We start from the raw sequence: 110916 nt of genomic DNA, 5'->3' as shown, positions 1-110916 counted from the left end.
AAGGGCATCGATGGGGACGTCCACAGTCCAGTTCACGGCAACCAGCATACGAACCCGCCGGGCCCGGCCAGGAGGGCCACCTTCGGGAGCCCGCTCCCCGCGTCCGCGCGCCGTGTACACGCGTCCGCGTCGCAGGGCGCGGACGCGTGCGCACGGAGGGCCGACACGCGTGCCGGGCGCGCGGACACGCGCTAGACGACGGCGAGCGGCAGCGCCGTGGGGTGCACCGGCGAAGGGAGGTCGGAGGCGCCGGTGAGGTAGGCATCGACCGCGTGCGCCACCGAACGGCCCTCCGCGATCGCCCACACCACCAGCGAGGCGCCGCGGTGTGCGTCACCGCACACGAAGACCCCGGGGGCCTCCGTCTGCCAGTCCGAGCCACACGAGATGGTGCCGCGCCCGGTCAGCTTCAGGCCGAGGTCGTCGAGCAGCCGCATGCGCTCGACGCCCTCGAAGCCGATCGCCAGGAGCACCAGGTCCGCGGGCAGCTCCTCGATCTCCTCGCTCGTCGGCACCACCTCCCGGCGGCCCGTCTCCGGGTCCTTCTCCACCCGCACCTTGTGCAGCTCGATGGCGCGCAACCGGCCGTGCTCGTCCCCGATGAAGCGCTTCACCGCGACCGCGAACCGCCGCTCGCCCGTCTCCTCGTGCACCGGGTAGCTGCGCAGGATGTACGGCCAGGTCGGCCACGGCGACCGGTCGTCGTCGCGTGTGGACGGCGGCTGCGGGTACTGGTCGAGCTGCGTCACCGACAGCGCGCCCTGCCGGGTCGCGGTGCCGTAGCAGTCCGCGCCGGTGTCGCCACCACCGATGATGACGACGTGCTTGCCCTCGCCGTCGATCGCCGGTGGGCCGTCACCCTCGCAGTACCTGTTCGCCGGCACCAGGTAGTCCATCGCCAGGTGCACGCCTTCCAGCCGCCTGCCGGGAGTCGTGGTGTCATCGCGGCCGCGCAGCGCGCCGACGGCCAGCACCACGGCATCGAAGCGCTCCCGCAGCTCCTCCACCGTGACGTCCACGCCGACCTCGCAGCCGGTCACGAACGCGGTGCCCTCCTTCCGCAACTGCGCGAGCCTGCGGTCGAGCACCTTCTTCTCCATCTTGAACTCGGGGATGCCGTAGCGCAGCAGCCCGCCGAGCCGGTCGTCGCGCTCGAACACGGTCACCTCGTGGCCGGCCCTGGTGAGCTGCTGCGCCGCCCCGAGCCCCGCGGGACCGGAGCCGACGACCGCCACCCGCTGCCCCGTGGCCACCGTCGCGGCCTCAGGCCGCACGTAGCCGGACTCCCACGCCTGCGCGGCGATGGTCTCCTCGACGCGCTTGATCGCCACCGGGCCGCCGGACTCCGGCGAGATCGACAGCACGCAGCCCGCCTCGCACGGCGCGGGACACAGCTTCCCGGTGAACTCGGGGAAGTTGTTGGTCGCGTGGAGCCGCTCGCTGGCCTCCTCCCAGTCACCCCACCGGACGAGGTCGTTCCACTCCGGGATGAGGTTGCCGAGCGGGCAGCCTGCCGTACCGGAGTGGCAGAACGGGATGCCGCAGTCCATGCACCGGCTCGCCTGCGTGCGGACCTCGTCGTTGCGCTCGGCCTGGCCGACATCGGCGTAGACCTCGCGCCAGTCGTGCACGCGCTCGTCACGGGGCCGCTTCGGCGGCTCCGCCCGGTCGTATTTCAGGAAACCGGTCGGGTCAGCCACGAGCCGCCCCAGCGCCGTGCGGGACACCCGCAACCCGGTCGGCGGCCGTGGCCACCGCTCCGCAAGCTCCGCCATTGTCAGCCACGAGCCGCCTCCATGATCGCCTCGTCGATGTCCCGCCCGGCCGCCCGCGCGGCACGCGCGGCCTCCAGCGCCCGCTGGTAGTCGCGCGGCATCACCTTCGTGAAACCCGCCGAACGGCGCGGCCAGTCCGCGAGCAGCGACGCCGCCACCGCCGACCGGGTCAGGTCGTGATGCTGCCGCACGATCTCCTTCAGCCAGGCGAGATCCTCGGCGTCCGGCTCCTGCAGGTCGACCATGCCGTGGTTCACCTGGCGCCGGTCCAGGTCGAGCACGTAGGCGATGCCGCCGGACATGCCGGCCGCCGCGTTACGCCCGGTCGGCCCGAGCACCACCACCCGGCCGCCGGTCATGTACTCGAAGGCGTGGTCGCCCACACCCTCCGCCACGGCGATCACCCCGGAGTTGCGGACACAGAACCGCTCGCCCACCTGGCCACGGACGAACAACTCACCGCTCGTCGCGCCGTAGGCGATCGTGTTCCCCGCGATCACCTGACCCTCGGCGGCGAAGGGCGCGTCGGGGTGCGGGCGCACGATGACCCGCCCACCGGAGAGTCCCTTGCCGACGTAGTCGTTGGCGTCGCCCACCAGGTCCAGCGTCACGCCGGGCGGCAGGAACGCACCGAGCGACTGGCCGGCCGAGCCGGTCAGCAGGACCCGGATCGTGTCGTCCGGCAGACCCGCGCTGCCGTAGCGGCGGGTGATCTCCGAACCGAGCAGTGTCCCGACCGTGCGGTTCACGTTGCGTACCGGAAGCTCGATGTTCACCCGGTGCGCATCCTCCAGCGCCGCCTCGGCGAGCTGGATCAGGGTGCGGTCGAGTGCATGTTCCAGGCCGTGGTCCTGCTCCCGCACCTTGCGCCGCGCCCCGCCGTACGGCGTCTCGGCCGGCATCGCGAAGACCGGCGCCAGGTCGAGGCCGCGCGCCTTCCAGTGTTCGACCGCCTCGTCGACGTCGAGCACGTCGGCGCGGCCGATCGCCTCGTCCAGCGAGCGGAAACCCAGCTGGGCCAGATACTCCCGGATCTCCTGTGCAACGAAACGGAAGTAGTTGACGACGTGCTCGGCCTGCCCGGTGTAGCGCTTGCGCAGGTCCGGATTCTGCGTCGCCNAGCGAGCGGAAACCCAGCTGGGCCAGATACTCCCGGATCTCCTGTGCAACGAAACGGAAGTAGTTGACGACGTGCTCGGCCTGCCCGGTGTAGCGCTTGCGCAGGTCCGGATTCTGCGTCGCCACCCCCACCGGGCAGGTGTCCAGGTGGCACACCCGCATCATGATGCAGCCCGCCACCACCAGCGGCGCCGTGGCGAAGCCGTACTCCTCCGCGCCGAGCAGCGCGGCGACCACCACGTCCCTGCCGGTCTTGAACCCGCCGTCGGCCTGCACGGTGATCCGGTCCCGCAGACCGTTGAGCAGCAACGTCTGCTGCGTCTCGGCCAGCCCGATCTCCCACGGCGTGCCCGCGTGCTTGAGCGAGTTCATCGGCGCGGCACCGGTGCCGCCGTCGTGCCCGGAGATCAGGACCACGTCGGCGTGCGCCTTGGAAACGCCCGCCGCGACGGTGCCGACGCCGAGCGAGCTGACCAGCTTGACGTGCACCCTGGCCCGCTCGTTGGCGTTCTTCAGGTCGTGGATCAGCTGTGCCAGGTCCTCGATCGAGTAGATGTCGTGGTGCGGCGGCGGGGAGATCAGCCCCACGCCCGGCGTGGAATGCCGGGTCCGCGCGATCCACGGATAGACCTTGTTCGGCGGAAGCTGGCCGCCCTCACCGGGCTTGGCGCCCTGCGCCATCTTGATCTGGATGTCCTCGCCGTTGACGAGGTACTCGCTCGTCACACCGAACCGTCCACTCGCGACCTGCTTCACCGCGGACCGGCGCTCCGGGTCGTAGAGCCGCTCCGGATCCTCGCCACCCTCGCCGCAGTTGGACCGGCCCCCGATCCGGTTCATCGCGATCGCCAGCGTCTGGTGCGCCTCCATCGAGATCGCGCCGTAGGACATGCCACCGGTGTTGAACCGCTTGCAGATCGAGTCCACGGACTCGACCTCGTCGACCGGAACCGGTGTCCGGCCCTCCGTGCGGAAGGAGAACATCCCGCGCAGCGCGCCGCCCTCGCGGTTGAGCCGGTTCACCTCGTCGGTGTAGGCCCGGTAGGCCTCCTCGCGGCGCGTCCTGCTGGCATGCTGCAACAGGAAGACGGTCTCCGGCGTGAACAGGTGCAGCTCGCCCTCGCGGCGGTAGGCGTACTCGCCGCCGGTCTCCAGCCCGCGGTGCACCCGCTCCGTCGGGTTCTCCGGGTACGCGCGCCGGTGCCGGACCGCGACCTCCTCGGCGAGCACGTCGAGACCGACACCGCCGAGCTTCGACGTGGTCCCGGTGAAGTACTCGTCGAGCACCTCCTGCGACAGTCCGAACGACTCGAAGACCTGCGCGGCGGTGTAGGCGCCGACCGTGGAGATGCCCATCTTCGACATGATCTTCAGCACGCCCTTGACGAGTGCGTTGACGTAGTTGCGGACCGCCTTGTCGGCCTCCACACCGGTGATGGCACCGTGGGCCACCATGTCTTCGATCGTGTCGAAGGCCAGGTACGGGTTCACCGCGGCGGCGCCGTAGCCGAGCAGCAGCGCGACATGGTGCACCTCGCGCGCGTCACCGGTCTCCACGACCAGCGCCACCCGCAGCCGTTCCTTGGTGCGCACGAGATGGTGGTGCACCGCGGAAACCAGCAACAGCGAGGGGATCGGCGCCATCCGGTGGTCGGAGTCGCGGTCGGAGAGCACCAGGGTGCGCGCACCGGCGGCGATCGCCTCGGACGCCTCCCGCCGCACGCGCTCGACGGCGCTCGCCAGCGCCTTCCCACCACCGTCCACTTCATACAGTCCGGAAAGGACGGTACACGCGAAGCCGGGCAGGTCGCCGTCGTCGTTGATGTGGATGAGCTTGGCCAGCTCGTCGTTGTCGAGCACCGGGGAGGGCAGCTGGATGTGCCTGCACGAGGCGGGCCCCGGGTCCAGCAGGTTCCGCTCAGGGCCCATGATCCGGCTCATCGAGGTGACGAGTTCCTCGCGGATGGCGTCCAGCGGCGGGTTGGTCACCTGCGCGAAGCCCTGCTTGAAGTAGTCGTACAACGACCGGGACCGCTGCGACAGCACCGCGGGCGGGGTGTCGGTGCCCATGGAACCGATCGGCTCGGCGCCGGCCGAGGCCATCGGGCCGAGCAGGATCTTCAGCTCCTCCTCGGTGTAGCCGAAGGCGAGCTGGCGGCGCAGCACCGAAGCGTGGCTCTGGGTGACGTGGTCGCGGTCCGGCAACTCGGAGAACGTGAGCAGCCCGGCGTGCAGCCATTCCTCGTACGGCGCCTCGCCTGCGAGGCCGGCCTTGATCTCGTCGTCGTTGACGATCCGGCCCGCCTCGGTGTCCACCAGGAACATCCGGCCCGGCTTCAGCCTGCCCTTGGCGACGACCTCGCCCGGCGGCACGTCGAGCACGCCCGCCTCGCTGGCGAGCATCACCCGGTCGTCGGCGGTCTGCCACCAGCGCGCGGGCCGCAGCCCGTTGCGGTCCAGGACGGCACCGACCAGCGTGCCGTCGGTGAAGGTGACGCACGCGGGGCCGTCCCACGGTTCCATCAGGCTCGCGTGGAACTGGTAGAACGCGCGGCGCGCCTCGTCCATGGTCGCGTGGTTCTCCCACGCCTCCGGGATCATCATCAGCACCGCGTGCGGCAGGCTGCGCCCACCGAGATGCAGCAGTTCGAGCACCTCGTCGAACGACGCCGAGTCGGAGGCATCCGGCGAGCACACCGGGTAGAGCCGGCTGAGGTCGCCGGGGATCAGGTCGGACTCGAGCAGCGCCTCCCTGGCGCGCATCCGGTTACGGTTTCCGCGCACCGTGTTGATCTCGCCGTTGTGCGCGACGAACCGGAACGGGTGCGCCAGCGGCCAGGAAGGGAAGGTGTTCGTGGAGAACCTGCTGTGCACCAGCGCGATCCCGCTGACCAGCCGTTCGTCGGCCAGGTCGGGGAAGAACAGCGGAAGCTGCACCGGCGTGAGCATGCCCTTGTAGACCATCGTCCGCGAGGACAGCGAAGGAAAGTACGTGCCGCAGCCCGCGACCTCGGTCTCCCGCTCGGCGCGCTTGCGCAGGCAGAACGCCAGCCGGTCGAGTTCGAGACCACTCGGTCGCTCGCCGTCGGCATCCGGCCGCGCGGCGACGAACAGCATCTCGAAGTGCGGCATCACCGAGCGGGCGGTCGGTCCGATTCCGGCGCCGTCGGGGTCGGTCGGCACGGCCCGCCAGCCGAGCACGTCGAGCCCTTCCTCGTCCGCGATGCGCTCCACCAGCCCGATCGCCTTGGTGCGCTGCTCGGAGTCGCCGGGCAGGAACGCGACGCCGGCGGCGTAGTGGTGCCGCCCGAAGGAGTCGGGCCCCGGCAGGGGGCAGCCCGCCTCCGCCCGCAGCAGTTCGTCGGGCAGTTGCAGCATGATGCCGGCGCCGTCGCCGCTGGTGGGTTCGGCGCCCGCGGCGCCACGGTGGTCCAGGTTCGTCAGCGCGGTGAGCCCGTCGGTGACGATGCTGTGGGAGCGGGACCCGTGAATGTTGGCGACCATCGCCACGCCACAGGAATCCTGCTCATGACCGGGGTCGTACAGACCCTGGGAACCTGGAATCGCCGAGAAGATCAAGGGGACCTCCTGCGTCGTCGTGCTCAGGTTTGTGCTGGGCACGGGACGACGATGGCCCGCTGATTAGCGCGACCTTAACATCCGGGAAACGTGAGAGCACCCGTTCGGAGTGCCGATTCAGCCCTCGTGACTGTAACGATCTGGCAGCGCTGAACGACTGTGTTCTTAATGGGCGTTCTTGATGGGCTCAAGCCTTGATGGGCGCGAGCTGTGGCTCACCTGTCGAGTTTACCCGAACTCCGGGTTTGTCAAGCTCGAAGTCGGTCACCTGGTAGCGTTTTCCGGGCCGGGCCTGTGCCCGGCGACGCGAGCGGGAGCGAAGTCCGGTGCGACTCCGGCGCTGTCCCGCAACTGTGATGGCCACCGTGAACACCGTGAACACATTGTCACCGAGTGTAACGCGGGCCGAGCCAGGTCGCCTGCCGCTCGCGCCGACGCCACCCGCCTCCGGCGCAGGGGTGCGGCGTCCGCGGCCGCCAGGTGCGGCCCCGGCCCGGGCCCGCGCCGGCCGAAAGTCGAGGTCCGATGTTCCGCTTGCCCAGTACCCGCCGGAAGGCGCGCGGACGCGCTGCCGGGGTGCTCCCCCTCCTCATCCTGCTCGGCGTCACCGCGCTCACCGGCTGTGCCGAACGTGACCAGACCCCCGGACCGTCCGGCGACTCCCCCGGGTCCGGCACGTTCCCGGTGGAGCTGCGGCCGGAGGGCGCGCCGGCGGTCACGCTCGAACAGCGTCCGGAACGGATCGTCTCGCTCTCGCCGTCGACGACGGAGGTGCTGTACGCCGTCGGCGCGGGCCCCCAGGTCGTCGCTGTCGACTCGGCCTCGACGTTTCCCGAGCACGCGCCGCGTACCGAGCTTTCCGGCCTCAACCTCGACGCCGAGGGCATCCTGGCCCACGACCCCGACCTCGTCATCGTCGAGTCGGACCTGGAGAGCAAGCTCTCCGAGGCTCTGGCCCGCACGGGCACGGTGACGCTCGTGCTGCCCGCGGCCACGACCCTGGAGTCGGCCTACGACCAGTTCGAACTCGTCGGCAAGGCAACCGGCCGCGAGGCCGAGGGCGCCGACCTGGCGCGCGACACCAAGGCGCAGATCGACAAGATCGTCGCCGACACCCCGGAACCGGCCACGCCGCTGAGCTACTACCACGAGCTGGACCCGACCTACTACACGGTGACGTCGGATACGTTCATCGGGCAGATCTACAGCCTGTTCGAGCTGCGGAACATCGCCGACGACAGCGGGGGTGCCGCCGGCGGCTACCCGCAGCTCTCCGCCGAACGGATCCTGCAGGCGGACCCGGACCTCATCTTCCTGGCCGACACCAACTGCTGCGGGCAGGACGCGCAGACGGTCGCCGCCCGCCCCGGCTGGGACACGCTGAGCGCCGTCGAGCAGGACCGGGTCTACGCGCTGGACGACGACATCGCCTCCCGCTGGTCCCCGCGGATGGTCGACCTCGTGCACGCGGTGTCCACCGCCGTCGCCGAGGCGAACGGCTGACGTGCTCAGAGCGCGCTCGGCTCCCCGTCCCACCACCACCCTGCGGCTCCGCGCCGTCCTGCTGGCCGGGCTGGTGCTGCTGGCCGTCATCGTCCTCGCGATCGTCGTCGGCGCGGGCGAGCTCGGCTGGCGGAGCGTGCTCGCCGAGATCACGGCCCAGCTGACCGGCGGGACGTCACCGCTTTCCGAACGCGAGGCCGCGATCGTCTGGCAGCTGCGCGTGCCGAGGGTGGTGCTGGCCGGCCTGGTCGGCGCGGCCCTGGCCAGTGCGGGGGCCGCCTTCCAGGGCGTCTTCCGGAACCCGCTGGCCGATCCGTACCTGCTCGGCGCCGCCGCCGGTGCGGGTATGGCGGCCACCATCGTCGTGGTGCTGCTGCCCGCGGTCACCGACTGGGTGGTCGGCCCGCTGCCACTGGCCGCATTCGCCGGTGCGCTGGGCGGGGTGGGCCTGAGCTGGGTGCTGGGCCGCTCGGCAGCCGGCTCCGGAACGGCGACGCTGCTACTCGCCGGGGTGGCGGTCGCGTCGTTCCTCACCGCGATCCAGACGTTCGTCCAGCAGCTCAACACGGACACGATCAAGCAGGTCTACACCTGGATGCTGGGCGGGCTGAACATCAGTGGCTGGCCGGACGTGTGGCTCGCCCTGCCCTACATCGCCGCCGCCGCGGTGGTGCTGTGCGCGTGCGCGCGGTTGCTCGACGTGCTCGCCCTCGGTGACGCCGAGGCCGCCTCGCTCGGTATCCATCCCGGCCGGGTGCGGCTGCTCGTGCTCACGGCGGCGTCCCTCGCCACGGCGGCGGCGGTGGCGGTGAGCGGGCTGATCGGGTTCGTCGGCATCGTCGTACCGCACATCGTGCGGCTGCTCGCGGGCGCGAGCTACCGCGTCATCATGCCGCTGTCGCTCTTCGGCGGGGCCGCCTTCCTCATCGTGGCCGACCACATCGCGCGCACCGTCATGCCGGGTGAGCTGCCGCTCGGGGTCGTGACCGCGTTCGCCGGCGCCCCGTTCTTCGTGCTGGTGCTGCGCTCGACCAGGGGGCGGCTGCCGTGACGGCGCTGCGGCTGGCGGGGGTCACGGCGGGCTACCGGGGCCGCGAGGTCGTCCGCGACGTCTCGGCCGACCTCGGCGAGGGTGGCTGGCTGGCGATCGTGGGGCCGAACGGCGCGGGCAAGTCGACGCTGCTGAAGGCGATCGCCGGGCAGGCAGGCTTCACCGGCGAGATCACCCTGCACGGAGCGGCGGTGCCGTCGCTGTCCCGGAGGCAGCGGGCCCGCGAGATCGGCTACGCGCCGCAGAACCCGCTGCTGCCCGACGGGCTCACCGTGACCGACTACGTGCTGCTCGGCCGGACCCCGCACCTCGGCCCGCTCGCCAGGGAGAGCGGTCGTGACCGGTCCATCGTCGAGGAGTCGCTGACGCGGCTCGACCTGCGCGGAATGTCCGCGCGCAGGCTGCACACGCTCTCCGGCGGGGAACGCCAGCGCGCGGTGCTCGCCAGGGTGCTCGCCCAGCACCCGCGCCTGCTGCTGCTCGACGAACCGACCACGGGCCTGGACATCGGGCACGCGCAGTCGCTGCTCGAACGCCTCGACCTGCTGCGCCGCGAGGACGGCACCACCGTCGTGACCACCCTGCACGACCTCACCTTCGCCGCCCAGTACGCGGACACGCTGCTGCTGCTCGACGGTGGCGAGGTGGTGGCCGCCGGGCCGCCCGGCCGGGTGCTGACGGCCGAGCGGCTGCGCACGCACTACTCGGCCGAGGCCGAGGTGCTTTTCTCCGCCGACGGCCGCCCGGTGGTGACCCCCGTCCGGCGGGCTCCGGGCTGACCGCGACGGAACCGCGACGCGGACCTCCGCGTCCCACGGTCGGAGCACCGTGATCAGACGTCCCGATGAGGTTCGCGTGAGTACCAACCCGATGAACCAGTTCCCTCCGGTCGTCTACGTGCCGTGCGAGCGCGTACCGGACGGGGATTCCGACCTGCACGACGGGTCCGAGCAGGGCCTTGTCGTCGACACCCGCCAGACGAAGGAAGGCAAGACGGCGCTGCTCGTCTACTCGGCGCTCGACCGCCTCGTCGACTGCTGCGGCGAGCACCAGCCGTGGATCGTCATGCCGACCAGGAATCTCGACAAGGTGGACAAGGCCGTCGGCCTCGACATGATCCTGCTGGACATCAACATCCCGGAGGACAAGCGCAGGAAGGGGGCACCGTCGTGAACGGGTACCGGGTCGATCCGGGACTGCTCGAAGGGCTTGCCGGCACGCTGCGCAACGCAGGCAACTCCCTGCTGGACGCGGGCGGACCGCCACCTCCCCCTGACGCGGGTGAGCTGTCCGGCCAGATGGGCGAGCTGATGGCCGCCTTCGTCGACGGTGCGGCCGAGCTGGTCACCGGAGCGGTCGCGGCGGGCGACGCCGTCGCCGCGGGCGGCACCAGCTATGCCGACAACGAGGTCGCGGCCGCCAACCAGCTGCCTCGCTGAGCACCGAGCGACGAAAGAGAACCTGACATGCCGATCGACACGGAGATCAAGGGGAGTCCGGCGAGCATCCGGCAGGCCGCCGACTGGTTCAGGTCCACACTGGGAAGCGGGATACACGACTGCGTCAGTCAAATCTACGCCGCGCGGGGCAACTCCGAGGCGGAGTGGTCCGGTCCGGCCGGCGCGGCCTTCCGCGCCAAGATGACCTCCGGCGGCCACAAGGGCAACACCCTGGGTGAGTCCGCGGAGGAGGCGGGCCGCTCGTTCGACACCTACGCCGATGACCTGCACACCGCGCAGGAGCACATGCGGCGTGCCCGCGAGATCGCGGCGGAGGGCGGCCTGGAGGTCACGGCGACCCAGATCATGGATCCGCCGCCCGCGCCACCGGCTCCGTCGAACCTGCCGGGCGACGGCTCCGCCACCCCGGAGCAGGTCGCGGCACACAACGACGCGGTTACCGCACAGGAGACCCACGCCGCACAGGTGAACGCCTACAACGAAGCCCGCACCGAGGCGGATCTGGGCCGGAGGCTCTGGGAGTCGGCCAAGACCACGGCGACGAGCGTGTGGGGCGGCCTGACGACGAAGGCGGCGTTCTCGGCGACGGATCTGGTGAACAGCACGATCGGAGCCGCGGCTGGCGTCCACGCGAAGATCATACGCGGCCAGGCGCAGTGGTTGCGGGAGCTCGCCGAGCAACAGATGAACCACTTCCGTGCCCACGTTTCGGACCCGGTCGCGGCCCGTACCGCCGCATCGGCGGCGGACGACGCACTCAATGCCGCCGACGACGCGGCGCGGGCGGGCAGCGGCGTGGCCCGCTCGATCGGCCGTGCGCTACCCGTGGTCGGACTCGGCATCACCGCCGCCAGCATCGGCTACGACGTCGAGAACGGGAAGCCGCCGGGTAAGGCCGTGATGTCCGGACTCGCGGGTTTCGGCGCCTCGGTGGCCGTGGGTGCCGCCGTCGGAGGCCCGGTGGGGGCCGTGGTGGGCGTCGGCGTGGGCATCGTCGCCAGCGGGGCGGCGGATGCCGTGTACGACGCGCTTCCGGACGGAGTGCAGGACGGCATCGAAGCGGGCGTGGGAGCCGTCGGCGACGCACTCGGCGACGCGGCCGGTGCGGTCGGGGACGCGTTCGGCTCCATCTTCTGACACCCTGTCCCGGGACTGGGGGCTACCGCGCGAACCCGTCACGCAACCTGCCCGGCAATGGAAATGGGAGTTCGATGACCTCGCCGACCTCGCCCGGCGACGCGAGCCGCCTCTCCTGGCCGGATGCCTGGCGCTCCGGAAGCAGGCCGGCCTGGCTCGCCGTCGTGGCCCTGTTCGCCCTGCTCGCCGTCGCCGTACTCGGCATCGGCGTGTTCGACCTCGGCACGGACACCGCCCGTGCGACGTTCCTCATGGCCGGCAGCCCGATCGTCGCACTGGCCGCCGTGCTCATCCACGTCCGGCGCTCACGGGGCAGGCCACGGGGCGAGTCGCTGATCCGTTCGGCCTACCTGCCCGAACTGGGAGAGCACGCCGTGCTCGTGCCGTACGCGCGGTGGATCTTCGTGCTCTACCTGGCCGCCATGGCCTACAGCGCGCTGCTGTTCGGTTTCCTCCTCCTCGGCGGGATCGCGCGCGCGGTCGCCGACGGCTTCGGCGGCGAGTCGGCGGTGCTGCTCGTGCTGCTCGGCGGCCTCACCGGCTACACGATCTGGTTCCTTGCCGAGGCGGCGCGGGGCCGGATCAGGCCGGGCTACGTGGCGCTGAGTCCGTCGGGCGTGTACCACCGCTCGTGGGCCCTCACGGGCTTCTTCCCCTGGAGCGGCAACATCGGCGCGCGGGCCGTGCACGTCCAGCAGCCGATGATCGAGTTCGCGATGGCGGCCAACGCGTCCGGGGAGATCGTCTCGACCTCGCCCGCCTGGCGGCAGTCGGAACGCAAGCTCGCACCGCACCTGGTGATCCGCGCGAACTGGCTCGCCGTCGACCCCGCGCTGTTGCTGGCCGCCCTGCGGTTCTACCGGGAGAACCCCGCCGCGCTGCCCGAACTCGGTGGCGAGGCGGGCGCCGTACGCCTGCGCGAGCACCGCCTTCCCCCCTCGTGAGTGGCTACGCGAGTTAGAACTCGTGTGCGCACTCACGAGGCCCTGGGCAGCACACTAGAACGTGTTACAGTTTGCTCGTGATTCTGGATCGCTTTCGACTCACCGACTCGGTGGCGGTGGTCACCGGTGCCGGCCGGGGCATCGGCGCCGCGACCGCGGTGGCGCTGGCCGAGGCAGGCGCCGATGTGGTGATCTCCGCCCGCACCGGGGAACAACTCGACCAGGTCGCCGCGCGGATCGCCGACGCTGGACGCAAGGCACACGCCGTGCCCGCGGACCTGAGCGACCCGGCGAACGCCGCCGCGCTGGCCGACGCCGCCACGGAGACCTTCGGCCGGCTCGACGTCGTCGTCAACAACGTCGGCGGCACCTACCCGTGCCCGCTGACCGACACCAGCACGGAGCTCCTGGAGGAGGCGTTCCGGTTCAACGTGTCCACGGCGCACGCGCTCACCAGGGCCGCCGTACCGGCGATGCTGCGGACGGGCGGCGGCGCGGTCGTCAACATCTCGTCGGTCATGGGCCGGGTGTCCGGCCGCGGGTTCCTCGCCTACGGCACGGTGAAGGGCGCGCTCGCCCACTACACGCGGCTGGCTGCGGCCGACCTCGCGCCGAAGATCAGGGTGAACGGCATCGCCGTCGGCTCCGTGGCCACCTCGGCGCTGGAGGTGGTGGTGAACAATCCCGAGCTGCGCGAGCGTATGGAGGCGGCCACCCCGCTGCGCCGCATCGGGGAGCCCGAGGACGTCGCGGCCACGATCGTCTACCTGGCCTCGCGGGCCGGTGGCTACGTCACCGGGAAAGTGCTCGAGGTGGACGGCGGCCAGCAGGCGCCGAACTTCGAGCTCGGCCTGCCGGACCTGACATGAGCCGCCGCTGTCGCGTGGTGCAGTGGAGCACCGGCAACGTGGGCCGCAACGCCATCGCGGGCATCGACGCCAGGCCCGACCTGGAGCTGGCCGGCGTCTGGGTCTCCGACCCGGCCAAGGTCGGCAAGGACGCCGGGGAGCTGGCCGGGCTCGGGTGCACGCTGGGCGTCGCCGCCACCGGCGACGCGGACGAACTGCTCGCCCTGCGCCCCGACTGCGTCGTCTACACCGCGATGGCCGACGACCGCATCCCCGAGGCGCTGGAGGATCTGCAGCGCATCCTCAGGGCCGGCGTCAACGTCGTGTCCAGCAGCCCGGTCTTCCTCCAGTTCCCCGAAGGCGTGGTGCCGAAGGAGGTGTCGGACCCGGTCCGCGCGGCCGCGGCCGAGGGCGGCGCGTCCCTGTGGGTCAACGGGATCGACCCCGGCTTCGCCAACGACTGGCTGCCGCTGACGCTCACCGGCATCTCCGAGCGCATCGACGAGGTGCGCTGCCTGGAGATCCTCGACTACTCGACCTACGACAACCACAAGGTCGTCTTCGACATCATGGGCTTCGGCGCGCCGCTGGACGAGGTGCCGATGCTGCTGCAACCCGGCGTGCTGACCCTCGCCTGGGGCAGCGTCGTGCGCCAGCTCGCGGCCGGCCTGGAAACCGAGCTCGACGGCGTGGAGGAGCACTACGAGCGGCTGCCCGCACCGGAGAAGTTCGAGATCTCCTCGGGCACGATCGAGCGGGGCACCGCGGCGGCGCTGCGATTCGAGGTGCGCGGCATGCGTGCCGGGCGCCCGGTGTGCGTGCTGGAACACGTCACGCGGCTGCGGCCCGACCTCGGCCCGGACTGGCCGCAGCCCGCCGGGCAGGGCTGCTACCGGGTGCACGTGACCGGCGAGCCGAACTACACGCTCGACCTGCGGCTGCTCGGCGGCGACGGCGACCACAACACCGCAGGTCTCAAGGCGACGGCCATGCGGCTGGTCAACGCCGTCCCGGCCGTGGTCGAGGCCCCCGCCGGGCTACTGACCGGGCTCGACCTTCCGCTGATCACCGGGCGCGGCCTCGTCCGCTGACTCCCGGGAGTCAGCGGTATCGGCGGTATCAGCGGTATCGGTGTCCTCGGTGTCCTCGGTCGCTTCGGTGTCCTCGGTGGCTTTTGCGTCCCCGGTATCGGCGGGTCCGTCGTCCTTGCCCCGCAACGTCTCCGGCTCCTCGCGCGGGCCGCGACCGCGGGCGAGCACGAAGTAGGTCACCGCTCCGGCGAACAGCACCATCGACGTCCAGACGTTCACCCGCAGGCCGAGGATCTCGTTGGCCGGGTCCGTGCGCATGAGCTCGATCCAGAACCGCCCTGCCGTGTATCCGGCGACGTAGAGCGCGAACACGCGGCCGTGGCCGAGCCGGAACCGCCGGTCGGCCCACACGATGAGCAGTGCGACGCCGAGGCTCCACAGCAGCTCGTACAGGAAGGTCGGGTGCACGACGGCGAGCGGCACGTCGGTGGCCGCGACACCGTCGAGGGGGCCAGGGTTGTCCACGCTGCACGCGCTGGCCGGGAAGTCCGCCGTGGTGCGGCAGTAGATCTCCAGCCCCCACGGCAGGTCGGTCGGACCACCGTAGAGCTCCTGGTTGAAGTAGTTGCCGAGCCTGCCGATGGCCTGCGCCACGATGATGCCCGGCGCGACCGCGTCCGCCACCGCGGGCAGCGGGATTCCCCTTCGGCGGCAGGCGATCCACGCGCCGACACCGCCGAGCGCGATCGCGCCCCAGATGCCGAGCCCGCCATCCCAGATGTAGAGCGCCCGGACCGGGTCCTGACCCTCGCCGAAGTAGAGCTGGTAGTCGGTGATGACGTGGTAGAGCCGGCCGCCGACGAGGCCGAACGGCACCGCGAACACCGCGATGTCGACGATGGTTCCCTTGCTGCCGCCACGCTGCGTCCAGCGCCGTTCGCCCCACCAGATGGCGACGATGATCCCGGCGATGATGCACAGCGCGTAGGCACGCAGCGGAATCGGGCCGAGCTGCCACACCCCGCGATCCGGGCTGGGGATGTTCGCGAGGAAGACTGCCGAAGCGGAAATCACGACGTCACCGTAACGTGCGGTACCACGTACCGGCCGCCGAGGTGCTCGTCAGTGGCTACCGAGCCCGGGTGCGGGTGTCCCGCAGGACCCCGGGTGCGGGTGTCCCGCAGGACACCTGTCAACTCGGCTGCGCACTCACGACCCGCACGCCTTCGGCGAGCTCCCCGGCGAGTGCCCGCACGGCGGCGGTGCCCCCGGCGGCCTTCGTCACCAGCGCCGAGCCGACGATCACCGCGTCGGCGAAACCGGCGACCTCGGCGGCCTGCTCCCGCGAGCGGACCCCGAGACCGACGCCGATCGGCAGGTCGGTGTGCGTGCGGGTGCGCCGCACCAGCTCCGCGGCCCCGGCACCCACCGACTCGCGGGCGCCGGTGACGCCCATCACGGCCGTCGCGTAGATGAACCCCGTGGCCGCACGGGCGGTCAGGTGGAGGCGCTCCTCCGACGAGGACGGCGCGACCAGGAAGATCCGGTCGAGCCCGTACCGCTCGGCGATCGAGGGCCAGTCGCCCGCCGCGTCCGGGGTCAGGTCGGGCGTGATCAGGCCGAGCCCGCCTGCCGCGTCGAGGTCTCGCGCGAACGCGTCGACACCGTAGCGGTGCACCGGGTTCCAGTAGGTCATCACGACCGCGCGACCACCCCTCGCGGACACCGACTCGACGACCTCGAACAGGTGCTTCAGCCGGAACCCCGCCTTCAGTGCCGCGTCGGCGGCCGTCTGGATGGTCGGGCCGTCCAGCACCGGGTCGGAGTAGGGCACGCCGACCTCGACCAGGTCCGCGCCGCCGTCGATCGTCGCGGCGAGCAGGTCCTTCGAAGCCTCGACGTCCGGGTAGCCCGCGGGCAGGTATCCCACGAGCGCGGCCCGGTTCTCGGCACGCGTGTGCTCGAACATCGCGCGAAGCTCGCTCACAACTTCTCCTCGTCCACGAGCCCGAAGTAGCGCGCCGCGGTGTCCACGTCCTTGTCACCCCGGCCGGAGAGGTTCACCAGGATGTGCGCCTCCGGGCCGAGTTCCCGCCCCAGCTCCAGCGCACCGGCCAGTGCGTGCGCCGACTCGATCGCGGGAATGATGCCCTCGGTCCGCGACAGCAGCCGGAACGCGTCCATCGCCTCGGCGTCGGTGACCGCCCGGTACTCGGCCCGGCCGGTGTCCTTGAGCCACGAGTGCTCCGGTCCGACACCCGGATAGTCCAGGCCCGCCGAGATCGAGTACGCCTCGGTCGTCTGCCCGTCATCGTCCTGCAGCAGGTAGGACAGCGAACCGTGCAGCATCCCAGGGGTGCCCTCGGTGAGCGTGGCGCCGTGCTGCCCGGTCTCGATGCCCTTGCCACCGGGCTCGAGGCCGACCAGGCGTACGCCCGGGTCGTCGATGAACCCGTGGAAGATGCCGATGGCGTTGGATCCCCCGCCGACGCACGCCGCGACGGCGTCGGGCAGCCGCCCGGTCAGCTCGAGGATCTGCGCACGCGCCTCCTCGCCGATCACCTTGTGGAAGTTGCGTACGAGCACCGGGAACGGATGCGCCCCCGCCGCCGTGCCGAGCAGGTAGTGGGTGGTGTCCACATTGGTCACCCAGTCCCGCAGTGCCTCGTTGATGGCGTCCTTGAGCGTGCGGGAGCCGGTCCCGACCGGGATCACCTCGGCGCCCAGCAGGCGCATCCTGGCGACGTTGAGCGCCTGCCGTTCGGTGTCGACCTCGCCCATGTAGACCACGCAGTCGAGACCCAGCAGCGCGCACGCGGTCGCCGTGGCCACGCCGTGCTGGCCGGCGCCGGTCTCCGCGATGACCCGCTTCTTGCCCATTCGCTTGGTGAGCAGCGCCTGGCCCAGCACGTTGTTGATCTTGTGCGAGCCGGTGTGGTTGAGGTCCTCGCGCTTGAGGAACACCCGTGCGCCGCCCGCGTGCTCGGCGAACCGCACCGCCTCGGTGAGCAGCGACGGCCGGCCGGCGTACTGCGAGAGCAGCCTGGCGAACTCGCCGGTGAACTCGGGGTCGAGCCGGGCCTTGTCGTACTCGGCGGAGAGCTCGTCGAGCGCGCCGATCAGCGCCTCCGGCATGAACCGGCCACCGTACGGGCCGAAGTGGCCACGCTCGTCCGGGTCGTGCTCGCCGCGCTCGTTCTTCTCGGTCACCGGCTCGGCCTCGGGCATGCCGGGTGGGATCCGGCGGTCACGAGCTTGACGAGTGCCCCCTTCGGATCCTCGGTCGCGACCAGGCCCTCGCCGACGAGCACGGCGTCCGCGCCGTGCCCGGCATAGGCCATCAGGTCGCCCGGCCCGCGCACACCGGACTCGGCGATCTTGAACGTCTCCATCGGCAGGCCTGGGGCGAGCCGACTGAACACGTCGCGGTCGACCTCCAGCGTGTGCAGGTCGCGCGCGTTGATGCCCAGCACCGTCGCGCCCGCCTCCAGCGCCCGGTCGGCCTCCTCGGCGTTGTGCACCTCGACGAGCGCGGTCATGCCGAGCGACTCGACCCGGTCCAGCAGCGACACCAGCGCGTTCTGCTCCAGCGCGGCCACGATCAGCAGCACCATGTCGGCACCGTGCAGCCGGGCCTCGTGCACCTGGTAGGGGCTGACGATGAAGTCCTTGCGCAGCAGTGGAACGTCCACCGCGGCCCGCACGGCGTCGAGGTCGGCCAGCGAGCCGCCGAAGCGGCGCTGCTCGGTGAGCACGCTGACGACCCTGGCTCCGGCGTCCGCGTAGTCCTTCGCCAGCGCCGCCGGGTCCGTGATGGCCGCCAGCTCGCCCTTGGAGGGGCTACGGCGCTTGACCTCGGCGATCACGCCGATGCCCGACTCCCGCAGGGCCGCCAGCGCGTCGCGCGGCGGAGCCGCCTCCGTGGCACGCCGCTTCAGCTCGTCGAACGGCAGTGCCGCCTCGCGCTCGGCAAGGTCGGCCCGCACGCCCGCGACGATTTCCTCGAGAACGCTCACCAGGTGACTCCACCGGGTGTCGCGGTCATTGATTCACTCGCAAGGTGGCTCACAAAAACCTTCCCCTTCCCGCCGAAATGATGCTAACCCTCGCGGTGAACCGCATCGGGCCCGGGTCGGGAAGGACCTCGCCGACCAGCGGGTAAGACGTGGTGCTAACTGCGCGTGGTGGGATCCTCGCCATCCGAGAGCGCGTCCCACATCTCCGTGTCGGGATCTCGCCGGACACGCTGAGTGCCCGGTGCCGAGTACTTCGCGCCCAGACGGGGCATCCGGCCGGCCCGCCGCAGGCCGAGCAGCCCGCCACCCGCCACCAGCGCGCCGCCGAGGAGAGCGAGGCCGTGCCCCGCGTAGATCTCCCCCACCGGCGCGGCCTCCGGATAGCCGCCGAAGCGCAGCGCCGACAGCGCCACCCAGCACGCGGCGAGACCGGCCGCCACCAGCACACCGCCGAGCAGTCGCCGGGGCCATCCGCCCGTCGCCACCATGCCAGCCACCCCGGCGAGCGCGAGCACCGCGAGCGGGACGAGCGCGCCGGAGCGCTCAGCGCCGGTCTCCGTGCGCAGCACCGTGCCCCGCACCCCGGCCTCGACCTCCTCGGCAGTCCACGTCAGCCGGGCGGAGCCCCACAGTGCGGCGGCACCGAGCAGCAGCGCCACCGTGACTATCCACAGTGGACGCTTGCTCGGCGCGGGCGCCCGGTCAGACACGGGCGCCTTCTCCCGCGGGATCCAGTGACGTGGCGGGCGCGAGGGTGTCCGCGGCGGCCACCGCGGAGAGCACCGTGCGGGCCTTGTTGAGCGCCTCGTTGTCCTCGTAGTCGGCGTCGGAGTCGGCGACCACGCCGCCGCCGGCCTGCACGTACGCCACACCGTCGCGCATCAGGGCGGTACGGATGGCGATCGCGGTGTCGGCGTCACCGGCGAAGTCGAGGTAGCCGACCACTCCGCCGTACAGCGCGCGCCGGGTGGGTTCGAGCTCCTCGATCAGCTGCATGGCCCGCACCTTCGGCGCGCCGGAAAGCGTGCCGGCCGGGAAGCAGGCGACGACCGCGTCGAAGGCCGTCCTGCCCTCGGCGAGCTCGCCGCTGACCGTGGAGACCAGGTGCATCACGTGGCTGTAGCGCTCGATGGAGAAGAACTCGAGCACCCGCACGGTACCGGGCTTGCAGACCTTGCCGAGATCGTTGCGGCCCAGGTCCACGAGCATGAGGTGCTCGGAGCGCTCCTTGTCGTCCGCGAGCAGGTCCTTGGCCAGCTGCGCGTCCTCCTCCGGATCGACGCCGCGCCACCGGGTACCCGCGATCGGATGGGTGGTCGCACGGCCGTCGCGCACCGTGACCAGCGACTCCGGGCTGGACCCGACGATGTCGAAGCCGTCCAGCCGCAGCAGGTACATGTACGGGCTCGGGTTGGACGTGCGCAGCACCCGGTAGACGTCCAGCGCGTCGGCGCCGGTGCGCATCTCGAAGCGCTGCGACGGGACGACCTGGAACGCCTCGCCCGCGTGGATGGCCTCGACCGCCTTGTGGACGGCGGCGTGGAACTCCTCCTTGGCGCGACGGCGGGTGAACTCCGGCGGGGGCCGGTCGAACACGGCGTTCGTGGCGGGTGCGGAAGCGGCCAGCCGCGCGGTCATCGCTTCGAGCCTGCGGACCGCGTCGTCGTAGGCGGCGTCGACCCGCTCCGGGGAGTCGTCCCAGTTCACGGCGTTCGCGATAAGCGTGACGGTGCCCTCGTGGTGGTCGAAGGCGGCGAGGTCGGTGGCGAGGAGCATCGTCAGCTCCGGGATGTCGATGTCCTTCTCCGCCAGCTCCGGGAGCCGTTCGATCCAGCGGACGGCGTCGTAGCCGATGTAGCCGACCATGCCGCCGGTCAGTGGCGGCATGCCAGGCAGCGGCTCGGTGTGCAGGGTCTGGATCGTCTCGCGCAGCACCGCGAGCGGGTCGCCGCCGGCGGGCAGGCCGGACACCGGCGTGCCGGTCCAGACGGCCTCGCCGTCGCGCACCGTGAGCGCCGCGGGGCTGTGCACTCCGATGAACGACCAGCGCGACCAGGACTGCCCGTTCTCCGCCGACTCGAGCAGGAACGTGCCGGGGCGGTCGCCTGCGAGCTTGCGGTAGAGCGCGACCGGCGTGTCGGCGTCGGCCAGCAGGCGCCGCACGACCGGGATCACGCGCCGCTGGCCCGCCAGCGCGCGGAAGTCGTCGCGCGCCGGGCTGATCGAGCCGAGACCGGCGGCACCGGCGCCGAAGGAATGGGCAGTCACCATGCGCTCATTGTGCCGTCGCGGCGGAACAGGGTGCGCACCGGGCCGAATAATTCAATGGCTGTTGAATTGTGTCCCGGGATTGTTCATGATGGACCGGTGACACCGGCCAAGGACCACGCTACCTCCGCCCGCCGCCGGGGCCGCCGCCCCGCGGGTGAGGACACCAGGGCGACGCTGCTCGCGGCGGCCAGGGAGGTCTTCGCCGAGAGCGGCTTCGACGGCGCGACCGTGCGGTCGATCGCCGCCCGCGCCGGCGTCGACGCCGCGATGGTGAACCACTGGTTCGGCAGTAAGGAAGGCCTGTTCGCCCAGGCCGTGCTGCAGGTCCCTTTCGACCCGAAGGAAGTGCTCGAGACGGTGACCGCCGACGGTCCCGACCGGCTGGGCGAGAACATCGTGCGCACCTTCCTGACCCGCTGGGACGGCGCGGGCGGGGAGGTGTTCGTCGCGCTGGTCCGCAGCATCACCACGCGTGAGGAGGCGCTGCGCGCACTCAAGGAGATGCTGGTCAACCACATGTTCGCGGGCGTGACCAAGGCCGCGGGATGTGACCAGCCGGAGCTGCGGGCCTCCCTGTGCGCCACCCAGATCATCGGTATGGGGATGGCGCGCTACGTCGCCAGGCTGGAACCGATGGCGTCGGCCGACATCGAGACGATGGTCGCCGCGATCGCCCCCACCCTGCAGCGTTACCTGACCGGCGACATCGGCTGACCGGCTCGTGAGCTCAGGCACTCACGAGGGGGCGTCGGCGAGCAGTACCCTTTCGGCGGTGTCGAAGCACGTGCGCGTACCGGTGTGGCACGCCGGGCCCGTCTGGTCCACCCGCACCAGCAGTGTGTCGGCGTCGCAGTCGAGCCGCACCTCGCGTACGTGCTGGGTGTGGCCGGAGGTCTCTCCCTTGACCCACAGCCGCTGCCTGCTGCGCGAGTAGTAGGTCGCCCGCCGCGTGGTGAGCGTCCGGTGCAGCGCCTCGTCGTTCATCCAGGCCACCATGAGCACGTCGGAGGTGGCGTGCTCGACCACCACCGCGCAGACGAGCCCGTCCGGGGTGCGCTTGAGCCGCTCGGCGATCGCCGGATCGAGTGCCCCGGTCACCGGATCTCGACTCCCCCGGACCGCAGCGCGTCCTTGACCTCGCCGATCTTCAGCTGCCTGAAGTGGAAGACGCTCGCGGCCAGCACGGCGTCGGCACCGGCCCGCACGGCGGGCAGGAAGTGCTCGGTCGCGCCGGCACCACCGCTGGCGATCACCGGCACGCGCACGGCCTCGCGCACGAGCCCGACCAGTTCGAGGTCGAACCCGGTCTTGGTGCCATCCGCGTCCATCGAGTTGAGCAGGATCTCGCCGACGCCCAGCTCCTCGCCGCGAGCGGCCCACTCGACGGCGTCGATCCCGGTACCCCGGCGCCCGCCGTGGGTGGTGACCTCGAAGCCGGAGGGCGTCGGCCGTCCGTCCGCAGGCACGCGCCGCGCGTCGACCGAGAGCACGACACACTGGGCGCCGAAGCGGCGGGACGCCTCCCGCAGCAGCTCCGGCCGGGCGATCGCCGCCGTGTTGATGCTGACCTTGTCCGCGCCGGCCCGCAGCAGCCGGTTCACGTCCTCGACCTCGCGCACGCCGCCACCGACGGTCAGCGGGATGAACACCTGCTCAGCGGTGCGGCGCACGACGTCGTAGGTCGTCTCCCGGTTGCCCGAGGACGCCGTCACGTCGAGGAAGGTCAGCTCGTCGGCGCCTTCGGCGTCGTAGAGACGGGCCAGCTCGACGGGGTCACCGGCATCACGCAGGTCGGCGAAGTTCACACCCTTCACCACTCGCCCCGCGTCCACATCAAGACATGGGATCACCCTCACCGCGACGGACATGCCGCACAGCCTAATCCGGGCCCGGGCGTGACTCCGCCCGGGACGACAGGAGCCGACTCGGCGTACACACTGGAGCGGGAAATCAGCAACCGGCGTGACGACATTGTCGACGAATTGTCACGGGCCGAAACCGGAAAACCATGGTCAAACCCGCCTGATAATGTATGTGGCCAATCAGTGGCCACAGTCCACTTTCCCCGGGGGGAGCCGCTTTTTCATGACAGCCAGCGCGATTCAGAGGTCGCACGCTGCCAGGCCGCGGAACGCTCACCCCGGCGTCGAGACACCCCGTCGGCACTCGAAGCCGCCCGCCGTTCTCTCCGTGCTCGCCGGAACGCTGGCGATCGGCTGGCACGCCACGTTGTACGGCCACTGGATCGTCGACGATGCGGCCATCACGTTCGCCTACTCCCGCAGCTTCGCCGAAGGGCTCGGCCCGGTGGTGCAGGCGGGCGCCGAACCGGTGGAGGGCTTCTCCAACCCGACCTGGATGGTGCTGCTGGCGCTGGGTCGCCTCGTCGGCCTGTTCGACCACGGAACGCTGTTCGGCGTCGCCGACTACGTCCTGTTCCCGAAGACGCTTGCGCTGCTGTGCTGCGCCGGGATCCTCGCCGCCTGCTACACGGTCGCCCGTCGGGTCACCCGGCGCCCCTGGCTGGCCACCGCGGTGATCGGGCTCGCGCTGGCCGCGATCCCCTCCTTCGTCATCTGGTCCTTCTCCGGCCTGGAGAACTCCCTCTTCGCGCTGACCATCAGCTGGCTGGCCACGGTCCTCTTCCTCGCGGTCATGGACGGCAGACTGCTGACGCGGAAGGTGGCGCTGCTGGCGGGTGGCCTGGCCGCCGTCGCGGCGCTGACGCGCCCGGAGGGCCTGATCTACGCCGGCGCCTACCCGCTGCTCGCGCTGGCGCTGCTGCGCAGGCCCCTGCTCGGCACGAGCGTGCGGCACGCCGCACTGTCCGTGGCCACGTTCGCCGTCCCGGTCGGCGCCTACTTCACCTGGCGCTACCTGGAGTTCGGCAGGCTGCTGTCCAACCCCTCCGTGGCCAAGTCGCAGGACCTGCCCCGGCTGCACGATCTCACCCGGCCCGGCGAGCTGGTGCAGTACGCGGGCGCGCCCGCCGTGCTCGTGCTCGTGGCGGTCGTCGCGATCGCGCTGGCCCGCCCTGCCTGGTGGCGGCACGGCCTGGTCGCCCTGCTCGTCCCGCTGGGCCTGGCGCTGACCGCCTACGCGGTGCTGGAGGGCGACTGGATGGCGCAGTACCGTTTCGCCACGCCCGTCTGGGTGCTGGGCGCGCTGATCGCCACACTCGCCGCCGCCGACGTGTTCCACCACGCGCGGCCCCGCCGGCGCGCCTGGCTCGCCGGCGGGCTCGCCGTCGCACTGCTGCCCTCGGGCGCGTCTTTCGTGAACGCCGCCGAGGAGTTCCGCACCGATCCGAACATCTCGGCCTGCTACGTCGCCGACCGGCTCGGCCGCAACTTCAACGCCTATGCCGACATCCTCGGCGCCCGGAACGCGTCGCTGCTGCTGCCGGACCTCGGTGGCTCGGCGCTGACCAGCAGGCTCGAACTGGTCGACATGGCCGGGCTGGCCGAGCCGAGGATCGCCGACTTCATCAGCGAGGGTGACGAGCAGGGCCTGCGCGACTACGTCTTCGACGAGGTGAAGCCCACCTTCATCCACTCCCGCTGGCCGTGGAGCTCGGGCAACGGCATCCCCTCTGACCCGAGGATGGAACGGGACTACCACGAGATCTACAGCTATCCCGACAACGACCCGCCGAACGGCGACTGGGTGCGCAAGGACGCCGTGCCGGACCAGGCGACGCTGGACGCCCTGCGCGACTACGCCGACTCGGCGGTCGTACTGGTCGAGGAGCGCTCCTCCTCGCTGGCCTACCCGCTCCGGCAGTGCGGCGCCACGCTCCGGCCGGGGCAGACCACCATCGACCAGACCTGAGCCGCGAGGCTCGTGAGTGCGCACGCGAGTTCTAACTCGTGTGCGCACTCACGAGGCTTGACCACCCTGTCTGCCGCTACGTTGGAGTACATGGCAGACGAGTTGGGCCGGCTGGCCCGCGAGAAGTACCTACTGCTCGGCACGTTCCGGAAGAACGGCGACCGCGTCGACACACCCGTGTGGGCCGCCCGCGACGGCGGCGACCTCGTGATCTGGACCGAGCGCGCGGCCGGCAAGGTCAAGCGCATCCGGCGGGACCCCCGCGTCGAGGTGACGGCGTGCGATCTGCGGGGCAGGAAGACACACGGGCCGTCCCACACCGGTACGGCGCGGGTACTCGACGAGGACGGCACCACGCGCACCCGCCAGGCGATCGCGCGCAAGTACGGGCTCCTCGGCCGCATCACCATGTTCACCAGCCGGCTGCGCGGCGGCAGCGAGCGCACCGTGGGCGTCGCGGTGTCGCTGGACCGGGTGGAGTCAGGAGGCGGGGCGCAGCAGGCCGGGCAGGAGTGACTCGTCGACGTTGGCGCCGGTGAGCACGGTCGCCGCCAGCTCACCCGGGATGTCGTGCTCGGCGATCGCGGCGAGACCGGCCGCACCGGCGGGCTCCAGGAGCACGCCGAGCGTCCGTGCCGCCAGCCGCATGGCCCGCAGCATCGCGGCGTCGTCGACCAGGACCATGTCGTCGACCAGCGCCCGCGTCCGCCGGACCGACTCCGGCAGCGGCCTGCGGATGGCGATACCTCCGGCGAAGGTGTCGAACTTCGGGTCCACCACCACCTCCCCAGCCAGCCAGCTGCGGAGCGCGCTCGGCGCGCCGGCGGCGACGACCCCCACGATCCGGATCTCCGGTGCGTGTGCCTTGATCCAGCGGGCCGTTCCGCTGATCAGCGCCGCGTCCCCGACCGGGACCACCACGGTGCCGATCCCCGGTGTCTCCAGCAGCTCGAGGCCGATGGTTCCGGCGCCCTCGGCGATCGCCGGCTCCCTGCCGTCCACAATGAGCCGGCTGCCGGGGTGGCGGACCACGTACTCCGCCGCCTCCTCCCTGCCGTCACCGTCCACTGTGTGCACTCGCGCGCCCAAGGTCGTCATCCGGCGCAGCTTCACCGGGGTGGTGCCTGCGGCTGCGAAGACATCCGCGCGCAGGCCGTACTTGCGCGCGGCATAGGCCACCGCCTGGCCGAAGTTTCCCGAGGAGGCGCAGACGAGGTGGCTGCCCGGCGCGAGGTCGCGTGCCAGGAAGTCCATTCCCCTGCCCTTGAAGCTGCGTATCGGGTTGAGTGTCTCCACTTTGGTCAGTACCGCGCGGCCGAGCGCCGCGGCGAGCTGCTCGTCGACGAACTGCGGGGTGGCCCGGAAGGCGGGGTCGAGCACCTTGGCGGCCTCGGCGATACGGTCGATACTGAGATCCACATCGGTCATGCGGCAACGCTAGGCCGGATGCCGGTGACGCCGATTGAAAGTTCTCCCGCGAAGACGCAAGATATTTGCGTGCCCCGCCCCATCTCGCTCGACGACATCGACCGTCACCTCCTCGACCTGGTCCAGGACGACGCGGGCCGCAGCCTGTACGAGCTCGGCGACGAGGTGGGACTCTCACCGAGCGCCGTGCAGCGGCGGCTCACCCGCTACCGCACGAGCGGCCTGCTCGCCAGGCAGATCGCGGTGCTCGATCCGCGCGTGCTCGGCGAGACGATGACCTCCGTCGTGCTCGTCGCCCTCGACCGGGAGTCGGAGTCGCTGCACACCGCCTTCCGCGACGAGATGCTCGCCGAGCCGCGGGTGCAGCAGTGCTACGGCATCGTCGGCCAGTGGGACTACGTGATCGTGCACGTCACCGCGGGTCTCCGCGAGAGCCGCGCGCTGTCGCAGCGGCTCTTCCTCGACCACCCGAACGTGCGCCGCTACGAGACGCTGCCCGCGCTCGAGTCGATCAAGGTCGGTCTGACACTGCCGCTGAGAGCGCCGGACTGACCCGCTCAGGTTCCCGCGACCGCCGACAGCGCCTCGGGCAGCGTGAACGCGCCCGCGTAGAGCGCCTTGCCGACGATGGCCCCCTCGACCCCGTCCCTGGCGAGCGTCGCCAGTGCGCGCAGGTCATCGACGCTGGACACACCGCCGGAGGCGATCACGGCCGCGTCGGTGCGGGCGGTGACCTCACGCAGCAGGTCGAGGTTCGGACCCTTCAACGTGCCGTCCTTGCTGACGTCGGTCACCACGTAGCGCTGGGCACCGTCGCTGTCGAGGCGGTCGAGGACCTCCCAGAGGTCACCGCCGTCCTGGGTCCAGCCGCGTGCGGCGAGCCGGTGCCCGGTCTCGGTGATCCGCACGTCCAGGCCGATGGCGACCCGGTCGCCGTGCGTCGCGACGACCTTGGCGCTCCACTCGGGGTCCTCCAGCGCGGCCGTGCCGAGGTTCACCCGGCGCGCGCCGGTGGCCAGCGCCGCGGCCAGCGAGTCGTCGTCCCGGATCCCCCCGGACAGCTCCACCCGCACGTCCAGTCTGCCGACGACCTCGGCGAGCAACTCCCGGTTGGAGCCCTTGCCGAACGCGGCGTCCAGGTCCACCAGGTGGATCCACTCCGCGCCGTCGCGCTGCCAGGACAGCGCCGCGTCCAGCGGCGAGCCGTACCTGGTCTCGGTGCCTGCCTCGCCCTGGACGAGACGGACGGCCTGGCCATCGGCCACATCGACGGCGGGAAGGAGGGTGAAGGTCACCGGGCCACTATAAAAGGGGCACCGGCCGCCGGTTCACAGGGTGCGCAGCCAGTTCCGGAGCAGGTGCGCGCCGGCGTCACCGGACTTCTCCGGGTGGAACTGGGTTGCCCACAGCGGGCCGTTCTCGACCGCCGCGACGAAGTCCTCGCCGTGGTGCGCCGTGGTGACCTTCGGCTGCTGCCCCGCCAGCCCCGAGTCGAGCTCCCATTCGCGCACCGCGTAGGAGTGCACGAAGTAGAACCGGGTACCGGCGTCCAGGCCGGCGAAGAGCTCCGAGTCGGCAGGCGCCCGCACGGTGTTCCAGCCCATGTGCGGCAGCACGTCGGCGTGCAGCCGCTCGACCGTGCCCGGCCATTCACCGGTCCCCGCGGCCTCGACACCGTGCTCGACACCGCGTTCGAAGAGGATCTGCATGCCCACGCAGATACCGAGGACCGGCCTGCCACCGGCGAGCCGGGTACCGATGATCTTCTCGCCGCCCACCGCGAGCAGGCCCTCCATGCAGGCCGCGAACGCCCCGACCCCCGGCACGACGAGGCCGTCCGCCTCCTGGGCCGCATGCGGGTCGGCGGTGACCTCGACGTCGGCGCCCGCGCGCTGCACGGCGCGCTCGGCGGAACGGAGGTTGCCGGAACCGTAGTCCAGGATCACGACGCGAGGCACGTCCCCAAGGTTAACCGCTACGACCGGCCCGCCACGCGACGGGCAGCAGCACGAACGCCGAGGCCGCGAGCAGGGCGAAGGCGACCGGGAAGCTCGTCCCCGACACGATGGCGCCCACCGCGACCGCGCCGAGCCCCTGGCCGGCGTCGAAGGCGACGTTCCACACCACGCTCGCCTGCCCCGCGGGCGAGCGGGCGAACATCGCAACGAGCGCGTCGTTCTGCACGACGCCGAAACCGATGCCGAACAGGGCGACGGCGATCACGGCGGGCACCGCGTGTGCCGTGAGCCCCGCCAGCGCGAGCAACCCGAGACCGGCGAGCGCGAGCGCGCCCGCCAGCATCCGGCCGGGCTCCGCCATCCGGTCGCCGAGCTGGCCCGCGGCCCAGCGGGCGAGCATGGCGGTGCCCGGCACGACGAACAGCGCGACGGCCGCCACGGCCGGACTGTCCAGTGCGATCGGCAGGAAGGTCGCCAGCGCGCCGAAACCGGTGGAGACCGCGAGCATCGCCAGCCACGGCCGCCAGGTGGCGGTCACGAGGGGCCGCAGCCCAGGGCGGCGGCCCGAGTGGTGCCGCGGGACGACCTTGGGCAGCAGCAGGATCGGCAGCAGCGCCACGACCGGGAGCGCGGTGGCGAGCAGGAACACCGGCGCGAATCCCCAGTGCTCCGCGATCGACGTGCCCGCGGGCAGGCCGAGCAGTTGCGGCAGGCCGACGGCGAGACCGTAGAGGCCCGCACCGCGCGCCAGCGAGCCGGTGGGCAGCAGCTCCGCGATCAGCGCACTGCCGCACACGGTGAGCAGGCCGAAGCCGAGGCCGCGCACGAAGGACACGCCCAGGATGGCGGGCGCACCCGTCGCCACGATGAGCAGCGGCGCGGGCACGCCGAGCAGCAGCGCGCCCCACAGCAGGCCGGCCCGGTAGCCGAACCTGCGCACGAAGGCGGGGACGGCGAACTGGGCGAGCACGGTGCTGGCCATGAAGACGCCGGTCGCGGAACCGGCGGCGAACGGGCCCGCGCCCTGGCGGACCGCCCACAGCGGGACGACAGGCAGCAGCAGCGCGTAGCCGAAGAACGCTGCCAGCGACGCCACGAGCATGAGCCGGAAGTGCCGGTCACGCAGCGGGGACACCCGCCGACCGTGGGCGAGGGACGGCGAGTGCGGCACCCCTCATTTCTAGTACGCGCGTACCTGTCCTGTCCACGAACAGGCTTGACGCATGGCCCGACCCAGCCACGCGGGAAGCCAGGCACGTACGCGGGAGCAGCTCGTCGGCACCGCGAAGGAGGTGTTCCTGCGCGAGGGCCACTCGGCCACGTCGCTCGAGAAGGTCGCCGAGGCGGCGGGCTGCTCCAAGGGCGCGGTGTACTCGAACTTCCGCGGCAAGGACGAGCTGTGCCTCGCGGTACTCGACGCCATCCACGAGGAGCAGACCGCGCTGATGGCCGAGACGCTGGCCGGAGCGAGCACCTTCGACGACATGCTGGCGGCGTTCCAGAGGGGGCCGAGCACAACATCGGCGACGAGGCGTGGACCGCCCTGGAGATCGAGTTCGCCACCAACGCGCGGCACGATCCGCATGTCCGGCATGAGCTCGCCGTGCGTGACGAGGCGGTCCGCGAGGGCATCGCCGGAACCCTCGCCGCCCAGGCGGAGGCGTTCCGGATCACGCTGCCGCTGTCGGTGGACGACTGCGCGACCGTGCTGCTCAGCCTGGGGATCGGCCTCGGCGTCCGGCGCGCGATCGACCCGGCGGTCCCGGTGCAGGCCCTCTCCGGAGTGATCCGCCTGCTTGCCGGCGCGGTGCCACCGCGGGAGCAACCGGTGGACGGCCCCGGCAGGATCTGACCGTGGACCTGACCATCGAACCCGTGCGGCCACACGCCGCCGACGCGGTGACCGCTCTCCGCCGCTACTTCACCGAGATCGTGGGCCGTTACCACGGCCGGCAGGCGACCGAGCAGGAGGTCGACGCGGCGATCGCGGACGAGCCCAGCGACGACCTGCGGCCGCCGTCCGGGCTGCTGCTTCTCGCCCGGCGGGACGGCGAGACCGTCGGCTGCGCCGGCCTGCGGCTGCTCCGGCCGGAGACCGCCGAGCTGACCCGCCTGTACGTCGACCGGGAAGCCCGCGGCCTCGGCCTCGGCGAACGGCTCGTCCGCGCGGTGGAGGAGGCGGCCCGCGAACTGGGCGCGCGGTTCGTCCGGCTCGACACGCGCCGGGATCTCGTCGAGGCCCGCACCCTGTACGCCAGGCTCGGCTACCGGGAGATCCCCGCCTACAACGACGGAAAGTACGCCGACCACTGGTTCGAGAAGCGGCTCAGTCCCGCGCCCACGCCACCAGCTCGTCGGCCGTCATCGTGTTGAGCACATCCGTGCTCTCCACCCCGCATTCGGTGGCGCGCACGCAGCCGTAGGGCTGCCAGCCGAGCTGGCCGGGGGTGTGCGCGTCGCTGTCGATGGCGAACCGGCAGCCGGCCTCGCGTGCCTGGCGCAGCAGCCGCCGTGGCGGGTCGAGCCGCTCCGGCCGGGAGTTGATCTCCACGGCGACGTCGTGCTCCCGGCAGGCGGCGAACACGGCGCCTGCATCGAACTCCGACTCCGGCCTGCCCCTGCCCTTGACGAGCCGCCCCGTGCAGTGGCCGAGCACGTTCACCCGGGGGTTCGCGACCGCCGCCAGCATGCGCCTGGTCATCTCCGCGGCGGGCATGCGCAGCTTCGAGTGCACGCTGGCCACCACGAGATCCAGCTCCGCCAGCAGGTCCGGATCCTGGTCGAGCCCGCCGTCGGCGAGGATGTCGACCTCGATGCCCGTGAGCACCCGGAACGGCTTCAGCTCGGCGTTGAGCCTGCCGACCACGTCGAGCTGGCGGCGCAGGCGCTCGGCGCTGAGCCCGTTGGCCACCGTCAGCCGTGGCGAGTGGTCGGTGAGGACGATCCACTCGTGGCCGAGCGCGATCGCGGCCTCGGCCATCTCCTCGATCGGGCTGGCACCGTCCGACCAGTCCGAATGGGTGTGACAGTCACCGCGCAGCGCGGCGCGGAGCGGGCCACCGTCCGGCAGCTCCTGTCCCGGCCGGCCGGCGAGCCTGGTGAGGTACTCCGGCTCACGGCCGGCCACCACGTCGGCGATGATCGCGGCGGTGGTCTTGCCGACACCGCTGAGGGTGGTGAGGGTGCCGGCACGCGCCCGCTCGGCCAGCTCGCCGGGCGCCAGCGCGTCAACGGCGGCGGCCGCCCGGCGGAAGGCCTGCACCCGGTAACCCGGCTCGCCGACCCGCTCCAGCTGCAGCGCGATCTGCCGCAGAACCCGTGCCGCGTCCATGCCCGGTCACTCCCTCCGCAGCGCGTGCAGCCGCACGTCACCGAGCTCGCCGTCCGTCACCGCCGCGGTCAGGTAGGTGTGCTCCGGCTGCCGCCGCCGATCGGTGGGCGAACCCGGGTTGAGCAGCCGCAGCCCGGTCGCGGTGACGCTGTCCCACGGGATGTGGCTGTGCCCGAAAACGAGCACGTCGGTGTCCGGGAAGTCCCGCGCGCAGCGTTGCTCCCGCCCCTTGGCCGGGCCGGTCTCGTGCACGACGGCCAGGCGCAGCCCGTCCAGCTCCGCCCGCGCCACCTCCGGCAGGCGGGCGCGCAGCTCCGGTCCGTCGTTGTTGCCGTACACGCCGATCAGCCGGCGCGAGGCCGCCGCCAGCTCGTCGAGCACCGCGACGTCGACCCAGTCGCCCGCGTGGACCACGACGTCGGCCTCCGCGACCTCCCGCCACACCTGCGCGGGCAACGCCCTCGCCCGCTTCGGCACGTGGGTGTCCGCGACGATCAGCAGGCGCACGTCCGGGCCCCCTCAGCCTCCGAGGTTGGTCACGGCCGCCTCCAGCCCGGCCGCCAGCTCCTGGAGGTCGCGGTCCTCCAGCCGCCGGTCGCCGATCTGCCTGCGCAGGTCGGCGCGGGAGACGACCATCAGCGCCCCAGCGTATCGCTCGGACCGCAGTTCGTCCGGGCCGAGCAGCAGTACCTGGCCCTCGTGCACGACCAGTGTCGCTTCGGGCACCTCGGACTCCAGCAGAGCCCGCACGTCGTCCGCGGTGATCCGCATTTCGTGCTCCACTTCCTCTCGCCTCGGCTGCCGTAGCGGATACCCGCCTGTTCGAGATCGAATCGGTATCTTCGGCCGAGCGGTGCACCGCGGGCACGAGAACGGCAGGTCGACACCGCTCGGTGTGCCGTGACCTGCGCGAATACGGGCGCGCGGCGCAACGGTGGGGCGGCTGCGAGAGGTGCCGCCGAGGCCACGTATCTTGACCTGGGAGTCCTGGCTCCAGAGCCGTCGGACGTGGAGGGTTACGTTGCCACAGGAACACGAGTGGCCCGAGTCGCACAGTGAGCAGACGGACGTGCTGCCGGCCGTTCCGGCACGTCCCGGCCAGGTCCATGCGCAACAGGGGCATTCACACAACGCCGGTGAGGCCACCCAGAACTTCGCCACCGACGACTACGCCACCCAGACGACCCAGCATTTCGGCAGGGTCGGTGAGGACACCACACAGCACATTCCGGCGACCGCCGCGGGGCCCGCGCGCGGCGGGGAGCCGCCGTCCTGGCGGCGCCGCCTGCGCAGGCCGGGGCTCGTCGCGGCCGCCGTGTTCGGCGTGCTGGCGCTCGCCTACGGCATCGACCTGCTCGTGACACAGGGCAACGTGCCCCGCGGCGTCACGGTCGCCGGTGTCGAGGTCGGCGGCATGAGCGAGGCGAAGGCCGAGGACCGCCTGCGCGAGCAGATCGAACCGCGGCTGACGCAGCCGGTGCGCTACGTCGCGGGCGACGTCGAGAACGAGTTCGACCCGAAGGCGGCCGGGCTCAGCCTGAACTGGTCCGAGACGCTGGAGCAGGCGGGCGACCAGCCGCTCAACCCGTTCACCCGTATCTCGTCCTTCTTCACCACGCGCGAGGTGGGGGTCGTCACCGAGGCCGAGCCGAACCAGCTCGACAACGCGGTCGCCGAACTGCGGAACACGGTCGACCAGGACCCGGTCGAGGGCGACGTGAAGTTCGAGGGCGCCACTCCCGTCCCGGTGGAGCCCGAGGAGGGGCAGAAGCTGGACACGGAGTCCGCGAAGGCGGCGATCGTCGCGCGCTGGGCGTCGGGCGACCGGGTCAGGCTTCCCGTGGACGAGACTCCGGTCAAGGTCACCGCCGAGGCGGTGCAGGCGGCCCTCAAGGACATCGCGGAACCCGCGGTCTCCGGTCCGGTGATCGTGCACGGCGAGGGCAAGGACGGCACGCTCGAACCCGAGGAGATCGCCGCAGGGCTGTCGTTCGAGGCCGAGAACGGCTCGCTCAAGCCGAAGATCGACCAGGCGAAGATCGTCGAGGGCGTCGGCCCGGAGCTCGCCTCCACCGAGCAGGAGGGCAAGGACGCCGAGGTCGTGTTCGAGGGTGGGCAACCCACTGTCATCCCGTCCGAAGAGGGCAACGTCATCAAGTGGGACAAGACCCTCAAACCGCTGCTCAGCGTCCTCAAGCGGCCCGAAGGCAGGGAGCTGACCGCCGAGTACGAGAAGAAGCCGGCCGACATCACGACCGAAGACGCCAACCAGCTCGGGATCAAGGAAGTGATCGGCGAGTTCACCACGGGCGGCTTCGCCTCCGACTCCGGCGTGAACATCCGTCAGGTCGCCGAGGAGGTCGACGGCGCTATCGTCAAGCCGGGCGAGACGTTCAGCCTGAACGGTCACACCGGGCCGCGTGGTACAGCACAGGGCTACATCCCCGCCGGCATCATCGAGGACGGCGCGCCGGGCAAGGCGGTCGGCGGCGGCATCTCGCAGTTCGCGACCACGCTCTACAACGCCGCGTACTTCGCCGGGATGAAGGACGCAGGTCACCAGGAGCACAGCTACTACATCAGCCGCTACCCCGCCGGCCGCGAGGCGACGGTGTTCCAGAACCCGGACGGAAGCAGCGTCATCGACCTGAAGTTCACCAACGACTCGGAGACGGGCGTGGCGATCCAGACGATCTGGACGCCGTCCGACATCACGGTGCGGCTCTGGGGCACCAAGCGTTACGAGGTCGAGTCGATCAGCGGTGAGCGCACGAACTTCGTGCCCCCGGAGACGAAGCGCAGCACGGCGGAGGACTGCCACCCGAGCAGCGGCGCCCCGGGTTTCACGATCACCGACACCCGTGTGCTGCGGGACGTCTCCAGCGGTCAGGTGGTGCGCCGGGAGCCGCAGACGGTCCGGTACAACCCGCAGGACAAGGTGGTCTGCCGCGGCGACGACTAGCCCGCGAGTCTCCCGCCCTAGCCCGCGAGTGCTGCACCGGTGCCCGCGAGTGCTGCGTTGCCGGTGCCGCGGCCAGGCCCGCTGGTGTCCGTGGCCCGCCGGTGCGAGCCCGAACGCGCAACTCGCGGGTCTGAGCGCGCAACTCGCGGGTCTGGACGCGGGACTCGCGGGGTCGTAATCGGGTGGCCGCAGGCCGCCGCTCCTGACAAGCTGGTGCGGACACTCACCGTGACCTCGGAGGTTCGCATGACAGATCAGGCACCGGCGGAACCCGAGGGCGGCAACGCACCGAGCACGCCGGAAGACGACGTGAAGCGCAGGTTCCGGGAGGCCCTGGAGCGCAAGCAGGCGAAGGCCAAGGCCGGTGCCGCGCACGAGGACCTCGGTTCCAAGGTCACCCAGGCACACGGGCCCGCCGCGCAGAAGCGGAACTTCCGCCGCAAGAGCGGCTGAGCGCGCGGCACGCTGCCGCGGTCAGTCCGGCGTCGGGGTCCGCTGTCGCTCCTCCTCCAGCACCTTGCGGGCTCGCCGCGGCAGCAGCTCCTCCTCGGACACATCCTGCTTGAGCGCCTTGACCAGGCAGTACATCGTCACGAAGGCGATGAAGAAGAACGGCAGCCCGAGCACTATGATGACCTCTTCCAGTGCCTGCAACGCCTCCTGGCCGGTGGCCGCGATCAGGGTCGCGGCCACCACGCCCTCCAGAATCGCCCAGAACACGCGCTGCCGGGTCGGCGGGTTCAGCGTGTTCCCCGACGTCAGCATGTCCACCACGAGCGAGGCCGAGTCCGACGACGTGGTGAAGAAGATGACCACGATCAGTACCGAGATCGCCATGACGAACTCGGTGGCCGGGAAGTTCTCCAGGAACGAGAACAGCGCGCCCGCCGTGTCGCCCTCCTGCACGACCGGGCCGATCAGGGAGCCGGGCTTGTCCCATTCGATGTTGATCGCGGAGAGGCCGAAGACGCTGAACCACACCACCGAGAAGGCGACCGGCGCGCCGAGGACTCCCAGCACGAACTCCCTGATCGAGCGGCCCTTGGAGATGCGGGCCACGAAGATGCCGACGAACGGCGCCCAGGTGATGGTCCACGCCCAGTAGAAGACCGTCCAGTTCCCCTGCCAGCCCCAGCCGTCGGCGGGCAGCGTGTCGTTCCAGAACGACAGCGGCAACAGCGAGCTGAGGTAGTTGCCGGCGCTCTCGATGATCCCGCGCAGCAGGAACACCGTGGAACCCGCGAGCAGGATGAAGAGCAGCAGACCCACCGCCAGCCCGATGTTGATGTTGGACAGCCACTTGATGCCCTTGTCCAGCCCGAGGACGACGGACACCGTCGCGATGGCGGTGACCACCGCGATGATGGCGATCTGCGTGCTCTTGCCGACCTCGATGCCGAACAGCCCGTTGAGGCCGCTGTTGATCTGCAGGGTGCCGAGCCCGATGGACACCGCGACACCGAACAGGGTGCCGATCACGGCCGCGATGTCGATGGTCTTGCCGATCGGCCCGTTGATCCGGTCACCGAGGATCGGGTGGAAGATCGAGCTGACCCGGAACGGCAGCCCCCGGCGGTAGGCGAAGTAGGCGAACGCCAGCGCCGGCAGGGTGAAGATCGCCCACGTGTGGAAGCCGAAGTGGTAGAGGGTGAACCCGATGGCCTCGTTGGCCGCTTCCTCGCTGAGCGGGACCGCGTTGCCCGCCGGGACGGGCATCGAGCGGATCGCGTCGGCGAACTGCTCGGCGCTGCCCGCGGACTCGGCGAGCTCACCGACCTGTGTGTCGACGCCGCTGAGCGGAGGGTTCGCGAAGTGGTTGATGGGCTCGGCGACACCCCAGAACATCAGGATCGTGCCGATGCCGGCCGCGAACAACATGCCGAACCACGTGATGTTGTTGTACTCGGGCCTGGCGTCCTTGCCACCGAGCCGGACATGGCCGAACCGGCTCATCGCGATCCAGAGCAGGAACACGAGGAACGAGGTGACGCCGAAGATGTAGAACCAGCCGAGGTTCGACTTCACGGCTTCCGACGCCGCGCCGAACACCTGGTCGACGCTGTCGGTGAAAAGCACCGACACGGCGACGAAGAGGAACACCAGCGCCGCGGAGACGAAGAAGATCACCGGGTTGGTGTTGAGCCCGAGGGCGCGTTGCAGCTTCTCCAGCATGATCGTCTCCGTCCGTATAGGCCGGGAAACTAGCTGTGAGCAAAGAAGGTGTCAACAACTCGCGGGCCTGTCGCGTGGTTCGTGATGACCCGCCGGGTGCGCGGTCGCGCACCCGGCGCGATCGTCACGTGAGTATCGAACTGTGGATCGAGCGCAGCCTCGGCAGCTCGGCCATGCGCCGCTCCGCGAGCCGGTCGGCGGCGGTCACCGGCGGCACGCCCTCGTCCGCGGCGAGCCTGAACACCGACCTCGCCGTGTCGTACAACGAGGTGACCTTGCGCCGGGCGCGGTCGAAGTCGAAGCCGTGCAATTCGTCGCTGACCTGCACCACCCCACCGGAGTTGACCAGGTAGTCGGGCGCGAACAGGATGCCGCGCTCGTCGAGCAGCTTCTCGACCCCGGGATGCGCGAGCTGGTTGTTCGCGGCGCCGCAGACGACCTTGGCACGCAGCACGTCGACGGTGTCGTCGTCCAGCGCGCCGCCCAGTGCGCACGGCGCGTAGACATCGAGGTCACCGCGGATGAGGGCGGCGTTGTCGGCGACGACCTCGACTCCGGGGTAGGCCGTGACAGCACGGTCGATCGCCGCCTCGGCGACGTCGGCGATCACGACTTCCGCGCCGGCCTCGACGAGGTGCCCGGTGAGGATGTGGCCGACCTTGCCGACGCCGGAGACACCCACTCGCCTGCCCCGCAGCTCCGGCGTGCCCCACACGTGCTCGGCGGAGGCCCGCATGCCCTGGTACACGCCGTAGGCGGTGAGCACGGACGAGTCGCCCGCGCCGCCACAGTCGCGGGAACGCCCGGTGACGAACCGGGTCTCCTTGGCGATCACGTCCATGTCGGGTACGTAGGTGCCCACGTCGCAGGCGGTGATGTAGCGGCCGCCGAGCGACTGCACGAAGCGACCGTAGGCGCGCAGCAGTGCCTCGGACTTGACGGTCGCGGGGTCGCCGATGATCACGGCCTTGCCCCCACCGAGGTCGAGGCCGGCGAGCGCGTTCTTGTAGGCCATTCCCTTGGACAGGGCCAGCACGTCCTCGAGCGCGTCGCTCTCCGAGCTGTACGGATGGAAGCGGGTGCCGCCGAGGGCGGGCCCGAGCGCGGTCGAGTACACCGCGATGATCGCCTGCAGCCCGGTGTGGGCGTCCTGGCAGAAGACAACCTGTTCATGGCCGCTCTCGCGGCCGAATACACCTTCGGTCACGGTGGTGACTCCCTTGTCAGCGCCGGCTCGCGGCTTGTGGTCGCGGCCGGTGGTGCCGTTCGGTCGGTGCGGCGCCGGCCGGGAGGTCGTTCCCAGCTGATCACCGCTACCGGAGAAACTATGCCCCGTGGACGCTGAACGCCACGGACTATCGGATGGCAGGATCCTCTTGTGACCGACGCGCAACCTCCGCTGTTGCTGCTCCTGCACGGGCTCGGCGCGAACCGCGAGGTGTGGCGCGGGCTGACGGAGCGGCTGCCCGGACACTGGCCGGGCGACTGGCTCGCGCCCGACCTGCCGGGACACGGCAACGCCGAACCGCTGCGGCGGTACTCCTTCGGCGCGATGGCCGCCGCGCTCGCCGAGGACCTTCCGCCGGAGCGGCGGGTGATCGCGCTCGGGCACTCGCTGGGCGGGGTGCTCGCGCTGGCGCTGGCGTCCGGATGGTTCGGCGTACGTGTCGACGCCGTGTGCGGGCTGGGCATCAAGGTCCGCTGGACTCAGGAGGAGCTCGACAAGGCCGCCCAGGTGGCCACCCGGCCGGGCCGCGTGTTCGGCACGAGAGACGAGGCGGCGAGGCGGTGGCTGCGTGGCGCCGGGCTCACCGGGCTGCTGCCCGCGGACTCGCCTGCCGTGGCGGCCGGGGTACGCAGGATCGGCGGGGACGAGGACGGCTGGCGGCTGACGGTCGACCAGGGAGCGTTCGGCGTCGGCGCCCCGAACATGCCCGGACTGCTCGCCGCGTGCAGGGCGGACCCGGTGCTCGCCGCCGGTGAACACGACCCGATGTGCCCGGCCGCCCACCTGTGGGACCTGCGTGCCGACCACGTCGAGCTGCCGGGGCTCGGGCACAACGCGCACGTCGAGGACCCGGCGGCGCTGCTGCCGCTGCTGGACCGCATCAGCGGGTGAACGAGGCCGCCTCGCCCAGCGCGGCCATGGCGTCGTCGAGCTGCGCGTCGGAGAGGTAGGGCGCCGGACCGAATCGCAGGTGCTCGCCACGGCTGTCGGTGTACACGCCGCGTTCGGCCAGTGCCCGGCTGAGCCCGGTGGCGTCGCCGCAGCGCAGGGAAAGGAACCCGGCGAAGCCCTCGCGCGGGGTTTCGCGGTCCCGCGTGGCCACCGAGGCGGGCAGGTCCAGCTCGTCGAACCGCCGGGCGAGCCGTTCGTTCTGCCGGAGCGAGATCTCACGCAACCGCCGCGGCGTGAGGCCCTGCTCGGCGAGGAACCCGAACACCCGCGCGGCGCGATAATGGCTCACCGGGTCGTAGGTCGCGCCGGCGAAGCGGTCCGCGCCGGCCGGGTAGCCGACCCCGGCCGGGCCGGGCTCGTCGGCGAGCACGCCGAACTCGGCGAACCAGCCGGTGACGACCGGGCGGAGCCGCTGCGCGTGCTCGGGCAGGCGCAGCACGCAGTTGCCCTCTCCCAGCTGCAGGTACTTGTAGCCGCCACCGAGTACCCACGCATCCCTCAGCCCCTCGTCCGGCACGGACATCGGCAGCACGCCGAGCGCGTGGTAGGCGTCCACGACGAGCTCGACGGAACCTCGCGCGCAGGCCAGGGCCAGCTCGCCGAGACCGGGCACGATGCGCGCCGTCCCGAACAGCACCTTCGAGACGAGCACTGCCGCGGTGCGCTCGTCGAGCACGGCGGCGAGCCGCTCGGCCAGCGTGTCCACCGGCTCCGCACGCACCCGGACGATCTCGATGCCCTCCTCGCCGAGCCGGGCGAGCTGACGGCGCACGGTGTGGAACTCCCCGTCCGTGGTCACCAGGCGTGGCCGGGCCCGCAGGTCCAGCGCGGAGAGGAACCGGAGCAGCAGGTCGTGCGTGCTCGCCCCGAGCGCGAGCACCGCGCCCGGCTCCCCGAGGAAGGTCCGGAAGCCTGCTCGCACCTCGTCGGCCTTGGCGAAGGCAGCTTCCCACTTGGTGTCCACATCGCGGGCGGCGTCGTCGAAGGCCTCCAGCAACCCCTCCCGCGCGACGTCCGGCCAGGCCTGGTGCGAGTGCCCGGTCAGCAGCAGGCGCTCGGCGACGCGGAACCGGGAGTAGTGCCGCGCCAGCTCGTTCACAGCTCGCTCCGGACGGCCCACAGATCCGGGAACACGGGTGGCGACAGGGTCGTGCGCAGGTATGCCGCGCCGGAGGAGCCGCCCGTACCCGACTTGTCGCCGATCGTGCGCTCGACCATCTTCACGTGCCGGTAGCGCCATTCCTGCACGCCCTCATCGAGGTCCACCAGGTGCTCGCACACCAGGGCCGGGCCCGCGTCGTCCCGGTAGACCCGCAGCAGTTCCCGCTGCACGGCGGGCGAGGCGACCACGGGCTCTCGCACGTCGCGGTCGGCGGGCACGTCGTAGCCCTGCCCGCGGAGGTAGGCCAGGAACGAGTCGAACAGCGAAGGGCGGGACATGGCCTCGAAGATGCGCTCGCGAGCGGCGCTGCCCTCCGGATAGTGTTCGACCACCCGGTGGTCCCGCCTGCCGAGCACCGCCTCCAGCTCGCGGAACTGGCCCGACTGGAACCCGCTCGCCGCGTCGAGGCGGGTCCGGAAGCTGGTGAACTGGCTCGGCGTCATGGTCTCCAGCACGTCGATCTGGGCGACCACGACCTTGAGCACGGTGAGAATCCGGCGCAGCGTCCGCACCGCGTGCGGGGTGTCGCCGTCCTCCAGCCGCCGCTGGAGGTAGCCCAGCTCGTGCAGCAGCTGCTTGAACCACAGCTCGTACACCTGGTGGATCACGATGAACAGCATCTCGTCGTGTTCGTCGGAGCGCGGCCGCTGCGCGCCGAGCACCTCGTCCAGCGCGAGGTACGACGTGTAGGTCAGCGCCGCGTGCTGGGCCGGTTCGGCTTGCCCGCCGCTTTCGCTTGTCTCGTCAGCCATGCCGAGTAGCTTAGGTGCGTGTACTACGCCGAGCTGTCCTCGCCGCAGGTGGCCGCGCTGCGGGACGACCCGCGGGTGCCCGTGCTGTTGCTGCCGGTCGGCGCGGTGGAGCCGCACGGTCCGCACGCGCCGCTTGGCACCGATCCGCTGATCTCGGCGGGCATGTGCGAGCGCGCCGTGGCCCGGCTGGCCGACGATCCACTGGTGCGGGTGCTCATCCTGCCGCCGCTGGCCTACGGCGTCACCCGGTGCGCGGCGGCGTTCGCCGGCGGCGTGCACATCGGTCCCGAGACGCTGCACGCGCTCGTCGTCGACGTCTGCACCGCGCTGGCCGACCAGGGACTGCCGCGCATCGTGCTGGTGAACAACCACTTCGAGCCCGAGCACGTCGCCACCCTGCGCCGGGCCGTGCGGACGCTGGAGTCCTCGCGCGGCCAGCGGATCGGGCACCTCGACCTGGTGCGGCGGCGCAACGCCGAGCGGCTCACCGAGGAGTTCCGTGCCGGCGAGTGCCACGCGGGCCGTTACGAGACCTCGCTGGTACTGGCGCAGCGGCCGGACCTGGTTGACACGGACCGGATGCGCGCGCTGCCAAGGGTGCCGGTGGACATGCCGGCCGCGCTGGCGCGGGGCGACGCCGACTTCCTCGCGATGGGGATGGAAGAGGCCTACTGCGGTGCGCCCGCCGAGGCGAGCGCGGCCGAGGGGGCGGCCACCTTCGACACGCTGACCACGATGCTCGTCGAGGCGATCCGGGAACTGGCATGAACATCACCTCCTACTTCCTCGACCGCAACCTGGACAAGGGCCGCGGCGGACGCACCGCGCTGCTGTGCGGGGACTCCGCCTGGAGTTACGCGGAGCTGGCCGGGCTGGCCAACCGAACCGGCCACGTGCTGCGTGAAATGGGTGTCCTGAGTGGACAGCGCGTGCTACTGGCACTGAGTGACGGCGTCGAGTTCGTCGCGAGCTGGTACGGTGCGCAGAAGATCGGTGCGGTGACCGCCGAGGTGTACACGTTCCTGCAGCCGAAGGACTACGCCTACTTCCTCGACTACACCGGGGCGAGCGTGGTGGTGGTCGACGCGGTCACGCTCGACGCCGTGCGGGAGGCGGCGGGCGACTCGGTGCGGTTACTGGTCACCGGAGTGCCGGGCGAGGAGCTACGGGGGAACGAGAGTCCCTTCTGGACACTCGTCGAGCGGGCACCGGCGGAGCTGACGGCCGCCCCGGTGGATGCCGACGACATGGCGATCTGGAAGTTCACCACTGGCAGCACGGGAGCGCCGAAGGCGTGCGTGCACACGGCCACGAGCCCGGTCGAGAGCTTCCGCCGCTACGCGCTCGACGTGCTGGGGCTGACGGCCGACGACGTCGTGCTCGCCGTGCCGAAGCTCTTCTTCGGCTACGCGCGCGACCTGGTCGCGATGTTTCCGTTCGGTGTCGGTGGCGCCGGGATCGTGTTCGGGGAGCGCAGCACGCCGGAGCGACTGTTCGAGCTGATCGCGCGGCACCGGCCCACGATCCTGGTCAACGTGCCGACGATGATGAGCGCGATGGCCGCCCATCCGGCCGCGGCGGCACAGGACCTGAGCTGCCTGCGCCTGTGCACCTCGGCGGGCGAGGCGCTGCCCGCCGAGCTGCATCGCAAGTGGGACAAGGCTTTCGGCGTCCCGGTCGTGGACGGGATCGGCTCGTCGGAGCTTTACCACATCTACCTCTCGAACCGGCCGGGCCAGGCGCGCCACGGCAGTCTCGGGCGCCCCGTCCCGGGGTACACGGCGCGCGTGGTCGACGAGGTGGGGGCAGAACTGCCGGACGGCGAGGTCGGCGTACTGGAGGTCGGCGGGCCCACGATGGCGCGGGAGTACTGGCGGGCGCCGGAGAAGTCGGCGGAGACGTTCCGCGGTGGCGCCGTGCACACCGGCGACCTGTTCAGCCGCGACGCCGACGGGTTCTTCCGGCACCACGGACGGGCCGACGACCTGCTGAAGGTGGCCGGGATCTTCGTGGCTCCGAGCGAGATCGAGGATTGCCTGCTCGGCCACCCGGACGTGGTCGACTGCGCCGTGCTCGGCTACACCGAGGACGGCCTGACCCGGCCACGCGCCTTCGTGGTGCTGCGCGCGGGTGCCGCGGTGCGGGCCGACGACCTGCGCGAGTACGCGCGCGAGCGCCTCGCCGGGCACAAGTACCCGCGCGACATCCGCTTCCTCGACGAGCTTCCGCGCACGGTCAACGGCAAGCTCGACCGCCGGGCCCTGCGCGGCTAGCCACGCGTGTCCGCGCTTCCCGCCCGTGTGCCCGCGTCCCGGGGCGCGGACGCACGTACCCGCGGCGCGGACACGCGTACCCGGGGCGCGGACACGCGTGCACGGAGCGCGGACACGCCGAGGGCGGCGTGCACCGCCGACTCGGCCAGCGCCGCCAGTTCTCGCCGGTCGGCGGCCCGGCCCGGGGCGATCTCCGGGCAGACGAACACTTCGAGGACGAGGCCGCGCAGCCGCACCACCCGTCGCAGCGACTCGATCAGCGACTCCGGACCGATGAACGCGGGCTGGGTGGTCTCCCGCCCGTCGGCCAGCCGGTAGCGCAGGGCCACCGGCCGGACCGGCACCCCGCCGTCGATGGCCGCCTGGAACGTGGCAGGCCGGAACCGGCCGGACGCCGCGCCGCACCAGGTCGTGCCCTCCGGGGTGACGCTGACCAGCGATCCGCCGCGCAGCACCTCGGCCAGCTGCGTCACCGTCGCGGGCAGCGTGGACAGCCGCTCCCGGTCGAGATAGACGCTGCCCGCACGGGACACCAGGCCGCCGAGCACCGGCCAGCAGGCGATCTCCCGCTTGGCGAGCGCACGCATCGGCCGGACCGCGTTGATGCCGACGATGTCGAGCCAGGAGATGTGGTTGTTCACCACGAGCGCGCCACGGCCCGCCGTATCGAGCCGGCCGTGCACCACCAGCCGCACCCCGAACGCGCGCAGCACGCCCCGGAAGACCACCCGCAGCACGCGGTCCCGCGCACCGGGCGGCAGCGCGAACAGCGCGGGAGCGACCAGGGATGCGATCAGCACCACGCAGGCAGCCCCGCAGACCCGGAGCATCCGGCGGCCGAGGCCGGCAACCGGAGGGTGTGGCGCGAGACAGTCCGCACCACACGGCGAGACCGGCATCCAGGCGTGGGTCACTGCCGGGCCCCGAGGAAGAACTTGAGGTAGCGCTCGTCCACCCGCTGCAGGTCGAGCAGGACGAGGAAATCGGCGACACCGAAGTCCGCGTCGTGCGCGGGCGGGCCGCACACCTGCGCGCCGAGGCGCACATAGCCCCGCAGCAACGGCGGCAGGACGGCCCGGGCGGGCGGGGCCACATCGTCGTGGTGCCAGGGCTTCCACGGCGTCACCCGGTGGTGCTCGGGCGCGTAGTACCGGGAACGGACGACGTCCCACACACCGGCGGCGTGCCGGCCGCCGTCGGCGAGCGGCACCGAGGCGCACCCGGTCAGGTAGCGGTGCCCGGACAGCAGCATGTACCGCGCGATACCGGCCCAGACCAGGCTCACCACGGCGCCGCTGCGGTGCCCGGCGTGCACGCAGGAGCGGCCGGTCTCTACCAGCGAGCCCCGCAGGCCGGCGAAGGCGGAGAGGTCGAACTCGGTGTCGGCGTAGAGACGTCCCGCCTCGCGGGCCCGGTCGGGCGGCAGCATCCGGTACGTGCCGACGATCTCACCGGTGTTGTCGTCGCGGACCACGAGGTGGTCGCAGAACGCGTCGAAGTCGTCGATGTCGAGGCCGGGCTCGGGCGTGTCGAGTGCCGCACCCATCTCCCCGGCGAAAATGTCATGGCGAAGTCGTTGCGCGGCAAGGACTTCATCGTTGTCGTTGGCGACGAGCAGCGAGTACCGGGCGGCCCCGGCAGGTAGCTCGGCACCCACCCGATCAGTGCTGACGAGTAGCTGTGACCGCGTCATGCCGACGATCGTCGCCGCGGGAGGAAACCGCCAGGGGTACCGCCCGTGGCGGCCGTGTGCCCACCGCGTGAACAGCTCGTTGTCCAGCGTTGTGCCTGGTCACCGCTCGTGAGTGTCTATTCGAGTTAGAACTCGTGTGCGCACTCACGAGCGGTGACCTGCGCGGATGGTCAGCCCTTGCGCTTGGCGACCTCTTCGGTGAGCTGCGGGGCGACGTTGAACAGGTCGCCCACCACGCCGAAGTCGGCGATCTCGAAGATCGGTGCCTCGGGGTCCTTGTTCACCGCGACGATCGTCTTCGACGTCTGCATGCCGGCACGGTGCTGGATCGCACCGGAGATGCCGAGCGCGACGTAGAGCTGCGGCGACACGGTCTTACCGGTCTGCCCGACCTGGAACTGCGCCGGGTAGTAACCGGAGTCGACCGCCGCCCGCGAGGCGCCGACCGCCGCGCCGAGCGAGTCGGCGAGCTTCTCCACGACCTCGAACTTCTCCGCGGAACCCACGCCGCGGCCACCGGAGACGACGATCGTCGCCTCGGTCAGCTCCGGCCGGTCACCACCGACCGCGGGCTCGACGCCGGTGATCCGGGCCGACTTCGCAGGATCGATCGCGGGCAGCTCGACGGACTCCTCCGCGGCCGCGCCGTCGGCCTGCTCGGCGTCCACGCTGCCGGGACGCAGCGAGATCACCGGAATACCCTTGGCGGCCTTGGCCTTGACCGAGAAGGCGCCACCGAAGATCGACTGGTCGACCGTGCCGTCCGAGCCGACGCCAACAGCGTCGACCAGCAGGCCGGAGCCGAGCCTGGCGGCGAGCCGACCGCTCACCTCCTTGCCCTCGGCCGTGGCGGCGACCAGCACCGCCGCCGGGGACGCCGTGCCCGCGACCGTGGCGAGCGCGTCGACCTTCGGGGTCACCAGGTAGCCGGTGGCGTCCTCGGACTCGGCCACGTAGACCTTCGCGGCGCCGTAGGACGCCAGCGACTCCTTGACCTTGCCTGCCGTGCCGGGCGCGCCGACGACCACGGCGGACGGCTCGCCGAGCGCACGGGCGGCGGTCAGCAGTTCGAGCGTGACCTTCTTGACCTCACCGTCGACGTGGTCGACGAGAACCAGTACTTCAGCCATTCTTCGTCTCCTTGTCTCTGAGCCTGTCTCGGGCGCGCGACATGTCGCGTCGCCGGGGCTCGGAGTTGATCCTCAGCCGCTCTGTCAGATGAGTTTCTGGCCGACCAGGTACTCGGCAACCTTCGTGCCGCCGTCGCCTTCGTCCTCGACCCGCTGACCGGCCGTGCGCGGCGGCTTCGGAGCCGCCTCGAGCACGGTCGACCACGCGTTGCCGAGCCCGACCTCGCCCGCGTCGACGCCGAGGTCGGCGACGGTGAGGGTCTCCACCGGCTTCTTCTTCGCGGCCATGATGCCCTTGAACGACGGGTACCGCGGCTCGTTGATCTTCTCGGTCACGCTGACCAGCGCGGGCAGGCTCGCCTCGAGGTGCGTGATGCCCTCCTCGGTCTCCCGGTCGACCTTCACCCCGGAGCCGTCGACGGTGACCTCGCGCACGTGTGTCAGCTGCGGCAGGCCGAGTAGCTCGGCGACCACGGCCGGGACGGCGCCACCACGGCCGTCGGAGGCCTCGTTACCCGCGATGACCAGGTCGAAGCCCTCCACCCGGCCGATGGCCGCGGCGATGACCTTGGCCGTGGCCAGCAGGTCGGAACCGTGCAGCGACTCGTCGGAGACGTGGATGGCCTTGTCCGCCCCCATCGACAGCGCCTTGCGGATCGCGTCGGTGGCGCGGTCGGGACCGACGCACAGGACGGTCACCTCGCCCTCGCCGGCCTCCTTGATCTTCAGCGCCTCCTCGACGGCGCGCTCGTTGATCTCGTCGAGCACGGCGTCGGCGGACTCGCGGTCCAGCGTGTAGTCGGACTCGTTGAGCTTTCGCTCCGAGTAGGTGTCTGGCGCCTGCTTGACCAGTACGACGATGTTGGTCATGGGTCTCCTTCGACCTCCTGGATCTGTCAGGGAGAGAGGCGGGCCGTGCCGCGGGAGCACCGCAAATGCGTTACTGGCCGGTAGATTAAGGGGAAACGCTGCGCTTGGCCCGGCGAGGTGACCGCATTCACCTGGAATCGCGAGTTAACGGTACGATAGTCCCAGTAGATCTGCTACGCGGCGTGACTACTGCAGGTATATGTTCTACGGCTGAAGGGTCCAACGGCCTACTACTAATGGGTGGCTAGGAAGTAGCCTCCGGGACTGTGCCCGTAGCAGTCATCACCGATTCGACCGCCTGCATACCCGAACAGCTGGCGGCTCAGTGGGGCATCGCGGTCGTTCAGGTCCAGCTGGTCGTGGACGACCGAATCGATGACGAGTCCCGGTTCGACCGGAACGAGTTGATCGAGATGTTGCGCGCAGGCCGCCACGTCTCCACGAGACCTCCGGACCCCGGCGCCTTCTTCTGGACCTACCAGGACGCCGTCAGCGCCGGCGCCGACGCGATCGTCAGCCTGCACATCTCCGGCAAGATGTCGGCCACCGCCGAGGCCGCGCGCGAGGCCGCACAGCAGATCAAAGTGCCCGTCTACGTCATCGACAGCGGCACCACCGGAATGAGCCTCGGCTTCGCCGCGCTCTCCGCAGCCAGAGCAGCCGCGGCGGGCGGGCAGCCGCAGCGGGTGATCGACGCCGCCGTGCGCCGCTTCCGCGGCGGCAACGAGTTCGTCTACGTCGACACGCTCGAGTACCTCCGCCGGGGCGGCCGGATCGGTGGCGCCTCCGCGATGCTCGGCACGGCGCTGTCGATCAAACCCCTGCTGACGGTGGCCGACGGCGAGGTCGCGCCGCTGGCCAGAACGGCCGGGACGAAGCGCGCCCTCGCCAAGCTGGCCGACCTGGCGGTGCGCCGCGCCGGAACGGAGCCGGTCGACGTCGCCATCGCCTGCGCGATCCCCTCCGACCGGGAGATGTCGATGGTGAGCCAGCTGCGCAGCCGGGTGCCCGGCCTGCGCGAGATCATCCTCGTGCAGGCCAGCACGGTGATCACCGCGCACGTCGGCCCCGGAGCCCTCGGCATCACGATCTCGTCGGCGACGTGAGCCGGAATCCGCGAGGCCGCCGCGACGTTGGATACTCGCCGGACCGGAGGACATCCCGTCACGCTCGGAGGACAACATGGCATCGCTGTTCAGCAAGGTCGCCCGGTTCGCGAACAGCCCGCAGGGCCGTCGCGCGATCCAGCAGGCCAAACGCATGGCCAACGATCCCCGCAAGCGCCAGCAGGCCAAGGACCTCGTCGAGCGCTTCCGTGGCAGGGGCAAGGGCGGAGGGACCCCGCCGCCCGCCGGTCGCTGAGCCCCGCGCCGTTACGCTCGGCCCGTGACGACCACGCCATCAGACCGGGCCGAGACGCTGCACCTCACCGGCGAGCGCACCGTGCCGGGCGTGCCGGAGGAGAACTACTGGTTCCGGCGGCACGAGGCCGCCTACGTCGCGCTGCTGCCCTACTGCGCGGATGCCACCGTGCTGGAGGCCGGGTGCGGTGAGGGCTACGGTGCCGGACTGATCGCCCGGCACGCCGCGCGGGTGCTGGCGCTGGACTACGACCAGCAGGCGAGTGCGCACGTGGCGCGGACCTATCCCGGTACGCACGCCGTCCGGGCGAACCTGGCGTTCCTGCCCGTCCGCTCGGGCGCGGTCGACGTCGTGGCGAACCTTCAGGTCATCGAGCACCTGTGGGACCAGGGTGGTTTCCTGGCCGAATGCCGCCGGGTCCTGCGTCCCGGTGGCAGGCTGCTCGCCACCACACCCAACCGGCTCACCTTCACACCCGGCAGCGACACACCGCTGAATCCGTATCACACCAGGGAACTCGCACCGTCCGAACTGGACTGCCTGCTGCGCGAGGCGGGCTTCGACGTCGAGTTGCTGCACGGCCTGCACCACGGCCCGGGAGTGCGCGCGCTCGACGAGCGCTACGGCGGCTCGATCATCGAGGCCCAGCTCGACGTGGTGCTGGGGCAGCTGCCGGGGCAGGCAGGCTGGCCCGCCGGACTGCTCGCCGACGTCGCCGCGATCCGGGCCTCCGATTTCGCCGTGCACGGCGCGGACCTGGACGCGAGCCTCGATCTGCTGGCCGTGGCGGTGCGGCCGTGACCGCGACCGAGCCCGAGGGCACCTTCTGCCTCGTCCTGCACAGCCACCTGCCCTGGCTCGCGCACCACGGCTCCTGGCCGGTCGGCGAGGAATGGCTGTACCAGGCGTGGGCGCACTCCTACCTTCCGGTGACCGACCTGCTGCGCCGGTTCGCCGACGAGGGCAAGCGGGACGTGCTCACGCTGGGCGTCACACCTGTCCTCGCCGCGCAGCTCGACGATCCCTACTGCCTGCGCGCGTTCCACGCCTGGCTCGGCGACTGGCAGCTGCGCACGCAGCACGCCGCGTCGCTGTGGCGCGGCGACGACCTGCTCAGCTCACTGGCCGCGGACGAGTACCGCGCCGCCACGGGCGCGCTGGAGGAGTTCGAGGGCCGCTGGCGGCACGGTTTCTCCCCGGTGCTGCGGTCCCTCGTGGACTCCGGGGTGGCCGAGCTGCTCGGCGGGCCGCTGACGCATCCGTTCCAGCCACTACTGGACGAGCGCGTGCGGTCGTTCGCGCTGCGCGGCGGGCTCACCGACACGGCACTGCGGCTCGGGCACCGGCCCGCAGGCATCTGGGCGCCGGAGTGCGGCTACGCCCCCGGCATGGAGGACGGCTACGCCGCCGCCGGTGTGCGCCGGTTCCTCGTGGACGGTCCCTCGCTGCGCGGCGACACGTCCGCGGCGCGCACGGTCGGCTCATCCGACGTGGTCTGCTTCGGCCGGGACCTGGAGGTGACCTACCGGGTGTGGTCGCCGAAGTCCGGCTACCCGGGACACAGCGCCTACCGCGACTTCCACACCTGGGCGCACGACGTCGGGCTCAAGCCGTCGCGGGTGACCGGCAAGCACATCGAGCCCGCCGACAAGGCACCGTACGATCCCGCGCTCGCGGCCGACACCCTCCACCAGCACGTCAAGGACTTCGTGGACACCGTGGTCGGCAGGCTGCGTGAGCTCCGCGAACGGCACGGCCGCCGCTCGCTGGTCGTGGCCGCCTACGACACGGAGCTGTTCGGTCACTGGTGGCACGAGGGACCGGCCTGGCTGGAGGGCGTGCTGCGGGCGCTGCCCGAGGCCGGGGTGCGGGTGACGACGCTGCGCGGCGCGCTGGAGGCCGGGCACCTCGGCGGCCCGGTCGACCTGCCCGCGTCGTCCTGGGGCTCGGGCAAGGACTGGCGGGTCTGGGATGGCGAGCAGGTCGCCGACATGGTCCAGGAGAACGCGAACCTGCAACGGCGGCTGCTCGACCTGGAGACCGGAGGGCAGGTCCGGGACCCCGCCGCCGACCAGGCGGTCACCGAGGCGCTGCTGGCCATGTCGAGCGACTGGGCCTTCATGGTGACCAAGGACTCGGCCGCGGACTACGCGTGCCGGAGGGCCAGGGTGCACACCGAGCGCTTCGACGAGGTGGCGGCGCTGCTGCGCGCGGGCAGCCCGGCGGCGCGCGCCCGCGCGGCCGCGTTGCGCGCTGAGGACGGTCCGTTCGGGCACGTGGACGCGCGGGCGCTGTAGGGCTCACCCACGCAGGTGGAGTGGAAGTCCCGTTAGGGCGATCAACCGGGATCGGGCGGCGGTTGCTGTGTTCCACTTCACAGATGGACGCATCGACGGCACACCCCCGGTTCCGGATCCTCGCGGCGCTGCTCGCCGCCTGTCTCGTACTGGTGCTCGGCCCGGCCGCCGCGGCGGGCGCGGATACCGGCGCCGGTCCGAAGAAGGACCTGAAGGTTCACGCGAAGGTCGACAAGGACGTCGTCAAGGTCAAGGAGAAGGTCAAGGTCAAGGGCGGGCTGGACGTCCGCGCGGACGCCCGCGGCGACGGCGCGCGCGGCCTGGAGCCGATCATCGTTCAGTCGCTGCGGGCCGGCGCCTGGGTGAACCTGACCACCTCGTCGTGCCGGCCGAACGGGAAGTTCAACCTGAGCCTGAGCTTCCACCTCTCGGCCCACCTCACGCTGCGCGTGTACCACCCCGAGACACAGGTCTACGCCGCCGCTCACTCCGAGGTGTTCACGCTCGCCGTGGTGTGAGCGCTTCCGGCGGCCAGCACCGCGCGGTTGCGCTCGGCCACCACCGGCACCGACGCCTTCACGATCCGGCGGTCGTAGGTCAGCAGGCCGTTGACCTCGTTCTCCACGTCGGTGGTCTGCGTGTAGACGGCGCCGGACAGCCCGGACTCCCCGGCGAGCCGTTCCAGCTCGCGGCTGAGGTCGGCATAGCGGCGGGTGAGCTCCTCGGAGTCGGCGGTCATCTCGTACGCCTGCGGTGGGCCCGGCCACACGTGCCCCTCCAGGACCAGCCCGAGCCCACCGTACTCGCCGTCGAGTACCGCCCGGCCGTCCCGCACCCGCGGGCGGCCGGGCCCGACGTAGGTGTGGTCGTCGTAGACGTCCCCGGCCCCGGAGTCGGGATGGGAGTGGCAGCAGTTGACGCCACTGCCGGCGATCACGAGTCGCCCGGGGTCGGCCACCTTGACCTCCTCGGCGATCCGGGCGGTGTCGTACTCGCCCCAGCCCTCGTTGAACGGCACCCAGCCGATGATCGCGGTCACGCCCCTGAGCTGGTGCAGCAGCGCGGCCAGCCCGGCCTCGAACCGCTCCCTCGCCCGCGCGACCGGCGGCGCCTGCGGTCCGGGCGGGTTCTCGAGCACCACCGGCAGTGAAGGGACGTCCTGCCACACCAGCAGACCGAGCCGGTCCGCCCAGTGGTACCACCGCGCCGGCTCGACCTTGACGTGCTTGCGCACGCAGTTGAAGCCGAGCTCCTTCGTCCGCTCCAGGTCCGACCGCAGCGCCTCGTCGGTGGGCGCCGTGTAGATCCCGTCCGGCCAGTAACCCTGGTCGAGCAGGCCGTGCAGGAACGTGATGCGGCCGTTGAGCGCGATCCGGGGCCTGCCCCGCTCGTCGTCGGCCAGCCCGATCGTGCGCAGGCCGGCGTAGCCGCCCACCTCGTCCACCACGCGACCGTCCTCGGCGAGCACCCGGACGGTCAGGTCGTAGAGGTACGGGTCGTCCGGGCTCCACAGCCGCGGCCGCGGCACCGGCAGCCGCAGCGGCCGCCCGCAGGCGCCGCTCCCCCGGGCGGCCTCCCCGCCGTCCGGCTCGGTCACGACGACCTCCACCCGCTTGCCCGCCGCGTCCGGGACGCGCGGGGTGACGGTGAAGCCGGTCGTGTCGGACGTGATGTCGAGCTCGCTGACGTGGACCGACGGCACCGGTTCGAGCCAGACCGTCTGCCAGATGCCGGACGCGCCGCTGTAGAGGATTCCGCCGGGCCGGTCGGCCTGCTTGCCCACGGGAAAGGTCGCGCGGTTGCCGGTGTCCACGGCCCGCACCACGATCTCCTGCTCCCCTTCGGCGCGCAGTACCCCGGTGAGCTCCACGCTGAAGGCGGTGTAGCCGCCCTCGTGCTCGGCGACGCGCTGGTTGTTGACCCACACCGTGGCCGCCTGGTCCACGGCGCCGAAGTGCAGCAGCACGCGCTCGTGCGACCAGTCGCCGGGGACCTCGAAGGTGCGCCGGTACCACATCTCGTCGTCGTGACGGCCGATGCCGGACAGCGCCGACTCCGGCGGGTAGGGCACCAGGATCCGCTCGCCCCGGCGGACCGGCCCGGCGCCGGTGCGGCTGGTGTACTCCCACAGCCCGTTGAGGTTCCGCCACCGCGCGCGGACCAGCTGCGGCCGCGGATACTCGGGAAGGCAGTTCTCCGGCCCGACCTGCTCGGTCCACGGTGTGCTCAGCGGAGGTCTCGTGGTCATCGTGATCGATGCTCGCAGACATCGGCCGACGCGTCGCCCCACCGAAAGAGACTCATGAGTAACCTCCACTCATGCGCGTGCTGATGCTGTCGTGGGAGTACCCACCCGTCGTGGTCGGGGGGCTTGCCCGGCACGTCCACGCGCTGGCCCGGCACCTGGTCCGCGACGGCCACGAGGTGGTCGTCCTGTGCCGGCACGTCGCGGGCACCGACGCGGAGACGCATCCGAAGACGGACCGGGTGGTCGAGGGCGTGCGGATCATCCGGGTCGCCGAGGACCCGATGCACGTGACGTTCGAGCGCGATCTCGTGGCGTGGACGCTCGCGATGGGGCACGCGATGATCCGGGCCGGGATCGAGCTGCTGCGCGGCTGGCAGCCGGACGTGGTGCACGCCCACGACTGGCTGGTCACCCATCCGGCGATCGCACTCGCGGAGTCCGCGCGGGTGCCACTGGTCGGCACGATTCACGCGACGGAGGCGGGCAGGCACTCCGGCTGGCTCTCCCACCCGCTCAACCAGCAGGTGCACTCGGTCGAATGGTGGCTGGCGAACCGGGTGGACGCGCTCATCACCTGCTCGCAGGCGATGCGCCGCGAGGTGGCGCATCTGTTCGAGGTCTCCGCCGAGGACATCACCGTGATCCACAACGGTATCGAGGAACGCGGCTGGCAGGTCCCCGAGGACGAGATCCGGCAGGCCCGCGAGGCGCACAGCCCGGGCGGCGCACCGCTGCTGCTCTACTTCGGCAGGCTGGAGTGGGAGAAGGGCGTGCAGGATCTGCTCGCCGCGTTGCCTGCGATCCGCAAGCGGCACCCGGGCACCCGCCTCGTGGTCGCCGGCAAGGGCAGGCACCTGGAGGAGCTGGTCGAGCAGGCCCGGCGACTGCGGCTGATGCGCGCGGTCGACTTCGCGGGGCACCTCTCCGACCGTGACCTGCGTGCGGCGCTGGCGGCGGCCGACGCGGTGGTGCTGCCGAGCCGGTACGAGCCGTTCGGGATCGTGGCACTGGAGGCGGCCGCGGCGAAGGCCCCGCTCGTGGCGTCGACGGCGGGCGGGCTCGGCGAGCTCGTCGTCGACGGCGAGACCGGTCTGGCCTTCTCTCCCGGTGACGTCGGGGCGATCACCTCGGCGGTGGACACGGTGCTCGCCGACGCGGAGGCCGCCGAGCGGCGGGCGTGCGCCGCCCAGTCCCGGCTGGCAGCCGACTTCGACTGGGTGCGCATCGCCGCGGCCACGGCCGAGGTCTACCGCCGCGCCCGCGTCCGCGAGCCGGAGGATCTCGGCCGTCCCAAGATCGCCACCGGCAACGCGTTCGAGCCCTAGCTGTACGAGGGCTGGACGTTGGTGACGCCAACCGGGAGTCGTGAGGCCGGTGGCCGTCCGTCGGCCCCGCTGTGGGGACGGTGGACTCACAGTGGTTGTAGTGGATGTTCCAGACCGCGATAGCTGCTGAGCGGGCGTCCTCGCTGGTGAAGTCTCGGCGTAGAGCAGTTCGTCGGCGAGGATGCGCAGCGTGTACGGCTTGGTCCTCTGATCCGCGGTGGCTCCCTTCTCGTCCGCGAGCGGCCCGGTGCAGGAGGGTCGGGAGAAGCCGTCGATGGGGTTTTGTGCTGGGAACCGCCGATCGAGCACTCCGTGAGGTCAAGCCCGAGGATCCGGTCATGCGCGGCGGCCGCTTCGGCCGCCACCTGGTCATGGACGCCGGCGCTGATCCACTGGTTGTGTCGGGTTCGCAGTGTCGTGTCCGGAACCACGTGGTTCCCCACGAACAACCCACTACGAGCCGGGTCGGGATCCTTCGAAACACACTCGGTCGCTGATGCGAGGGCTGTGGCAGCGAAGCGGGTGACCATCGGTCGGGACGGGCAACAACGTTTCGATCGCGGCGAACATCGCGTCCACCACGTCAGGTAGGAGAGCCGAGCCAACCCACCGATCCGGGGATGGTCACCACCCCCTGCAGTCTCTAACCCAGCTCCAACCTGCTTTGGCCTTTGGAGAGCCAGCGTTGAGGGGTCATGCGAATCAACACGTTGGTTTCGTCCCGGATCGATTCGGCATAACCGACCGCCTGTTCGCGTGGCAGGTACCGCTCGGCCATGGCCAGCACATCGTCGTAGGTGGCGTCGTCGAACGCCGCGGGACCATCGGCGGCGGCATATCGATACGGTGGCTCCGCCACCTGCGCGATGAGCGTGAAGCGGCCGACGCCACGGATCAGCTTCGCCTTGACCGAATCCGGCGACGTCAGCACCGCCACCGAGCCACCAGGTTCGTAGTCGTACCAGACCGGTACCGTCAGCGGCGCTCGTCCCGATCGTTCTACCGCGAGCACCCCGACGTGGGGCTCGGCGAGGAAGGCCTCCCTTTCATCCGCGGTCATGGTCGACGACATCTCTGCTCCCATCTCAAGGTTGAATTGACATCGGCCCGGCCGAACAGGCCCACGGTTTGCCGACATCGACGGTGCGGGTCAAGCGTGGTCTCCGGCCTCTTGGGACAGGCTGAACTCCACACCCTGATCGTCGGTGCAGTGGGCGTAGGCGCCAGACGGGATAGTGACCGGATCCTCTGCCGTACCGCCGAGTTCGCGCACCCGAGCGACGGCAGCCTCGATGTCGTCCACGGCGAAGAAGATCCGCGGGTGTCGCGAGGAGCCCTTGTGCAGGGCACCGCCCATCGGCTCGGGGCCCCGGATCATTGAGTAGCCCGGAAAGTTCCCCTCGTAGAACGTCCAGCCGAACAGCGAGCTCCAGAACCGCTCGGTGGCGGCGATGTCGCTGCCCGGCACCTCGAAGTACGTGATTTTTCCACTCATAAACCGTACCTTCCCATGTCAATGTTCTGACATCCACGCTATGTCAGACTACTGACATGGAGCAAGAGACGGTCGGCGATCTGGCGCTATCCGTGGGCTACGTCCTCAAGCAGGTGCACGCCTCACTGCGCACCGCGATGGACGAGGTCCTACGGCCACTGGATCTGACCGTGCCCCAATACGCATGCCTCGAACTGCTCGGCCAGCACCCCGGACTGTCCAACTCCGAACTCGCCCGCCGTGCCTTCGTCACCCGCCAATCGATGAACCTCGTCGTCCACCGACTACAAGAGCGCGGACTGCTCACCCGGCCTGATCAGGCAACCCACGGGCGGGCACGGCCGACAGAGCTCACCCATGACGGACACACCGTGCTACACAAGGCCAGCGTCGCCGTTCGCGCCGTCGAGAAGGAGCTGTTCTCACCGTTGTCCCGCCAGCAGCAGCACCGGCTACGCGAGGACCTCACCGCCTGCGTGACCGCTTCCCACACCACAAACCGACCCCGCGCCTGACACACCTAGCGGGCATGTCCCCAATGCGGCATTCGGTGCGTTGAAAGCAACGGGTGCCGCATCGGGGCGCGTCCGGCGTACTCAGAACACCGGAAGCGGCACCCCGCGCTCGTGTTCGGGGCGCGGGCCGCGGATGCGGCGCTCGGCCTCGGTGATCGGGACGTCGTTGATGCTGGCCTCACGGCGGCGCATCAGGCCGTCCTCGGTGAACTCCCAGAGCTCGTTGCCGTAGCTGCGCCAGTACTGCCCGCTCGCGTCGTGGCACTCGTACTGGAAGCGCACCGCGATCCGGTTGTCGCGAAAGGCCCACAGCTCCTTGCGCAGCGCGTAGTCCAGTTCCCGCTCCCACTTCTCGCACAGGAACGCGATGATCCCGTCCCGGCCGACGACGTGCCGGTCGCGGTTACGCCACACGGAGTCCTCGGTGTAGGCGAGCGCGACGCGTTCCGGGTCGCGGGTGTTCCAGGCGTCCTCGGCGCCCTGCACCTTCTGCGCCGCGGTGTCCTCGTCGAACGGGGGAAACGGTGGACGGGCGGCCATGAAACACTCCTCGCATCGATGGAGAACGATCGTTCTCCGGCTGGCCGTTAGAGTAGAGAACGAACGTTCTCCACGCCAGGGATGAGAGCCATGGATCACGAAGAGGCGAGGGCACGGCTACTGGACGCCGCCGAGACCGAGTTCTACGGGCACGGCGTCCGGGCGGTCGGCATGGACACCATCCGGGCTCGTTCCGGCGTGTCGCTCAAGCGGCTTTACCAGTGCTTTCCGGCGAAGGAGCAGCTGGTCGAGGCCTACCTGCTCCGCCGGGACGAACGCTGGCGGAGCTCCCTCGCCGACTATGTGGCCACCTACGCGCACACTCCCGCGGACGCGCCGACGGCCGTGTTCGACTGGCTGCTGGAGTGGTTCGCCGAGCCGGATTTCCGGGGCTGCGCGTTCGTCAACTCCTTCGGCGAGCTCGGCACGGACTCGCCCCGGATCGCCGCAGCGATCCGGCTGCACAAGGACGCCGTCCGCGGCTACCTGCGCTCACTCACCGAGAGGCTGGATGTCGCGGACCCGTACGCCCTCGCGGAGCAGCTGTTCACCCTGCTGGAAGGGGCGACCGTGCTGGCCGCGATCTCCGGCGACCCGGCGGCAGCCCGCACCGGACGCTCCGCGGCCGCAACCCTGCTCGCCGCCGCCCGACCCGCTCGTGAGTGCTGACACGAGTTAGAACTCGTGTCAGCACTCACGAGTCGTGGTCAGCGCGGCTGGGTGAGGTAGCGCGCGTAGGCGGCCGTGGTGAAGAAGTTCGGCAGCTTCTCGCCGAGCGCGGTCTCCACGAACAGCTCCCGCGCGTCGTCCAGCCGGTTGCCCGCGCCCAGATCCGCCCGGACCTCGGCAAGCTCCGAGTCGAGCAGCTCGTACGCCAGCTCACGGGTGAGCACGGTTCCGTCGTCGAGCTTCGTGCCGTTGCGGATCCACTGCCACACCTGGCAACGCGCGATCTCGGCCGTGGCGGCGTCCTCCATCAGCCCGGAGATCGCCGCGGCCCCGGTCCCGCGCAGCCACGCGTCGACGTAGCGCAGCGCCACGTTGATGTTGGCTCGCACACCGCTCTCGGTGACCTCGCCACCCGCGCTCGCCACGTCGAGGAGGTCCTCCGCGGTGACCACCACGTCCTCGCGCAGCTTGCCGAGCTGGTTGGGCCAGCCACCGAGCACCTCGTCGAAGACCTCGCGGCAGACCGGAACCAGCCCGGGGTGCGCGACCCAGGACCCGTCGAAGCCGTCCCCGGCCTCACGCTCCTTGTCCTGCCGCACCTTCTCCAGCGCGGCAGCGTTGGCATCCGGGTCCCTGCTCGGGATGAACGCGGCCATCCCGCCGATCGCGTGCGCGCCGCGCCGGTGGCAGGTCCGCACCAGCAGCTCGGTGTAGGCGCGCATGAACGGCACCGTCATCGTCACCTGCGCCCGGTCGGGCAGCACGAAGTCGGCGCCAGCGTCGCCGAAGTTCTTGATGACGCTGAAGATGTAGTCCCACCGCCCCGCGTTCAGCCCGGCGGCGTGCTCGCGCAGCTCGTACAGGATCTCGTCCATCTCGAAGGCGGCGGTGATCGTCTCGATCAGCACGGTCGCCCGGATGGTGCCCTGCGGGATGCCAAGCTCGCGCTGCGCGAAACGGAACACGTCGTTCCACAGCCGCGCCTCGTGGTGGCTCTCCAGCTTGGGCAGGTAGAAGTACGGGCCGCTGCCGCGGGCCAGGAGCTGGCGGGCGTTGTGGAAGAAGTACAGGCCGAAGTCGACGAGGCTGGCCGAAACCGGGCGGCCGTCGATGCGGATGTGCTTCTCGACGAGGTGCCAGCCGCGCGGCCTGGCGACGATCGTGGCCGGCTCGTCCCCGATCGTGTAACGCTTGCCGCCCTCGGTGGTGAAGTCGATGTTCCGGCGGATCGCGTCGTACAGGTTGAGCTGACCGCCCACGACGTTGTCCCAGGTCGGCGACAGGGCATCCTCGAAGTCGGCGAGCCACACCCTGGCGCCGGAGTTCAGCGCGTTGACCGTCATCCTGCGGTCGGTCGGACCGGTGATCTCGACCCGCCGGTCCTCCAGCCCCGGGGCCGGGGGTGCCACGCTCCAGGACTCGTCGCGCCTGATCGACGCCGTCTCGGGCAGGAAGCCCAGCGTCTCCTCGCCCGATGCCAGCCGTTCGCGGCGGCGCCTGCGGGCGTCCAGCAGCTCACGCCTGCGGCCGGCGAAGGCGTTGTCCAGCCGTGCGACGAAGTGGAGCGCCGCGGGGGTGAGGATCTCGTCGAACCGTTCACCGGTGCGCCCGGAAACGTCGATCCGGTAGTTGAGCGTGTCAGCCATCTCGTCCCTCCGGGGGAAATGTCCTGGGAGAAGGCCCGTCGCCGGGTGGACGGCCGGGAAAACCGTCCACCCGGCGACGGGGCTAGCAGGTCAGAACTGCGCTTCCTCGGTCGAACCCTTGAGAGCGGTGGTGGAGCTCTCCGGGTTCAGCGCCGTGCTGACCAGGTCGAACCAGCCCGTACCGGCCTCGCGCTGGTGCTTGGTGGCGGTGTAGCCACGCTCCTCCGCCGCGAACTCCCGCTCCTGCAGGTCGACGTAGGACGTCATGCCGTCGCGGGCGTAGCCGTGCGCCAGGTCGAACATCGAGTAGTTCAACGCGTGGAAGCCGGCCAGCGTGATGAACTGGAACTTGTAGCCCATGTGCCCGAGCTCGCGCTGGAACTTGGCGATGGTCGCGTCGTCCAGGTGCTTGCGCCAGTTGAACGACGGCGAGCAGTTGTAAGCCAGCATCTGGTTCGGGTACTTGGCCTTGATCGCCTCGGCGAACTCGCGGGCGACCTCGAGGTCGGGCTCCGAGGTCTCCATCCAGAGCAGGTCGGCGTACTCGGCGTAGGCAAGCCCGCGGTCGATGCAGGGCTCGATGCCGTTGCGCACCTTGTAGAAGCCTTCCGACGTGCGCTCGCCGGTGAGGTACTTCTGGTCCCGCTCGTCCGCGTCGCTGGTGAGCAGCGTGGCGGCCTGCGCGTCGGTACGGGCGATGACCAGCGACGGCACGCCGGCGACGTCGGCCGCGAGCCGGGCGGCGTTGAGGGTGCGCTCGTGCTGCTTGGTCGGGATCAGCACCTTGCCGCCGAGGTGGCCGCACTTCTTCTCGGAAGCGAGCTGGTCCTCCCAGTGCACGCCGGCCGCACCCGCGTTGATCATGGCCTTCATCAGCTCGAACGCGTTGAGCGGACCGCCGAAGCCAGCCTCGGCGTCGGCGACGATCGGCGCGTACCAGTCGATGTCGGTGTTGCCCTCCGCCCAGTTGATCTGGTCAGCGCGGCCGAGCGCGTTGTTGATCCGGCGGACCACGGCCGGCACCGAGTTGGCCGGGTAGAGGCTCTGGTCCGGGTAGGTCTGACCGGCGAGGTTCGCGTCGGCCGCCACCTGCCAGCCGGACAGGTAGATCGCCTTGAGGCCGGCGCGGACCTGCTGGACGGCCTGGTTGCCGGTCAGCGCGCCCAGCGCGTGGACGTAGTCCTCGCTGTGCAGCAGCTTCCAGAGCTTCTCCGCGCCACGGCGAGCCAGTGTGTTCTCCTCGACGACGCTGCCCCGCAGCTTCACCACGTCGGTCGCCGAGTACGAGCGCCGCACGCCCTGCCAGCGCGGGTCGGTCTCCCACTCCTTGGCCAGCTTGGCTGCTTCCTGCTCGAACTGAGTCATCTGACTTCTCCAACATTGCGAACTTTGCGATTACTCGCCTGCTTGCCATGACCATGACATGCGCTGGGAAAACTAGGCCAGCGCTCCAATTTGCCAATTTGTGCGAATTTTCCGTAGGATATTGCGAAGCTTGTGAATCACGCGTTCACAACGCACGACGAATGTGCCGACTTGATCGGTACCGAACAGGAAACCCTTCGGAGGGCAACGGTCAGCGTGGACAAAACCTTCGCCGGAGCGCGGCTGCGCCATCTGCGGGAGAGCCGCTCGATGAGCCAGGCCGACCTGGCCCGGCTGCTGGAGATCTCGCCCAGCTACCTCAACCAGATCGAGCACAACTCCCGGCCCTTGACCGTTCCAGTGCTGCTACGGATCACCGAGGCGTTCGGGGTGGACGCCGAGTTCTTCGCCAACAGCGACACCTCCCGGCTGGTGGCCGACGTCCGCGAGGCACTGCTGGACGAGGCGATCAGCGCCGACGTGTCGCCGAGCGAGATCAACGAGCTCGCGAACAACCTGCCGACCATGGCCGAGGCGCTGGTGAAGCTGCACCGCCGCTACCGCAACGCGGTGGAGAACACCGCCGCGCTCGTCACCGAGGACGGCCGGGGCACGCACGGCAGCGCAGCCGCGCTGCTGCCGCACGAGGAGGTGCGCGACTTCTTCTACGAGCGGGAGAACTACGTCGCCGAGCTGGACGAGCGCGCCGAGCGCATGCACGACGAGCTCGGCCTGCGGCGCGGCGAGATCCGCAACGGGCTGCGCGAGCGGCTCACCGAGCGTTACGGCGTGACGATCACGAGCGAGGGCATCGACGAGGCGGCCGGTGAGCAGCACCGGTACGAGCCGGAGGGCCGGGTGCTGCGGATGGCACCGAGCCTGCGCATCGGGCAGCAGGCGTTCCGCATGGCCTCACAGATCGCACTGCTGGAGTACGACGACCTGATCACCGAGCTGGCCGACTCGTGGGCGTTCTCCGGCCAGCCCGCGCGCTCGCTGGCGCGGGTGGGCCTCGCCAACTACTTCGCGGGCGCGCTGATCCTGCCCTACCGCGCCTTCCACTCCGCCGCCGAGCGGCTCCGCTACGACATCGAGCTGCTGTGCGACCACTTCGGCGTCGGCTTCGAGACGGTGTGTCACCGGCTGTCCACGTTGCAGCGCCCGAAGCTGCGGGGCATCCCGTTCTCGTTCGTGCGGGTCGACCGCGCGGGCAACATGTCCAAGCGGCAGTCCGCGGCGGGCTTCCACTTCTCCCGCGTTGGCGGCGCGTGCCCGCTGTGGGTGATCTACGAGGCGTTCACGGCGCCCGGCAAGATCCTCACCCAGGTGGCCACGCTGCCCGACGGCAAGAGCTACTTCTGGATCGCCCGCACGATCTCGCGCAACATCGGCGGCTACGGCAGCCCCGGCAAGATGTTCACCGTCGGGCTCGGCTGCGAGCTGCGGCACGCGCGGCGGCTGGTGTACTCGGCCGGCCTCGACATCGACGACAAGTCGGCCGCGACCCCGATCGGCATGGGCTGCAAGGTGTGCGAGCGGCCGGCCTGCCCGCAGCGAGCGTTCCCCACGATCGGCAAGCAGCTCACCGTGGACGAGAACACGAGCACGTTCGTCCCCTATCCGGCGGTGCCGAAAAAGACTCGTGAGTGCCTGCACGAGTTCTAACTCGCGTAGGCACTCACGAGTCGCCCAGCGTCTTCTGCAGGGCCTTGTTCGCCTTGCGCGCCATGTCCTGCACGGCCTCGCGCCGCTCGGCGTCCGCCGCGTAGTCGGCCTTGCGGTCACGTACCACCCGTGCGGGCGAGCCGACGGCGATGCCGTAGTCGGGGACGTCGCCCCGCACCACCGCGTGCGCGCCGAGCACACAGCCCCGGCCGACGCGGCTGCCCTTCAGCACCGAGACCTTCGTGCCGATCCAGGTGTCCGGGCCGATCCGCACCGGCGCCTTCACGATCCCTTGGTCCTTGATCGGCAGGTTGATGTCGGTGGTGACGTGGTCGAAGTCGCAGACGTAGACCCAGTCGGCGATCAATGCCGCGGAGCCGATCTCGATGTCGAGGTAGGCGTTGACCACGTTCTGCCTGCCGAACACCGTCTTGTCCCCGATCCGCACCGAGCCCTCGTGGCAGCGGATCGCGTTGCCGTCGCCGATGTGCACCCAGCGGCCGATCTCCAGGCGCCCGTAGCCGGGGCGGCAGTGGATCTCCACGTCGCGGCCGAGAAAGACCATGCCACGGAGCACGACGTGGGGGTTGGTGACGCGGAACTTCAGCAGCCGCCAGTACCGCACCAGGTACCAGGGCGTGAAGGCCCGGTTGCGCACGATCCAGCGCAGCGAGTCGCGGGTCAGGAACCGTGCCTGCTGCGGATCTCGGCGAGCCCGCCGCCATGCCTGCACCCGGGACAGCACCGGTGATCCCCACATCGACGTCATGAGGTGACCGTAACCTGTCGGCACGGCCGCCGAAGCAGAGGAGCACCCGCGTGGGGACCAAGCTGATCATCGACACCGATCCGGGGGTGGACGACGCCTTCGCGATCGCGCTCGCCGCGCTCAGCGACGACGTCGAGCTGCTGGGGGTGACCACGGTGTTCGGCAACGTCCCGCTGTCCGCCACCACCCGCAACGCGCGCCGCGTGCTGGCGCTGTGCAAGCGCGCCGACGTGCCGGTCGCGGCGGGAGCGCCACGACCGCTGGTGCATCCGCACCCGCACGCCGCGCGGTACGCGCACGGCGCCGACGGGCTCTCCGGTCGTTCCGCGGCGCTGCCGGAGCCCGGCCGCGAACTGGAGCCGGTTGACGCCGTGAGCCTGCTGGCCACGCTGCTGGAGGCGGCCGACGAGCCGGTCACCGTCGCCCCGATCGGTCCGCTGACGAACATCGCCGCGCTGCTCGCGGCGCACCCGGGCGTGCACGACAAGATCGCGCGGGTGGTGATCATGGGCGGAGCGCTCGGCCACGGCAACACCACCGCGGCCGCCGAGTTCAACGTCTGGAGCGACCCCGAGGCCGCCCGCCGGGTGCTCGGCGGCGGCGAGGTGCCGTGCGTGCTCGTCCCGATGGACCTCACCTACCGGTGCGCGGTGGACACCGGGTGGCTGGGCACACTGGCCGCCTCCGGCCCGGTCGGCGCCGCGCTCGACGCGCTCACCCCCGACTATCTCGACCACTACCGCAAGGCACTCGGCTGGGACGGGGTCGTGCTGCACGACGCGGTCGCCCTCGCGGAAGCGATCCGCCCGGGGATCCTGCGCACGGAGACCTTCCCGATCGAGGTGGAGTGCTCGTTCGGGCCCTCCAGGGGCGCCACCGTGGTGGACCAGCGACGGCCGGAGCTGCGCGCGGACACCGAAGGGAGTCCGGACCCGACGGCGGTGGTCGTCGCGGTCGACACCGACCTCGACGATCTGCGCGCGTTCGTGCTCGGCCGACTCGCCGGCTGAGACGGCGGCTCACCCTCCATATACGGCCGTTGCCTATGCTGTGGACATGACCGTGGGGGACCAACCGCCTGCCGAGGACGACCGGGCGGCACCGCGACCGCGCAGACGCGCGCTGATCGTCGCGCTCGTCGCCGCGATGCTGGCGGCAGGGGGGCTCGTCGTCGCGCTGCGGATCGCCCCGGCCGACCAGCGGGTGAGCCCGGCGGCTGCGACCGACCTGCCACCGCAGGCCGCGACCACAACGCCCCCGCCGTCCAGCGAGGCCGGCACGGCGCCCGCCGCGCCGCGGAAGACCGCGGTCCCGGAGGAGTCAGGACCACGATTCGAGGCGTGGGTCGACGAGGTGGCCGGGTGGCTCGACATTCCGCGGCGCGCGATGCACGGCTACGCCGCCGCGACCGTGCAGCTCGCCGAGGAGCGGCCGGGCTGCCACCTGTCCTGGGTCACGGTCGCGGGAGTCGGCAAGACAGCCACCGACCACGGACGCACCGGCGGCGGAAAGGTCACCGGCGACGGCACCGTGTCGGCACCGATCGGCACGGTCGAGCTGCGCGACTTCGCGGGCGACGTCATCTCGGTTCCGGGCGCGGCGGGCCCGATGCAGCTCTCGCCCGCGGTGTGGCAGCGGTGGCGGGCGAGCGCCCCGGACGGCGAGCCGAACGTGCAGGACATCGACGACGCGGCACTGGCGGCCGGCCGGGCGCTGTGCGCGGACGGCCGGGATCTGGCCGACGGTGACGACTGGCTCGCCGGGGTGTCGGCCTTGCACGAGGCGCCGCTGTTCCTGCACCGGGTACTCGCGACGGCGAACGTCTACGGCACGGTCGGGCAGAGCGAGGAGCCCCCGAACAAGGCCGCGCTGACCGCGGTCGCCTTCGCGATCGACAAGATTGGCCTGCCCTACGTGTGGGGCGGCAACGGGCTGGAGAAGGGCGACGTCGGGTTCGACTGCTCGGGGTTGACCACGGCCGCCTACGCCCATGCCGGGATCGAGCTGCTGCGCACGGCGCACTGGCAGTACGGCAGCGTGCCGCTGGTCCCGGCCGGTGCGGAACCGAAGCTCGGCGACCTGATCTTCTACGGCGACCCGGCGACCAAGATCCACCACGTCGGCATCTACGTCGGCAACCAGCAGATGGTCGACGCCCCGACGTTCGGGCAGGCCGTCCAGGTGCACAACTACCGCAGTCCCGGCGACGACTACGCGGGAGCCGGCCGCCCGGCGAGTTAGAACCTATTGCATTTCAGGCAACATCGGCCGAGGACTACTCCAACGCCACGCCGATGACAATCGCGGCGGCGACGAACAACAGCACCGCGCTCCCCGCAATGACGAACCCACGCCTTGCCGCCCGTTTGAGGCGGTGAGGTTCCAGTCCGGTGCGTGGGTCGATGACCACGTTCTTCTGCACCGTCAACAATCCGCCAACCAGCAGGGCCACGCCGATGACAACGGATACCAGTGCGTGCAGACCCCACACCGTTTCGTCGGTGAAGGTGCGGAGGACGCCAATGGCCAGGAACCAGCCACCGGCCGCGCAAGCGGCGATGCCAAGGACATTACGAATTCGCCCTGGCGAGTTCACAGGGCGCCCGATATCCCGCGCCCATGTCCTCGCGTACTCGCGCGGCTTCCCGAACGCATCGCCGGGGTCTTCGCCACTCTCGGCGACATGCGCCTCGACCTCGGCGACGATCTGCCCGATCTTCTCGCCCGGCACGCCCCGCAACTGCAAGGCGATGATCAGGTTGTCGATGTACCTTTCAGCCGGCGCAGTTGTCACGGAACAAGACCTCCTCGGTTGTTCAGCTTTCGACTTTCGGGAATGGTCACTGCCCTCCTGGTGTGCTGTGGGTGACACCTATGGTTGCGGCGACTCGACCGGTCCACGCCACCCAGTCGGCCACCGACGCTTCGAGCACGCGAACACCCTCATCGGTGATGTCGACGATCTTTCGCCCCGGCCCGCCGACGCCACCGGTCCATTGAGAACGCAGTTGCCCACGATCCTCGAGGCGGCCAAGGATGGGATACAGCGTTCCTCCCTTGATGTCGCCCAGGCCGGCGTCACGAAGACGCTGTGCGATCTCGTACCCGTGAGTGAGTCCGCTCTCCTTGACGAGCGCGAGGACACACATCTCAATCGCCGCGCGGGTCCATGCCTGGGGCCACTGGTCGGTCACGCGGACAATTCTAGCGCTATCTAGTCAGTCACACAATCTAGATAGCGCTGCTGGCCGACGGCCGACGGTGCTACAAGCAGCCAGACTCACGGCAAGCACGCCCTCGATCCGTGGCGCTGGTCGACGGAGCGCTCACGGGGGAACCAGGACCGTGGAAGTCAGTAGTTGCGCGGGGCTACCAGGCCGGATTCGTAGGCGAGGACCACGAGCTGCGCGCGGTCGCGGGCGTGGAGCTTGACCATGGCTCGGTTGATGTGGGTCTTCGCGGTCAGCGGGCTGATCACCATGCGGCCGGCGATCTGGTCGTTGGACAGGCCCTGCGCGACCAGGGCGACGGCCTCGCGTTCGCGGTTGGTCAGTTCCTTCAGCCCCGCGCCGGTGCCGGTGTCGAGCGGCTGGGCGACGTACCGGTTTATCAGCTTGCGGGTGATCGACGGTGCGAGCAGGGCGTCGCCGCGCGCGGCGACGCGTACGGCGTGCAGGAAGTCTTCCGGCTGGATGTCCTTGACGAGGAATCCCGCCGCGCCGGCGCGCAGCGCGTTGAAGACGTACTCGTCCAAGCCGTAGTTGGTCAGGATGACGACGTGCACCGAAGCCAGCGCCGGGTCCGCGGCGATGCACCGGGTCGCCTCGATGCCGTCGATGACCGGCATCTGAATGTCGATGAGCGCGATGTCGGGCAGGTGTTTCCTGGCCAGCGCCAGGCCCTCGCCGCCGTCGGCGGCCTCGGCCACCACCTCGATGTCGTCCTCGACATCGAGGAGCGCGCGGAATCCACTGCGAATGAGCGGCTGGTCGTCGACGAGCAGCACCCGGATCATGACGTCCTGTCCACGGGAAGTTCGGCCTGGACGGTGAAGCCGCCCTCGCTGCGCGGTGCCGCCAGCAGGTGACCTCCGAGGGCGGTGACACGTTCGCGCATCCCGAGCAGCCCGACTCCGGGCACCGGCGCGGTGTCCGATGTGGCCTTGCCGTCGTCATCGACCCGTATGACCAGAGCGTCGGGGCGGCAGTCGATCCGGACCGACGCGGTGCCGGCGGCGGCGTGCCGGGCGATGTTGGTCAGCGACTCCTGAACGATCCGGTAAGCCGTCCGGTCGAGCGCGGCCGGCACGTCGTTTCGGTGTCCCTCGATCGTCAGCTTCGCATCCAGGCCGGCGGTCCGGGCCCGTTGCACCAGTTCCGGGACGTGGTCGAGCCCATGCGGCGGGTTCTTGTCGTCCTCGCGCAGCGCCTCCAGGGTCGCTCGCAGTTCCCGGGCCGCCTCACGACCGGCCTCCCGGATCGCCAGCAGGGCATCCGGCACCTGTTCACCCCGCTTGCGGGCCAGGTGGACGGCGACTTCGGCCTGGACCTTGACAACGGAGATCTGGTGGGTGAGCGAATCGTGCAGCTCCCGCGCGATGTGCAGGCGCTCCTCGTCGGCGCGGCGCCGCGCCGTCTCCTCGCGGGTGCGCTCGGCCTCATCCGCCCGGCGCTCGGCCTGTCGCAGCGCTTCACCCGCCGCACCGGCGGCGATCAGCCACGCCAGCTCCAGGACGTCCCTGGACTGTGCGAACACCTCTCCCACGGGCCAGTCATGGGGAGAGGCCATGATCGCGAGCGGGAGGGTGGCCAGCATGATCAACGCACTCGCGATCGTGACGATGCGGTGTCCCGCTCGTACCGCGGCGTACACCGCGAACAGATACGCGACGACAGGCACGTCGAAGCCGACCGCTTGGTAGCCCAGCGCGCACAGCCCGGTCACGGCCAGCACGGTGACCGGAGCCCCGCGGCGCGCGGCCAGCGCCAGACCGCCGGCTACCAGCACCGCGTAACCCAGCGGGTCGAGATTCGTAGCGGGTGGTTGCCCCGAGAGCCCGGCGACCAGCAGGGTCGCCGCCACGCCGAGGGCGATCGCCCAGTCGAGGAAAGCGATCCGTCCCCTGCTCATGCGTGCACACTAGCCGCAGTTTCGCGCGGGCAACTCCTGCGCACAGATGATCAGCCGCCTACCGCACACGCGGTACCTTTGCGGCTCCTGCGACGTCCGCGGCAGTCGGCTACGGCATCGGTGGCAGCGTCAATTGCCTCCGTCCGCACAACGACCGGCGGTGGGTCCGGCGGACATGATCAGCGATGTCCCGTCGTAGGAGGAGAAGGAGCACCTCATGTCTGCCCGCCACCTGTTTGCCGCCGCAACAGCCGCGCTGCTCGGAGTTCTCGGGTTTGCCACACCGGCGGCCGCGCGCGTCCTGGTCCAGCCGGCCGCCGCCGGCGCTTATGCCATGACAGCCGGGCGTCTCTGGTCCGTGGTGGCCGCGCTGCTGGGGCTCGCCGGTGTGGTCGTCGGCGGACTGGCTCTGACCCGCTTCGCCGGCCGTATCGGCACCGGCGCCGGGAGAAGAGGGGCCGTCGTGGCCCTCGCAGCGGGGCTGGTCAGCATGGCCCTCGGTGGGCTCGTGGTAGCCGCCGCCGAGGGTGGTCCCGGTACCGGCTACGGACTGGTCGGGGGCTTCGTGGCCCTGGTGGTCGGGCTGATCGCCATCGCGCTCGGTGGGCTGGGTCTGACCCGCTCCCGCCGCATCGGCTGACCGAGCGGCGGGCCGGTGACCTCGAAGACGATCCGGCTGCCCCGGAAGACATAGATGTGCGGCGCGGCGGATGCTGACCCAGGTGTACGACGGTGTGCCGGCCGCGGACCTCGAGGGCCTGCGTCGTACCCAGACACCGATCCTGATACTGGCCGGCGGGCGGGAGCCGAAGGCCGTGCACCGAGCGCTGACCGAGGTGACCACCCGGGCGCCGCAGGCGGTCGCGCGGGTGGTGCCCAGGATGCATCAGTGCAGGAGCTGGTCGTGAGTGCGTAACAGTGTTCTAACTCGTGTGCGCACTCACGAGAGGTGACCAGGCACAACGCCGCACTGCATGGGATCAAGGAGGGCCCTCAGGTGCCGACGTAGGCCGCGAGGTGCTCACCGGTGAGCGTGGAGCGGGCGGCGACGAGGTCGGCCGGTGTGCCCTCGAAGACGATCCGGCCGCCGTCGTGGCCGGCGCCAGGGCCGAGGTCGATGATCCAGTCGGCGTGCGCCATGACCGCCTGGTGGTGCTCGATCACAATGACCGACTTGCCGGAGTCGACGAGCCGGTCGAGCAGGCCGAGCAGGTGCTCGACGTCGGCCAGGTGCAGGCCGGTCGTCGGCTCGTCGAGGACGTAGACGCCACCCTTCTCCCCCATGTGGGTAGCCAGCCTGAGCCGCTGCCGCTCGCCGCCTGACAGCGTGGTGAGCGGCTGGCCGAGGCTGAGGTAGCCCAGTCCCACCTGGTCCATCCGCTCGAGGATCCTGTGCGCGGCGGGCGTGCGCGCCTCGCCGGCGCCGAAGAACTCCTCGGCCTCGGTCACCGACATCGCGAGCACCTCGCTGATGTCGCGGCCTCCGAGCTTGTACTCCAGCACCGATGCCTGGAACCGCTTCCCCTCGCACTCCTCGCAGGTGGTGGCGACGGTCTCCATGACGCCCAGCTCCGTGTAGATCACACCTGCGCCGTTGCAGGTAGGGCAGGCGCCCTCGGAGTTGGCGCTGAACAGCGCCGGCTTGACGCCGTTGGCCTTCGCGAACGACTTGCGGATCGGCTCGAGCAGCCCGGTGTACGTCGCCGGGTTGCTGCGCCGGGAGCCGCGGATCGCCGTCTGGTCGACCGAGACCACCCCGGCATCGGCGGGAATCGAGCCCTGCAGAAGCGAGCTCTTGCCCGACCCGGCGACGCCGGTGACGACGCAGAGCACTCCGAGCGGGATGTCGACGTCGACGTCCCGCAGGTTGTGCGCGTTCGCTCCCCGGATCTCGAGCGCCCCGGCCGGTTTGCGCACCTCGTCCTTGAGCGTCGCCCGGTCACCGAGATGGCGGCCGGTGACGGTGCCGCTGTTCCCCAGCCCCTCGACGCTGCCCTCGAAGCAGACGGTGCCGCCCGCCGTACCGGCGCCGGGGCCGAGGTCGACGACGTGGTCGGCGATCGCGATCGTCTCCGGTTCGTGCTCAACGACGAGCACCGTGTTGCCCTTGTCCCGCAGCCGCAGCAGCAGGTCGTTCATCCGCTGGACGTCGTGGGGATGCAGGCCGATGGTGGGCTCGTCGAAGACGTAGGTGACGTCGGTGAGCGACGACCCGAGGTGGCGGATCATCTTGGTGCGCTGCGCCTCGCCGCCCGACAGGGTGCCCGACGGCCGGTCGAGCGACAGATAGCCGAGTCCGATCTCGACGAACGAGTCGAGGATCTCTCCCAGCGTCCCCAGCAGCGGTGCCACGGACGGCTCGTCCAGACCGCGGACCCACTCGGCCAGGTCGCTGATCTGCATCGCACTGACGTCCGCGATGTTCTTGCCTTTGATCTTGGACGACCGGGCACCCTCGCTGAGACGGGTGCCGTCGCAGTCGGGACAGGTGGTGAAGGTGATCGCGCGATCCACGAACCGCCGGATGTGTGGCTGCATCGCCTCCCGGTCCTTGGAGAGCATCGACTTCTGGATCTTCGGGATCAGCCCCTCGTATGTGAGGTTGACCCCGTCGACCTTGATCTTCGTCGGCTCCTTGTAGAGCAGGTCGTGCAGCTCACGCTTGTTGTACTTGCGGATCGGCTTGTCCAGGTCAAGGCCGGCGCCACGGAGGAGGCGGCCCTGCCAACCGTCCATGCTGTAGCCAGGAACCGTCAGGGCGCCCTCATTGAGCGACTTGCTGTCGTCGTACAGCGCAGTCAGATCGAAGTCGGTGACCGCACCCCGACCCTCGCAACGCGGACACATGCCGCCGGTGATGTTGAAGCTGCGGCGCTCTTTCACGGTCTTCCCGCCGCGCTCGAACGTGACCGCACCCGCTCCGCTGATCGAGGCGACGTTGAAGGAAAACGCCTTGGGCGAGCCGATGTGCGGCTGCCCGAGGCGGCTGAAGAGGATCCGCAGCATCGCGTTGGTGTCGGTGGCGGTGCCGACCGTGGAGCGCGGGTCGGCACCCATCCGCTCCTGGTCGACGATGATCGCCGTGGTCAGCCCTTCGAGGACGTCGACGTCCGGCCGCGCCTGTGTCGGCATGAAGCCCTGCAGGAAGGCACTGTAGGTCTCGTTGATCATCCGCCGGGACTCCGCGGCGATCGTGGCGAACACCAGCGAGCTCTTGCCCGAGCCGGAGACCCCGGTGAACACGGTCAGCCGACGCTTCGGGAGCTCGACGCTGACGTCGCGGAGGTTGTTCTCGCGCGCGCCGTGCACGCGGATCAGATCGTGGCTGTCGGCAACGTGCAGCGCAGGCGCCTGCGTGCCCGTTCTCGTGGCCGTGCTCATCGGGTCTCCATACTGTTACGGGGGCCGCCTGGGCCGATCTAATCAGACCCGAGCGGTACCTCGGGCTCTCCCTCATCGGTCGTGAGCCAGCCCGGGGACGGCTCAGCGCAGCTCCATGATGCGGATCATGTTGCCCGCGGGGTCGCGGAATGCGCAGTCACGAACCCCCCACGGCTGGTCGGTCGGCTCCTGGACCACCTCGGCGTCACCTGCCTGCAGTTGCGCGAAGGTGCCGTCGAGGTCCTTGGTGGCCAGATTGATGCCGCCGTAGGTGCCCTTGGCCATCATCTCGGCAATGGTGCGGCGCTCGTCGTCGGTGATGCCGGGGTCGGCGCCCGGCGGCGTCAGGACGATGGACACGTCCGGCTGGTTGGCGGGGCCGATCGTGATCCAGTGCAGCTCGCCGTACTCGACGTGGTTGCGGACCTCGAAACCGAGAGTGTCGCGGTAGAAGGCCAGTGAGGCGTCCGGGTCGTTGTGCGGGAGGTAGGTCTGGTGAATGGTGATGTCCATGGCGGTCACACTAGGTGCGGGTCGGTGACCGCGCTTCTCGATTCCTGATCGGTCTGGTCACCTGCTTGGCGACGCACGGCGGCATCCCCGCCGTCGCGCCCGCCGCCTGGCGCTGGTAGGTGCTGGGCGGCATGCCGACCAGCTCGGTGAAGCGAGTGCTGAAGGTGCCCAGAGACGAGCAGCCGACCGCGAAGCAGACCTCGGTGACGCTCATACCGCCCCGCCCCAGCAGCGCCATCGCGCGCTCGATGCGCCGCGTCATCAGGTAGCTGTACGGGGACTCGCCGTAGGCACGCCGGAACTGGCGACTGAGATGCCCGGCCGACATGTTCGCGCTGCGGGCGAGCGCCTCGACGTCCAGTGGCTGCGCGTACTCCCGGTCGATCCGGTCGCGGACACGGCGTAGCCGCGCGAGGTCGCTCAGGTGCTGCCCTGAGGCCGGTCTGGGGGTCACCTGCGGATCGTACGTCGCGCCGGAGCCATCGGGACAGCGCCGCCACTCCGGGGTGTACCGGTTGGCGCGGCGCGACCCTTTCGGATGATCCTTTCCGGTTGCACCCGGTGAATCACGTCGGTTCGCCGAACTCCGCCCTCCCGACGGCGAAGTAGAAGGGCGCGGGAAAAGGCGGATCGGCGGGCTGGTAGGTGCCCGTGAAGAACACGTACATGGTGTTCCTGTCGGCTTCCGTGTCGCCGTAGCGCACGCAAGGGCCGAACACGCCGTTGGCGTACCAGTAGGCGCCACCGGACGAGTCCAGGATGCGCACCGGGTCGGCTGTCCAGTCGGCGCGGCGGCCCGATGCGGCTTCCGACGAGTACCACCACAGACCTTGCTCCGGGAACGAGGTTGTCAGGTAGTGGTTCCCTCCGCGGGAGGCCACCATCTCGTAGCCGTGGCCGACGTCGGTTATCGAAGTGTCGAAATAGGAGTCGGCGACCGAGAAGAACTGCACCGGCGCGCTCCAGTCCGTCACACCGTCACGGCTTTCCACGTAGTTGATCCGGTATCGTGGAAGTTCCCCCGGTCCGGGGTTGGGCGCGTCGTTGTACCACATCCGCCACTTGCCGTCCGAGTAGTGCACGGTCGGTTCCAGCGCGCACGGATCGTCGCCCGTTCCCACGAAGACCGGGTCGTCCCGGCGAATCCAGGCCCCGTCGACTCGTTCGAGCATCCCGATCGCGTACCTGCTGCCGGAGTTGCCGGTGACCGCTTCGGTGGTGCGTCCCGAGTAGTAGATCCTTTCGACCTTCCTTCCCGAGGCGTCGATGCCCTGGACATAGCGCGGAGTGTGCAGGCCTGCGGCATCCCAGCTGCCGTCGCCCGGCTGGGGAACCAGGCTCGCGGCCCGGTGCGGATCGGACTCCTCCGTGGTGAACGACCACTCGCTGCTGCTCAACGGCGCACCATGCGGCAGGCTCGCACTGAACAGGTTCGTCTTGAACGTGTCCTGGAAAGCGCCGAGGAACATCCACCACTGGCCTCCGATCTTGTGCACGTTCGGATCACCTGCTCCCAGGAGGTTCTTGATCGGCCCGAAACCCTCGGCCATGTCCCACAACCGCGTGATCGTCACGCTCGGTTCCCCCTTCACCAGTCGCCGACTATAATCTTCCATGCGTAATTATCTTCCTATTGGAAGGGAAAGGCTGCCGACATGTCAAGCGAGGCCGTAGGGGTCAACCGCTGGCGGCTCACCGAGCCCGAGCTGCGGACCTTCCGCGAGTACTTCACAGCGATGGCACTGAACGCGCAGGTCACCGCGGACGCGGCCGGGCTGCGCCTGACCGATCTCTACGTGCTCAACGTTCTCGAGCTCTACGGTCAGGTCACTGCCGGCGAGGTCGCTCAGCGCACCAGGCTGACCACCGGAGCGGTCACCAAGCTCGTCGACCGTCTCGTCCGTGCCGGAATGGTGGAACGGGTCGCGGACCCCGCAGACCGGCGCCGGGTCCGCCTGCGCATCGTCGACCGCGCAGCGGCAGCAGCCCTCGGCGGCGAGTCGGCCAGCCTGTTCGCACCCGTGGCCAAACGGATGGACGACCTGATCACCAGCTTCCCCGCCGAACAACGGGAGGTGCTTTTCGAGTTCTTCACCCGGGCGATCGTCGAGCTCCAACAGGCCACCCAAGAGCTCCAGACAGGTGGTCAGGCGTCGTGAGTGTTCGGCCGAGTTAGAACTCGGCTCTTCACTCACGACCGGTGACCTGCGCGAACCGAGAGCCCAACGGCCACCAAGGCGAGCGAGGCCGCCGTCGCCACGATGGCGATTCCGCCGACGAACCCGTTCACACCCCCGGTCGCGGCCGTCCAGGCGAGCGCGCCGAGCGCGGGCCCCAGCGAGAAGCCGAGCGTGCGCAGCAGTGAGGTGATACCGCTGGAGGTGCCCATCAGCGCGGTGGGCGTGCGCGCCAGTATCTCCGCGGCGTTCGGTCCCGCGAACAGCCCGTTGCCGATGCCCACCAGAGCCAGCCGCCACACCAGACCGAGTGCGGTCGTGTCCGTGTCCGTGAACAGCAGCGCAACCAAGCCGCCGAGTATCACGGCGGCGCCGGTCAGCGTGACCGGCCGGTTTCCCAGCCGGTCGGCGAGGACACCGGCGAGCGGGGAGAACACCGCCATCCCCGCCGAGACCGTCAGCAACGCCATCCCGATCACTCTCGGCGAAGCCTGCTGCACCTCGGCGAGGAAGTACGGGACGAGAAAGTTGAGGGCCGCGATCCCCGCCGTGGTCATGGGCAACGCGACCATCGGCAGTGCCAGCTCGCGGCGCGCCAGCAGTGAGCGCACCGGGCGTGACTCCGGCAGCCGTACCCACACCGCCATCGCGGCGATCGTCACGAGGCCCAGTACCGCGGCGAGCACGCCACCCTCGGAACGGCCCAGCAGGTCAAGCGCGAGGAAGAATGCCGTCGCCGCCACCCCGAGCACCGCGGCCTCGCGCACGAGCCGCCCGCCGGGCAGCGGCAGGCCCCTGCGGCCGGGAAGGCGCGCGGGAATCGTCCGTGCCCCCGCCCACATCGCCGCGACCACGATCGGCACGTTGATCAGGAACACCGAGCGCCAGCCATAGGCGTCGGCGAGCACCCCACCCACCGCGGGACCCGCCACGCCACTGAGCGGGATCAGCGTGAGCACGATGCTCATCGCGCGTGCCCGGTGCTCGGGACGTACGGATGTCGCGACGAGCGGCATCGCGGCGACGCCGACCAGGCTGCCGAACACACCCTGCAGGGCGCGTCCCGCGAGAAGCAGACTCATGGTCGGCGCGACGGCGATCAGCACGCTCGCCACGCCGAACCCGCCCACCGCGAGCAGGAAGGACGGCAACGGGCCCGCTCGGTCCAGCCAGCGGCCCGCCGGGACGCTCAGCGCGACCAGCGGCAGCGAGTAACCCAGCAGCACCCACTGGGTCACCGAGGGTCCCGCGCCGAAGTCCGCGCCGAGCTCAGGTAGCACCACCGCGACGACGGTCATGTCGAGCGCGGCCAGCACGACGCCGAGCGCCACGGCGACGACCGCGCTCCAGCGGGTGCGCTCGAGCACGGGTGCTTCCTGCGTCACGCCGGCACCTTGTCGATCTTGGCGTGGAGTTCGGCGAGCAGTGTCACGAAGCCGGCGCGCAGCTCGTCGTCGAGCAGGCGGTCATGCTCGTCGAGCTGGCGGAACACCTCCGGGACCGCGAGCTGACCGTCGACCACGTCGGCACCGGCGATCCCCAGCACCCTGCGCAGGTCGGCCTGGGCCCACGCGGCGCCGTGCGAGCTCGGGCTGGCGCCGACGACCGCGGCCGGTTTGCCACCCAGGACAGCCGCGCCGTAGGGGCGGGATGCCCAGTCGATCGCGTTCTTCAGCTGCCCCGGGACCGACCCGTTGTACTCGGGAGTGGCGATCAGCAGCCCGTCGGCGGCCTCGATCGCGCCACGTAGGTCCGCGACCGCGGCGGGCACCGGCCCGCGCTCGGCGTCCTCGTCGAACGGCGGTAGCTTCCCCAGGCCGTCCCACGTCGTCCATTCGACCCCGTCGTGCCGCTGCTCGTGCCGGACGGCCCTGAGCAACCGCCGGTTGAACGAGCCCCGCCGCAGGCTTCCCGCAATGGTCAGAATCGTGCTCATGTTCTCGACTCCATCTGTGTTCGTCCCGTGAGGACGTTGTGCGATGGAATCGAGTCTTGGGCTAAGGCGGGGGCCGCCACATGAGGCGCGAGCCCTATTTCGGAGTGGGGACCAGCCCTAGTCTGTGCGCCGTGGCGGCCGCCTCGACGCGGTTGGCGACGCCGAGCTTGCCCAGGATGTTGGACATGTGCACGCTGGCCGTCTTGGTGGCGATGAACAGCCGCTCGCCGATCTCCTTGTTGGACAGACCCTCGACCACCAGCCCCAGGATGTCGAGCTCCCGCGGCGTGAGCCCCGAACCGGGCGGGGCGCCGACCTCACCGCTCCCGAGCGGGATACGTCCCCGTCGGGCCAGTGCCGCCACGGTCTCCCGCAGCGGCGCCGCACCGAGGTCGCCTGCCAGTTCGGCGGCCCGGCGCAGCACCTGGGCCGCTGCCGCACGGTCACCCCCCGTCGCCAGCAGCGCCTCCCCCGTGCCGAACAGCGCCCGCGCCAGCCGCGGCGGCTGGCGCAGCCGCTCCCACGCCGTTGCGGCCGCCTCCCACAGGCCCACATCGGGTGCGCCCTCGGCACGCGCGGCCTCCGCCTCGAAGGTCGCCGCTCCCGCTGCCTGGACCGGACCCGCGATCCGCGTGGTCGACGCCTGCCTGCGCAGCTGTCCCAGCAGTGCCGAGTCGGCCTTGGCCTCGGCCACCTGAGCCCCGATCACCAGCAACGGCCAGGTGAGCCGCGACGACACGGACAGGAAAGGCAGCTCCAGCGTGCGCCACAGCACCGTGGCCGCCTCGCCCGCGCGCCCCTGGGCCAGTCGAAGCTCCGCCTCCAGCCGCGGCAGCAGCAGCGGGTCCTGGGGAAGGACCGTGTCGGTGACCTGCTCTCGCGCGAGAGTCACGATGCGGTCGGAGTCCTCGGTGTCGCCGCGGTGGAGGGCCAGGTAGCCCTTGAAGCACAGGAGGTTGGCGTAGTTCGTGCCCGGTTGCGCCAGCTCCAGCGCGTGCTCGAGGGACTCGGCCGCCTCCCCCCACTTGCCTGCCGAGATCAGGGGCCCGACCAGGTCGATGGCGTGCAGCGCCCCGGCGGATCGGGCGAGCCCGGCCTCCCTGGCCGCGGCCAGCCCGTTCCGGGCGACCTCCTGCGCCTCGTCGAGCCTGCCGAAGGCCTGCAGCAGGGACGACTCGCAGTGCAGGGCCCGTAGCCGCACGGCGTCGGCGCGGACGCCCTCCGCTATGGCGCGGGCCTTGGCGAGCCTGGGCAGCTCGGCGTCGAGATCACCGAGGCGGGCGTCGAGGACCGCGAGCGTGATGAGCGCGGAGGCCTCGGTGGGATCGTCACCGGCCTCCTGCGCCTCGTGCATGGCCTGTTCGGCCGCGTGCTGCGCCTCGTCGGGGATCGGAATCTGCATGAGGTACTCGGCGAGGGAGTTCAGCAGGTATCCCCGTGCCTGGTGGCCGGGCGGCACGAGCCCGACCGCCTCGTTGTGGTCCTCCAGCGCTCCGCCCCGGCCCAGCTGAGCGCGCATCCGGGCACGCTGGTCGAGCAGCAGGGCGGCCCGTACCCGGGCAGCGGTCCTGTCGATCGCGTCCAGCGCCGCGGAGGCGAGCCGCTCGCCCAGCCGGTGCTCACCGGCGCGGTACGCGGCGTTGGCGGCCTTCTCCAGCACCGAACCGCGGTCGCAGCCGATCCGGCCGGAGTTGTCCGGCACCGCGTCCCACAGGTCCAGCACCCGCTCGAGCATCCGCAGCTCCTCGGCGGGAGCGAGGGAACGCCGCGCCTGCAGCGCTGCCTCCCACGCCGCGGACATCGCACCGGCGGTGTCCCCGGCCGCCACGAGGTGGTACGCGAGCTCACCGGACGCGCCGGTCCGGCCGCGCAGCGCCTCGGCGTAGCGTCCGTGCAACTCGGCCCGCTCGCCCGGCAGCAGACTCGCGTACACGGCGTCACGGATGAGAGCGTGCCGGAACCCGTACTCGTCGCCGTCCACGCTCAGGACGCCCGCGTCGACGGCCCCGCGCAGGGCGCCGGTGAGCCCGGGACCGTGCACCTCGGCGAGCAGTGCGTGCGCGACACGGGCCCCACCGGCAGCGGCGACGCGCAACACGCTCCTGCTCTCCTCGGGCAGCCGTTCGATCCTGGCCAGCAACAGGTCCTCGAGCGACGCGGGCACCTCACCTCCGGTACCACTGTCGAGCAGGACCTCGACGAACAGCGGGTTGCCCTCACTTCGGGCGAAGACCGACCGCACGAGCGCCGGGTCGGGCTCATGGTCCAGGATCCCGCGAACCTGGCGTACGACCTCGGGCATCGAGAGCCGGGGCAGCTCCAGCCGCTCGACCCAGGGCAGCCTGGTCAATTCGGCGAGCAGCGGGCGCAGCGGGTGGCGGCGGTCCAGCTCGTCGGAACGGTAGGTGAGGACGATCATCGAACCGGGCGCGGCGCGCTGGTTGCGCACGAGGAAGTCGAGCAGGTCGCGGCTGGAGCGGTCGGCCCAGTGCGTGTCCTCGGCGACGAGCACGGTGGGACGCTCGGCGGCGAGCCGGGCGAGCAGGGCGAGAGCGCTCTCGAACAGCCGCGGCCGCGCGTCGTCGCCCAGCGCGGGACGGGCCCGGACCTGCCCCGGTAGCAGCGGCGCCAGCGCGTCGCGCTCGTCGTCGGTGAGCCGGCCCGCGAGCCCACGCAGGGCAGCGACGAACGGGGCGAACGGGATGCCCTCGCCCCCGACTCCGACGCAGCCGCCGAGCAGCAGGAGGGCCTTGCCCGCCTTCGTGCACTCGCTCACCAGCCGTGACTTACCGATTCCCGCCTCGCCGCCAACGAGCACGGTGACCGGATCGCCTGCCGCCGCGAGGGCGAGCGCGTCGGCGAGCCGCGTGGACTGCTCGCGGCGCCCGGCGAAAACCGGGCTCACAACGTGAGTGCTCACCACGTGGACCCTATCGCCGCCGGCGCCGTCCCGGGTACGCCCGACGTGGTCCCGACGTCTCCGTCAGGACGGCGGGCGCCGAGGATCGGCGTTCTTCGCCTTGGCGCGCGCCGCTTCCTTCCGGGCCTCGGCCTGGGTGGCGCGTTCCCGCCGCAGCCATTCGGGACCGTCCGCCCTCAACGTGTCGATCTGTTCCGTGGTGAGGGGGTCGCTGATCCCGGCACGGGCGAGACCGCCGATGGAGATGCCGAGCTTCGCCGCGACGACCTGCCGCGGGTGGGGCCCGTTGCGGCGCAGCTCCCGAAGCCACGCGGGCGGATCGGCCTGCAGGGCGTTCAGCTGGTCGCGCGAGACGACACCCTCCCGGAACTCCGCGGGGGTGGCATCGAGGTACACACCCAGCTTCTTCGCGGCGGTCGCGGGCTTCATCGTCTGGGTGGTCCTGCGCGAGGTCATGACGGCAAGCGTATCGAGCGTTCGCGCCGCCGATCACGCCCGGTAATCTGGCCCGGTGGCGACCCCGGACGTACCTCCTTCCTTCCGGCTCGGGTATGTCCCGGGGGTGACGCCCACCAAGTGGGTGCGGACCTGGAACGAGCGGATGCCCGGGGTCCCGCTGACCCTCGTCGGCGTCCCGGCCGCCGAGGCGGCCGACCTGGTACGGACTCGCGCGGCGGACGCGGTGCTCCTGCGGTTGCCGATCGACAGGAGAGGCCTGCACGCGATCCCGCTGTACACCGAGACGACGGTGGTCGTGGTACCGAAGGATCACCTCGTCACCGTGGGCGACGAGGTGTCCGTCGAGGACCTGGCCGACGACGTCGTGCTGCATCCCCTGGACGACACCCTCGACTGGGACCGCCCTCCTGGCAGCCCGGCCGTGGAGCGCCCCGCCACGACCGCGGACGCCGTCGAACTGGTCGCGGCGGGGGTGGGACTGCTCGTCGTTCCCCAGTCGCTCGCCCGGTTGCATCACCGCAGAGACCTCGCCTACCGGCCTCTCTCGAACGCTCCGGAGTCGCGCGTCGCGCTCTCGTGGCCGGAGGACGAGACCACCGACCTGATGGAGCAGTTCATCGGTATCGTCCGCGGGAGGACCGTGAACAGCACGCGCGGGCGCAAGCCTCCCGAGGCGGAAGCACGGAAGCCCGCGGCACGCGGGCCGGCAGGCAGAAGCGGGCAACGACGTCACCGCTCGTGAGTGCGCACGCGAGTTAGAACACGGCTCGCCACTCACGACCGGTCCCGCGCCACGGCTGGCCGGCCCACCGTCAGCTGTCCGGCCGCCCCGCGATCTCGGCCGCGACGTCGACAGCGATCTCGATAGCCCGTGCCGCGAGCGGGGACTGCGTGCGTCCCGCCTGCCACAACAGGAAGACCTCGCGCACCGGCAGCGACGGCCGCAACTCGTGAATGCGGAGCGACTCGTCGGAACGGACGTCGCCGCCGTGCACGGCGAGCCGTGGCAGCAGCGCCGAGCCCAGCCCGGCCCGCACCATCGACAGCACGGCGTCGTTGCCCGCGGTACGGAACACGATCCGCGGCCGCACGCCGCCGAGCGCGAGGGCCCGCTCGATCCGGGGCTGATCGCACACCTCCGGGTACGCCACCATCGGTGCACCGTCGAGCCGCTCCCGCCGCACCGGACCGGCCGGAAAGGTGCCCCGGCGCGCCACCAGCAGGTACGGATCGTCCAGCAGCTTGCGGTGCTCCACATCGCCGTCGACGCGGCCGTCGAAGAACATCAGGTCGAGCTCACCGACCCGTGGCTGGTCGGTCTCCTCCTCGGACAACCTGATGTCACAGCCGGGGTGCTCCGCCCGCAGCCGCCGCACGAGCAGCGGCAGGATCATGTTGGACACGCTCTGGAACGTGCCGATGTCGACCCGGCCGTCGCCGGCCTTGAACCGGTCGATCGTGTCCGCCATCGCCTCCGCTCTCGCCAGGAGGTCGCGTCCCTCCGCGAGCACCACCGCGCCGAGCGGGGTGATCCGCACCGGCTTCGGGCCACCCGGCCGGTCGAACACCGCGCCGCCGACGGCCTTTTCCAGCGCCGCGATCTGCTGGCTCACCGTCGACTGGGTGTAGCCGAGCCGGGCGGCGGCACGCCCGAAGGAGCCCTCGTCGGTGACGGCGGCCATCGTGACGAGATGCCGCAGTTCGATGTCTGACACGGGAGCAGCCTACCCAAACCATCATGTTCGCCGATCGAATCGATCGGAAACCATCGCTTTTCGCGATGGCTTTTCGAGTCTAGCGTCGCTGTCATGACCACTTACCTCTCCAACGGCGAGAAGCTTCTCGGCAGCAACGGCGTCGAGTTGTGCGTCGAGACCTTCGGCGACCCCGCGAACCCGGCGATCCTGCTCATCGACGGGGCAGCCGCCTCGATGCTGTGGTGGGAGGCGGAGCTGTGCGAACGGATCGCGGCCGCCGGCCGGTTCGTGATCCGCTACGACAACCGGGACACGGGCAGGTCCACCTGTTACCCACCTGGGCGGCCGGGCTACTCGTTCACCGACCTGGCCGGGGACGCACTCGGCATCCTGGACGCGTTGGCGATCGAGCGCGCGCACCTCGTCTGCCGGTCGATGTCCGGCGGGATCGGGCTCATCGTGGGCGTGGACCACCCCGAGCGGGTCGCGTCGCTGACCTTCGTCTGCACGTCCACGGGCGCCGAGGGGCTTCCGCCGCCGTCGGCGGCGCTCGCCGAGCAGACCCCCGCCGACCCGGACCTCGCCGACACCGCCGCGGTGGTGGACTTCGTGGTGGCCTCGGAGAAGGCCTGCTCGGGAGGATCCCCGTACTTCGACGAGGCGGCCACCCGCGCGCTGGTGCGGCGCGACGTCGCCCGCACCAGGAGCATCGCGGCCACCCTCACCAACCACTACGCCATGAAGTTCGACGGGCCCGTACGCGGCGGCTTCGACACGATCGAGGCACCCACTCTCGTGGTGCACGGGGACCACGACCCGCTCTTCCCGCTTCCGCACGGCGAGGCGCTGCGCGACGCGATCCCCGGCGCCGAGCTGGTCATCCTGAAGGGAGCGGGGCACGGCGTGCCGAGGCCCGTGTGGGACGTGTTCGTCGCGGCGCTGGTCCGGCACACCGCCGGAGGCCGGTCATGACCGGGGTAAGGCGGCGGCCCGCGGAAACGATGACAGGATCTGGCACCGTTCCGCCATAGCCTGCGTACATGACCATCTGGACGGACTTCAGCACGCAAGCGCCGCATATCGCGGCCGTCTTCACCCGGCGCCACGCCGCCACCCGGAACCTGTGCCTGCTGGCCACGCTCCGCTCGGACGGATACCCACGGATCAGCCCGATCGAGCCGAGGTTCTTCGAGGACCGGTTGTGGATCGTCGGCATGCCGAACACGACCAAGTTCCGCGATCTGGCCAGGGACCCGCGCTTCTGCCTGCACACCGCGACCGTCGACACCGAACTCACGGACGGCGACGCGAAACTGTGGGGAGTGGTCGACGACGTCCGGGACAAGGACCTGCACCAGCGGTTCGCGGCGGCACTGTTCGACGAGATCGGGCTCGATCTCCGGGGGCAGGAATTCGACCACTTCTACGCGGCCGAGGTGACCGGCGCCTCGGCGGTGGAGATCAACGAGGGGACGCTGGAGGTCACGGTCTGGAAGCCGGGTGAGCGCGAGCACGTCGTGCGCAAGCACTGACCACGGCTGTTCCGGGGTTGACCTCCAGCATGGTCGAGGTTGGACGCTGGCGGCAGACGATGGAGCCGATCGCGGACCAGCGCAGGAGGAGCTCCGATCAGCACGGACACCGGTTTCTACTCGATCATCGAGCACGCCACCGACGGGCCCCGAGACCCAGCGGGCACTGGTGGACGCCTTCGCCGAGATCCAGGAGCGGTGGGTCTGCTTCTACCCCGGCTAACGTGTCGGCGCGGTTCCACGTGAGCACGGACGGGGCGAAGGTCTGCAACATCGTGCACCGGGCCAGCGAGGAGGACTACCGCCACTTCCTCGTCACATCCGATGCCGAGGGCCGGATGGCCGCCATCCAGGCGGCGATGGACCACCTGGACGGCAAGGCCGAAGCCCGGGTGGGCGCGAACCCGACCTACACGATCGCCCGTGAGGTCAGGCCCCGGAGTCCGCTCGCGGCTGACCGGAAAGGCCGGACGGCACCGGCTCGTGACTCGCTAGAAGGTGAGCACAAGGCGGCCGCGCACTCCGCCCGCTCCGAGCCTGCGATGGGCCTCGACCGCCCGCTCGGCGGGCAGGGTCGCGGCGACCCGGAGGGTCAGCCGTCCTTCGGTCACCTGCTCGGTGAGCCGCTCCAGCTGGTCCGACGCGTGAAGGTAGTCGCCGACGAGCACGAGCGTCACCTCGATACCGCGCTCGGGCTCGCCGTCGAACGGCCGGACCGTGGCCAGCTGCCCGCCATCACGCACGGCGGGCAGCACCCGGCCGCCCAGCAGCGCGGTGTCGACCAGAGCGGCGACCCCACCGGGCACCTCCCGGCGAATGGCGGTGGCCACGTCCGGTCCACGTGGCACGACGACATCGGCACCGAATCCACGCACCAGCGGCTCGTCCTCCGGCTTGGCATCGGCGATCACGCGCAGCCCTTCAGCACAGGCCAGCTCGGTGACGTAGCCGCCGACCGCGCCCGCGGCACCGGTCACCGCGAGCGTCTCCCCCGGTTCGAGGGCGAGGAGGTCGAGCGCGCGCCGTGCGGTGAGACCGTTCATCGGTAGCGTCGCGGCGGCCACGAGGCCTATCCCCTCGGGAACCCGCGCCACCGAATCGGCGGGTACCACGACGAACTCCGCCTGCGCCCCGCCCCGGCCCGCCATCGGGGCGACGATCGCCAGCACCCGCTCCCCCGGCGCCCAGCCCGCGTTCTCGCCGGCCGCGTCGACCGTGCCGGCCAGCTCCATGCCCGGCACGTACGGCGGCCGCGCCTGCCCCATGCGCTCGGCGTGCCCGCCCGAACGCAACGCCGTATCGGTCGGATTCACGGTCGCTGCGGCCACCCGGATACGCACCTCACCATTCCCGGGTTCGGGCACCGGAAGCTCCACGATCCGCAACACTTCCGGCCCGCCGAACTCGTTGAAACCGACCGCACGCATACGTCTCAACCTAACCGCCTGCGGAGCCGGGTGCCCGCACCCTGTCGTACCCCGCTGGTTGTATGTCGATCAGCCAGCAGACAGGAGGGCGACCATGCCGACGGACCGGCCTGCTACCGCGGGGCTCACCGCCACCAGCCTGGCGGCGGGGTGGCGACGGGCCGGTGTCGGCGAAGGCACGAAACTGATCGTGCATTCATCGCTGTCCAGCCTCGGCCGGGTCCAGGGCGGCGCCGCGACCGTCGTGGAAAGTCTCCTTCACGCGGTCGGGCCCACCGGGACGGTCGTCGCGCCGACGTTCACCCCGCAGGTCGCCGACCCGGCCCCGGACCGTGCCGGCGTCCCCGACACCGAGGTGCGGGCGCGGCGCGACACCGCGCCCACCTTCCACCCCGACCTGCCGTCCAGCATGGGTGCCGTTCCGGAAACCCTGCGCGCCCTGCCGGAAGCCGTGCGCAGCACACATCCACAGGCATCCGTGGCGGCGGTCGGCGCACACGCCGCCCACATCGTCGCGAGGCAGCCCCTGGGGCTCGCACTGGGAGCCGATTCACCGTTCGAGCGCCTGTACGAGGTCGGCGGGCACATCCTGCTCGTCGGAGTCGGGCACAGCCGCAACAGCTTTCTGCACCACGCCGAGAGCCGCGCCGCGGGACGCCGCCTGAAGCTCCGGCGCTTCCCGACGACGATCGGCGGCGAGCGGGTCTGGTGCGAGACGCTCGACGTGGGCGACGACAACGGCACCCACTTTCCCACCATCGGCCGCGAGTTCGAGCGGCAGGCGGGCATCAGCACGGTGCCGGTCGGTGATGCGGTGTGCCGCCTCCTGCCCGCACGGCCGTTCGTGGACTTCGCCGTCCGCCGTCTCGAAGAACTCCTTGCAGGCAGCCCAGAAAGGACCGATCGATGATGCGAGCGGACGAACCCGCATACCGGCTGACACCGGTCGGCTGGGTGGAATCCCCACTGACCGGCCTCCGCACCGCCCCGAAGCAGGGCGACGAGGGCGCCCCTCCGGCGCGGATCGTCTTCCGGCCCGAGCTGCGCGAAGCGATCCCGGGCCTGCGGATCGGCATGGAGACGATCGTGCTGACCTGGCTGCACCGAAGTCGCCGTGACGTGCTGTCGGTGCATCCTCGCGGTGACCCGGACAGGCCGGTTCAGGGCGTGTTCTCGACCCGATCACCGGACCGTCCCAACCCGATCGGGCTGCACGCGGTCACCATCGCGGAAATCGACGACAACGTCCTCACGGTCCACGGGCTCGAAGCGATCGACGGGACACCCGTCATCGACCTGAAGCCCGCGCTCGGCCAGGTAGGCCTGCGGTGAGGCCGGCCGCTTGACCCGATACTTAGGGAATTAGCATACTCCCTAAGTGCTTGACGTGGAGGTGCTGAAGGCGCTGGGCAACGAGAAGCGCCTGACGGTCATGGAGTGGTTGCGCGATCCGGTCGCGCACTTCCCCCCGCAGCGCGACGGGGATCTCGTCGAGGACGGCGTGTGCTCGGTGTTCATCGCCGACAAGCTGGGGGTCAGCCAGCCGACGGCAAGTGAGCACCTCAAGCTGCTCACCAGCGCCGGGCTGCTGCGGGCGCGGCGAAGGCGGCAGTGGACCTTCTACCGGCGCGACGAGGAACGAATCGCCGAGGTGAAAAGCATGTTCGAGGAGGAGCTGTGACCGCGCCCGAACAACCGCCGGAAGCCGCGTCGAAGGACGGCGGCTATGACGGCTATGACGGCTATGCCCGGCTCGTCGCGATGCTCGACGCGGCCGGCGCCCGCTACCGCCTGATCGACCACCCGCCCGAGGGGCGGACCGACCTGGTCAGTGCGATGCGCGGCCATCCGATGGCGATGGCGGCCAAGTGCCTCGTGGTGATGGTGAAGCTCGGCAAGCGCAACAGCCGCTACTTTCTCGCGGTCGTCCCGGGCGCCGCCCGTGTCGATCTCGCCGCACTGAAGGCGCTGGTGGGCGGCTCCTACGCCGGTTTCGCGTCAACCGAGCGGGCCGAGGCGCTGGCCGGCAGCGTGAGCGGCACGATCCTGCCGTTCAGCTTCCGCCCCGACCTCCATCTCGTCGTGGATCCGGGCCTGTTGCGACACGACGAGATCTTCTTCAACGCCGCCCGCCTCGACCGATCCCTCGCCCTGGACACGCGGGACTACCTTCGCCTCGCCGCTCCGCGGATCCACCCCGTCGCCCTGGAGGACACATGACGTTCAACCGGAAGTCGATCCGGGTCATCGCCTGTGACGTCTTCGGCACCACTGTGGACTGGTACACCGGAGTCGCCGAGCAGGCCGTCGAAGTATTCCACGATCTCGGCATCACCCTCGACGCCGCAGCGTTCGCCGCCGAATGGCGCGGTCGGTACCTGCCGTCGATGCGGCGGGTGCGCGACGGCGAGCGCGGCTGGGCCTACCTCGACACGCTGCACCGCGAGTCGCTCGACGACCTGCTGGAACTGCACGGCGTCGCCGGAGCCGTGGACGACGCCGCCCGCCGCCGCCTGGTGCAAGCCTGGCACCGGCTGCCCGCGTGGCCGGACGCTGTCGACGGTCTCGCCAGACTTCGCGGCCGGTACACCGTGGCGGCGCTGTCCAACGGTGGTTTCGCGTTGCTGACCAACCTCGTGAAGGCCGCCGGTCTGCCGTTCGACTGCGTCGTGTCCGCCGAGCTGGCCCGTACCTACAAGCCGGATGCGCGCGTCTACCGCACCGCCGCCGCCCTGCTCGACGTCGCACCCGCCGAAGTGCTCATGGTCGCGGCGCACGGCTGGGACATCGACGGGGCCCGCGACGCCGGTCTCCGCACGGCCTTCCTCGAACGGCCGCAAGAGAAGGGCCCTGCCGGTGGCGCCGACCGTGCCACCGACAGCACCAGCGACCTCGCCACGAGCAGCTTCACCGGGCTCGCGGACATCCTGGGCTGCTGAACCGGCGCCGGTCCGGCTGGTCGGCGCCGCCAGCCCAGCTGCCTGGTCTCGGGGAGAATCGGGGTATGACCGAACGCAAGCCACCCGGCCTCAGCTTCGAGTCATGGGTCGAGAAGCAGATCCGCGAAGCGGCCGAGCGGGGCGCTTTCGACAACCTGCCGGGCGCAGGGAAGCCGTTGCCCGGGCTGGACCGGCCGCACGACGAGATGTGGTGGATCAAGCAGAAGCTCGACCGCGAGGGGCTCTCGGCGGATGCGCTGCTGCCCACCTCGCTACAACTGCGCAAGGAGATCGACCGGCTGCCCGGCACGGTCCGCGACCTGCCCACCGAACGGACCGTGCGTGACGTCGTGGTGGAGCTCAACCGGCGGATCGCCGAGCACCTGCGCGCACCGTCCGGCCCGAACGTCCCGGTGCGCCCGGTGAATCCGGACGAGGTCGTGCGCCAGTGGCGAGCCGCCCGCGCGCACTAGGCGGCCTTGCCCCAATGCGGCATCGGATGCGTTGAACGCAACGAATGCCGCATTGGGCGCGCCAGACGGCCGGCCTTGCCCTCTATATTCCTGTCGGGCTATATTGCTCACATGGCAAGTACGTTCGAGGTGCTGGCGGAGCCGAGGCGGCGCGAGATCCTCGACCTGCTCCGCACCGGGGAACGGCCGGTCGGCGACCTCGTCGACCGGCTCGCGCTCACCCAGCCGACGGTCTCCAAGCACCTCAAGGTGCTGCGCGAGGCCGGGCTCGTGGACGTGCGGCACGACGCGCAGCGCCGGTGGTACCGGCTCCGGCCCGAACCGCTCGCCGAGATCGACGAGTGGCTGGAGCCCTACCGGCGGCTGTGGAACGCCAGCCTCGACGCACTCGAACGCCACCTCGACGCGATGCCCGACGACCCCGGAGAGAGGACCACCGATGACTGACGGCGCCGAGCGGCAGGCGACACTGCACACCGTCGCGGGCAAGCCCGTGCTGCGCTTCGAGCGGCGGCTGGCGCACCCGCCGACCAAGGTCTGGCGAGCCGTCACCGACCCGGCGGAGATGGCGCACTGGTTCCCCGCCACGGTCGAGACGAAGCTCGAACCGGGCGCGGCCATGCGGTTCACGTTCGAGGGCGAGGATGCCGCGATCGACGGCGAGATCATCGAGTTCGACCCGCCGAAGGTCTACGCCTTCCGCTGGAACCAGGACGTGATCCGCATCGAGATCGTGCCCGAGGGCGAGGGCTGCCGGCTGTTCTTCAGCCACACCCTGGGTGGCGACTGGACGGGCAGGCTCGGCGCGGGCCGCAACGCCGCGGGGTGGGACGTCTGCCTCGGCGCGCTGGAGGCTCGGCTGGCCGGCCGGGAGCACGAACCACCGGAGATGACCGGCCTGATGGAGCATTACGTCGCCGAGTTCGGCCTCGCCGAGGGCGAGGTGCACGACACCGGGGACGGCTACGAGTTGCGCTTCGCCCGCGACCTCCTGTGGCGCCCGGTCGAGCAGCTGTGGACCCTGCTCACCGAGGGCAGCGAGCCCGAGACCGGTGCGGAGCCACCGCTGCGGTTCACCAACGGATACGTGCCTGCCGGTCCGGTCACGGCCGCCGACGCTCCCCGCCTCTTGGAGTACGAATGGCGGCACGGCGGCGCGCCCGCGGGGAGGGTGCGCTGGGAGATCATCCACGATCCGGAGTTCGGCACCCGGGTGGAGCTCACGCAGACCGTGCCCACCAGGCTCGCCGATCTCCTGCCCACGGCGCTCGCCGCCTGGCAGACCCACCTGGAGGTCCTCTTCGCGACGGTGCTCGGCGCCGACCGTTGCTGGCCGGAGGGCCGCGTCGAGGAACTGCGCGAGCACTACGCCGGCAGGCTCGACCCGCTCAGCCAGGGATCCGCTCGGCCCGGCACAGGAACGCCATCGGGGAGCGACCGATCCGGGTGAGCACCACGCTCGCCTCGGCAGCGCCGCGCGGCTTGAGCCTGCGCCGCAACGCGTTCGGGTCCACATCGAGGCCGCGCACCAGGATCTCCACCCGCCCGACGTCGTGCCTGCGCAGCGTGGCGCGCAGTGTCTTCTCGCTGTAGCCCTCGAACTCCAGCACCCGGAAGGCACGCACCCCGGGCGGTGGCACGTCACCGGTCAGGTAGGCGATCCGCTCGTCCAGCTGCCACAGGCCGTGCCGGGCCGCGTAGTGGCGCACCAGCCCGGCCCGCACCACGGCGCCGTCCGGATCGACGATCCACTCCCCCGGCTCGGCCACCGGCACGTCGTCCGGCTCCGCGTCGGTGATAGTCCACTGTGTACCGTCGGAACGGAGCACGGTGGCGCGGCGCGGCACCGAGGCGAGTCCGGCGCTCCACAGGCACGACTCCCGGACCTGGCCGTCAAGGGAGACCAGCTCCACCTCGCGGGCCCACGGCACCGCGGCCGGGTCCAAGCCGGGCGCCCCCTTCACCACCAGGTCCCGGCCCGCGTACACCCGCGCCAGCTCGTCGAGGGCCGGCACGAAGTCCGTCGGCCGCCACGTCCGCCTGCCCGCCGCGGTCCGCCGCGCCGGGTCGGCCACCACGACACAGTCCCGGGATACGGGGCGCAGCGCGTCGGCCCGGGCCAGCAGCGGCGCGACGCCCGCCTCGGCGCAGTTGTGCCGCGCCATCGCCAGCCGCACGGGGTCGAGGTCCGACCCGGCGCAGCGGCGCGCGGTAGCCGCGAGCGGCACCAGGTCCGCACCGATCGAGCACGTCACGTCATGCACGTCCAGGCCCGCGAGCCTGCGCGCGCGATGGGCGGCCACCGGCGCCGCACTCGCCTGCTGCAACGCGTCCTCGGTGAACAGCCACCGCCACGGCGCGTCCACCTTCGCGTCCGCCTTGCGGCGCAGCACCACGGTCTCCAGCACGGCGGCGTAGTGCTCACCGACCATGCGCCGGGCGGCGGCCACGTCGGTGATCCGGCTCGCGTCGGTCAGCGGCAGCCGCGCGCAGCGCGCGATCGCCTCCTCGCCGCGGGCCGAGCGTAGGAACGCGACGTCGTCGAGCGAGAACGCGTAAGGCAAGGTTGCTACAGGTCCACCGGCGCGGCCGGCTTGGTCCCGGTGATCATCACGTTGTAGAAGAGCTCACGCGGCAGGATCCTGGCCAGCACCTTCTTGTCCAGTGCGGACAGCCGGAGCCACGCGTAGTAGGCGAACAGCCGCCAGCGCAGGGTCAGCCGCTCCTGCGGAACCGCCGCCTCGACCGTCCGGATCGGCCAGCCGAGCAGCGCCGCGGAGAACTCCTCGGTCACCGCGCGGACATCCACCGCACCCGCGGTGAGTGCCTTGCGCTCCAGGTCGGACGGATCGAACGTGTGCAGGTCCACGACGGCCTCCAGCGCCGCCGCACGGGAGGACTCGTCCAGCTCCTCCTGCGACCGTCGCCACGACCGCAGCGCGGGCAGCCTCGTCACGTTGGTGGTCAGCCACCAGGTGAGCTGGCCGAGCTTGCGGGCGTAGAAATCGCCGATCCGGGTCGGCTCGCCGGCGAAGACGAACCGCCCGCCGGGCTTGAGTACCCGCAGCACCTCACGGAACGCGGCGGGCACGTCCGGAATGTGGTGCAGCACGGCGTGCCCGATGACGAGGTCGAACGAGTCGTCCGGGTACGGGATCCGCTCCGCGTCGGCCACCCGCCCGTCGACGTCGAGGCCGAGCCGCTCGGCGTTGCGCAGCGCGACCTGCACCATCCCGGGCGAGAGGTCGGTCACCGAACCGCGCTTGACGACGCCGCCCTGCATGAGGTTCAGCAGGAAGAACCCCGTGCCACTGCCCAGCTCCATCGCGGTCGGATACGGCTGCCCGTCCTCACCGGCCGCGGAGTTGAACACCTCCGTGGCGTAGGTGATGCAGCGCTCGTCGTAGGAGATCGACCACTTCTCGTCGTAGGTGCCGGCCTCCCAGTCGTGGTAGAGGACGTTGGCCAGCTTCGGGTCGGTGTAGGCGGCCTGCACCTGTTCGGCGCTGGCGTGCGGGTTCGGCGCGGGGTCCGTCACGTCGGTCACCGCTTCACCGTCCCTCGAAGGAGGCCTTGCCCGGCCCGTTCTCGATGAACGACTGCATCCCTGTGCTCTGGTCCTCGGTCGCCCACAGTGCGACGAAGAGGTTCGTCTCCAGCTTCAGGCCGTTGCGCAGGTCCGTGTCGAGGCCGCCGTCGATCGCGGCCTTGGCCGCCCTGAGCGCCACGGCGGGACCGTTCGCGAACTGCGCCGCCCACTTGTGCGCCGCGGCGTAGACGTCGTCGGGCGCGACGACCTCGTCCACGAGGCCGATCGCGAGCGCCTCCTCGGCCTTGACGAACCGGCCGGTGTAGACGAGGTCCTTGGCTTTGCTCGGTCCGACCAGGCGGGCGAGCCGCTGCGTGCCGCCCGCGCCGGGAATGATGCCGAGCTGGATCTCCGGCTGGCCGACCTTCACGTTGTCGCCCGCGATCCGGCGGTCGGCCGTCAGCGCCAGCTCGAGCCCTCCGCCGAGTGCGTACCCGGTGATGGCGGCGACCGTGGGCTTCGGGATCTCGGCCAGCGCCGTCAGCGACGCCGAAAGCGCGGTCGCGAAGGGCAGCATCTCGACATAGGACCGCGCGGCCATCTCCTTGATGTCGGCGCCACCGGCGAAGGACTTCTCCCCGCCGTAGAGGATGACGGCGCGGACGTCGTCACGGTCGGCGGCCTCCCGCGCTGCCTCGCCCAGCTCCGCCTGGACCTGGTTGTTCAGCGCGTTGACCGGCGGCCGGTCCAGCCGGATCGTGCCGACACCGGCCTCGACGTCGAGACGTACGAACTCGCCCACGCCTTCCTCCTCTGGGTTGTCGATATCCGGCAGGTTACCCGCCGGTAGAACACGTTACCGGCGCCGGGCGAAGAACCGGTCACCGGAACGCTGCAAAACGAGGTCCTGCCCGAACGTCTCGGACAGGTTCGCGCTGGTCAAGACATCGTCGATCAAGCCGGACGCGACCGCACGCCCGTCCGCCAGCAGCAGCGCGTGGGTGAAGCCGGGCGGGATCTCCTCGACGTGATGGGTCACCAGAACCATCGCGGGGGCGTCCGGGTCGAACGCCAGCGTGGAGAGCCGCGCGACCAGGTCCTCGCGGCCGCCGAGGTCCAGCCCCGCCGCGGGCTCGTCCAGCAGCAGCAGCTCCGGGTCGGTCATCAGCGACCTCGCGATGAGGGTGCGCTTGCGCTCTCCCTCGGACAGCGTGCCGTAGGTGCGGGTGGCCAGTTGCCCGATGCCGAGCGCACCGAGCAGCTCGTCCGCGCGCTCGGTGTCGAGTGTGTCGTAGGTCTCACGCCAGCGGCCGAGCACCGCGTAACCGGCGCTCACCACGACGTCGCGCACGGTCTCCTCCGGGGGCACGCGCCCGTTCAGCGCCGCCGAGGTGAACCCGATGCGCGTCCGCAGCTCGAACACGTCGACCCGGCCGAGCCGCTCGCCGAGCACGTGCACCGTCCCGGTGGTCGGGTGCAGCTCGGCGGCCGCCAGCCTGAGCAGCGTCGTCTTGCCGGCTCCGTTCGGGCCGAGCACGACCCAGCGCTCGTCCAGCTCCACGGTCCAGTCCAGGTCGGCGAGCAGCTCGGTGCTCCCGCGCCGGACGCCGACGCCGGACAGCTTGATCACCAGATCGTCGAGGTTCTCCGGTACGACCGTCTCGCTCGCCTGCTCACTCACGGGGCCATTGTCCCGACCCGGACGGGTGCCCGGTTCCCGCCCCCAAGCTCCCGCAGGATCGGCGGTTCGCTCGCAAGCTCACTCAAGAGCCGATGGTTCGCTCGCAAGCTCACTCAGAGCCGATGGTTCGCTCGCAAGCTCACTCACGCCAACACCACCTTGCCGAGCTCGGCCGGGCTGGCGAGCAACCGGTGCCGGGGCAGCACCCGCACCGTGTAGCCGAGCGCACCCGCGTGCGGCAGCCGCAGCGCGGCGGTGAACTCACCGCGCCCCGCCGGATGCATCGGCACGGTGACCACGTCCTCCAGGTCGTCGGTGTCGCCGACCCTGCCGATCACCGCCTGGACCTCCACCTCGGACTCGTCGAGCCCGGCGAGGTCGACGCCTGCGCGGACCCGCACGTCGTCACCGACCACGAACGAGTCCGAGCCCTCCGTGGTCAGCTCGGTGTCGAGCACCCGGACCCGGCGCCACGCCAGGTCCAGCCGCGTCCGGTAGTCGGCGAGCGAGCGCGAGCCCGCGTAGGAGTCCGCGGTGGCCTCGGCGACCGTGGCGGCGGCGGGCAGGTAGCAGGACTCGACGTACTCCCGCACCATCCGGGACGCCTGCACGGCCGGGCCGAGCGTGCGCAGTGTGTGCCAGATCATCGACATCCAGCCCTTCGGCACGCCGGTGGCGTCGCGGTCGTAGAACAGCGGCGCGATCTGCTGCCCGAGCAGGTCGTACAGGGCCGCGGCCTCCAGGTCGTCGCGCACCAGCGGGTCGCGCACGCCGTCGGCGGTCGGGATGGCCCAGCCGTTGCTGCCGTCGTAGAACTCGTCCCACCAGCCGTCCCGGATCGAGAGGTTCAGACCACCGTTGAGCGCGGACTTCATCCCGGAGGTGCCGCACGCCTCCAGCGGCCGCGTGGGGTTGTTCAGCCACACGTCGCAGCCGCGGTAGAGGTAGCGCGCCATCGACATGTCGTAGTCGGGCAGGAACACGATGCGCCTGCGAACCGCGGGATCGTCGACGAAGCGCACGATCTGCTGGATGAGCGCCTTTCCGCCCTCGTCGGCCGGATGCGACTTGCCCGCCACGACGACCTGGATCGGCCGCTGCTCGTCCAGCAACAGCGCGCGCAGCCGTTCCGGGTCCCGCAACATCAGCGTGAGCCGCTTGTAGGTGGGCACCCGGCGGGCGAATCCGACCGTCAGCACGTCCGGGTCGAAGATCCGCTCGGTCCAGCCGAGCTCCAGCGCGGAGGCGCCGCGCTGCAACCACGCGTCCCGCGCGCGGCGGCGCACCTCGGCGACGAGCTTGGCCCGCAGGTCGCGGCGCAGATCCCAGAGCTGCTCGTCGGTCACCGCCGGGTCGATGCCGGAGCCGTCACCGTCGTGGCCCCACTCCTCGTCGCTGCCACCGAGCAGCGCGCTCATCTCCCTGGCGACCCAGGTCGGCCCGTGGACGCCGTTGGTCACCGAGCGGACCGGCACCTCGCTCTCGTCGAAGCCGGGCCACAACCGGGCGAACATGCGCCGGGACACGCGCCCGTGCAGCTGGGAAACGCCGTTGGCGCGCTGCGCGAGCCGCAACCCCATGTGGGCCATGTTGAACATGCCGGCGTTGTCCTCGGCGCCGAGCGCCAGCACCCGGCGCACATCGATGTCGGGCAGCAGCCTGCCGTCGCCGAAGTAGCGCTGCACGAGATCGACCGGGAACCTGTCGATACCGGCCGAGACGGGAGTGTGGGTGGTGAACACCGTGCCCGCGCGCACGGCCGCCAGTGCGCCGTCGAAGTCCGGTCCGCCCGCGGCGAGGATCTCTCGTGCCCGCTCCAGGCCGAGGAACCCGGCATGGCCCTCGTTGGTGTGGAACACGTCCGGCTGCGGATGTCCGGTCAGCTCGCAGTACCGGCGGACCGCGCGCATGCCGCCGATCCCGGCCAGGATCTCCTGCCGGATCCGGTGATCGGCGTCACCGCCGTAGAGGCGGTCGGTGACGCCCCGGAGGTCGTCGTCGTTGCCGTCCACATCGGTGTCGAGCAGCAGCAGGGGCACGCGCCCGACCCGCGCCTGCCAGACCTGCGCCCGCAGCTCCCTGCGGCCCGGCATGGCGACCCGCACCAGCACCGGTTCACCGGAAGGCTCGGTGAGCAGTTCCAGCGGCAGCCCGCTCGGGTCGATCACCGGGTAGTGCTCCACCTGCCAGCCGTCCAGCGACAGCGACTGGCGGAAGTAGCCCGCGCGGTAGAGCGGCCCGACGCCGATCACCGGAACACCGAGGTCGGAGGCCGCCTTGAGGTGGTCACCGGCGAGCACGCCCAGCCCGCCCGAGTAGTTCGGCAGCGCCTCGTGAACGCCGAACTCCATCGAGAAGTAGGCGATCGCCGACGGACACGCCCCCTCGGCACCGCCGGCGGCCCTGCGCTGGAACCAGCGCGGCTCGGTGAGATAACGATCCAGGTCCTCGGTCGCCATGCGGGTCCTGGCGAGGAAGTCCTCGTCGGCGGCCAGCTCGGCCAGCCGGCCGGCCGGGACCGCGGTCAGCATCCGCAGCGGGTCCCGGATGCGGCGAAAGAGCGCGTCGTCCATCGACGCGAACAGGTCGCGGGTCGGCGGATGCCATGTCCAGCGCAGGTTGGTGGCCAGCGCGGTCAGGCCCGACAACTCCGGCGGCACGCTGGCGCGCACGGTGAACCGGCGAACTGCTCTCATGCTCAGCGACCATAGCGGCCCGTCCGGCAAGATCGCGGGGACGCGGGTCACGTTCGGCGATTCCGCGCCTGCCCTCCGGTGGCCCTGGGTAGGGTGTGCCCTCATGAATCGGACTGGGGGACGAGGCGCCCGGCGCCCGGCGGTGATCACGATCCTCGCGACCGCGATGGTGCTCGCCGCGGCGTGCGGCGGCACCACGCCCGGGCAGCCGCGGACCGTCGGGGACGTCGCCGGGCTGCCGGTCACCCACTTCGAGAGCGGGTTGCGGCCACAGGCGCCCAAGCCCGACGTGACCGTGCGCGACGCGACCGGCAGCGAGGAGGACCGGATCGCGATCGCCGCGATCGCCGACGTCAGCGACTACTGGACGGAGCGGCTGCCTGCCGACTTCCGGCAGGAGTTCGAGCCGGTGTCGTCGCTGCTGTCCTACGACCCGACCGGCGAGGAGATCGAGGTGTGCGGCGGGACCACCGCCGACGCCGCGATGAACGCGTTCTACTGCCCGCCGGAGGACCTGGTCGCGTGGGACCGCGAGATGCTGCTGCCGCTGCTGCGCGAGCGGTTCGGTCCGATGGCGATCGTCACCGTGCTCGGCCACGAGTTCGGGCACGCGATCCAGTACCGGCTCGGCCCCAAGGCCGGCGTCGACGAGGCGACCACGACCATCGTCAAGGAGCAGCAGGCTGACTGCTTCACCGGCTCCTACTTCCGGTGGATGGCCGAGGACCGGAGCAGGTACTTCGTCGTGTCCACCTCCGACGGCCTCAACCAGGTGCTCGCGTCGCTGTTCTTCATCCGCGACGAGGCCGGCCAGTCGGCGAAGGACCAGGGCGCGCACGGGACCGCGTTCGACCGGACCTACGCCTTCCAGCTCGGCTTCGAGCAGGGGGCGACGAAGTGCGCCTCGATCGACCAGGCGGACGTCGATGCGCGGATCACCGAGGAGGCCTTCGACGCCGGTGACTCGGGCGGCGGGGACGCCAGGATCAACGAGGAGATGATGCAGCTCGTCCAGCAGAGCCTCGACGAGGCTTTCGCGGGCGCCGGGGTGGAGGCGCCGGAGATCGTCGACGACGGCGGTTCCTGCCCGAACGGGCCGGACACCGCGCCGGCGTCGTACTGCCCCGATACCAACACGGTGAACATCGACCTGGAAGCGCTGGCGCAGCTGGGCCAGCCCGTGGACCGGGACGCCGAGTTCGAGGGCAACGAGTCGGCCGGCGGGCTCGGCGACTTCGCGGCGTTCGCCGAGGTCGCCTCCCGCTACACGCAGGGCATCCAGCATGGCGTCGGGGCCTCGCTGGACAACGCCAACGCCGGCCTGCGCACGGCGTGCCTCGTCGGCGCCTGGGCGGGTGCCGTCAACGGCGAGGGCAACACGCTCCGGCTCTCGCCCGGCGACCTGGACGAGGCGATCGCCGAGCTGCTGCGGCCGCGCAGCCTGATCGCGGCCGACGTCAACGGCCACCCGGTGGCGAACGGATTCGCCAGGGTGGAGGCGCTGCGGCAGGGCTACCTCGACGGCTCGGAGCCGTGCACCCGCCAGTACGGCTGACGCCTCGTGAGTGGCTACGCGAGTTAGAACTCGCGTAGCCACTCACGAGTCAGAAGAGGGCGCTGGCGAGGTCCCTGCGGGCCTTGATGACCCGCTCGTCGGCCGGATCGAAGAGCTCGAACAGCCCGACCAGGTGCTCCCGGACCCGGTCGCGGTCCTCGCCGCTGGTGCGCCGCACCGTGGCGATCAGCCGCGCGAACCCGCTCTCGACGTCGAGCTGGGCGACCTCGTAGTCGGCGGCTGCCAGCTGTGCGTCCAGGTCGGCCGGGTCCGCCTCGGCGCGGGAGACCGCGGACGGGTCGGTCTGGCTCGCCCTCGCGGCGAAGCGGACCTGGACGAGCGCGGCCCTCGCCTGCTCGTTACCCGGTTCGCTGTCGAGGATGCGCTGGTAGGCGGCCTCGGCGGCGGCGAAGTCACCGCTGTCGAACGCCTGCTCCGCCTCGGTGAAGCGCGGGTCCTCGGGCTCCTCCGCCGGTTCGGCACCTTCCTGCGGCGGGGCACCGCCGCCGGGCAGCTTGTCGCGCAGGGCCTCGAGCAGCTGGTTCAGCCACTGGCGCAGCTGCGGCTCCGGCTGTGCCCCGGAGAAAGCGTCCACCGGCTGCCCGCCCGCGATGGCCACGACGGTGGGGATCGACTGCACGCCGAAGACCTGGGAGATGCGGGGGTTGGCGTCCACGTCGACCTTGGCGAGCACCCAGGCGCCGTTACCCTCCTGCGCGAGCTTCTCCAGCACCGGGCTGAGCTGCTTGCACGGGCCGCACCATTCCGCCCAGAGGTCGACCACGACGAGCGTGTGCATCGACCGGTCGACGACCTCGGCCTGGAACGTGGCCTCGGTGACGTCGATGACCGGCGAGCCGCCGGAGGGCGGTCCGCCCGAGGGCGCGCCCTGCTGCCCGGCCGCGTCCGCACGCGCCTTGAGCCCGGAGAGGTCCACCGCCCCGGACAGAGCGGCGGACATCGCTGCTGAGTTGCCTGCTGATCCGCGTGGGTGTGTCACGGTTCCATCCTGGCACGCCCGGCCCGGGTTCTTCATGCTGGTGGGCCTATCTTCGCGGAACGCGAAGGCGCCCCCGCACCCCGGCCGCGCTACTCGCCGTCCAGCCGCCGTTCCACCCGCTCGACCTTGGCGGCCAGCTGCCCGTCGTACCCCGGCCGGATGTCCGCCTTGAGCACGAGGCTCACCCTCGGCGAGCCCTCGCCCGCCGCCTCGACCGCGCGCTTGACGACGTCCATCACCTCGTCCCACTCGCCCTCGATGTTGGTGAACATCGCGTTGGTCGAGTTCGGCAGGCCGGACTCCCGCACGACCCGGATCGCGCGCGCCACCGCCTCGCTGACACCCCCGTCCTGGTCGCCGCCCGCCGGGCTGACGCTGAATGCGACGATCATGCGTTTCTCCTCGTGTCGGTGACACCCACCCCCAGCACGGCGGTACCCGCTGGTAGCTTCGGGCGCCATGAACCGTCCGCTGCCGTTCGACCCGATCGCCCGCGCGGCGCAGCTGTGGGAGGACCGCATCGGGCCTTCCACGACGATGGCCGCGGTGACCGGGTTGATGCGAGTCCAGCAGATAATCCAGTCCGCTGTCGACGGTGCGCTCAAGCCGCACGGGCTGACGTTCGCGCGTTACGAGGCGCTGGTGCTGCTGACGTTCGCGCGCAGGTCGAGCCTGCCGATGCGGGTGATGGGAGAACGGCTGCAGCTGCACCCGACGAGCGTCACCAACATCGTCGACCGGCTGGAGAAGGACGGGCTCGTCAAGCGGGTGCCGCACCCCACCGACCGGCGCACGACGCTGGTCGAGATCACCGAGCCCGGCAGGCAGCGCCGGGAAGAGGCGACCAAGGCGGTCACCGCCATCGACTTCGGCCTTACCGGGCTGACCCCGAGGCAGACGGAGCAGCTCACCGAGCTGCTGACGAAGGTGCGCAAGGCCACCGGCGACTTCACCGAGTGACCCGGACGCACGGGCTCAGGCGCGGGCGGGCTCGATCTCGCGCGTGATGAGGCCGGTGCCGCCGTACACGAGGCGCTCGGGGCCGTCCAGCTTGCCGCGGCGCAGCGCCCAGGTCTCGAAGATCCAGGTGAACAGCGGCGGGATGCTGGCGAGCAGCGCGACCAGCAGCAGCCGCGGGCGCCAGCCGAGCGGGCGGGCCACCGCGAGGGACACGACGACGTAGAGCACGAACAGCACGCCGTGCACCATGCCGAGCACGGGCACGCCGCCCTCGCCCAGCTCCACGACGTACTTCAGGAACATGCCGATCAACAGGCCGGCCCACGAAAAGGCCTCGGCGATGGCAGCCACACGGAACAAGACAGCGGCCTTGTTCGACAAGGCTTCCTCCTCAGTCCCACTGCAGAGCAGTGTCATCACGATGCACCCAAAAGGGGATAACCGCGGGAAATCCTCGCGTGCGGAAGCCGTTCCGATCAGCGGTCGGTCGCCGGAGGAGTTCCCCGCTCACGTCAACCACGCTGTCGGACGTCGTGATACCAGTGTGAGCCGTGACAGCCATCACCGGAACACCGGGGCCGGTGATCGTCCTCACGGCGAGACGGTCAGTCCTCCCAGCGGAACACCTTCGCCGCGAGAAGCCCCACGACGACGGTGAACCCGACGAGCACGAGCACGGGTAGCGCGAGCGCCTCGGCCCCCTGCCCCCGCACCATCACGTCGAGCATCCCGTCGTTGAGGTGGCGCATCGGGAAGATGTTCGACACGGTCTGCAGCCACGCCGGGATGGCGTCGATCGGGAAGAACGCGCCGGACAGGAACGCCATCGGCAGGGTGATCAGGTTCGCCGCACCGCTGGCCGCCTCCTCCGTCTTGCAGAACGCGCCAACGAGCATCCCGATCGAGAAGAACGCCAGCGTGCCGAGCAGCAGTAGCGGGATCGCCAGCCACCACTGCCCGGAGAGCCGCAGGCCGAACGCGGGCAGCAGCGCGACCGCCACGAACACGACGAACTGCAGCAGCGCCACGCCGAGCGAGACGACCACCCGTGAGCCGAGGACGGTGACCGGCCGCACCGGGGCAAGCCGCAACCGGCGCAGCACCTGCTTCTTGCGCCAGTTGACGACGGTCAGCGCCGAACCGAACACGGCGGCGATCGAGACGGCCCAGGACAGGATGCCCGGGGCGAGGTACTGGATCGGCTGGAGCGACTCGTCCTCCACCTGCCCCGCGTCCAGCGTGAACCGCGGCGCCTGCCCGGTGGCGGCGATGTTGGCCTGGTTCACCACGCCGCTGACGATGCCCTGCACGGTGCTCGCGCGGGTCCGGTCGCTCGCCGCGAAGCGCAGCGTGACGTTGCCGCCGTCCTGCGTCACGTACGCGGGGATGTCGCCGGCACGCACCTGTTCCTCGGCCGTTGCGGCGTTCTCGATCGGTTTGAGCTCGACGGCCTCCGACCGTTCGAGCGCCGCGATCACCGGACCGTCGCCGACGACGCCGACCTCGATTCTCGACGCACCCTGGTCGCCGAAGATCAGACCGAAGATCACCAGGAACATCAGCGGGAACGGCAAGGTGAAGAACAGCGTCGCCTTGTCGCGGACGAAGCCCTTGAACATCGCGGTGGCCAGCGCCCGGAACGACGAGGAGGACGACGCCGTGCCGCTCGCGGCACGTTCCCGCTTCGGTGTCTCGGTGACCGTCACGCCCGGTACTCCCTGCCCGTCAGTTCGAGGAAGACGTCCTCGAGGGTCGCCGTGCGCACCTGCAGACCGTCCAGCGTGCCGCGCTCGGCGAGCGCGGACAACAGCGGGGCCGGGGTGTGCGTCGAGATGGTCAGCGAGACGCCGTTGTCCACGACGTCCTCCGCGCCCGGGAGCGCACGGGCCTGCTCGTGGGGCAACGCGCCGTTCTCCAGGATCACGTGCGTGGCGGCGTCCAGGTCGCGCACGAGCCGCGCCGGGGTGTCCATCGCGAGGATCCGGCCCTCGTCCATGATTGCCACCCGGTCGCACAGGATCTCGGCCTCGTCCAGGTAGTGCGTCGTGTAGACGATCGTCTTGCCCCGCGCCTGGATCTCCCGGAGCACGTCCCACAGGTTGCGCCGGGCCTGCGGGTCGAGCGCGGCGGTCGGCTCGTCGAGAAAGACGATGTCGGGATCGTGCACGAGCGCACAGGCGATCGAGAGCCGTTGCCGCTGTCCGCCGGACAGCTTCGCCTCCGGCGTGCCTGCCTTGTCGGTCAGGCCGACGAGTTCGAGCATCTCGCCGGCCCGGGCGGAGGTGACGCCGTAGAGCGCGCCGAAGGTCTCCAGCTGTTCACGCGCCGTCAGCTTCTCGAAGAACGCCGACGCCTGTAGCTGCACGCCCATCCGGGGCAGCAGCGAGATGTTGCGCGGCCACGGCGACTCGCCGAACAGGCTCACCGAGCCGGCGTCCGGTTTTCGCAGCCCTTCCGCGATCTCCAGCGCGGTGGTCTTGCCCGCGCCGTTCGGCCCGAGGATGCCGAAGAACTCGCCCTGGAAGACCTCGAACGACACGCCGTCGACCGCACGGACGTCGCCGTAGCTCATCCGGATGTCGGACACGGCGAGGGCTGAGGGCGGGCTCATGCGGGCAGGCTATCGCCTGCCGCCGTCCTGTTCGCGCGGTTTCCCGAATCAGCGGTGACAACCTCGTCGCCTTGACAACGAACAGGGGGTGGTGTCGAATCCCGGCACTATGACAACGTTGTCGCCGCGTGGTCGCGGGAGCGCGCGCCGCGCCACGATGAGCGATGTCGCGCGGCTGGCCGGCGTCAGCATCAAAACCGTGTCGCGGGTGGTGAACGACGAGCCCGCCGTGCATCCGGACACGGCGGAGCGGGTGGTCGACGCGATCGAACGACTGGGGTTCCGGCGCAACCTCGGCGCCCGCAACCTGCGCCGGGGGTCGAGCACCGGCACACTCGGGCTGATCGTCGAGGATGTCGGCAACCCTTTCTTCTCCGAGCTCAACCGTGCCGTCGAGCGCACCGCCGCGGCGTTCGCCCGGCAGGTGCTCACCGGCTCCTCGGACGAGGACCCGGAGCGGGAACGCGAGCTGGCGCTCGAGTTCTGCGCCCGGCGCGTGGACGGACTGCTGGTCGTGCCCGCCGGGGAGCGGCACGGGTACCTGGTCCCGGAGATGCGCGCGGGCACGCCGGTCGTCTTCGTGGACCGTCCGGCGGGCGACATCGTCGCCGACACCGTGCTCGTCGACAACGCGGGCGGCGCCGCCGAGGCCGTCGCCCACCTCACCGCGTGCGGTCATCGCCGGATCGCCTTCCTCGGCGACAGTCAGGAGATCTACACCGCCAGGGAGCGGCTGCGCGGCTTCCGGGAGGGCTGCGCCAGGGCAGGCGTGCGCTGCGAGGAGCGGCTGGTGCTCATGCGCCCGCCGACCGCGCACAACGTCGCCGACGCCGCGGACAGGTTGTTCGCCGGGCGTGGCTCCGCCACGGCCGTCGTCGCCGGGAACAACCGGGTCACCGTGCACCTGCTGCGCGCTCTCGCGCTTCGCGAGCGCCGCCCGGCGCTGGTCGGCTTCGACGACTTCGAACTGGCCGATCTGCTCGATCCGCCGGTCTCGGTCGTCGCCCACGATGTCAGCGCACTCGGCGAGACGGCGGCCGAGCTGCTTTTCGCCCGCGTGCAAGGAGATCAATCACCACCCAGAAAGGTCGTGCTGCCCGTGCGTCTCGTAGCCCGTGGTTCCGGAGAGGCCGGTCCGGCATGACCGGGCGGCCGGAACCGATCCGCCTGCCCGCCAACCAGCCACCGCAGTTCTACCGGGGTGGCAGCGCCATCGCGGCCCTGCGCGGGGCAGGCGGCACCGAAGAGGTCGGCCCCGAGGACTGGGTCGCCTCGACCACGGCGATGTTCGGCCAGGACACCAAGGGGCTGACCCGCCTGCCGGACGGCCGCTGGCTGCGCGAAGCGGTGCGCGCCGACCCGCACGGCTGGCTCGGTGCCGCGCACGTCGCGGCGTTCGGGGACTCGACGGCGCTGCTGGTGAAGCTACTGGACGCGCGGCAGCGGCTCCCGGTGCACTTCCACCCGCCGGACGCCTTCGCGCGACGGCATTTCGACTCGCACTTCGGCAAGACCGAGGCGTGGATCGTCGTCGGTACGTCCGGTGCGGAGCCGACCGTGTACGCGGGGTTCCGGCAGTCGCACAGCGCCAGGACCGTAGGCGAGTGGGTGCGCGATCAGGATGCCCCCGCGATGCTCGGTGCGCTCAACAGCATCGCGGTGCGGCCCGGCGACACCGTCTACATCCCGGCCGGACTGCCGCACGCGATCGGTGAGGGCGTCTTCGTGGTGGAACTGCAACAGCCCACGGACTTCTCGCTCACGCTGGAATGGCGGGACTTCCTCGCGGCTCCGGAGAAAGGCCACCTCGGCATCGGCTTCGACACCGCGCTCCAGGCGCTGGACAGGTCCGGTTGGGACGATACGCGCCTGCGCACCCTGATCCGGAGCACCGGAGGTGACTCCTCGTCCACTGTGGACGTGCTGGCGCCGGGTTCGGCCGGGTTCTTCCGCGCCGACCGGCTGCGTCCGGACCCCACGCTGGCGCTGGACCCGTCGTTCGCGGTGCTCGTCGTACTGGCGGGCGCGGGCACGTTGCGCACGGAGCACGGCGGCGATCACCAGCTCGGCAGGGGCGACACCTTCGTCGTCCCGCACGGCGCCGGGCAGACGGAGCTGGCCGGTGAGCTCACGGCGATCCGCTGCCGCCCACCCACCGCCCCACCCTCGTGAGTGCGTACACGAGTTAGAACTCGCGTGCGCGCTCACGAGCGGGACCGGACCGTCGCACCCAGGGCCAGGTCATCAGCGCCCAGACGAGGAGCACCAGTGCGACCTCGGGAATGAGGTACCAGGGCCACGGCCCCAGCACATCCAGCAGGGAGGTGGTCTCCGGCTTGCGGTTCAGGAACCCGTAGTTGGTGCCCACGACGGCGTTGAAGATCATCGCCGCAGCAGCCCAGCACGCGGTGATCGTGACGGCGACCCGGTAGCTGCGCCAGTCGGGCCGCATCCCCAGTCCCCAGGTCAGGTAGATCGCCGCCCACACGACGAGCAGATGCATCCCCCAGAACGCGATGAACTCGCGGTGCGGGAAGTCCGGGCTCGTCAGCACCGGAAAGATCAGCGCCTGCGCGCTCAGCGTGAGACACCAGTAGTAGGCGAGCGAGAAGACCCAGTGGCGGCGAGACCACAGCGCGTACGCGGCGACGAACCCCGCGAGGTCGGAGAGGTGCAGTGGTATCGAGTGCTCGATGCCCCAGTCCGACAACGTCATCGAGAACACCTGCACGCTCAGGTGCACGGTGAGGAGGACGGCCCCGAAGGAGCGGCTGAACCGGCGTGCGGCCGGAGTGTCCCGGTGCCCGCGTCCGATCGCGACGAACGCCACCGCACCCAGTGCGAACACGACGAGGACCAGCCAGTGGGACAGACCGTACGCGGAGAACTCGCCGTCTGCCGCGCGGAGGTTCACAGTGGGCCCGCGATGTCAGCCCGGCCCACCGGAGCACCGGAAAGGGCCAACTCGCACCGCCAACACCTCGCCGCTCGATCACGGACCTGCCGGGCCGATCGTACCGACGCCCGCCGAGCCCGGCAGCCCGTCGCCACGGCGTGCAGCGCTAGGGTGATCGCGAGCCAGTCGTACCCGGCAATGGGTCAGGGAATCCGGTCGGAAGCCGGAGCTGACGCGCAGCGGTAGGGGTGACGGGTGAGGACGTGCGCCACTGGGCCGGCCACCGGCCCGGGAAGGCAGTCCCCACCCGGCTGAACCCGAGCCCGAAGACCTGCTGGCTCCCCGGCCGCGGCACCGCGCGGCTCCGGGCCGAAGTCGAACGGGCTCCGCGCATGGGCCCGAGCGAAGGATCACGATGCCTGCCGCACCACCGTCGCGCTCCCCCTCGCCCCGAACCCGCCTGCTGGCGGCGTTCCCCTCCGTGCTCGCCGTACTGGCCGCCTCGTGCGGCGCTCCCGCGCCGGCCGAACCGCCCACGGCGGGGGGCACCGTCATCGAGGACAACTGCGGCACCGCCGTCTCGGTCGACCGGCCACCGCGCCGCGCGGTGAGCCTCAACCAGTCCACCACCGAGATCATGCTCTCGCTCGGCCTCGCCGACCGGATGGTCGGGACAGCCACCTGGACCGACCCGGTGGACCCCGACCTCGCGGAGGCCAACGCCACCGTGCCGCGCCTCTCCGATGACACGCCGTCGTTCGAGAGCGTGCTGGACACCGAACCGGATATCGTCCTCGGCGCCTACAACGCGATCTTCACCGACGAACGCGTGGCCAGCCGTGAGCGCTTCGCGGAGCTGGGCGTGCCCACGTACCTCTCGCCGAGCAACTGCCTGCCGGAAGAGGCACCGCTCGCCGAGCCGGTCGAGCTGGAAGACATCTACGGCGAGGTGCGCGACATCGCGGCCCTCTTCGGCGTGCCGGAACGCGGCAGGGCGCTCGTCGCCGGCCTGCGCGAGCGGGTGCGGACCGCGAAGGAAAGCGTCGCCGGACCGCGTTCGCCGGAGGACATCTCCGTGCTGTTCTGGTTCGCGCGGACCGAGTCGCCCTACGTGGCCGGCGCGACCGGTTCACCCGCCCTGATGACCCGGACGCTCGGCGTCCGCAACGCCTACGACGACGTACGGTCGATGTGGCCGCAGGTCAGTTGGGAGGACGTGCTCGCGCGCAACCCGACCCTGCTGGTGGCCGGCGACCTCACCCGCGACGGCGAGGGAGACAGCCTCGCGGCCAAGCTGGACTTCCTCCGCGGCGATCCCGCGGTCGCCCAGCTGGACGCGGTACGGGCCGAGCGGTGGATGCCCATGACCGGCACCGAGCTGAACGTCAGCCTCCGCACCGTCGACGGGATCGAGTCACTCGCCGCCAAGCTGGTCGAGCTGGACCGGTCATGACCGCGCTCGCGCCCGCGACCCGGGGGCGCGCCGCGACGATCGTCGTCCTCGGCGTGCCCGCCGTGCTGCTCTCGGTCGCGGTGGCGGTCACCCTCGGGCCCGCCGATCTCTCGGTGCCCGACGTCGCCGGCGTGGTCGGCGCCCGGCTCGGCCTCGGCGAGACCGCCGTCTCCCGGATCGGGCAGGGCATCGTGTGGGAGCTTCGCCTACCGCGCGCGCTGCTGGCCGGCATCTGCGGTGCGGGTCTCGCCGTGTGCGGCGCGGTCCTGCAGTCGCTGCTGCGCAACCCGCTCGCCGACCCCTTTCTGCTGGGCATCTCGGCCGGCGCCTCGACCGGCGCGGTCACCGTCGTCGTACTAGGGGCGGGTGCGGGCGTGATCGGGCTGACCGCCGGGGCGTTCGCGGGCGCGGTACTGGCCTTCACCCTGGTCGTCGTGCTCGCCTCGGTGGCGGGCGGCGGAACCTCGCGGGTCATCCTCGCCGGGGTCGCGGGCACCCAGCTGTTCTCCGCGCTCACCTCCTACATCGTCATCACCTCGGCCGACGCCGAGCAGACCCGCGGTGTGCTGTTCTGGCTGCTCGGCTCGCTGTCCGGGGCACGCTGGAGCGACGTCGCGCTGGCCGGAGCCGTGTGCGCCGGATGCCTGCTGCTCTGCCTGTCCCGGGCGGCGGCGCTGGACGCGTTCGCGTTCGGCCGGGACGCCGCCGCCTCGCTCGGCGTCGACGTGCGGCGCCTGCGGGCCGTACTGCTGGGGATCACCGCGCTGCTCGCGGCCACGCTGGTGGCCGCGGCCGGGGCCATCGGATTCGTCGGGCTCGTCCTGCCCCATGCGGCCCGCCTGCTCGTCGGGCCGGGCCACCGGGCGCTGCTGCCGGTCACCGCCGTGCTCGGTGCGATCCTGCTGATCTGGGTGGACGTACTCGCCACCACCGTGGCCGCTCCCCTCGAGGTGCCGGTCGGCGTCGTCACCGCACTCGTCGGCGTTCCCGCGTTCGCGGCACTGATGATCCGCAGGGGGCGGGTGCCGTGAGCCTCGCGGCGGAGCGCGTGTCGTGGGAGGCGGGCGGCACGATCATCATCGACCGGGTCAGCGCGCGGATCGAGCCGGGCTCGACCTTCGGGCTCCTCGGACCGAACGGTTCCGGCAAGTCCTCGCTGCTGCGGTTGCTCGCCGGCCTGCGGCGGCCCGCTGCCGGTGCGGTGCTGGTCGACGACCTCGACATCGCGGGCTGGGGCAGGCGCGACCTCGCCCGCCGGATCGCGGTGGTGGAGCAGCAGGTCTCCACCGAGATCGACCTGACCGTGACGGAGGTTGTCGCGCTCGGGCGCACGCCGCACCGCAGCGGCTGGGGCGGCGCGGGTGGCGGTGACGCGGCGGCGGTGACGCGCGCACTGGAGCGGACCGAGCTGGAGCACCTGGCCCACCGCAAGTGGCACAGCCTCTCCGGCGGCGAACGGCAACGCGCGCAGATCGCCAGGGCGCTCGCCCAGGAGCCGTCCGAACTGCTGCTGGACGAGCCGACCAACCACCTCGACATCGCACACCAGCTCGCGCTGCTGGACCTGGTGCGCAGGCTCCCGGTGACCGGTGTGGTCGCGTTGCACGACCTGAACCTCGCCGCGATGTTCTGCGACGAGCTGATGGTCCTGGCCGCGGGCCGGGTGGTGGCCGCGGGCGCACCTGCCGACGTGCTCACCGAGGACCTGGTGCGCGACGTCTACGGGGTCCGCTGCTCGGTGTCGGCCGCGGGCCCGGGCGAGCCTCCGCATGTCCGCTTCCTGCCGGGCCCCACGACTCGTGAGTGCGCACGCGAGTTCTAACTCGCGTGCGCACTCACGAGCGGTGACCTGCGTCGAGGGCGGCGAGCTCCTGTTCGAGCCGGCTCCGGCTCGAACGCCACAGCCCGGTGCCCAGCGACATCCTGGCGACACCGAGCCCGGCCGCCGTGGCCGGGTCCGGTCCGCCGGGCACGTACGCCACGTTGACCGCAGCGGGCCGTACCGCGTCGGTGACCGCACGGATCACCTCGGGGTCACGGGCATGGATGGGGAACACGCAGTCGGCGCCCGCCGCGAGGTAGCGCCGTGCCCGGTCGAGGACGTCCGGCAGCGCCGCCCGCCCTCCCCCGGCGTCCAGCCGGGTGTCGATCCGGGCGTTGAGCACCAGGGCGTCGCCCGCTTCGGCGCGCAGGGCCGCCAGCAGCTCCGCCTGCTCCTCCGGCTCCCGGCGGCCGCCCCGCCCGTGGTCGGTGTCCTCGATGTTGCAGCCGACGGCACCCGCGTCGAGCAGCCGCCCGGCCAGCTCCGCGGGCGGCAGGCCGTAGCCCGCCTCGGCGTCCACGGTCACCGGCACGGACACGACCCGCGTGATCCGGGCCGCCGCCGCGAACATCTCACCTGGCGGCGCGCCCTCCTCGTCGGCGTACCCCAGCGCCTCCGCCACCGCGGCCGAGCTCGTGGCGACGACGGGAAAACCGGCAGCCTCGACGAGCCGGGCGGAGTCGGCGTCCCACACGTTCGGCAGCACCAGCGGCGCGCCGGGCACGTGCAGCTCGCGCAGCCGACGCGCCGTCATGCCTGGTCCGGCAGCGGGAGGCGGCTCGTCACACCGAGCCGGTTCAGCGCGTTGATCACGGTGGCGGCCCACGCCACCGCGGTGTACTGCTCCTCGGAGAAGGCCGTAGTCGCCCGCTCGTACACCGCGTCCGGCACGTCCTGATGCTGCGACAGCCGCGTCATCGCCTCGGTGAGCTCCAGCGCGGCCCGCTCCTGTTCGGTGTAGAGGTCGGTCTCCCACCAGGTGCTGAGCAGGTAAAGGCGGCGCTCGGTCTCGCCGAGTTCGCGGGCGTCCCGCGTGTGCACGTCGACGCAGAACGCGCAGCCGTTGAGCTGCGAGGCCCGGATCTTCACCAGTTCGACGAGCCGCCGGTCGAGCCCGGCGTTCGCGGCCGCCTTCGCGGCGGCGGAGTGCATGGCCATCAGGTGTTCGTAGGCTTCCGGCAGGTTCTTGCCAAAGGGGATTCGGTTGCTCACGCCGTCAACGTAACCCCGAACTGGCACACGAGTATGGTCCAGTCACATGGCGACTTCATGGTCCAGTTCCGGGACCGATGTCCACCTGGACTGGGATCCGCGCACCGGCAGGCGCGGGCTCGCCGACGCGATCCGCGACGCCGTCCGCACCGGGCGCCTGGAACACGGCGCCGAGCTGCCGTCCACCCGCTCGCTGGCCAGGGACCTCGGCATCGCGAGGGGCACCGTCACCCGGGTCTACACCGACCTGGCGGCGGAGGGATACCTGAGCACCAGTCAGGGCGCACCAGCACGGGTGGCCGCGGGCGGCGCACGGCTGGCGGCGCGACCCCGTTCCCGGCCGGAGAAGCCCGCGACCCGCTGGAGCCTCCAGCCGGGGCAGCCGGATCTCTCCGCGTTCCCCCGCGCGGAGTGGCTCTCGGCCACCAGGCGCGTCCTGCAACGAACCCCCGCGAGCGAGTTCGGTTATCTCGAGCAGCGCGGTGTCGGCGCGCTGCGCGTGGCACTCGCCCGCCACCTCGCGCGCAGCCGCGGTGTCGTCGCCGACCCTGAGCGGATCGTGGTGTGCGGTGGCTTCTCGCACGGGATCTCGCTGCTCGCCACGGCCCTGCGCGAGCGCGGCAACCCGGAGATCGCCTTCGAGGACCCCTCGCTGTGGGTCTTCCGGGAGATCGCCGCGGCAGCCGGGGCAAGGATCAGTGCCGTTCCGGTGGACGCCGACGGCCTCCGGGTGTCCGAACTGGACAGTCCGGCGGTGGTGGTGACGCCTGCCCACCAGTACCCCCTCGGCGTGACGCTGGCCCCGCACCGGCGGGCCGAGCTCACGCGCTGGGCGAGCGCGTCCGGCGCCATCGTGATCGAGGACGACTACGACGGCGAGTTCCGCTACGACCGCAAGCCCGTCGGGGCCCTGCAGGCGCTCGCGCCGGAACGGATCGCCTACGCCGGGACCGCGAGCAAGACGCTCGCCCCGGGCCTGCGCATGGGCTGGCTGGTGCTGCCCCGGTCGCTCGTCGAGCCGGTGCGCGGCGCGATGGCCGCAAGCGGCTGGCGGCCGCCGGCCATGGAACAGCTGGTGCTCGCCGAACTGCTCGACTCCGACGCGTACGACCGGCATGTCCGCCGCTGCCGTGCGGCCTACCGGTCGCGCCGTGACCGGCTGCTCGCGGCACTGCCGGAACCGCTCGTCCCGGCGGGCATCTCCGCCGGCGTGCAGCTGCTGCTGCCGCTGCCGGAGTCCGGGCCCGGCGAGCGGGAAGTGGTGGCTGCCGCGAAGCGTCGTTCACTCACTCTGCAGGCACTCGGTCCGCACTGGATCCGTCCCGGCGCTCACCCGGAGGGCATCGTGGTGGGCTACGGAACGCCCGCCGAGCACGCGTTCCTGCCGACCGTCGAGACCCTGCTCGCCACGTTCGGCGACGTCATCCGCGCCTGAGCTCGTCGATCAGGGTCTCGGCCGCGGCGTAGGGATCCAGTTCGCGGTCGACGACCCCGCGGGCGAGCTCCGCCAGCCGGTCGCCACCGTGCAGCTCGCCCAGTTCCGCCCGCAGCCGCTGCACCGCGATCGCCTCCACCTCGCCGCTCGCGCGCGTGGTGCGGCGCAGGCTGAGCTCACCGTGCCGCTCCAGCCAGGTGCGGTGCTCGGCCAGCGCCCGCACCACGTCTTCGGCGCCCGTGCCCTCGGCCGCGACGGTCCGCACGATCGGCTGCCGCCAGGACCGGCCGCGGATCTCCCTGCGGCTCAGCGAGATCAACTGCTCCAGCTCGTGCACAGTGGCGTCGGCGCCGTCCCGGTCGGCCTTGTTTACCACGAAGACGTCCGCGATCTCCAGCACTCCTGCCTTCGCGGCCTGGATGCCGTCGCCCATCCCGGGTGCCAGCAGCACCACGGTGGTGTCGGCCAGCCTCACCACGTCCACTTCGGACTGGCCTACGCCGACGGTCTCGATGAGCACGACGTCGAACCCGGCGGCGTCGAGCACCCGGACCGCCTGCGGCGTCGCCCAGGCCAGACCGCCGAGGTGGCCGCGGGTGGCCATCGAGCGGATGAAGACGCCCGGATCGGTGGCGTGCTCCGTCATCCGGATGCGGTCACCGAGCAGCGCGCCGCCAGAGAAGGGGGAGGACGGGTCGATCGCCAGCACGCCGACCCGCTTGCCCTCCTTGCGCAGCGCCGACAGCAGCACCGACGTCGAGGTCGACTTGCCGACTCCCGGCGGACCGGTGAGACCGACGATCTGCGCGTTACCCGTGTACGGCGTGAGCGCCGCGGCGATCTCGCGCAGCCGCGGGCTGGCGTCCTCGACGAGCGAGATCAGCCGGGCCACGGCGCGGGGGCTGCCGTCCCGCGCCTGCCCGACCAGGTCCGCGACGTCCAAGGCCTACTGCTTCGGCACGCGGATGAGCAGCGCGTCGCCCTGGCCGCCACCGCCGCACAGGGCCGCCGCGCCGAGACCGCCGCCCCGGCGGCGCAGCTCGTAGGCGAGGTGCACGGCGAGCCGGGCGCCGGAAGCGCCGATCGGGTGGCCGAGCGCGATCGCGCCACC

Annotated in this window: 114 protein-coding genes, 4 pseudogenes and 2 riboswitches (2 of these 120 cut by a window edge); of the genes and pseudogenes, 54 read left to right on the top strand and 64 right to left on the bottom strand. The window is 71.1% G+C overall.

Annotated elements, in window-relative coordinates; genetic code table 11:
• From JAP66_RS21290 to gltB, 4 genes and pseudogenes are all read right to left on the bottom strand, one after another.
• On the bottom strand, positions 1-48 hold the beginning of the coding sequence (locus JAP66_RS21290; protein ID WP_199433567.1) for a class II 3-deoxy-7-phosphoheptulonate synthase. The gene continues 1356 nt to the left of window position 1, outside the view; only the first 48 of its 1404 coding nucleotides appear in the window; it begins with the start codon at positions 46-48; the stop codon falls past the left edge of the window.
• A 143-nt stretch (positions 49-191) separates the two neighbouring features.
• Positions 192-1700 carry a glutamate synthase subunit beta gene (locus JAP66_RS21285; RefSeq protein ID WP_199433629.1) on the bottom strand — a complete coding sequence of 503 codons (1509 nt, stop codon included), beginning with the start codon at positions 1698-1700 and terminating at the stop codon, positions 192-194.
• Positions 1701-1777: 77 nt separating this feature from the next.
• A pseudogene (locus JAP66_RS21280) lies at positions 1778-2893 on the bottom strand (GltB/FmdC/FwdC-like GXGXG domain-containing protein); the annotation flags it as partial.
• A gap of 28 nt (positions 2894-2921) precedes the next feature.
• Positions 2922-6473, bottom strand: a pseudogene (gltB, locus tag JAP66_RS21275) (glutamate synthase large subunit); the annotation flags it as partial.
• 294 nt (positions 6474-6767) lie between these two features.
• Positions 6768-6914: riboswitch (cobalamin riboswitch) on the top strand.
• Positions 6915-6998: 84 nt separating this feature from the next.
• Here gltB and JAP66_RS21270 point away from each other — a divergent pair.
• From JAP66_RS21270 to JAP66_RS21230, 9 genes are all read left to right on the top strand, one after another.
• Entirely contained in the window at positions 6999-7976 is a 978-nt protein-coding gene (locus JAP66_RS21270) for an ABC transporter substrate-binding protein (RefSeq protein ID WP_199433565.1), read from the top strand.
• Between the two features lies 1 nt (position 7977).
• Complete coding sequence (locus JAP66_RS21265; RefSeq protein WP_199433564.1) at positions 7978-9027, top strand: FecCD family ABC transporter permease; 1050 nt, start codon at positions 7978-7980, stop codon at positions 9025-9027.
• Positions 9024-9806: an ABC transporter ATP-binding protein gene (locus JAP66_RS21260; protein ID WP_199433563.1), complete on the top strand. Its 783-nt coding sequence runs from the start codon at positions 9024-9026 to the stop codon at positions 9804-9806. Before JAP66_RS21265 ends, JAP66_RS21260 begins: the two co-directional genes overlap by 4 nt.
• Before the next feature lie 76 nt (positions 9807-9882).
• Complete coding sequence (locus JAP66_RS21255) at positions 9883-10200, top strand: SAV_915 family protein (protein WP_307849659.1); 318 nt, start codon at positions 9883-9885, stop codon at positions 10198-10200.
• Entirely contained in the window at positions 10197-10466 is a 270-nt protein-coding gene (locus JAP66_RS21250) for a hypothetical protein (protein WP_199433562.1), read from the top strand. Before JAP66_RS21255 ends, JAP66_RS21250 begins: the two co-directional genes overlap by 4 nt.
• Positions 10467-10493: 27 nt before the next feature.
• The gene (locus tag JAP66_RS21245) at positions 10494-11624 is read left to right on the top strand and encodes a hypothetical protein (protein ID WP_199433561.1); all 1131 of its coding nucleotides are present in this window, start codon (positions 10494-10496) and stop codon (positions 11622-11624) included.
• A gap of 74 nt (positions 11625-11698) precedes the next feature.
• Positions 11699-12568 (top strand): hypothetical protein, encoded by an 870-nt coding sequence (locus JAP66_RS21240; RefSeq protein WP_199433560.1) that lies wholly within the window; start codon positions 11699-11701, stop codon positions 12566-12568.
• A 77-nt stretch (positions 12569-12645) separates the two neighbouring features.
• Positions 12646-13437: an SDR family oxidoreductase gene (locus JAP66_RS21235; protein ID WP_199433559.1), complete on the top strand. Its 792-nt coding sequence runs from the start codon at positions 12646-12648 to the stop codon at positions 13435-13437.
• Positions 13434-14507 carry an NAD(P)H-dependent amine dehydrogenase family protein gene (locus tag JAP66_RS21230; protein ID WP_199433558.1) on the top strand — a complete coding sequence of 358 codons (1074 nt, stop codon included), beginning with the start codon at positions 13434-13436 and terminating at the stop codon, positions 14505-14507. Before JAP66_RS21235 ends, JAP66_RS21230 begins: the two co-directional genes overlap by 4 nt.
• Here JAP66_RS21230 and lgt read toward each other — a convergent pair.
• The 6 genes from lgt to JAP66_RS21200 form a co-directional block, all read right to left on the bottom strand.
• The gene (lgt, locus tag JAP66_RS21225) at positions 14454-15521 is read right to left on the bottom strand and encodes a prolipoprotein diacylglyceryl transferase (RefSeq protein WP_199433557.1); all 1068 of its coding nucleotides are present in this window, start codon (positions 15519-15521) and stop codon (positions 14454-14456) included. The genes JAP66_RS21230 and lgt overlap by 54 nt on opposite strands.
• A 118-nt stretch (positions 15522-15639) precedes the next feature.
• Positions 15640-16416 carry a tryptophan synthase subunit alpha gene (gene trpA / locus JAP66_RS21220; protein ID WP_210770486.1) on the bottom strand — a complete coding sequence of 259 codons (777 nt, stop codon included), beginning with the start codon at positions 16414-16416 and terminating at the stop codon, positions 15640-15642.
• A gap of 14 nt (positions 16417-16430) precedes the next feature.
• A complete protein-coding gene (gene trpB, locus JAP66_RS21215) occupies positions 16431-17675 on the bottom strand; it encodes a tryptophan synthase subunit beta (protein WP_199433555.1) in 1245 nt (414 codons plus the stop codon).
• Positions 17654-18463 carry an indole-3-glycerol phosphate synthase TrpC gene (trpC, locus tag JAP66_RS21210; RefSeq protein ID WP_199433554.1) on the bottom strand — a complete coding sequence of 270 codons (810 nt, stop codon included), beginning with the start codon at positions 18461-18463 and terminating at the stop codon, positions 17654-17656. The genes trpB and trpC overlap by 22 nt, the downstream gene beginning before the upstream one ends.
• 155 nt (positions 18464-18618) lie before the next feature.
• The gene (locus JAP66_RS21205) at positions 18619-19173 is read right to left on the bottom strand and encodes a Trp biosynthesis-associated membrane protein (RefSeq protein ID WP_307849658.1); all 555 of its coding nucleotides are present in this window, start codon (positions 19171-19173) and stop codon (positions 18619-18621) included.
• The gene (locus JAP66_RS21200) at positions 19166-20734 is read right to left on the bottom strand and encodes an anthranilate synthase component I (protein ID WP_199433553.1); all 1569 of its coding nucleotides are present in this window, start codon (positions 20732-20734) and stop codon (positions 19166-19168) included. Before JAP66_RS21200 ends, JAP66_RS21205 begins: the two co-directional genes overlap by 8 nt.
• A gap of 96 nt (positions 20735-20830) precedes the next feature.
• Here JAP66_RS21200 and JAP66_RS21195 point away from each other — a divergent pair, with 96 nt between their 5' ends.
• A complete protein-coding gene (locus JAP66_RS21195) occupies positions 20831-21448 on the top strand; it encodes a TetR/AcrR family transcriptional regulator (RefSeq protein WP_307849657.1) in 618 nt (205 codons plus the stop codon).
• A 21-nt stretch (positions 21449-21469) separates the two neighbouring features.
• Here JAP66_RS21195 and hisI read toward each other — a convergent pair whose 3' ends face one another.
• Both hisI and hisF read right to left on the bottom strand, forming a co-directional pair.
• The gene (hisI, locus tag JAP66_RS21190) at positions 21470-21832 is read right to left on the bottom strand and encodes a phosphoribosyl-AMP cyclohydrolase (RefSeq protein WP_199433551.1); all 363 of its coding nucleotides are present in this window, start codon (positions 21830-21832) and stop codon (positions 21470-21472) included.
• Positions 21829-22602, bottom strand: coding sequence for an imidazole glycerol phosphate synthase subunit HisF (hisF, locus tag JAP66_RS21185; RefSeq protein ID WP_199433550.1), 774 nt, complete (start codon positions 22600-22602; stop codon positions 21829-21831). Before hisF ends, hisI begins: the two co-directional genes overlap by 4 nt.
• A gap of 217 nt (positions 22603-22819) precedes the next feature.
• On the opposite strand from hisF, the gene JAP66_RS21180 reads away from it, so the two are divergent.
• On the top strand, positions 22820-24565 hold the full coding sequence (locus tag JAP66_RS21180) for a hypothetical protein (protein ID WP_372448995.1): 1746 nt from the start codon (positions 22820-22822) through the stop codon (positions 24563-24565).
• Between the two features lie 90 nt (positions 24566-24655).
• The gene (locus tag JAP66_RS21175; RefSeq protein ID WP_199433548.1) at positions 24656-25081 is read left to right on the top strand and encodes a PPOX class F420-dependent oxidoreductase; all 426 of its coding nucleotides are present in this window, start codon (positions 24656-24658) and stop codon (positions 25079-25081) included.
• On the opposite strand, the gene JAP66_RS21170 is transcribed toward JAP66_RS21175, so the two are convergent.
• A complete protein-coding gene (locus JAP66_RS21170) occupies positions 25046-25993 on the bottom strand; it encodes a threonine ammonia-lyase (RefSeq protein WP_199433547.1) in 948 nt (315 codons plus the stop codon). The two genes, JAP66_RS21175 and JAP66_RS21170, sit on opposite strands and share 36 nt — an antisense overlap.
• A 69-nt stretch (positions 25994-26062) precedes the next feature.
• Between JAP66_RS21170 and JAP66_RS21165 the strand changes: the two genes are divergently transcribed.
• Positions 26063-26545 (top strand): Lrp/AsnC family transcriptional regulator, encoded by a 483-nt coding sequence (locus JAP66_RS21165; RefSeq protein ID WP_307849656.1) that lies wholly within the window; start codon positions 26063-26065, stop codon positions 26543-26545.
• Between the two features lie 5 nt (positions 26546-26550).
• Here the strand turns inward: JAP66_RS21165 and priA are convergent, their stop codons facing one another.
• Genes priA through JAP66_RS21150 form a run of 3 tightly spaced genes read right to left on the bottom strand, consistent with a single transcriptional unit; the run spans position 26551 to position 29053 of the window.
• Positions 26551-27288 (bottom strand): bifunctional 1-(5-phosphoribosyl)-5-((5-phosphoribosylamino)methylideneamino)imidazole-4-carboxamide isomerase/phosphoribosylanthranilate isomerase PriA, encoded by a 738-nt coding sequence (priA, locus tag JAP66_RS21160; RefSeq protein WP_199433546.1) that lies wholly within the window; start codon positions 27286-27288, stop codon positions 26551-26553.
• A 33-nt stretch (positions 27289-27321) separates the two neighbouring features.
• Complete coding sequence (hisH, locus tag JAP66_RS21155) at positions 27322-27951, bottom strand: imidazole glycerol phosphate synthase subunit HisH (RefSeq protein WP_199433545.1); 630 nt, start codon at positions 27949-27951, stop codon at positions 27322-27324.
• Positions 27952-27961: 10 nt separating this feature from the next.
• Positions 27962-29053 (bottom strand): MFS transporter, encoded by a 1092-nt coding sequence (locus tag JAP66_RS21150; RefSeq protein ID WP_199433625.1) that lies wholly within the window; start codon positions 29051-29053, stop codon positions 27962-27964.
• Between the two features lie 121 nt (positions 29054-29174).
• Here JAP66_RS21150 and JAP66_RS32980 point away from each other — a divergent pair.
• From JAP66_RS32980 to JAP66_RS21140, 3 genes and pseudogenes are all read left to right on the top strand, one after another.
• Positions 29175-29303, top strand: a pseudogene (locus JAP66_RS32980) (TetR/AcrR family transcriptional regulator); the annotation flags it as partial.
• A gap of 251 nt (positions 29304-29554) precedes the next feature.
• Complete coding sequence (locus JAP66_RS32975; RefSeq protein WP_307849663.1) at positions 29555-29803, top strand: hypothetical protein; 249 nt, start codon at positions 29555-29557, stop codon at positions 29801-29803.
• Positions 29804-29805: 2 nt separating this feature from the next.
• Positions 29806-30324 carry a GNAT family N-acetyltransferase gene (locus JAP66_RS21140; RefSeq protein WP_307849655.1) on the top strand — a complete coding sequence of 173 codons (519 nt, stop codon included), beginning with the start codon at positions 29806-29808 and terminating at the stop codon, positions 30322-30324.
• Here JAP66_RS21140 and JAP66_RS21135 read toward each other — a convergent pair.
• From JAP66_RS21135 to JAP66_RS21125, 3 genes are read right to left on the bottom strand one after another with little or no spacing between them, the layout of a single operon-like run.
• Positions 30278-31282, bottom strand: coding sequence for a PHP domain-containing protein (locus tag JAP66_RS21135; RefSeq protein WP_199433544.1), 1005 nt, complete (start codon positions 31280-31282; stop codon positions 30278-30280). The genes JAP66_RS21140 and JAP66_RS21135 overlap by 47 nt on opposite strands.
• A 6-nt stretch (positions 31283-31288) precedes the next feature.
• The gene (locus JAP66_RS21130) at positions 31289-31789 is read right to left on the bottom strand and encodes a metallophosphoesterase family protein (protein ID WP_199433543.1); all 501 of its coding nucleotides are present in this window, start codon (positions 31787-31789) and stop codon (positions 31289-31291) included.
• Between the two features lie 12 nt (positions 31790-31801).
• A complete protein-coding gene (locus JAP66_RS21125) occupies positions 31802-32053 on the bottom strand; it encodes a hypothetical protein (RefSeq protein WP_199433542.1) in 252 nt (83 codons plus the stop codon).
• 250 nt (positions 32054-32303) lie between these two features.
• Between JAP66_RS21125 and JAP66_RS21120 the strand changes: the two genes are divergently transcribed.
• Complete coding sequence (locus JAP66_RS21120) at positions 32304-34244, top strand: VanW family protein (protein WP_199433541.1); 1941 nt, start codon at positions 32304-32306, stop codon at positions 34242-34244.
• Between the two features lie 246 nt (positions 34245-34490).
• Positions 34491-34697 (top strand): DUF5302 domain-containing protein, encoded by a 207-nt coding sequence (locus JAP66_RS21115; protein WP_199433540.1) that lies wholly within the window; start codon positions 34491-34493, stop codon positions 34695-34697.
• A gap of 21 nt (positions 34698-34718) precedes the next feature.
• Here JAP66_RS21115 and JAP66_RS21110 read toward each other — a convergent pair whose 3' ends face one another.
• Both JAP66_RS21110 and JAP66_RS21105 read right to left on the bottom strand, forming a co-directional pair.
• Positions 34719-36416, bottom strand: a complete 1698-nt coding sequence (locus JAP66_RS21110; RefSeq protein WP_199433539.1) for a BCCT family transporter — start codon at positions 36414-36416, stop codon at positions 34719-34721.
• A gap of 124 nt (positions 36417-36540) precedes the next feature.
• Entirely contained in the window at positions 36541-37623 is a 1083-nt protein-coding gene (locus tag JAP66_RS21105; protein WP_199433538.1) for a Glu/Leu/Phe/Val family dehydrogenase, read from the bottom strand.
• A gap of 171 nt (positions 37624-37794) precedes the next feature.
• On the opposite strand from JAP66_RS21105, the gene JAP66_RS21100 reads away from it, so the two are divergent.
• The gene (locus JAP66_RS21100; protein WP_199433537.1) at positions 37795-38535 is read left to right on the top strand and encodes an alpha/beta fold hydrolase; all 741 of its coding nucleotides are present in this window, start codon (positions 37795-37797) and stop codon (positions 38533-38535) included.
• Here the strand turns inward: JAP66_RS21100 and JAP66_RS21095 are convergent.
• Entirely contained in the window at positions 38525-39694 is a 1170-nt protein-coding gene (locus JAP66_RS21095) for a kynureninase (protein ID WP_199433536.1), read from the bottom strand. The genes JAP66_RS21100 and JAP66_RS21095 overlap by 11 nt on opposite strands.
• Positions 39691-40509: a tryptophan 2,3-dioxygenase gene (locus JAP66_RS21090; protein ID WP_199433535.1), complete on the bottom strand. Its 819-nt coding sequence runs from the start codon at positions 40507-40509 to the stop codon at positions 39691-39693. Before JAP66_RS21090 ends, JAP66_RS21095 begins: the two co-directional genes overlap by 4 nt.
• An 18-nt stretch (positions 40510-40527) precedes the next feature.
• Here JAP66_RS21090 and JAP66_RS21085 point away from each other — a divergent pair, with 18 nt between their 5' ends.
• A complete protein-coding gene (locus JAP66_RS21085; RefSeq protein ID WP_199433534.1) occupies positions 40528-41277 on the top strand; it encodes a creatininase family protein in 750 nt (249 codons plus the stop codon).
• The gene (locus JAP66_RS21080) at positions 41274-42782 is read left to right on the top strand and encodes a benzoate-CoA ligase family protein (RefSeq protein ID WP_199433533.1); all 1509 of its coding nucleotides are present in this window, start codon (positions 41274-41276) and stop codon (positions 42780-42782) included. Before JAP66_RS21085 ends, JAP66_RS21080 begins: the two co-directional genes overlap by 4 nt.
• Here JAP66_RS21080 and JAP66_RS21075 read toward each other — a convergent pair.
• From JAP66_RS21075 to JAP66_RS21060, 4 genes are all read right to left on the bottom strand, one after another.
• On the bottom strand, positions 42779-43696 hold the full coding sequence (locus tag JAP66_RS21075) for a lysophospholipid acyltransferase family protein (protein WP_199433532.1): 918 nt from the start codon (positions 43694-43696) through the stop codon (positions 42779-42781). The two genes, JAP66_RS21080 and JAP66_RS21075, sit on opposite strands and share 4 nt — an antisense overlap.
• On the bottom strand, positions 43693-44475 hold the full coding sequence (locus JAP66_RS21070; protein ID WP_199433531.1) for a GNAT family N-acetyltransferase: 783 nt from the start codon (positions 44473-44475) through the stop codon (positions 43693-43695). The genes JAP66_RS21075 and JAP66_RS21070 overlap by 4 nt, the downstream gene beginning before the upstream one ends.
• Before the next feature lie 170 nt (positions 44476-44645).
• Positions 44646-45605, bottom strand: a complete 960-nt coding sequence (locus JAP66_RS21065; RefSeq protein ID WP_199433530.1) for an electron transfer flavoprotein subunit alpha/FixB family protein — start codon at positions 45603-45605, stop codon at positions 44646-44648.
• Between the two features lie 84 nt (positions 45606-45689).
• Positions 45690-46475 (bottom strand): electron transfer flavoprotein subunit beta/FixA family protein, encoded by a 786-nt coding sequence (locus JAP66_RS21060; RefSeq protein ID WP_199433529.1) that lies wholly within the window; start codon positions 46473-46475, stop codon positions 45690-45692.
• Positions 46476-46741: 266 nt separating this feature from the next.
• Here JAP66_RS21060 and JAP66_RS21055 point away from each other — a divergent pair, with 266 nt between their 5' ends.
• From JAP66_RS21055 to JAP66_RS21035, 5 genes are all read left to right on the top strand, one after another.
• Entirely contained in the window at positions 46742-47581 is an 840-nt protein-coding gene (locus JAP66_RS21055; protein ID WP_199433528.1) for a DegV family protein, read from the top strand.
• A gap of 76 nt (positions 47582-47657) precedes the next feature.
• Positions 47658-47837, top strand: coding sequence for a hypothetical protein (locus JAP66_RS21050; protein WP_199433527.1), 180 nt, complete (start codon positions 47658-47660; stop codon positions 47835-47837).
• A 24-nt stretch (positions 47838-47861) separates the two neighbouring features.
• On the top strand, positions 47862-48638 hold the full coding sequence (locus JAP66_RS21045) for a class I SAM-dependent methyltransferase (RefSeq protein WP_199433526.1): 777 nt from the start codon (positions 47862-47864) through the stop codon (positions 48636-48638).
• Positions 48635-50134 carry a 1,4-alpha-glucan branching protein domain-containing protein gene (locus JAP66_RS21040; protein ID WP_199433525.1) on the top strand — a complete coding sequence of 500 codons (1500 nt, stop codon included), beginning with the start codon at positions 48635-48637 and terminating at the stop codon, positions 50132-50134. The genes JAP66_RS21045 and JAP66_RS21040 overlap by 4 nt, the downstream gene beginning before the upstream one ends.
• Positions 50135-50217: 83 nt before the next feature.
• Positions 50218-50652 carry a hypothetical protein gene (locus tag JAP66_RS21035; protein ID WP_235999201.1) on the top strand — a complete coding sequence of 145 codons (435 nt, stop codon included), beginning with the start codon at positions 50218-50220 and terminating at the stop codon, positions 50650-50652.
• Here JAP66_RS21035 and JAP66_RS21030 read toward each other — a convergent pair.
• Positions 50619-52382, bottom strand: coding sequence for a glycoside hydrolase family 2 protein (locus JAP66_RS21030; protein WP_199433524.1), 1764 nt, complete (start codon positions 52380-52382; stop codon positions 50619-50621). The two genes, JAP66_RS21035 and JAP66_RS21030, sit on opposite strands and share 34 nt — an antisense overlap.
• Before the next feature lie 71 nt (positions 52383-52453).
• On the opposite strand from JAP66_RS21030, the gene JAP66_RS21025 reads away from it, so the two are divergent.
• The gene (locus JAP66_RS21025; protein ID WP_199433523.1) at positions 52454-53707 is read left to right on the top strand and encodes a glycosyltransferase family 4 protein; all 1254 of its coding nucleotides are present in this window, start codon (positions 52454-52456) and stop codon (positions 53705-53707) included.
• On the opposite strand, the pseudogene JAP66_RS32255 reads toward JAP66_RS21025, so the two are convergent.
• The 3 genes and pseudogenes from JAP66_RS32255 to JAP66_RS21015 form a co-directional block, all read right to left on the bottom strand.
• A pseudogene (locus tag JAP66_RS32255) lies at positions 53704-53917 on the bottom strand (integrase core domain-containing protein); the annotation flags it as partial. The gene JAP66_RS21025 and the pseudogene JAP66_RS32255 sit on opposite strands and share 4 nt — an antisense overlap.
• 433 nt (positions 53918-54350) lie before the next feature.
• Positions 54351-54779: a pyridoxamine 5'-phosphate oxidase family protein gene (locus tag JAP66_RS21020; RefSeq protein ID WP_199433522.1), complete on the bottom strand. Its 429-nt coding sequence runs from the start codon at positions 54777-54779 to the stop codon at positions 54351-54353.
• A 78-nt stretch (positions 54780-54857) separates the two neighbouring features.
• A complete protein-coding gene (locus JAP66_RS21015; RefSeq protein WP_199433521.1) occupies positions 54858-55202 on the bottom strand; it encodes a VOC family protein in 345 nt (114 codons plus the stop codon).
• A gap of 56 nt (positions 55203-55258) precedes the next feature.
• Here JAP66_RS21015 and JAP66_RS21010 point away from each other — a divergent pair, with 56 nt between their 5' ends.
• Complete coding sequence (locus JAP66_RS21010) at positions 55259-55717, top strand: MarR family winged helix-turn-helix transcriptional regulator (RefSeq protein WP_199433520.1); 459 nt, start codon at positions 55259-55261, stop codon at positions 55715-55717.
• 81 nt (positions 55718-55798) lie between these two features.
• On the opposite strand, the gene JAP66_RS21005 is transcribed toward JAP66_RS21010, so the two are convergent.
• On the bottom strand, positions 55799-56257 hold the full coding sequence (locus tag JAP66_RS21005) for a nuclear transport factor 2 family protein (protein ID WP_199433519.1): 459 nt from the start codon (positions 56255-56257) through the stop codon (positions 55799-55801).
• A 90-nt stretch (positions 56258-56347) separates the two neighbouring features.
• Here JAP66_RS21005 and JAP66_RS21000 point away from each other — a divergent pair, with 90 nt between their 5' ends.
• Positions 56348-56926, top strand: coding sequence for a TetR/AcrR family transcriptional regulator (locus tag JAP66_RS21000; RefSeq protein WP_199433518.1), 579 nt, complete (start codon positions 56348-56350; stop codon positions 56924-56926).
• Positions 56927-56964: 38 nt separating this feature from the next.
• Here the strand turns inward: JAP66_RS21000 and aceB are convergent, their stop codons facing one another.
• Together aceB and aceA are read right to left on the bottom strand one after the other, a co-directional pair.
• Positions 56965-58572, bottom strand: a complete 1608-nt coding sequence (gene aceB / locus JAP66_RS20995; protein ID WP_199433517.1) for a malate synthase A — start codon at positions 58570-58572, stop codon at positions 56965-56967.
• Between the two features lie 90 nt (positions 58573-58662).
• Positions 58663-59937, bottom strand: a complete 1275-nt coding sequence (gene aceA / locus JAP66_RS20990; RefSeq protein ID WP_199433516.1) for an isocitrate lyase — start codon at positions 59935-59937, stop codon at positions 58663-58665.
• Between the two features lie 216 nt (positions 59938-60153).
• Here aceA and JAP66_RS20985 point away from each other — a divergent pair, with 216 nt between their 5' ends.
• Entirely contained in the window at positions 60154-61602 is a 1449-nt protein-coding gene (locus JAP66_RS20985; RefSeq protein WP_199433515.1) for a short-chain fatty acyl-CoA regulator family protein, read from the top strand.
• Between the two features lie 13 nt (positions 61603-61615).
• Here JAP66_RS20985 and JAP66_RS20980 read toward each other — a convergent pair whose 3' ends face one another.
• Entirely contained in the window at positions 61616-62371 is a 756-nt protein-coding gene (locus JAP66_RS20980) for an acyltransferase (RefSeq protein WP_199433514.1), read from the bottom strand.
• Between the two features lie 50 nt (positions 62372-62421).
• Here JAP66_RS20980 and JAP66_RS20975 point away from each other — a divergent pair, with 50 nt between their 5' ends.
• Both JAP66_RS20975 and JAP66_RS20970 read left to right on the top strand, forming a co-directional pair.
• Positions 62422-63381, top strand: coding sequence for a nucleoside hydrolase (locus tag JAP66_RS20975; RefSeq protein WP_199433513.1), 960 nt, complete (start codon positions 62422-62424; stop codon positions 63379-63381).
• A 46-nt stretch (positions 63382-63427) separates the two neighbouring features.
• Positions 63428-64612 (top strand): C40 family peptidase, encoded by a 1185-nt coding sequence (locus tag JAP66_RS20970; protein ID WP_199433512.1) that lies wholly within the window; start codon positions 63428-63430, stop codon positions 64610-64612.
• A 34-nt stretch (positions 64613-64646) separates the two neighbouring features.
• On the opposite strand, the gene JAP66_RS20965 is transcribed toward JAP66_RS20970, so the two are convergent.
• The 4 genes from JAP66_RS20965 to JAP66_RS20950 form a co-directional block, all read right to left on the bottom strand.
• Positions 64647-65165 (bottom strand): HAAS signaling domain-containing protein, encoded by a 519-nt coding sequence (locus JAP66_RS20965; RefSeq protein ID WP_199433511.1) that lies wholly within the window; start codon positions 65163-65165, stop codon positions 64647-64649.
• A 46-nt stretch (positions 65166-65211) separates the two neighbouring features.
• On the bottom strand, positions 65212-65565 hold the full coding sequence (locus JAP66_RS20960; protein WP_307849654.1) for a PadR family transcriptional regulator: 354 nt from the start codon (positions 65563-65565) through the stop codon (positions 65212-65214).
• 158 nt (positions 65566-65723) lie between these two features.
• On the bottom strand, positions 65724-66386 hold the full coding sequence (locus tag JAP66_RS20955; RefSeq protein ID WP_199433510.1) for a response regulator: 663 nt from the start codon (positions 66384-66386) through the stop codon (positions 65724-65726).
• Positions 66383-67501 carry a sensor histidine kinase gene (locus JAP66_RS20950; RefSeq protein ID WP_199433509.1) on the bottom strand — a complete coding sequence of 373 codons (1119 nt, stop codon included), beginning with the start codon at positions 67499-67501 and terminating at the stop codon, positions 66383-66385. Before JAP66_RS20950 ends, JAP66_RS20955 begins: the two co-directional genes overlap by 4 nt.
• Before the next feature lie 334 nt (positions 67502-67835).
• Between JAP66_RS20950 and JAP66_RS20945 the strand changes: the two genes are divergently transcribed.
• Together JAP66_RS20945 and JAP66_RS20940 are read left to right on the top strand one after the other, a co-directional pair.
• Positions 67836-68141, top strand: a complete 306-nt coding sequence (locus JAP66_RS20945; RefSeq protein WP_199433508.1) for a DUF6223 family protein — start codon at positions 67836-67838, stop codon at positions 68139-68141.
• Between the two features lie 70 nt (positions 68142-68211).
• Positions 68212-68409 (top strand): hypothetical protein, encoded by a 198-nt coding sequence (locus tag JAP66_RS20940; protein ID WP_199433507.1) that lies wholly within the window; start codon positions 68212-68214, stop codon positions 68407-68409.
• Between the two features lie 85 nt (positions 68410-68494).
• Here the strand turns inward: JAP66_RS20940 and JAP66_RS20935 are convergent, their stop codons facing one another.
• The 4 genes from JAP66_RS20935 to JAP66_RS20920 form a co-directional block, all read right to left on the bottom strand.
• Positions 68495-70882, bottom strand: a complete 2388-nt coding sequence (locus tag JAP66_RS20935) for an ATP-binding cassette domain-containing protein (protein ID WP_199433506.1) — start codon at positions 70880-70882, stop codon at positions 68495-68497.
• Between the two features lie 102 nt (positions 70883-70984).
• On the bottom strand, positions 70985-71395 hold the full coding sequence (locus JAP66_RS20930; protein WP_199433505.1) for a VOC family protein: 411 nt from the start codon (positions 71393-71395) through the stop codon (positions 70985-70987).
• A gap of 10 nt (positions 71396-71405) precedes the next feature.
• Positions 71406-71849 (bottom strand): helix-turn-helix transcriptional regulator, encoded by a 444-nt coding sequence (locus tag JAP66_RS20925; RefSeq protein ID WP_199433504.1) that lies wholly within the window; start codon positions 71847-71849, stop codon positions 71406-71408.
• A gap of 112 nt (positions 71850-71961) precedes the next feature.
• Positions 71962-72969, bottom strand: coding sequence for a hypothetical protein (locus JAP66_RS20920; RefSeq protein ID WP_199433503.1), 1008 nt, complete (start codon positions 72967-72969; stop codon positions 71962-71964).
• Positions 72970-73050: 81 nt separating this feature from the next.
• Here JAP66_RS20920 and JAP66_RS20915 point away from each other — a divergent pair, with 81 nt between their 5' ends.
• The gene (locus JAP66_RS20915) at positions 73051-73554 is read left to right on the top strand and encodes a MarR family winged helix-turn-helix transcriptional regulator (RefSeq protein ID WP_199433502.1); all 504 of its coding nucleotides are present in this window, start codon (positions 73051-73053) and stop codon (positions 73552-73554) included.
• A gap of 32 nt (positions 73555-73586) precedes the next feature.
• On the opposite strand, the gene JAP66_RS20910 is transcribed toward JAP66_RS20915, so the two are convergent.
• The 4 genes from JAP66_RS20910 to JAP66_RS20895 all read right to left on the bottom strand — a co-directional run bounded on the left by JAP66_RS20910 (position 73587) and on the right by JAP66_RS20895 (position 78884).
• Positions 73587-74957 (bottom strand): MFS transporter, encoded by a 1371-nt coding sequence (locus JAP66_RS20910; protein ID WP_199433501.1) that lies wholly within the window; start codon positions 74955-74957, stop codon positions 73587-73589.
• Positions 74954-75508 (bottom strand): NADPH-dependent FMN reductase, encoded by a 555-nt coding sequence (locus JAP66_RS20905; RefSeq protein ID WP_199433500.1) that lies wholly within the window; start codon positions 75506-75508, stop codon positions 74954-74956. Before JAP66_RS20905 ends, JAP66_RS20910 begins: the two co-directional genes overlap by 4 nt.
• 94 nt (positions 75509-75602) lie before the next feature.
• Positions 75603-78428, bottom strand: coding sequence for a helix-turn-helix transcriptional regulator (locus tag JAP66_RS32970; protein ID WP_199433499.1), 2826 nt, complete (start codon positions 78426-78428; stop codon positions 75603-75605).
• Between the two features lie 63 nt (positions 78429-78491).
• On the bottom strand, positions 78492-78884 hold the full coding sequence (locus JAP66_RS20895; RefSeq protein WP_199433498.1) for a DUF5997 family protein: 393 nt from the start codon (positions 78882-78884) through the stop codon (positions 78492-78494).
• Between the two features lie 55 nt (positions 78885-78939).
• On the opposite strand from JAP66_RS20895, the gene JAP66_RS20890 reads away from it, so the two are divergent.
• A complete protein-coding gene (locus JAP66_RS20890; protein ID WP_199433497.1) occupies positions 78940-79629 on the top strand; it encodes a LysR family substrate-binding domain-containing protein in 690 nt (229 codons plus the stop codon).
• A 70-nt stretch (positions 79630-79699) separates the two neighbouring features.
• Here the strand turns inward: JAP66_RS20890 and JAP66_RS20885 are convergent, their stop codons facing one another.
• Positions 79700-80602: a LysR family transcriptional regulator gene (locus tag JAP66_RS20885; protein WP_199433496.1), complete on the bottom strand. Its 903-nt coding sequence runs from the start codon at positions 80600-80602 to the stop codon at positions 79700-79702.
• A gap of 93 nt (positions 80603-80695) precedes the next feature.
• Here JAP66_RS20885 and JAP66_RS20880 point away from each other — a divergent pair, with 93 nt between their 5' ends.
• Complete coding sequence (locus JAP66_RS20880) at positions 80696-81556, top strand: alpha/beta fold hydrolase (protein ID WP_199433495.1); 861 nt, start codon at positions 80696-80698, stop codon at positions 81554-81556.
• A gap of 68 nt (positions 81557-81624) precedes the next feature.
• Positions 81625-82116 carry a pyridoxamine 5'-phosphate oxidase family protein gene (locus JAP66_RS20875; RefSeq protein ID WP_199433494.1) on the top strand — a complete coding sequence of 164 codons (492 nt, stop codon included), beginning with the start codon at positions 81625-81627 and terminating at the stop codon, positions 82114-82116.
• 491 nt (positions 82117-82607) lie between these two features.
• Here JAP66_RS20875 and JAP66_RS20870 read toward each other — a convergent pair whose 3' ends face one another.
• Positions 82608-83543: an NADP-dependent oxidoreductase gene (locus JAP66_RS20870; RefSeq protein ID WP_199433493.1), complete on the bottom strand. Its 936-nt coding sequence runs from the start codon at positions 83541-83543 to the stop codon at positions 82608-82610.
• A 94-nt stretch (positions 83544-83637) separates the two neighbouring features.
• Here JAP66_RS20870 and JAP66_RS20865 point away from each other — a divergent pair, with 94 nt between their 5' ends.
• From JAP66_RS20865 to JAP66_RS20830, 8 genes are all read left to right on the top strand, one after another.
• Positions 83638-84453, top strand: a complete 816-nt coding sequence (locus JAP66_RS20865; protein WP_199433492.1) for an AAC(3) family N-acetyltransferase — start codon at positions 83638-83640, stop codon at positions 84451-84453.
• Positions 84450-84875, top strand: a complete 426-nt coding sequence (gene tsaA / locus JAP66_RS20860) for a tRNA (N6-threonylcarbamoyladenosine(37)-N6)-methyltransferase TrmO (RefSeq protein WP_235999200.1) — start codon at positions 84450-84452, stop codon at positions 84873-84875. The genes JAP66_RS20865 and tsaA overlap by 4 nt, the downstream gene beginning before the upstream one ends.
• A gap of 46 nt (positions 84876-84921) precedes the next feature.
• A complete protein-coding gene (locus JAP66_RS20855) occupies positions 84922-85224 on the top strand; it encodes an ArsR/SmtB family transcription factor (protein WP_307849653.1) in 303 nt (100 codons plus the stop codon).
• Entirely contained in the window at positions 85221-85763 is a 543-nt protein-coding gene (locus JAP66_RS20850) for a YbaK/EbsC family protein (protein WP_307849652.1), read from the top strand. Before JAP66_RS20855 ends, JAP66_RS20850 begins: the two co-directional genes overlap by 4 nt.
• On the top strand, positions 85760-86482 hold the full coding sequence (locus tag JAP66_RS20845; RefSeq protein ID WP_199433491.1) for a haloacid dehalogenase type II: 723 nt from the start codon (positions 85760-85762) through the stop codon (positions 86480-86482). Before JAP66_RS20850 ends, JAP66_RS20845 begins: the two co-directional genes overlap by 4 nt.
• Positions 86483-86547: 65 nt before the next feature.
• The gene (locus tag JAP66_RS20840; protein WP_199433490.1) at positions 86548-86955 is read left to right on the top strand and encodes a DnaJ family domain-containing protein; all 408 of its coding nucleotides are present in this window, start codon (positions 86548-86550) and stop codon (positions 86953-86955) included.
• Positions 86956-87066: 111 nt separating this feature from the next.
• The gene (locus tag JAP66_RS20835) at positions 87067-87402 is read left to right on the top strand and encodes an ArsR/SmtB family transcription factor (RefSeq protein WP_199433489.1); all 336 of its coding nucleotides are present in this window, start codon (positions 87067-87069) and stop codon (positions 87400-87402) included.
• Positions 87395-88405 (top strand): SRPBCC family protein, encoded by a 1011-nt coding sequence (locus JAP66_RS20830; RefSeq protein ID WP_199433488.1) that lies wholly within the window; start codon positions 87395-87397, stop codon positions 88403-88405. The genes JAP66_RS20835 and JAP66_RS20830 overlap by 8 nt, the downstream gene beginning before the upstream one ends.
• On the opposite strand, the gene JAP66_RS20825 is transcribed toward JAP66_RS20830, so the two are convergent.
• The 5 genes from JAP66_RS20825 to glgP all read right to left on the bottom strand — a co-directional run bounded on the left by JAP66_RS20825 (position 88344) and on the right by glgP (position 94861).
• A complete protein-coding gene (locus JAP66_RS20825; protein WP_199433487.1) occupies positions 88344-89519 on the bottom strand; it encodes a THUMP-like domain-containing protein in 1176 nt (391 codons plus the stop codon). The two genes, JAP66_RS20830 and JAP66_RS20825, sit on opposite strands and share 62 nt — an antisense overlap.
• 5 nt (positions 89520-89524) lie before the next feature.
• Positions 89525-90502, bottom strand: coding sequence for a class I SAM-dependent methyltransferase (locus JAP66_RS20820; protein ID WP_199433486.1), 978 nt, complete (start codon positions 90500-90502; stop codon positions 89525-89527).
• A gap of 4 nt (positions 90503-90506) precedes the next feature.
• Complete coding sequence (locus tag JAP66_RS20815) at positions 90507-91286, bottom strand: enoyl-CoA hydratase/isomerase family protein (RefSeq protein WP_199433485.1); 780 nt, start codon at positions 91284-91286, stop codon at positions 90507-90509.
• Positions 91287-91340: 54 nt separating this feature from the next.
• On the bottom strand, positions 91341-92165 hold the full coding sequence (locus tag JAP66_RS20810; protein ID WP_199433484.1) for an ABC transporter ATP-binding protein: 825 nt from the start codon (positions 92163-92165) through the stop codon (positions 91341-91343).
• A 143-nt stretch (positions 92166-92308) separates the two neighbouring features.
• The gene (glgP, locus tag JAP66_RS20805; protein ID WP_199433483.1) at positions 92309-94861 is read right to left on the bottom strand and encodes an alpha-glucan family phosphorylase; all 2553 of its coding nucleotides are present in this window, start codon (positions 94859-94861) and stop codon (positions 92309-92311) included.
• Between the two features lie 103 nt (positions 94862-94964).
• On the opposite strand from glgP, the gene JAP66_RS20800 reads away from it, so the two are divergent.
• Positions 94965-96416 (top strand): neutral zinc metallopeptidase, encoded by a 1452-nt coding sequence (locus JAP66_RS20800; protein ID WP_199433482.1) that lies wholly within the window; start codon positions 94965-94967, stop codon positions 96414-96416.
• A 49-nt stretch (positions 96417-96465) separates the two neighbouring features.
• Here JAP66_RS20800 and trxA read toward each other — a convergent pair whose 3' ends face one another.
• Positions 96466-97377 (bottom strand): thioredoxin, encoded by a 912-nt coding sequence (gene trxA, locus JAP66_RS20795; protein ID WP_199433481.1) that lies wholly within the window; start codon positions 97375-97377, stop codon positions 96466-96468.
• Between the two features lie 128 nt (positions 97378-97505).
• Positions 97506-97808, bottom strand: a complete 303-nt coding sequence (locus JAP66_RS20790; protein WP_199433480.1) for an MTH1187 family thiamine-binding protein — start codon at positions 97806-97808, stop codon at positions 97506-97508.
• 67 nt (positions 97809-97875) lie between these two features.
• Here JAP66_RS20790 and JAP66_RS20785 point away from each other — a divergent pair, with 67 nt between their 5' ends.
• A complete protein-coding gene (locus JAP66_RS20785) occupies positions 97876-98376 on the top strand; it encodes a MarR family winged helix-turn-helix transcriptional regulator (RefSeq protein ID WP_199433479.1) in 501 nt (166 codons plus the stop codon).
• A gap of 15 nt (positions 98377-98391) precedes the next feature.
• Here JAP66_RS20785 and JAP66_RS20780 read toward each other — a convergent pair whose 3' ends face one another.
• The 3 genes from JAP66_RS20780 to JAP66_RS20770 all read right to left on the bottom strand — a co-directional run bounded on the left by JAP66_RS20780 (position 98392) and on the right by JAP66_RS20770 (position 100987).
• Complete coding sequence (locus JAP66_RS20780) at positions 98392-98757, bottom strand: DUF3817 domain-containing protein (protein WP_199433478.1); 366 nt, start codon at positions 98755-98757, stop codon at positions 98392-98394.
• Between the two features lie 224 nt (positions 98758-98981).
• The gene (locus JAP66_RS20775) at positions 98982-100082 is read right to left on the bottom strand and encodes an ABC transporter permease (RefSeq protein WP_372448994.1); all 1101 of its coding nucleotides are present in this window, start codon (positions 100080-100082) and stop codon (positions 98982-98984) included.
• A complete protein-coding gene (locus JAP66_RS20770) occupies positions 100079-100987 on the bottom strand; it encodes an ABC transporter ATP-binding protein (protein ID WP_199433477.1) in 909 nt (302 codons plus the stop codon). Before JAP66_RS20770 ends, JAP66_RS20775 begins: the two co-directional genes overlap by 4 nt.
• Positions 100988-101144: 157 nt before the next feature.
• Here JAP66_RS20770 and JAP66_RS20765 point away from each other — a divergent pair, with 157 nt between their 5' ends.
• A complete protein-coding gene (locus tag JAP66_RS20765) occupies positions 101145-102131 on the top strand; it encodes a LacI family DNA-binding transcriptional regulator (protein ID WP_199433476.1) in 987 nt (328 codons plus the stop codon).
• The gene (locus JAP66_RS20760; RefSeq protein WP_199433475.1) at positions 102128-103159 is read left to right on the top strand and encodes a class I mannose-6-phosphate isomerase; all 1032 of its coding nucleotides are present in this window, start codon (positions 102128-102130) and stop codon (positions 103157-103159) included. Before JAP66_RS20765 ends, JAP66_RS20760 begins: the two co-directional genes overlap by 4 nt.
• Positions 103160-103172: 13 nt before the next feature.
• Here the strand turns inward: JAP66_RS20760 and JAP66_RS20755 are convergent, their stop codons facing one another.
• Positions 103173-103901 carry a YwaF family protein gene (locus JAP66_RS20755; RefSeq protein WP_199433474.1) on the bottom strand — a complete coding sequence of 243 codons (729 nt, stop codon included), beginning with the start codon at positions 103899-103901 and terminating at the stop codon, positions 103173-103175.
• A gap of 148 nt (positions 103902-104049) precedes the next feature.
• A riboswitch (cobalamin riboswitch) is annotated at positions 104050-104236 on the top strand.
• Between the two features lie 62 nt (positions 104237-104298).
• On the opposite strand from JAP66_RS20755, the gene JAP66_RS20750 reads away from it, so the two are divergent.
• From JAP66_RS20750 to JAP66_RS20740, 3 genes are read left to right on the top strand one after another with little or no spacing between them, the layout of a single operon-like run.
• Positions 104299-105336, top strand: coding sequence for an ABC transporter substrate-binding protein (locus JAP66_RS20750; protein ID WP_199433473.1), 1038 nt, complete (start codon positions 104299-104301; stop codon positions 105334-105336).
• On the top strand, positions 105333-106367 hold the full coding sequence (locus tag JAP66_RS20745; RefSeq protein ID WP_199433472.1) for a FecCD family ABC transporter permease: 1035 nt from the start codon (positions 105333-105335) through the stop codon (positions 106365-106367). The genes JAP66_RS20750 and JAP66_RS20745 overlap by 4 nt, the downstream gene beginning before the upstream one ends.
• Entirely contained in the window at positions 106364-107158 is a 795-nt protein-coding gene (locus tag JAP66_RS20740) for an ABC transporter ATP-binding protein (RefSeq protein WP_199433471.1), read from the top strand. Before JAP66_RS20745 ends, JAP66_RS20740 begins: the two co-directional genes overlap by 4 nt.
• 13 nt (positions 107159-107171) lie before the next feature.
• Here the strand turns inward: JAP66_RS20740 and JAP66_RS20735 are convergent, their stop codons facing one another.
• Entirely contained in the window at positions 107172-107912 is a 741-nt protein-coding gene (locus JAP66_RS20735; protein ID WP_199433470.1) for an isocitrate lyase/PEP mutase family protein, read from the bottom strand.
• Complete coding sequence (locus tag JAP66_RS20730; protein ID WP_199433469.1) at positions 107909-108370, bottom strand: carboxymuconolactone decarboxylase family protein; 462 nt, start codon at positions 108368-108370, stop codon at positions 107909-107911. Before JAP66_RS20730 ends, JAP66_RS20735 begins: the two co-directional genes overlap by 4 nt.
• Positions 108371-108416: 46 nt before the next feature.
• Between JAP66_RS20730 and pdxR the strand changes: the two genes are divergently transcribed.
• Entirely contained in the window at positions 108417-109805 is a 1389-nt protein-coding gene (gene pdxR / locus JAP66_RS20725; RefSeq protein WP_199433468.1) for a MocR-like pyridoxine biosynthesis transcription factor PdxR, read from the top strand.
• On the opposite strand, the gene meaB is transcribed toward pdxR, so the two are convergent.
• On the bottom strand, positions 109792-110748 hold the full coding sequence (meaB, locus tag JAP66_RS20720) for a methylmalonyl Co-A mutase-associated GTPase MeaB (protein ID WP_199433467.1): 957 nt from the start codon (positions 110746-110748) through the stop codon (positions 109792-109794). The genes pdxR and meaB overlap by 14 nt on opposite strands.
• Before the next feature lie 3 nt (positions 110749-110751).
• A protein-coding gene (locus JAP66_RS20715) for an acetyl-CoA C-acetyltransferase (protein WP_199433466.1) crosses the window boundary here: on the bottom strand, positions 110752-110916 show its final stretch. It continues 1023 nt past the right edge of the window; the window shows 165 of its 1188 coding nt (coding positions 1024-1188); its start codon lies off the right edge, out of view — the gene reads right to left on this strand; its stop codon occupies positions 110752-110754.

The organism is Qaidamihabitans albus (assembly GCF_016464705.1).
Classification (GTDB): domain Bacteria; phylum Actinomycetota; class Actinomycetes; order Mycobacteriales; family Pseudonocardiaceae; genus Qaidamihabitans; species Qaidamihabitans albus.
The sequence above is the reverse complement of the archived record's forward strand: the minus strand, read 5'-3'. Positions and strand labels throughout refer to the sequence as shown.

Bases quoted from the DNA above. Each gene is read 5' to 3' on its own strand.
- tsaA (WP_235999200.1), top strand. From the start codon at position 84,450: ATGATGCGAGCGGACGAACCCGCATACCGGCTGACACCGGTCGGCTGG.
- JAP66_RS21005 (WP_199433519.1), bottom strand. From the start codon at position 56,257: ATGGCCGCCCGTCCACCGTTTCCCCCGTTCGACGAGGACACCGCGGCG.
- aceB (WP_199433517.1), bottom strand. From the start codon at position 58,572: ATGGCTGACACGCTCAACTACCGGATCGACGTTTCCGGGCGCACCGGT.
- pdxR (WP_199433468.1), top strand. From the start codon at position 108,417: ATGGCGACTTCATGGTCCAGTTCCGGGACCGATGTCCACCTGGACTGG.
- JAP66_RS20945 (WP_199433508.1), top strand. From the start codon at position 67,836: ATGACAGCCGGGCGTCTCTGGTCCGTGGTGGCCGCGCTGCTGGGGCTC.
- JAP66_RS20875 (WP_199433494.1), top strand. From the start codon at position 81,625: ATGACCATCTGGACGGACTTCAGCACGCAAGCGCCGCATATCGCGGCC.
- JAP66_RS21035 (WP_235999201.1), top strand. From the start codon at position 50,218: ATGGACGCATCGACGGCACACCCCCGGTTCCGGATCCTCGCGGCGCTG.
- JAP66_RS20915 (WP_199433502.1), top strand. From the start codon at position 73,051: ATGTCAAGCGAGGCCGTAGGGGTCAACCGCTGGCGGCTCACCGAGCCC.
- JAP66_RS20865 (WP_199433492.1), top strand. From the start codon at position 83,638: ATGCCGACGGACCGGCCTGCTACCGCGGGGCTCACCGCCACCAGCCTG.
- JAP66_RS20895 (WP_199433498.1), bottom strand. From the start codon at position 78,884: ATGACCTCGCGCAGGACCACCCAGACGATGAAGCCCGCGACCGCCGCG.
- JAP66_RS20845 (WP_199433491.1), top strand. From the start codon at position 85,760: ATGACGTTCAACCGGAAGTCGATCCGGGTCATCGCCTGTGACGTCTTC.
- JAP66_RS20745 (WP_199433472.1), top strand. From the start codon at position 105,333: ATGACCGCGCTCGCGCCCGCGACCCGGGGGCGCGCCGCGACGATCGTC.
- JAP66_RS20950 (WP_199433509.1), bottom strand. From the start codon at position 67,501: ATGAGCAGGGGACGGATCGCTTTCCTCGACTGGGCGATCGCCCTCGGC.
- JAP66_RS21020 (WP_199433522.1), bottom strand. From the start codon at position 54,779: ATGTCGTCGACCATGACCGCGGATGAAAGGGAGGCCTTCCTCGCCGAG.
- JAP66_RS20760 (WP_199433475.1), top strand. From the start codon at position 102,128: ATGACCGGGCGGCCGGAACCGATCCGCCTGCCCGCCAACCAGCCACCG.
- glgP (WP_199433483.1), bottom strand. From the start codon at position 94,861: ATGAGAGCAGTTCGCCGGTTCACCGTGCGCGCCAGCGTGCCGCCGGAG.
- trpB (WP_199433555.1), bottom strand. From the start codon at position 17,675: ATGCCCGAGGCCGAGCCGGTGACCGAGAAGAACGAGCGCGGCGAGCAC.
- JAP66_RS20750 (WP_199433473.1), top strand. From the start codon at position 104,299: ATGCCTGCCGCACCACCGTCGCGCTCCCCCTCGCCCCGAACCCGCCTG.
- JAP66_RS20880 (WP_199433495.1), top strand. From the start codon at position 80,696: ATGACCACTTACCTCTCCAACGGCGAGAAGCTTCTCGGCAGCAACGGC.
- JAP66_RS21270 (WP_199433565.1), top strand. From the start codon at position 6,999: ATGTTCCGCTTGCCCAGTACCCGCCGGAAGGCGCGCGGACGCGCTGCC.
- JAP66_RS20800 (WP_199433482.1), top strand. From the start codon at position 94,965: ATGAATCGGACTGGGGGACGAGGCGCCCGGCGCCCGGCGGTGATCACG.
- JAP66_RS20970 (WP_199433512.1), top strand. From the start codon at position 63,428: ATGACCGTGGGGGACCAACCGCCTGCCGAGGACGACCGGGCGGCACCG.
- JAP66_RS21065 (WP_199433530.1), bottom strand. From the start codon at position 45,605: ATGGCTGAAGTACTGGTTCTCGTCGACCACGTCGACGGTGAGGTCAAG.
- JAP66_RS20840 (WP_199433490.1), top strand. From the start codon at position 86,548: ATGACCGAACGCAAGCCACCCGGCCTCAGCTTCGAGTCATGGGTCGAG.
- aceA (WP_199433516.1), bottom strand. From the start codon at position 59,937: ATGACTCAGTTCGAGCAGGAAGCAGCCAAGCTGGCCAAGGAGTGGGAG.
- JAP66_RS21135 (WP_199433544.1), bottom strand. From the start codon at position 31,282: ATGGACGCGGCACGGGTTCTGCGGCAGATCGCGCTGCAGCTGGAGCGG.
- JAP66_RS20930 (WP_199433505.1), bottom strand. From the start codon at position 71,395: ATGGACATCACCATTCACCAGACCTACCTCCCGCACAACGACCCGGAC.
- JAP66_RS21150 (WP_199433625.1), bottom strand. From the start codon at position 29,053: ATGCTCGTGGCGTCGCTGGCAGCGTTCTTCGGCTACGCGCTGCTGCTG.
- JAP66_RS21240 (WP_199433560.1), top strand. From the start codon at position 11,699: ATGACCTCGCCGACCTCGCCCGGCGACGCGAGCCGCCTCTCCTGGCCG.
- JAP66_RS20785 (WP_199433479.1), top strand. From the start codon at position 97,876: ATGAACCGTCCGCTGCCGTTCGACCCGATCGCCCGCGCGGCGCAGCTG.
- JAP66_RS20940 (WP_199433507.1), top strand. From the start codon at position 68,212: ATGCTGACCCAGGTGTACGACGGTGTGCCGGCCGCGGACCTCGAGGGC.
- JAP66_RS21080 (WP_199433533.1), top strand. From the start codon at position 41,274: ATGAACATCACCTCCTACTTCCTCGACCGCAACCTGGACAAGGGCCGC.
- JAP66_RS21000 (WP_199433518.1), top strand. From the start codon at position 56,348: ATGGATCACGAAGAGGCGAGGGCACGGCTACTGGACGCCGCCGAGACC.
- JAP66_RS21060 (WP_199433529.1), bottom strand. From the start codon at position 46,475: ATGACCAACATCGTCGTACTGGTCAAGCAGGCGCCAGACACCTACTCG.
- JAP66_RS21015 (WP_199433521.1), bottom strand. From the start codon at position 55,202: ATGAGTGGAAAAATCACGTACTTCGAGGTGCCGGGCAGCGACATCGCC.
- JAP66_RS21030 (WP_199433524.1), bottom strand. From the start codon at position 52,382: ATGACCACGAGACCTCCGCTGAGCACACCGTGGACCGAGCAGGTCGGG.
- JAP66_RS20935 (WP_199433506.1), bottom strand. From the start codon at position 70,882: ATGAGCACGGCCACGAGAACGGGCACGCAGGCGCCTGCGCTGCACGTT.
- JAP66_RS21180 (WP_372448995.1), top strand. From the start codon at position 22,820: ATGACAGCCAGCGCGATTCAGAGGTCGCACGCTGCCAGGCCGCGGAAC.
- JAP66_RS20830 (WP_199433488.1), top strand. From the start codon at position 87,395: ATGACTGACGGCGCCGAGCGGCAGGCGACACTGCACACCGTCGCGGGC.
- JAP66_RS21025 (WP_199433523.1), top strand. From the start codon at position 52,454: ATGCGCGTGCTGATGCTGTCGTGGGAGTACCCACCCGTCGTGGTCGGG.
- JAP66_RS20735 (WP_199433470.1), bottom strand. From the start codon at position 107,912: ATGACGGCGCGTCGGCTGCGCGAGCTGCACGTGCCCGGCGCGCCGCTG.
- JAP66_RS20870 (WP_199433493.1), bottom strand. From the start codon at position 83,543: ATGCGTGCGGTCGGTTTCAACGAGTTCGGCGGGCCGGAAGTGTTGCGG.
- JAP66_RS20765 (WP_199433476.1), top strand. From the start codon at position 101,145: ATGAGCGATGTCGCGCGGCTGGCCGGCGTCAGCATCAAAACCGTGTCG.
- JAP66_RS20835 (WP_199433489.1), top strand. From the start codon at position 87,067: ATGGCAAGTACGTTCGAGGTGCTGGCGGAGCCGAGGCGGCGCGAGATC.
- JAP66_RS20790 (WP_199433480.1), bottom strand. From the start codon at position 97,808: ATGATCGTCGCATTCAGCGTCAGCCCGGCGGGCGGCGACCAGGACGGG.
- JAP66_RS21070 (WP_199433531.1), bottom strand. From the start codon at position 44,475: ATGACGCGGTCACAGCTACTCGTCAGCACTGATCGGGTGGGTGCCGAG.
- JAP66_RS21115 (WP_199433540.1), top strand. From the start codon at position 34,491: ATGACAGATCAGGCACCGGCGGAACCCGAGGGCGGCAACGCACCGAGC.
- JAP66_RS21200 (WP_199433553.1), bottom strand. From the start codon at position 20,734: ATGGTGACTGCCCATTCCTTCGGCGCCGGTGCCGCCGGTCTCGGCTCG.
- JAP66_RS21110 (WP_199433539.1), bottom strand. From the start codon at position 36,416: ATGCTGGAGAAGCTGCAACGCGCCCTCGGGCTCAACACCAACCCGGTG.
- trpA (WP_210770486.1), bottom strand. From the start codon at position 16,416: ATGTTCGAGCACACGCGTGCCGAGAACCGGGCCGCGCTCGTGGGATAC.
- JAP66_RS20955 (WP_199433510.1), bottom strand. From the start codon at position 66,386: ATGATCCGGGTGCTGCTCGTCGACGACCAGCCGCTCATTCGCAGTGGA.
- JAP66_RS21010 (WP_199433520.1), top strand. From the start codon at position 55,259: ATGGAGCAAGAGACGGTCGGCGATCTGGCGCTATCCGTGGGCTACGTC.
- JAP66_RS21050 (WP_199433527.1), top strand. From the start codon at position 47,658: ATGGCATCGCTGTTCAGCAAGGTCGCCCGGTTCGCGAACAGCCCGCAG.
- trxA (WP_199433481.1), bottom strand. From the start codon at position 97,377: ATGTCCGCCGCTCTGTCCGGGGCGGTGGACCTCTCCGGGCTCAAGGCG.
- JAP66_RS21245 (WP_199433561.1), top strand. From the start codon at position 10,494: ATGCCGATCGACACGGAGATCAAGGGGAGTCCGGCGAGCATCCGGCAG.
- hisF (WP_199433550.1), bottom strand. From the start codon at position 22,602: ATGTCCGTCGCGGTGAGGGTGATCCCATGTCTTGATGTGGACGCGGGG.
- JAP66_RS21170 (WP_199433547.1), bottom strand. From the start codon at position 25,993: ATGACCGATGTGGATCTCAGTATCGACCGTATCGCCGAGGCCGCCAAG.
- JAP66_RS21175 (WP_199433548.1), top strand. From the start codon at position 24,656: ATGGCAGACGAGTTGGGCCGGCTGGCCCGCGAGAAGTACCTACTGCTC.
- JAP66_RS20770 (WP_199433477.1), bottom strand. From the start codon at position 100,987: ATGAGCCCGCCCTCAGCCCTCGCCGTGTCCGACATCCGGATGAGCTAC.
- JAP66_RS20980 (WP_199433514.1), bottom strand. From the start codon at position 62,371: ATGACGTCGATGTGGGGATCACCGGTGCTGTCCCGGGTGCAGGCATGG.
- JAP66_RS20905 (WP_199433500.1), bottom strand. From the start codon at position 75,508: ATGAGCACGATTCTGACCATTGCGGGAAGCCTGCGGCGGGGCTCGTTC.
- JAP66_RS21125 (WP_199433542.1), bottom strand. From the start codon at position 32,053: ATGCGGATCACCGCGGACGACGTGCGGGCTCTGCTGGAGTCCGAGGTG.
- JAP66_RS21090 (WP_199433535.1), bottom strand. From the start codon at position 40,509: ATGGCTGACGAGACAAGCGAAAGCGGCGGGCAAGCCGAACCGGCCCAG.
- JAP66_RS21230 (WP_199433558.1), top strand. From the start codon at position 13,434: ATGAGCCGCCGCTGTCGCGTGGTGCAGTGGAGCACCGGCAACGTGGGC.